65 protein-coding genes and 3 tRNA genes are annotated in these 80,846 nt (G+C 60.1%); 40 read left to right on the top strand and 28 right to left on the bottom strand.

The genetic code is table 11. The features are described 5' to 3' along the window. Positions 1-125: 125 nt before the first annotated feature. The 8 genes from PWJ82_RS01760 to PWJ82_RS01725 all read left to right on the top strand — a co-directional run bounded on the left by PWJ82_RS01760 (position 126) and on the right by PWJ82_RS01725 (position 12,691). Complete coding sequence (locus PWJ82_RS01760; protein ID WP_274735045.1) at positions 126-4,337, top strand: SdrD B-like domain-containing protein; 4,212 nt, start codon at positions 126-128, stop codon at positions 4,335-4,337. Positions 4,338-4,606: 269 nt separating this feature from the next. Next, the gene (locus PWJ82_RS01755; RefSeq protein WP_016442182.1) at positions 4,607-5,089 is read left to right on the top strand and encodes a tetratricopeptide repeat protein; all 483 of its coding nucleotides are present in this window, start codon (positions 4,607-4,609) and stop codon (positions 5,087-5,089) included. A 21-nt stretch (positions 5,090-5,110) separates the two neighbouring features. Next, entirely contained in the window at positions 5,111-6,343 is a 1,233-nt protein-coding gene (locus PWJ82_RS01750) for a hypothetical protein (protein WP_274735044.1), read from the top strand. Positions 6,344-6,426: 83 nt separating this feature from the next. Next, positions 6,427-8,220 (top strand): glycoside hydrolase family 13 protein, encoded by a 1,794-nt coding sequence (locus tag PWJ82_RS01745; protein ID WP_274735043.1) that lies wholly within the window; start codon positions 6,427-6,429, stop codon positions 8,218-8,220. A gap of 258 nt (positions 8,221-8,478) precedes the next feature. After that, on the top strand, positions 8,479-9,828 hold the full coding sequence (locus tag PWJ82_RS01740) for an ABC transporter substrate-binding protein (RefSeq protein ID WP_274735041.1): 1,350 nt from the start codon (positions 8,479-8,481) through the stop codon (positions 9,826-9,828). A gap of 132 nt (positions 9,829-9,960) precedes the next feature. Then, complete coding sequence (locus PWJ82_RS01735) at positions 9,961-10,803, top strand: carbohydrate ABC transporter permease (RefSeq protein WP_016442187.1); 843 nt, start codon at positions 9,961-9,963, stop codon at positions 10,801-10,803. Positions 10,804-10,961: 158 nt separating this feature from the next. Then, entirely contained in the window at positions 10,962-11,792 is an 831-nt protein-coding gene (locus PWJ82_RS01730) for a carbohydrate ABC transporter permease (RefSeq protein ID WP_081637306.1), read from the top strand. A gap of 128 nt (positions 11,793-11,920) precedes the next feature. Then, on the top strand, positions 11,921-12,691 hold the full coding sequence (locus PWJ82_RS01725) for a hypothetical protein (RefSeq protein WP_274735039.1): 771 nt from the start codon (positions 11,921-11,923) through the stop codon (positions 12,689-12,691). Between the two features lie 607 nt (positions 12,692-13,298). Here the strand turns inward: PWJ82_RS01725 and PWJ82_RS01720 are convergent. Further along, positions 13,299-15,662 (bottom strand): glycogen/starch/alpha-glucan phosphorylase, encoded by a 2,364-nt coding sequence (locus PWJ82_RS01720; RefSeq protein ID WP_274735038.1) that lies wholly within the window; start codon positions 15,660-15,662, stop codon positions 13,299-13,301. 222 nt (positions 15,663-15,884) lie between these two features. Between PWJ82_RS01720 and PWJ82_RS01715 the strand changes: the two genes are divergently transcribed. From PWJ82_RS01715 to PWJ82_RS01700, 4 genes are all read left to right on the top strand, one after another. Beyond that, positions 15,885-17,168 carry an adenylosuccinate synthase gene (locus PWJ82_RS01715; protein WP_016442191.1) on the top strand — a complete coding sequence of 428 codons (1,284 nt, stop codon included), beginning with the start codon at positions 15,885-15,887 and terminating at the stop codon, positions 17,166-17,168. Positions 17,169-17,461: 293 nt separating this feature from the next. Next, positions 17,462-18,412 (top strand): phosphoribosylaminoimidazolesuccinocarboxamide synthase, encoded by a 951-nt coding sequence (locus PWJ82_RS01710; protein ID WP_016442192.1) that lies wholly within the window; start codon positions 17,462-17,464, stop codon positions 18,410-18,412. Between the two features lie 78 nt (positions 18,413-18,490). After that, positions 18,491-19,840 carry an NADP-specific glutamate dehydrogenase gene (gdhA, locus tag PWJ82_RS01705; RefSeq protein WP_274735037.1) on the top strand — a complete coding sequence of 450 codons (1,350 nt, stop codon included), beginning with the start codon at positions 18,491-18,493 and terminating at the stop codon, positions 19,838-19,840. A gap of 108 nt (positions 19,841-19,948) precedes the next feature. Continuing rightward, complete coding sequence (locus PWJ82_RS01700) at positions 19,949-20,323, top strand: sterol carrier family protein (RefSeq protein ID WP_274735035.1); 375 nt, start codon at positions 19,949-19,951, stop codon at positions 20,321-20,323. A 453-nt stretch (positions 20,324-20,776) separates the two neighbouring features. Here the strand turns inward: PWJ82_RS01700 and PWJ82_RS01695 are convergent, their stop codons facing one another. The 5 genes from PWJ82_RS01695 to PWJ82_RS01675 form a co-directional block, all read right to left on the bottom strand. Beyond that, the gene (locus PWJ82_RS01695; RefSeq protein WP_016442195.1) at positions 20,777-21,052 is read right to left on the bottom strand and encodes a DUF3073 domain-containing protein; all 276 of its coding nucleotides are present in this window, start codon (positions 21,050-21,052) and stop codon (positions 20,777-20,779) included. A gap of 264 nt (positions 21,053-21,316) precedes the next feature. After that, a complete protein-coding gene (locus tag PWJ82_RS01690) occupies positions 21,317-22,015 on the bottom strand; it encodes a DUF3618 domain-containing protein (protein WP_274735033.1) in 699 nt (232 codons plus the stop codon). Continuing rightward, positions 22,012-22,512 (bottom strand): phage holin family protein, encoded by a 501-nt coding sequence (locus PWJ82_RS01685; protein ID WP_274735031.1) that lies wholly within the window; start codon positions 22,510-22,512, stop codon positions 22,012-22,014. Before PWJ82_RS01685 ends, PWJ82_RS01690 begins: the two co-directional genes overlap by 4 nt. 202 nt (positions 22,513-22,714) lie before the next feature. Continuing rightward, entirely contained in the window at positions 22,715-23,470 is a 756-nt protein-coding gene (locus tag PWJ82_RS01680; RefSeq protein WP_274735030.1) for a CBS domain-containing protein, read from the bottom strand. A gap of 67 nt (positions 23,471-23,537) precedes the next feature. Continuing rightward, entirely contained in the window at positions 23,538-24,971 is a 1,434-nt protein-coding gene (locus tag PWJ82_RS01675) for a sodium/glutamate symporter (RefSeq protein WP_274735029.1), read from the bottom strand. Between the two features lie 329 nt (positions 24,972-25,300). On the opposite strand from PWJ82_RS01675, the gene PWJ82_RS01670 reads away from it, so the two are divergent. Beyond that, positions 25,301-26,239, top strand: coding sequence for a sugar kinase (locus PWJ82_RS01670; protein ID WP_274735028.1), 939 nt, complete (start codon positions 25,301-25,303; stop codon positions 26,237-26,239). A gap of 60 nt (positions 26,240-26,299) precedes the next feature. On the opposite strand, the gene PWJ82_RS01665 is transcribed toward PWJ82_RS01670, so the two are convergent. The 5 genes from PWJ82_RS01665 to PWJ82_RS01645 form a co-directional block, all read right to left on the bottom strand. Next, on the bottom strand, positions 26,300-28,537 hold the full coding sequence (locus PWJ82_RS01665; RefSeq protein ID WP_274735027.1) for a CAP domain-containing protein: 2,238 nt from the start codon (positions 28,535-28,537) through the stop codon (positions 26,300-26,302). Between the two features lie 293 nt (positions 28,538-28,830). Then, positions 28,831-30,021 (bottom strand): NAD-dependent formate dehydrogenase, encoded by a 1,191-nt coding sequence (locus PWJ82_RS01660; protein ID WP_126135954.1) that lies wholly within the window; start codon positions 30,019-30,021, stop codon positions 28,831-28,833. A 461-nt stretch (positions 30,022-30,482) separates the two neighbouring features. Beyond that, positions 30,483-30,558: transfer RNA gene (locus PWJ82_RS01655), tRNA-Phe, on the bottom strand. Between the two features lie 39 nt (positions 30,559-30,597). Further along, positions 30,598-30,671, bottom strand: a tRNA-Asp gene (locus PWJ82_RS01650). Positions 30,672-30,696: 25 nt separating this feature from the next. Next, a tRNA-Glu gene (locus PWJ82_RS01645) sits at positions 30,697-30,769 on the bottom strand. 270 nt (positions 30,770-31,039) lie between these two features. Here PWJ82_RS01645 and PWJ82_RS01640 point away from each other — a divergent pair. The 4 genes from PWJ82_RS01640 to PWJ82_RS01625 all read left to right on the top strand — a co-directional run bounded on the left by PWJ82_RS01640 (position 31,040) and on the right by PWJ82_RS01625 (position 35,298). Continuing rightward, the gene (locus tag PWJ82_RS01640; RefSeq protein ID WP_274734120.1) at positions 31,040-32,923 is read left to right on the top strand and encodes a mechanosensitive ion channel family protein; all 1,884 of its coding nucleotides are present in this window, start codon (positions 31,040-31,042) and stop codon (positions 32,921-32,923) included. Beyond that, positions 32,895-33,371, top strand: coding sequence for a peptide-methionine (R)-S-oxide reductase MsrB (gene msrB, locus PWJ82_RS01635; protein WP_126135801.1), 477 nt, complete (start codon positions 32,895-32,897; stop codon positions 33,369-33,371). Before PWJ82_RS01640 ends, msrB begins: the two co-directional genes overlap by 29 nt. 91 nt (positions 33,372-33,462) lie before the next feature. Next, on the top strand, positions 33,463-34,260 hold the full coding sequence (locus PWJ82_RS01630) for an endonuclease/exonuclease/phosphatase family protein (RefSeq protein WP_274734118.1): 798 nt from the start codon (positions 33,463-33,465) through the stop codon (positions 34,258-34,260). A 111-nt stretch (positions 34,261-34,371) separates the two neighbouring features. Next, positions 34,372-35,298: an AEC family transporter gene (locus tag PWJ82_RS01625; protein WP_274734116.1), complete on the top strand. Its 927-nt coding sequence runs from the start codon at positions 34,372-34,374 to the stop codon at positions 35,296-35,298. 2 nt (positions 35,299-35,300) lie between these two features. Here the strand turns inward: PWJ82_RS01625 and PWJ82_RS01620 are convergent, their stop codons facing one another. Together PWJ82_RS01620 and PWJ82_RS01615 are read right to left on the bottom strand one after the other, a co-directional pair. Continuing rightward, positions 35,301-36,815, bottom strand: coding sequence for an AI-2E family transporter (locus tag PWJ82_RS01620; RefSeq protein WP_274734114.1), 1,515 nt, complete (start codon positions 36,813-36,815; stop codon positions 35,301-35,303). Positions 36,816-36,932: 117 nt separating this feature from the next. Further along, positions 36,933-37,661 carry a hypothetical protein gene (locus tag PWJ82_RS01615; RefSeq protein ID WP_126135798.1) on the bottom strand — a complete coding sequence of 243 codons (729 nt, stop codon included), beginning with the start codon at positions 37,659-37,661 and terminating at the stop codon, positions 36,933-36,935. A gap of 109 nt (positions 37,662-37,770) precedes the next feature. On the opposite strand from PWJ82_RS01615, the gene PWJ82_RS01610 reads away from it, so the two are divergent. The 16 genes from PWJ82_RS01610 to PWJ82_RS01535 all read left to right on the top strand — a co-directional run bounded on the left by PWJ82_RS01610 (position 37,771) and on the right by PWJ82_RS01535 (position 54,094). Next, positions 37,771-38,085 carry a DMT family transporter gene (locus tag PWJ82_RS01610; RefSeq protein WP_274734113.1) on the top strand — a complete coding sequence of 105 codons (315 nt, stop codon included), beginning with the start codon at positions 37,771-37,773 and terminating at the stop codon, positions 38,083-38,085. Then, positions 38,085-38,420 (top strand): DMT family transporter, encoded by a 336-nt coding sequence (locus tag PWJ82_RS01605; RefSeq protein WP_274734111.1) that lies wholly within the window; start codon positions 38,085-38,087, stop codon positions 38,418-38,420. Before PWJ82_RS01610 ends, PWJ82_RS01605 begins: the two co-directional genes overlap by 1 nt. Continuing rightward, positions 38,401-39,009 (top strand): hypothetical protein, encoded by a 609-nt coding sequence (locus PWJ82_RS01600; RefSeq protein WP_274734110.1) that lies wholly within the window; start codon positions 38,401-38,403, stop codon positions 39,007-39,009. The genes PWJ82_RS01605 and PWJ82_RS01600 overlap by 20 nt, the downstream gene beginning before the upstream one ends. A 195-nt stretch (positions 39,010-39,204) precedes the next feature. Next, positions 39,205-40,131, top strand: coding sequence for a tyrosine-type recombinase/integrase (locus tag PWJ82_RS01595; RefSeq protein ID WP_274735026.1), 927 nt, complete (start codon positions 39,205-39,207; stop codon positions 40,129-40,131). Between the two features lie 13 nt (positions 40,132-40,144). Further along, positions 40,145-40,984, top strand: a complete 840-nt coding sequence (locus tag PWJ82_RS01590; protein WP_274735024.1) for a ParA family protein — start codon at positions 40,145-40,147, stop codon at positions 40,982-40,984. 10 nt (positions 40,985-40,994) lie between these two features. Next, positions 40,995-41,303: a hypothetical protein gene (locus tag PWJ82_RS01585; protein WP_274735022.1), complete on the top strand. Its 309-nt coding sequence runs from the start codon at positions 40,995-40,997 to the stop codon at positions 41,301-41,303. Next, the gene (locus tag PWJ82_RS01580) at positions 41,303-41,680 is read left to right on the top strand and encodes a hypothetical protein (RefSeq protein WP_274735020.1); all 378 of its coding nucleotides are present in this window, start codon (positions 41,303-41,305) and stop codon (positions 41,678-41,680) included. Before PWJ82_RS01585 ends, PWJ82_RS01580 begins: the two co-directional genes overlap by 1 nt. Before the next feature lie 18 nt (positions 41,681-41,698). Further along, a complete protein-coding gene (locus PWJ82_RS01575; protein WP_274735019.1) occupies positions 41,699-42,235 on the top strand; it encodes a hypothetical protein in 537 nt (178 codons plus the stop codon). Next, on the top strand, positions 42,236-42,604 hold the full coding sequence (locus PWJ82_RS01570) for a hypothetical protein (protein WP_274735018.1): 369 nt from the start codon (positions 42,236-42,238) through the stop codon (positions 42,602-42,604). Next, positions 42,604-42,822 carry a hypothetical protein gene (locus PWJ82_RS01565; protein ID WP_274735016.1) on the top strand — a complete coding sequence of 73 codons (219 nt, stop codon included), beginning with the start codon at positions 42,604-42,606 and terminating at the stop codon, positions 42,820-42,822. Before PWJ82_RS01570 ends, PWJ82_RS01565 begins: the two co-directional genes overlap by 1 nt. Further along, positions 42,822-44,975 carry a hypothetical protein gene (locus PWJ82_RS01560; protein WP_274735015.1) on the top strand — a complete coding sequence of 718 codons (2,154 nt, stop codon included), beginning with the start codon at positions 42,822-42,824 and terminating at the stop codon, positions 44,973-44,975. Before PWJ82_RS01565 ends, PWJ82_RS01560 begins: the two co-directional genes overlap by 1 nt. A 13-nt stretch (positions 44,976-44,988) precedes the next feature. Continuing rightward, positions 44,989-46,020 (top strand): transglycosylase SLT domain-containing protein, encoded by a 1,032-nt coding sequence (locus tag PWJ82_RS01555; RefSeq protein ID WP_274735014.1) that lies wholly within the window; start codon positions 44,989-44,991, stop codon positions 46,018-46,020. Beyond that, positions 46,020-46,574: a hypothetical protein gene (locus PWJ82_RS01550; protein WP_274735013.1), complete on the top strand. Its 555-nt coding sequence runs from the start codon at positions 46,020-46,022 to the stop codon at positions 46,572-46,574. Before PWJ82_RS01555 ends, PWJ82_RS01550 begins: the two co-directional genes overlap by 1 nt. A gap of 75 nt (positions 46,575-46,649) precedes the next feature. Further along, positions 46,650-47,042 (top strand): hypothetical protein, encoded by a 393-nt coding sequence (locus PWJ82_RS01545; protein WP_274735011.1) that lies wholly within the window; start codon positions 46,650-46,652, stop codon positions 47,040-47,042. A 186-nt stretch (positions 47,043-47,228) separates the two neighbouring features. Continuing rightward, a complete protein-coding gene (locus tag PWJ82_RS01540; protein ID WP_274735010.1) occupies positions 47,229-47,882 on the top strand; it encodes a hypothetical protein in 654 nt (217 codons plus the stop codon). After that, positions 47,765-54,094 carry a helicase-related protein gene (locus PWJ82_RS01535; protein WP_274735009.1) on the top strand — a complete coding sequence of 2,110 codons (6,330 nt, stop codon included), beginning with the start codon at positions 47,765-47,767 and terminating at the stop codon, positions 54,092-54,094. The genes PWJ82_RS01540 and PWJ82_RS01535 overlap by 118 nt, the downstream gene beginning before the upstream one ends. Positions 54,095-54,173: 79 nt before the next feature. Here the strand turns inward: PWJ82_RS01535 and PWJ82_RS01530 are convergent, their stop codons facing one another. Beyond that, positions 54,174-54,518: a hypothetical protein gene (locus PWJ82_RS01530; protein WP_274735008.1), complete on the bottom strand. Its 345-nt coding sequence runs from the start codon at positions 54,516-54,518 to the stop codon at positions 54,174-54,176. Between the two features lie 535 nt (positions 54,519-55,053). On the opposite strand from PWJ82_RS01530, the gene PWJ82_RS01525 reads away from it, so the two are divergent. From PWJ82_RS01525 to PWJ82_RS01500, 6 genes are all read left to right on the top strand, one after another. Beyond that, positions 55,054-55,458, top strand: coding sequence for a MobC family plasmid mobilization relaxosome protein (locus tag PWJ82_RS01525; RefSeq protein WP_016442230.1), 405 nt, complete (start codon positions 55,054-55,056; stop codon positions 55,456-55,458). After that, positions 55,455-57,329, top strand: a complete 1,875-nt coding sequence (locus tag PWJ82_RS01520; RefSeq protein WP_274735007.1) for a relaxase/mobilization nuclease domain-containing protein — start codon at positions 55,455-55,457, stop codon at positions 57,327-57,329. Before PWJ82_RS01525 ends, PWJ82_RS01520 begins: the two co-directional genes overlap by 4 nt. Positions 57,330-57,427: 98 nt before the next feature. After that, positions 57,428-58,306 (top strand): DNA-processing protein DprA, encoded by an 879-nt coding sequence (locus PWJ82_RS01515; protein WP_274735005.1) that lies wholly within the window; start codon positions 57,428-57,430, stop codon positions 58,304-58,306. After that, entirely contained in the window at positions 58,303-59,067 is a 765-nt protein-coding gene (locus PWJ82_RS01510; protein WP_016442234.1) for a hypothetical protein, read from the top strand. Before PWJ82_RS01515 ends, PWJ82_RS01510 begins: the two co-directional genes overlap by 4 nt. Before the next feature lie 16 nt (positions 59,068-59,083). Continuing rightward, a complete protein-coding gene (locus tag PWJ82_RS01505) occupies positions 59,084-59,521 on the top strand; it encodes a DUF4913 domain-containing protein (protein WP_016442235.1) in 438 nt (145 codons plus the stop codon). Positions 59,522-59,651: 130 nt separating this feature from the next. Then, positions 59,652-63,338, top strand: coding sequence for an N-6 DNA methylase (locus tag PWJ82_RS01500; protein WP_274735002.1), 3,687 nt, complete (start codon positions 59,652-59,654; stop codon positions 63,336-63,338). A gap of 65 nt (positions 63,339-63,403) precedes the next feature. Here PWJ82_RS01500 and PWJ82_RS01495 read toward each other — a convergent pair whose 3' ends face one another. From PWJ82_RS01495 to PWJ82_RS01455, 9 genes are all read right to left on the bottom strand, one after another. Further along, positions 63,404-64,180 carry a hypothetical protein gene (locus tag PWJ82_RS01495; protein WP_016442238.1) on the bottom strand — a complete coding sequence of 259 codons (777 nt, stop codon included), beginning with the start codon at positions 64,178-64,180 and terminating at the stop codon, positions 63,404-63,406. A gap of 42 nt (positions 64,181-64,222) precedes the next feature. Further along, the gene (locus tag PWJ82_RS01490; RefSeq protein WP_274735001.1) at positions 64,223-65,983 is read right to left on the bottom strand and encodes a TraM recognition domain-containing protein; all 1,761 of its coding nucleotides are present in this window, start codon (positions 65,981-65,983) and stop codon (positions 64,223-64,225) included. Further along, positions 65,980-66,297, bottom strand: coding sequence for a hypothetical protein (locus tag PWJ82_RS01485; RefSeq protein WP_274734999.1), 318 nt, complete (start codon positions 66,295-66,297; stop codon positions 65,980-65,982). The genes PWJ82_RS01490 and PWJ82_RS01485 overlap by 4 nt, the downstream gene beginning before the upstream one ends. Beyond that, a complete protein-coding gene (locus PWJ82_RS01480; RefSeq protein ID WP_274734998.1) occupies positions 66,290-67,540 on the bottom strand; it encodes an ATP/GTP-binding protein in 1,251 nt (416 codons plus the stop codon). The genes PWJ82_RS01485 and PWJ82_RS01480 overlap by 8 nt, the downstream gene beginning before the upstream one ends. 212 nt (positions 67,541-67,752) lie before the next feature. Next, on the bottom strand, positions 67,753-69,243 hold the full coding sequence (locus PWJ82_RS01475; protein WP_274734997.1) for an SCO6880 family protein: 1,491 nt from the start codon (positions 69,241-69,243) through the stop codon (positions 67,753-67,755). Then, the gene (locus PWJ82_RS01470; protein ID WP_274734996.1) at positions 69,240-70,835 is read right to left on the bottom strand and encodes a hypothetical protein; all 1,596 of its coding nucleotides are present in this window, start codon (positions 70,833-70,835) and stop codon (positions 69,240-69,242) included. The genes PWJ82_RS01475 and PWJ82_RS01470 overlap by 4 nt, the downstream gene beginning before the upstream one ends. Next, positions 70,823-71,554, bottom strand: coding sequence for a hypothetical protein (locus PWJ82_RS01465; protein WP_274734995.1), 732 nt, complete (start codon positions 71,552-71,554; stop codon positions 70,823-70,825). The genes PWJ82_RS01470 and PWJ82_RS01465 overlap by 13 nt, the downstream gene beginning before the upstream one ends. 44 nt (positions 71,555-71,598) lie before the next feature. Continuing rightward, positions 71,599-71,895 (bottom strand): hypothetical protein, encoded by a 297-nt coding sequence (locus tag PWJ82_RS01460; RefSeq protein WP_274733723.1) that lies wholly within the window; start codon positions 71,893-71,895, stop codon positions 71,599-71,601. A gap of 14 nt (positions 71,896-71,909) precedes the next feature. Beyond that, positions 71,910-72,497, bottom strand: coding sequence for a DUF6668 family protein (locus PWJ82_RS01455; protein WP_274734993.1), 588 nt, complete (start codon positions 72,495-72,497; stop codon positions 71,910-71,912). 154 nt (positions 72,498-72,651) lie between these two features. Here PWJ82_RS01455 and PWJ82_RS01450 point away from each other — a divergent pair, with 154 nt between their 5' ends. Then, positions 72,652-72,957, top strand: a complete 306-nt coding sequence (locus tag PWJ82_RS01450) for a hypothetical protein (RefSeq protein WP_274734991.1) — start codon at positions 72,652-72,654, stop codon at positions 72,955-72,957. Here the strand turns inward: PWJ82_RS01450 and PWJ82_RS01445 are convergent. From PWJ82_RS01445 to PWJ82_RS01425, 5 genes are all read right to left on the bottom strand, one after another. Next, positions 72,900-74,288, bottom strand: coding sequence for a hypothetical protein (locus PWJ82_RS01445; protein WP_274734989.1), 1,389 nt, complete (start codon positions 74,286-74,288; stop codon positions 72,900-72,902). The two genes, PWJ82_RS01450 and PWJ82_RS01445, sit on opposite strands and share 58 nt — an antisense overlap. A gap of 182 nt (positions 74,289-74,470) precedes the next feature. Further along, a complete protein-coding gene (locus PWJ82_RS01440; protein ID WP_274734987.1) occupies positions 74,471-77,545 on the bottom strand; it encodes a VaFE repeat-containing surface-anchored protein in 3,075 nt (1,024 codons plus the stop codon). 109 nt (positions 77,546-77,654) lie between these two features. Then, positions 77,655-78,686 carry a hypothetical protein gene (locus tag PWJ82_RS01435; RefSeq protein WP_274734985.1) on the bottom strand — a complete coding sequence of 344 codons (1,032 nt, stop codon included), beginning with the start codon at positions 78,684-78,686 and terminating at the stop codon, positions 77,655-77,657. Between the two features lie 73 nt (positions 78,687-78,759). Further along, positions 78,760-80,361 (bottom strand): hypothetical protein, encoded by a 1,602-nt coding sequence (locus tag PWJ82_RS01430; RefSeq protein WP_274734984.1) that lies wholly within the window; start codon positions 80,359-80,361, stop codon positions 78,760-78,762. Positions 80,362-80,430: 69 nt separating this feature from the next. After that, positions 80,431-80,846 (bottom strand): integrase core domain-containing protein (locus PWJ82_RS01425; protein WP_274734983.1); only part of this gene is annotated, 416 nt, incomplete at its 5' end.

Raw genomic sequence — 80,846 nt, 5'->3', positions numbered from 1 at the left:
TTTGTCAAGCATGCAAGGTTATTGAGGTCGAAAAGCTCAATAACCCGGACTTTCTGTTGGTATAGCAAGGGAAAGTCCGGGTATTAGCAACCATTTCTGTCTATTTACCCCGCTTAGAAGTCTCGGTGGCTGAACCTGCAGAGCAAAAAGCCGCCGGGGTCCAAGCCGGAGCTCTGGCCAGCTATGACGTGCAATGGTCTTGCGCCGGCGTGCAAGGCCAGTGCGAGAACACCACTCTCAGTGTCACCATCCCCGGCCTGGTTGATTACGTTTCCGATACCGATAAACTCCCACTCACCCACGTGAGCGCCACCAATTCTTCCCATGACCAGGCCGCGCTCCCGGTGCGTGAGGGTGATACCTACACCTGGAATTTGGGCACCGTGCCGGTGGGAACCACCGGTGGCATGCGCGTGCAGGTACGCCCCGAGAACCTGCGCTGGCCCGAAGGTGAAGCAATCCGCCCGAAGGTAGCCAGGGAAACTAACGGCCAGGTGGCCGATCCGGTAGAACTCACCACGCCGGTGCATGCCAAGCCCAGCATCGCGGTGCGTAAATTCGCACCCGAATCCCATCCGGCTATCGGTGGTCAGTACACCTACACCATCACCGCCGGTTACGAAGGTGCCTTCAATACCAACGAAAATAAATTTAAGGACCCGGGCACCGGTGTTCCCGGCCTCATGGGCCTGACCGAAATGCGTCTGGTTGACACCCTGCCTGAGGGTGCGGAATTTGTGCGTGCCACCGATGGCGGGACCTACGATCCGGCCACCCGCACCGTCACCTGGGTAGTTCCCGGCTCGCCCATCGTGCGCGCCGTCGCCGATTACCGCGTGACAGTTGTTTTCCCCACCGGTGCTTTCACCGAGGGCGTCAGCGCCACCAACAATGTGGAAGCCACCGGCACCCCGCTCGATCCCAAGCTCGCGCCCGTCACCGCCACCGATTCCGTGACCCGCCAGCTGCAAAACCTGCGTGCCGAAGGTAATTTCCGCAAAACAGCCAATAAGGCCGTAACCCAGCGCGGCGGGGAAGCCGTGTGGAATATCTCGTGGTCGAATACCGGGAATGTTCCGCTGCGCATGCACGTGGCTGATAACCTGCCCTGCCGCTACGTTTCCCCGGAGAATCCCGGCGCCTGCGCCACCCCGGCCCTGCGTAATATCACAGCAGCCCTGGTGCGCCCGCTCCTCAAGAAGGTTCCCGCCAAGGTCACCTACACCACCACGGGTGGGAAGGAGCTCAGCGTCGACGTCGACCCCACCACCACCCGCGATTTCCCGCTCACCGTTCCGGCAGGAGAGGAGATCACCTCCATCGCCCTGGATGCGGACGTGATGAACAGTGAACGTGGCGATATCACGCTGGAAATCCGCGGCACCGTGGTCGATGACTTCCCGGCCGATGTGCATAACGGCACCACCGCACCCGATGGCGCCACCTACAGCTACGCCCCGAACTACGAGGTCCCCACGCTGGAAAATCGCGCCGTCGTCACCGCGCAATCCCTTGACTTTGCTGGCAACCCCACCCCGGAACTGCCCGCGAAAATCACCACGCGGGAAGCTGCGGCGCAGGTCGCGATCGTGGACGGCTATCCCACCTACGGGGTGTCGAAAACCTCGCACCTGGGCGGCCAGATGGTGGGCAACCTCGACACCAAACCCGGTGAGCTCTTCCAAACCGGCCAGACCTACACCTTCGGCCTGGGCTTCTACACCGGCAAGGGCGCCAAGCTCTACCCGGTGATTATGGATCTGCTTGCCCCGGGCATGGAATACGATCCCAAGCAGCAGATCACCACTTCCGCGAACTGGCCGGCCTCCCTCCCGCTGGACAAAATGCGGGTGGAAACCGAGATGAAAAAGGTGGACGGCAAGCAACGCCAGCTGGTGCGTTTCACCTGGCCGGACGACGGTACGGGCGATTATTTTGCCCCGCCCAGCACCGGGGATCAAAGCCGCTCCAACTCCTCGGAAATGGTGCTTTACTTCGGCGCGAAAATCACCGCGGCCACCGAGCCCGGCGAAAACACCAACGACATGATCCTCGCGGATGCCAAGCGCCCCAACCTCGGCACCGCCGTCGCCCCGAACCAGTGCATCCGCAACTGGTGGGCGCGCACCGATAGCCGCAAACTCACCGATAACCTCGACGGCCTCAACCGCCCCGAAGCGAGCGGCTGCACCACCTCCACGAAGTTCAACGTGGCGGGCTTGCCGGCGCTCGCGGGCAAGAATTACGTGAAGGGCGACGTCGATACCGAGTTCCAGGTCAACCCGAATTACGGGACGGTTTCGCCGGCCTCCAATGCTGAATTCAAGCTGGACCTCCTTAATAACGGTAATGCCGGGGCTTCTGGTGTGGTGGTGTACGATGTGCTGCCCTACCCGGGTGATCACGGTGTGAGCGGGGCCAATACCCCCGAGAATAAACGCGAATCCACCTGGCGCCCGCGCCTGAACGGACCGCTGACCTTCGGGGAGGGCACCCCGCAGCCCAGCTCGGTGCTCTACTCCACCTCCGTGAATCCGTGCCGCGGTGAGGTCATCACCCTGGGCGGTGAGCCTAAATCCGGCCCGGAGAATTGCGAATCGGGCACATGGAAGACCGCCGAACAGCTGGGCGGGGACTTCTCCCAGGTGCGGGCATTCCGGGTGGAATTCCCGGATGATGCCAAACTCACTCGCGCGGATACCTGGACGATCAACGCCAATGTGACGGCTCCTGCGGCCGCGCGCGGTATCGCCTGGAATAGCTACGCGGTCACCGGTAAGAATGCTGAAACTGGCGCGCCGATCATCACGACCGAGCCGGCGAAGGTCGGGCTGACCATGCCCTTCGACCTTGACCTCACCAAGGAAAATATTCACGCGAAATCCGCTGATCTCAGCGTGCTGAGCGAGAAGACCGCCGCTGATCCCGCGCACGCCGGCCTGGCCGAGGGCGTGGCGCTCGCTGACTTGGAGAAAAACAACGAAACTGATCGTTGGGCCACCGGCTCCGTGGTGGAGTATGTGGTGCGCGCGAAGAACGAAGGCCCCGGCTTCGCCACCGGCGTGGAAATCACCGATATGCTCCCCACGGGGGTCACGTACGTGGGCTACTGGAGCACGAATGGCGGGTACGATGCCGCCACCGGAACCTGGCGCATCAATGACACGGTGACCGAGGTGGTCGATCCTCACACCGGCGATCCGGTGGAGGGCGCGGACCCGAATGCCACCGATGATGCCTACCTGCGCTTCACTCACGAACGCGGGATCGCCCCGGGCAGCGAAGAGGTGCTGCACCTGTACGCGGTGGTTGATGAAACCGCGCGCGCCCAGCAGGTCTGCAACGAGGCGCTCACCCCGGCCAAGGAACGCCTCGATTCGAAGGGCCAGAAGTTCGCGGGTAAACAGGCGAATGCCTGCCTGACCGTGGGCGTGGACCTGGGTGATCGCATCTGGGAGGACGTCAATAACAATGGCGCGGACGATCCGGGTGAGCCGGGCCTGGCGGGTGTCACCGTGAAGGTATTCCGCCCCGGCGATACGAAACCATTTATTACGACGACGACGGACGCCAGCGGTAAGTACCTTGTGCGCGGCCTGGAACCTGGCACGTACTCGGTTGTGGTCGATCGCGCTACCCTCCCGAAGCGTGAGGGAACCTGGGAAACTACCCATGTCCGGGAAGGCTCGGGCGATAAGGCGAAGGCCAGCTCCGGGAACATCACCCTGAGCACCGCCAATGTGCTGGATGCCGATTTCGGCTTCCACTACGTGGCGCCGGTCCCGCCCGTGCCGCCGCAGCCCCCGGTCCCGCCGGAGCCGCTGGTCCCGCCGGCACCCGAGCCGACAACTCCGGAACCGACCACGCCGGCCCCGCAACCCACGACCACGGCGCCCGCACCGCAGCCAACCTCGGATCGCGTGCAGCCGGAACCTTCGCCTAGCGCGACACCGACGGCACCCGCGCCGCAACCCGAGCCGAGCGCTCCGGAACCGACCGCGACGGCAACTGTGCCGGCACCCGAGCCGAGCTCTCCGGAACCGACCACGCCGGTGCCGACCACGCCGGTGCCGAGCACCGCGGTTCCCACGGCGAGTGCCACGGTGCCCGCGCCGCAGCCCAGCGCAAGCACGGACGGGCCGGCGGCGTCGTCGACCCCGAGTGCGACCCCGGCGCTGAGCCCGAGTGGCACGTCGAGCGAGACTCCGGCCTCGCCCGCGAATGCTGGCTCCGGCCCGCGCCTGCCGCGCACCGGCGCTGGCGTGCTGGGTGCCGCGGGAGCGGTCCTCGCGCTGCTGGCCGGTGGGGTGCTGGTGCTGCGTCGTCGTGGAGAATAATCCACCGCGGTAAATCCGCAACCGTGTAGCGATAGGGCGGGAGCCCGAGCGTGAAAGCGCCCGGTCTCCCGCCTTTCGCGTGTGCGCTGGGCCTAGGCACGGCGTGTGGCGCAGGGCCCCGCCATCACGCTTCGCGCGCCCGTGTCAGGTATACCTTCCCCGGGTTTGTGTTTCCGCTCACAAGTAATAGAATAGTCAGTGGTCCAGGCCACGGCCTCGCGCCGGTGGCCGCTCCCACGTAACTGAACAAGTAAGAAAGAAGCCCGCACATGACGCAATCACCAGTCACTCCCGCGTATCCGGAGCCTGCCGCCCGCGATCCGCACGAGGGCAAGCGTGCGGGCCTTGCCTATTTCAACGATGCCCAGCAGGCTTTCAGTGCCGGCAATCTCAAGCAAGCCGCGGAGCTCTACCGGAAGGCAGCGGATACCTTCGAGCGGGATCCGGAGCTCTATCTTGAGCGCGCTGTCGCCAACGGCCAGCTCGGGATTTCACTCAAGGCCATCGGGGAGATGGATGAGGCCGCAGACCGGCTCGGCCGCGCGATCGCGCTCTTCCAACAGTTCCCGGAAAACGGCGACGCCGCGGTCAGCATGGGCAATTGCTTCTGGCATATCGGGGAGATCAACGAGGAAGCCGGCGATTTTGACGCTGCCCGCATCTCCTACAACCAGGCGTATTCGGCCTACCGCACCGCGCCGAATACCCAGGAGCTCCAGATCGAAGTCCTCCAAAAACTCCGGTCCATCTAGGCCGGCTCATCGATCTCAACGATGTCTATGCACGCCACCGTTACCGAGCTGCTGCGCGCCGGGCTCGCCGCCCTCGAGCGCCACAATGAAGATGAGGCCCGCGCCCGTTTCGTGGAGGCGCGGGAAAGCGAGCGGCGCGCCGCGGGTGCTAGGGGCGCTGGCGGCGGACTTCCCGGCAGTTCCGCGCCTGAGCTTTTTGCGCAGGTGAGTGACCCGGATGCCCTGTATTTCGCGGCGCTTGCCACCGGGCAGTTGGGGGAGAATCCGCTCGATCTCGCGCGCCGCGCCGTGGAGGCGTATCGGGTGGCGCCGGCGTCCTTGCGGGCCGCGCGCGCCTGGGAAACGTACGGATATTTTTTGCACGACGGCGCGAACGACGCCGCAGCCGCTCAGGCTATGCGGGAGGCGGCCGGCGTGTACGCAGCCTTGGGTGGGCATGAGGCCCAGCAGGCCAATGCGCTGTATAACGCCGGGATCTCCTACGCGGAAGCCGGCGATCTAGCCGCTGCTATCGCGGCTTTGGAAGCGGCGCTGCTACCCGCGGGTGCGCTGCCGGAGGTGGACCTGGGGCGGGTGGCTATTCGGGCTACCCTCGCCGCGGCACGCTTGGACGCCGGGCAGTTCGCGGCCGCCGCGCGCGATTACCGGGTGGCAGAGGCGGCTTTCGCGGCGCTCCCCGGCCAGGAATTTAATGCGATTGATTGTGCTTTCGGGCGGGCTCGCGCGGTGCTCGGAAGCGGGGACTACCCGGCCGCGGCGGCGCATTTCACGGAGGTAGCGGCACGCGCCACGGCGCTCGCCGGCGAGGAGCCGGCTGGCGTGGAATCAGCCGGCACCGCATCGGCTGCCGAGCGTGCCGATGCTGCGGGTGTGCCCGAGTCAAACGCCACCGCCACCGAAGCCGAGCGGGCTGCCTGGGAAGTGGCCGCCATGTCCTGGCATCACGTTGCGGTGGCCCATGCCAAAAACGGCGCGCCCGCGCAGGGCGTGCCCGCTATGGGCACAGCCGCCGCGATCTACGCGGGACTGGGCGAGGAGCTCTCTAGTGCCCACTGCCGCGGGCTGCTCGGCGATTTGCACGCTGAAGCTCGGGATATGACCGCGGCGCGCACCGCCTGGCAGGCTGCCATCGCGGCGCTGGAAGCCGCTGCGGCACAGGCCGCGGCAGGCGGCGGGGAATTACCGGCCGGCCCGGCTCGGGACCTGGAAGAATTCCGCCGCAAACTCAGCGCTGCCGGGGGAGTGCTCGCCTAGCTGCCTGCGGCGTCGTACCTATCACGTAAGCTTGGAAGTGCGGTGCTAACCGGCACCGGTTCCCGGCAACGAAGAGGTTGATCGTGACAGCACAACACCCCGGCACTGTTATCCACCCGCCCCAGCAGCGTGACCAGTGGTGGCGCGATGCCGTTATTTACCAGATTTATCCGCGTTCCTATGCGTCGAGCGGCGGGCCGCTCGGCACCCTGCCCGGCATCACCGAAAAATTCGATTATTTGGAGAAGCTCGGGGTGGATGCGGTGTGGCTTTCGCCCTTCTATGTTTCCCCGCAATTTGATGCCGGGTACGACGTGGCCGATTATCGCGACGTCGACCCGCGCTTCGGCACCCTCGCCGATGCCGAGCGGCTCATTGAGGTAGCCCACGCGCACGGCATGAAAGTCATTGTGGACATCGTCCCGAACCACACCTCCTGGGATCACAAGCTGTTCCGGGAAGCGGTGCTGGCAGGTGCAGGCGCACCGCAGCGCGATAATTTCTGGTTCCACCCCGGGCGCGGGGAAGATGGGAGCGAGCCGCCCACCGATTGGCTTTCTTCCTTCGGTGGCCCGGCCTGGTCTCAGGTCAAGGATATTCCCTGGGTGAAAGGCACCCCGCAGGAACGCGAAGAAACCTGGTACCTGCATTTGTTTGACCGTTCGCAGCCGGATGTCAACTGGGAAGGCCCGGCTATTCATGATGAATTTGCTCACACCATTCGTTTCTGGATGGATCGCGGCGTGGATGGGTTGCGGGTGGATGTGGCCCACGGCCTGGCCAAAGACCCGGCCCTCCCGGACTGGCCCTACAAGGTGGAGGAGGTGCGTTATAACCCGGATGTAAGCGTGCCGCCCGCGCCCATGGCCAACCAGCCCGCCGTCCACGAGATTTACCGCGAATGGCGCTCGATCCTGGACGAATACGGGCGTGACCGCATGATGGTGGCCGAAGCCTGGGTGGATACCGAGGAAGACCTGGCCCGCTACGTGCGCAGCGATGAAATGCAACAGGCTTTTAACTTCGAATACCTTTCCGCGCCCTGGCGCGCGGACCGCATTAATGCGCTGATTGAATCCTCGCTGCGTGCCACCGATGCCGTGGGTGCCCCCACCACCTGGGTGCTCTCCAATCACGACACCCTGCGCGCCACCTCGCGCCTGGGACTGGAGGGCGTGACCACCGGCTGGTGCGGGAACGGCCCGAGCGGCATCGGCCCCGATGACCCGCAGCCAGATGCGGCGCTGGGGGCGCGCCGGGCCCGGGCCTGGCACACGCTCACCGCCGCGCTGCCCGGCTCCTACTATCTCTACCAGGGCGAAGAGCTCGAACTGCCCGAAGCCACCCAGCTGCCGCCCGAATCTCGCGAAGATCCCACCTTCGCGCGCACGGGTGGCGCGGAGCTGGGTCGCGACGGCTGCCGGGTGCCCATTCCTTGGCGCGCGGATGCCCCGGCCTTCGGATTCTCTCCCGACGGGGAAAGCTGGCTACCCCAACCTGCCGATTGGGGCCGTTTCGCGGTGGATACCCAGGAGGCCGATCCGGAATCCGCGCTCGCCTACTACACGGAGCTACTGCACCTGCGTGCCCGCTACGACCTGGGCCTGGGCGGATTGCGCCGCGCCCCCGAGTATGCCGGAAGCGGCGTCGCGCTCATTAATTATGCGGGCGGTTCTGGGAAGGGCGGTTCTGGGAAGGGCGACGCCGCCGCCACTTCCCGCGGGGACCTCTTGATTATGACGGCCTTCGCCGAGCCCCTCCCCCTGCCCGAAGGCTGGGCGGTGCTCCTCAGCTCCGCATCCTTGGAGGAAGAAGGGGTGCTCCCACCCGATACCACGGTCTACCTGGTGCCTTTCCGCACGGATACCGAGGAGTGATGCTGATGGCGCGCGTGGCGGCGTCGTCGCCGAAAAGGGACGTGCCCACCGACACGGGTGCGCTCACCGGAACGGGCGGCGTCGCCACGACCACCGGACGCACACGCGAAGGTGACATTAAATTAGAACTGTAGAAAGCAAGATAAGTCACACTGTGGTGTAAACTAGTATCACCACACAGGTAAGGGAGCCGGGCGCTACGGTGCTGTCGCGGCTACGGCTTTCTTGCTCGCATTGACGATCATAGGAGACGTAACGATGCATTCAGTGAAGAAAATTGTTGCACTCGCCGCAGCTGGGTTGGTGGCCATCGCGGGATTGGGTGGCTGTGTATCCAATTCCGATAGTGGCGGTAGTGACGGTGGGGCCGGCAAGGTTTACTACCTCAATTACAAGCCTGAATCTGACCAGGCCTTCCAAGAATTAGCGAAGAAATACCACGAGCAAACCGGGGTGGATATCAAGATCGTATCCGCGACCGGCGGCTCGTATGAGCCCACTCTCGCCAATGAGCTCGGGCGTGCGGATGGCCCCACCATTTTCCGGGTGGATGGCCCCGTCGGTCTGGCCAAGTGGAAGCAGTACGCCAGTGATATTTCCGATGCGCCCTTCATTGAGGCCATGACGGATAAGGACATGGCCCTCAAGGGCGATGACGGCAAGATTTACGGCGTCCCCCACGCGGTGGAAGGCTTCGGCATCATTTACAACGATGCTATTTTGCAGAAGTACTTCGCGCTACCGGGTGCCAAGGCTAAGTCCGTGGATGAAATCAAGAACTTTGACAAGCTCAAGGAAGTCGCGGATGATATGCAGGCCAAGAAGGATGAACTTGGCATTAAGGGCGCTTTCGCGGCCACCTCGCTCTCGCCCAATGAAGATTGGCGCTGGCAGACCCACCTCATGAACTGGGCGCTGCATTACGAATTGCGCGATAAGGGCGTATCGGATACCGGCCAGATTGAAGGCACCTACCTGGATAATATGAAGAAGATCTTCGATCTGTACCTCACCGATTCCACGGTAGAACCCTCGCAAACCACCGCGAAGGCGGTCACCGATTCCATGGCGGAATTCGCGCTGGGCCAGGTGGCTTTCGTGCAGAACGGTAACTGGGCCTGGTCTCAGATTGATGGCGTATCCGGAAATACCGTGAAGCCGGAAGATATCCACTTCCTCCCCATTTACATGGGTGTCAAGGGCGAAGAAAAGGCCGGTATTTCGGTAGGTACCGAAGCTTACCTGACCATCAATAACAAGGCCTCGGATGCCGATAAGAAGGCATCGATGGACTTCCTCAACTGGATGCTCAACGATCCCACCGGCGCTAAGCTCTGCGCGGAGGACCTCGGCTTCATTGCCCCCTTCAAGGAATACGCGAGCTTGTCGCCCACCGATCCCCTCGGTAAGGAAGTCCTCAAGTACATGAAGGATACCGATAGGTACAACGTTGCCTGGGACTTCCAGGTGGCTCCCTCTATGGAGTTCAAGAACGGGCTGGGGCAGCACCTGAGCCAGTATGCCGTCGGTAAGGAAAGCTGGGATCAGGTGAAGGACTACTTCGTCACCCAGTGGAATACTGAGAAGGCAGCCGCCGGGGTGAAGTAGCGGGGCGGCGCGGGCGCAGGCCGTGCGCTACGCAGCCAGCGCCCGCGTCCACTGCTACCACACCCGCCTTGCCTGAGGTGAGGCGCGGGGCTCACCATCGCGGTGGGCCCCGCGTGTCACAGGGGGTTTCTCATGAGAACATTGAAAAAACACGGGCTCGCTTTCGTGGGGCCCACGTACGTGGCGTTCGGGATAGCTTTCCTCGCCCCGTTCTTTATTGGTATTTATCTTTCGTTTACGAATTTCACCACGCTGGATGATGCTACCTGGGTGGGCGTGCAAAATTACGTCAATGCCTTCACGGAGCAACAAAATTACGTCGGGGCGTTGATCTTCACTGCCTCGGTGGCAATTGTGTCCATTATCAGCGTTAATATCATCGCGTTTTTCCTGGCGTATCTGCTCACGCAGAAGCTACCCGCCACGAATTTTTACCGCACGATTTTCTTCATGCCGAATCTCATCGGCGGGATCGTGCTGGGCTACACCTGGCAGTCCCTCCTCAACGCGATCCTCTCCAATTACGGCACCACGCTGGTTAATGATTCGAAATATGGTTTCATCGGCCTCATCTTGCTGGTCAACTGGCAGATGATCGGCTACATGATGATTATCTATATCGCCGGATTCCAGAATGTGCCCGCCGAACTCAACGAAGCCGCGCAGATCGACGGCGCCGGGCGGTGGCGGACCCTCCGCTCGGTCACCATCCCCATGATGATGCCTTCGATTACGATCTGCCTCTTCTTGACCTTGGCGAATACCTTCAAGATTTACGATCAAAACTTGGCGCTCACGAACGGCGCCCCCATGCGGGAAACCGAAATGGCGGCGCTCAATATCGTCAAGAGCATGTACGAGCAGGTCGGGCAGCAGGGAGTATCGCAGGCCAAGGCCGTGATCTTCTTCCTCATCGTGTCCTCGATTGCGCTTATTCAGCTGCGCGCCACCCGCACGAAGGAGGTGGACCTGTGAGTACCGAAACTGGAAAACGCGCTGTCGCCGCTGAGTCCCAGGGCGCCGTCGTTCCCGCGAAAACGCGCACGGAGGTACGCGACTCTGCTCGCGCGGGAGCACGCGGTACTGATCCCGTGGCAAAGCCGAAGCTCAAGGCCCCGCGCCACCGGGTGCGCATGACGCCCGGGCGTTGGGCGGCTGTGGGCTTCCTCGGGATTCTTTCCCTCATTTACGTGGTGCCGCTGCTCTTCATCCTCGTGAATTCTTTCAAGGGGCGTTTCTTCATCTCGGATGACCCCTTCAGCCTCCCGGCCGGCGAAACCTTCGCGGGGATGGATAATTACCAGACCGCGCTGAACCTATCCGGCTTTATGCGGGCCCTGGGCTGGTCGTTCTTCGTGACGGTGGCCTCGGTGCTGGTGATTGTGTTCTTCTGCGCGATGACGGCCTACTACCTGGCGCGGGTGCGGAGCTGGTGGACGTCGCTGCTGTACTACCTGCTGGTGTTCTCCATGGTGGCGCCTTTCCAGATGGTCATGTTCCCGACCGTGAAAATCGCGGACAAACTGGGGCTGTCCTCTCCGTGGGGCCTGGTGGTGCTCTACCTCGGCTTCGGGGCGGGGCTTTCGGTCTTTATTTTCGCGGGTTTCGTGCGCTCGATTCCCGGCGAGATCGAGGAGGCGGCGTCTATTGACGGTGCCGGGCCCTTCAAGACCTACTTCCAGGTGGTCATGCCAATGCTCAAACCCACGGCGGTCACGGTCGCGATCCTCAACACCATGTGGATCTGGAACGACTTCCTGCTTCCGAACCTCGTGATCGGGCGCGAGGAGGCTTACCGGACCGTCCCGGTGGTCATCCAATTCCTGGTGGGCTCGAATGGAAATAAGGATCTGGGGGCCCAGATGGCGGTGCTGGTGCTCGCCATTATTCCGATTATTATTTTCTACCTCTTTGCGCAGCGCTATATTGTGGAAGGCGTTGCGGCAGGTTCCGTCAAGGGTTAAGAAGTACGACGACGCCGCGGCGCCGCGCACCCGATACCGGGAGCGCGGCGCCGTAAGTCGGCCACGTGGGGCTTTGCGGGCGTGGGCCGGTTCGCGGGCGCGGGGATGCCACCAACTAAAGGAGATGTATGCGCCGGATTTTCGATCCTGACTCACCTTTCCAGCGCGGACTTTCCGACGCCGTCATCCTGGTGGAGCTCAATATTATGACGCTGCTCGGGCTGCTCCCGGTGGTGAGCGGGGGAGCCAGTTTGGTGGCCTCGGCGCGGGTGAGCGCCCAGCTGCTTCGCGGCGAGGCGCCCCGGCCCTGGCGCCTCTGGTGGCAGCACTTCCGGGCCGCTGCGCTGCCCTCGCTGGCCTGGTGGCTGCCCACTCTCGGCCTTCTCGGTCTGGCCTGGTGGGAAAACCGCTGGGTCTTCGGCCTGGCTGCCCCCGGCCTGGCCGCCCCCGCGGCAGGGCTCAGCACCGACGCGGCCGCTCACGCCGCCGATTCTGCTCTAGCCGGGCAATCGGTCGCCGACTCTGCCGGGGTGCTCGCTACTAACCCCGCAATCGCCGCGGATCCGCGCATGGCTGGCATCCTCTCCGGCCTCATTATTGTGGCCCTCCTGCTTGTGCTGGCGGTGCTGGTCTGGCTGGTGACGCTCCAGGCATTCTTCTCCAACGCCTTCCTGGAGCACCTAGGTAACTCGGTGCTCCTCGCCATCACCCGGCCGCTACGCACGGCCGCGTGCGTAGCGGCCGCGGTGGCGCTCCCGCTGGCCTGGCTTTATGCGCCGATATCGCGCTTGGCCATCTTCTGGGCATTGGCGCTGGCCGGGCTGAGCGTCCCGCTTTACCTCACGGCCTGGCTGCAACGCCCGGTTCTCGACGCCCTCCTCGCCGAAGCCGAAGGCTAGCCCGCAGCGCCGGCAGCTGCCAGCGGCCCGGCATTCCCGGCCCGGAAACAAAGTGTGCGTGAGAGCACCGGTTCGGGGCGATTTTGTGTCTCTTACGCACACTACGCGGGATGCGCTGTCTGAGATGCACGCTTGGTGCCCGCCAATTCACCGCCCCGGCCGGAGGCGGGTGCTTTTTCCGCGGTGTACTTCGCGTGTACGACATCTGCACTACAGCTCGGACAACACACACCGCACCCGCGGGGACTGGGCCAGGCTAAGCCTGTGACGATTACGCGCCTGGCAACACACACCGCACCCGCGGGGACTGGTGTGAATTCTGAGTTTGGTGTGACTATTGACGTTTGTAAGGCCCGTGAGAATATCGCGGCGTCGTCGTTCTTAAATATGAGAAGCCGCCTGCGCGTGAACATTGATAGCGGGCAGGCTGGGCCGCGAAACAAAAATAAACGCGGGCGGCGGGATGTGCCAGAATCACACACCCGCCGCCCGCTTAGTTTGCGTGCGCTTTGCGTCGCTGCCCGCGGTTCGCGCAGCTGCATAGCCGCCCGCATGGGTTGCTTTGCGCGCAGCTTACGCAGCCGCGCAGCTACACGCGCTGCACGCGCTACTTAATCGGCGCTGCCTTCACGCCCCAAATATCGCGGCCGTAGTCCGCGATGGTGCGGTCGGAGGAGAAGCGGCCCGAGCGGCAGATATTGATCCACGCCTTGCGGCCCCACTCTTCCTGCTTGGCGTAATCCGCGGCCATACGGTCGCGGGTGGCCCGGTAATCAGCGAAATCGCCGAGCACGTAGTACACATCCGGGGTCTCCCACGAAGAACCATCCAGCAAAGACCCGAGAAGATCGTGGAATTCGCCGGTCCCGCCGTCGCTCACGGTGCCGTCCACCAGGGCGTCGAGCACCCGCTTGAGCCCGGGCACGGTCTCGTACTGTTCGCGCGGATTGTAGTGCGCCCGCAATTCCGGCAGCTCCTCTTCGCGCGCCCCGAAAATATAGGCATTTTCTTCGCCCACGGCGTCCACGATTTCCACCGTGGCCCCGTCCATGGTGCCCAGCGTCAGCGCGCCGTTCATCATGAACTTCATATTGCCGGTACCCGAAGCTTCCTTCCCGGCCAGGGAGATCTGCTCGGAAATATCGGTGGCCGGAATAATATGCTCGGCCGGCGACACGTTGTAGTTCTCCACGAAGAGCACGGTGATCTTCCCGCGAGTATCGGCGTCGTTATTCACCAGCTTCGCCACTTCGTTGATGAACTTGATAATCGCCTTGGCGCGCTTGTATCCCGGCGCGGCCTTCGCCCCGAAAATGAAGACCCGCGGCGGAACCTCCAGGCTGGGATTGTCCTTAATCCGGAAGTACAGATCGAGGATGTACAGCGCGTTCATGAGCTGGCGCTTGTATTCGTGCAGGCGCTTAATAATCGTGTCATAAATAGCATCGGTGGGAATATCAATGCCGTCACGGCGCTTAATCCAACGCGCGAAATCACGCTTATTTTCCGCCTTGATCTCCATGAGACGGCGGTAAATATCCGCATTCCCGCGTTCCTCGATGGTGGCTAGCTTATCCAGATCCGTGACCCAGGAATCATCCCCGAGCACCTCGGTGAGCAGCGCGGCCAGGCGCGGATTGCAATTATGCAGCCAGCGGCGCGGCGTCACGCCATTCGTCTTGTTATTGAAACGCTCGGGCCAGATGTCGTACCAGTCGTGGAGGGTATCGCGCTTGAGGATCTCACTGTGGATCGCGGCCACCCCGTTAATAGAGAACGAGGCATAGCACGCGATCCAGGCCATATGAACCAGCCCGCCGGACAGCGGCGCCATGTACTCAATCTTGCCCGGGTGGAAACCGGCCTCCGCCAGCTCCGCGCGGAAACGGCGATCCATTTCCGCCACGATGTCATAAATACGCGGGAAAAGCTTGGTGAAAATCGAGGTTTCCCAGGTCTCCAGCGCTTCTGCCAGCACCGTGTGGTTGGTGTAGGCGAAGGTCTGGGAAACAATCTTCCAGGCATCCTCCCACCCCAAGCCTTCCTCATCCATGAGCAGGCGCATGAGCTCCGGAATAGCGAGCACCGGGTGAGTATCGTTCAGCTGGATCGAGTTGTACTCCCCGAAGGAACGAATATCTCCGTGCGCTTCCTTATGTTCCGCGATCAGGCACTGGAGGGAAGCCGAGCAGAAGAAGTACTGCTGGCGCACCCGCAGCACCTTGCCTTCGTAGGTGGTGTCATTCGGGTAGAGCACCCGGCACAGGTCATTCACGCGCTCGCGTTCCACAATCGCATCGGTGAAACGCTGGGAATTGAAAGCGTCGTAATCGAATTCTTCCAGGGGCTCCGCCTTCCACAGGCGCAGCGTATTGACATTCGCGGTGCCGTAGCCGGTGATCGGCATATCATAAGGAACCGCGCGCACATCCATATCCGCGAACTTCACGTGCTTGGCTTCCGCCTCCCGGCGCACCACGAAAGGTGAACCGTTTTCCATCCACGGATCCGGTTCTTCCTTCTGGAAACCATCCACGAAGCTCTGCTTGAAAAGGCCGTAGCGGTAAAGGATCCCGTAGCCGACCACGGGGAAATTGAGGGTAGCGCACGAATCCATGAAACAGGCGGCCAAGCGCCCCAGCCCACCGTTACCGAGCGCGGCATCGGGTTCTTCATCGAGCACATCGGTGAGGTTGAGACCGTAATCTTCCAGGGCCTTGCGGGCATCTTCCACCAGGCCAAGATTGACGAGATTATTGAGAAGTGCGCGCCCCATGAGGAATTCCGCGGAGAAGTAGCTGGCGCGCTGACCCTCCCGGTATTTCTTAGTGGTAGCTTCCCAGTTATCGGCCAGCCGGCTCATGGTGAGCTCGGACAGCCCCTCCCAGTAATCGCGCAGGGAGGATCCGGAGGTTGAAACACCGGATACCGAACGGGTAAAAGCCCCGAGTGGTTGAGTCAGTTCAGACATTTTTCTCCTCGAAAAATATTAGGGCACGTGCCTCCTCTACCTTAGCTGAGAAACTTTCTGAAAATGTGCAAAGATGCCCGCGGCGGGCTGTGGCGGTTATTATTGTGTAGTAAAGCGGGACGTTAGCCTGGGCTGTCCAACGGTGGCGGCACGGTAGCCGCAGAGCGGCACGGGCGGCGGAGCTCTTTACACCTGTTTGATATAACGAGGAGATTAGATACTATGCCCGCGGTCATTATTCTCGGCGTCCAGTGGGGCGACGAAGGAAAAGGCAAGGCAACTGACCAGCTCGGCCAGCGTGCCGATTATGTTGTGAAATTTAACGGGGGTAATAATGCCGGCCACACGGTCAGCGTGGATGGCCAGAAATTCGCTCTCCACCTCCTCCCGTCCGGCATTCTTAATTCAGATTGCATCTCGGTGATTGGCAACGGCGTCGTCGTTGATCCCGAAGCGCTTTTCGCGGAAATGGCGGAGCTGGAATCGCGCGGCGTTTCCACGAAAAACCTCCGCATCGCCGGAAATGCCCACGTCATCACCTCGTATACGAAAATGTTCGACCGCCTCAACGAGGAGGTCCTCGGCGACGGCAAAATTGGCACCACCGGCCGCGGCATCGGCCCCACCTACGCGGATAAAGCCAATCGCGTGGGGATCCGAATCGTAGACCTCGTGCACCCGCGGCGCTTGCGCGGGCAGGTGGAGACCGCGGTGGCGCAGAAAAACTTGGTGTTGCGGGCCCTGGGGCGCGAGGAGATTAATGTCGACGACGTACTCACCGAGCTCCTCGCCTATGGGGAACGCCTCGCACCCATGATGATTAGCGCCTCGCGTGAACTCAACGAGGCCCTTGATGACGGCAAGACGGTCGTTTTTGAAGGCGGGCAATCCACCCTCCTGGACATCGACCACGGCAACTATCCCTATGTGACTTCCTCGAATGCCACGGCCGGCGGGGCGGTCACCGGCAGCGGGGTGGGCCCTACCCGAATCGACCGGGTGGTGGGTATCGTCAAGGCCTATGCCACCCGCGTGGGCGAAGGGCCTTTCCCCACCGAGTTGCACGGAGATACCGGCGATTGGCTGCGCGAAGCGGGCGGTGAATACGGGGTGACAACCGGGCGCCCGCGCCGCTGCGGCTGGTATGACGCCCCGGTGACACGCTACGCGGTGCGGGTCAACGGCCTGACGGACCTGGTCCTCACCAAGCTGGATGTGCTCACCGGCGTGGAAGAGATCCCGGTGTGCGTGGGCTATGAGATTGACGGCCAGCGCGTTCATGAATTCCCCATCGATACCTGGGATTTCGCCAATGCCAAGCCCATTTACGAATATCACCCGGGCTGGACGGAGGACATCTCCACGGTGCGTGAATTCGCGGACCTGCCCGCCAATGCGCAAAGCTACGTGCGCTGGCTGGAGGAGATGGCCGGTTGCCGTTTCTCGCTCATCGGGGTGGGTCCGGATCGCGAACAGACGATTGTGCTCCACGACCTGCTGGGCTGAGCTTGGCGGCGCGGCCGCGTGACGCGGAGCGGTAGCTCGCGGGCGCGCCGCCAGCTGCCCCACGGGCAGCTGCGCCGTCGTGCTTTACCCCGCTTGACCTACGTAAATGCGGCATAGGTGACTTAGCTCCCAGGACAGGCGGTGAAGATTCCTTTACTATAAGGAAAGAACGTTGTGTGGGGAGAATCACCGTTGGGCTGCGATGCGTGATGCAGAGCCCGCGGTGATCCCTCGCGCAACACCGGAGCGGGAACGCGAAGGAGCCTCCCGCGTGAAGAGATTGAGGGGCGGGAATGTCTACACACACCACAGGTAGCCTTGTCCCCATTCGGGGATGGCAACGCACCTACTCCGGGAAGGTGCACGATTTATACCGGCCCGTGCCCGGGGGTGCGATGGCCGGGATGGATACCTATCTTATTGTGGCCTCGGATCGCATCGCGGCTTTCGACCACGTTGTTCCCACATTCATTCCGGACAAGGGCGAAATCATCACCCGGATCGCCCGCTGGTGGTTCGACCGCACCGGGGACATCGCAGAAAGTCACTACCTCCCCGGCGGCGTCCCGCGGGATATCGCCGCGCGCGGGATCCTGGTGCGGGCCCTGCGCATGCTCCCGTACGAAGTAATGGTGCGCGGCTATCTGACCGCGGGCGCGGTGCGCTCGCTCGGAACCCTCGGCACTCTCGATGCCATGCCGTACAACGGCGCTATCGAGGTGGGCGCCAAACTGGAACTACCCTGGGTCGGGATTGCGGAAAAGCGCCGGCCTGGCTGCCCGGATATCCCCATTCCATGGGAGGAATTCATACTTCGAGTGGGGGAGAGCACCGCGGAGCGAGTGCGCGTGCTGGCTCTCAATCTTTACCGGCACGCCCACGCCATCGCGCTGGCCCGCGGGCTGGTGCTCGCGGATGCCAAGCTGGAATTCGGTACGGATATGGATGCCGGCTCCAGCCGGCTCATCCTGGCCGACGAAGCCTTCACGCCGGATACCGCCCACTACTGGCTTTCCACCGACTACCGTGCGGTGAAATCCGGGGAGGTGCTGCCCACCCCGGAAGCGCTGCGTTCTTTCGATAAGGACGCTGCCCAGGTCTGGCTCATGTCCCCGCAATCCGGGTGGAATGCGGAGCAAGGCACCCAACCTCCAGCCCTTCCCGCCGCTGTGGTGGCCGATATTCGCGACCGTTACCTGCGTGTTTGTGAAATGCTCACCGGGGAGCGCTGGCCCGGGCGGTAAGTGTGACGTGCACCGCGGAGTCGTGTTCGCGGTGCGAAATCTTACCGCGAAAGCACCCGGACGTTTTACCATTTTGATATGCATTACGCGAATAAAGTTTACGATCAGGTCGTCGCCGCCAACCCGGGCGAACCCGAATTCCATCAGGCCGTGCGCGAAGTTTTCGACTCCATTGCGCCGGTCCTCGATGCTCACCCCGAGTACGCCGACCAAGCCATCCTGGAACGGCTCGTCGAACCCGAGCGCATCATTGCCTTTCGGGTGCCGTGGGTGGATGACGCCGGGAAAATTCGCGTCAATAAAGGCTATCGGGTGCAATTCAACTCCGCGCTCGGGCCCTATAAGGGTGGCTTACGCTTCCACCCCACCGTCTACCTCGGCATGCTCAAATTCCTTGGCTTCGAGCAGATCTTCAAGAACGCGCTGACCCGCCAGCACATCGGTGGCGCCAAGGGCGGGGCGAACTTCGACCCCAAGGGTAAAAGCGATAACGAAGTGATGCGCTTCTGCCAGTCCTTCATGACCGAGCTGCAGCGCCACATCGGCCCGGATAGTGATGTTCCCGCCGGTGACATCGGCGTGGGCGGGCGCGAAATCGGCTATCTTTTCGGCCAGTACCGCCGCATCCGCGATAGCTTCGACGCCGGCGTGCTCACCGGCAAAGGACTCGGCTTCGGCGGCTCGCTCGCGCGCACCGAAGCCACCGGTTACGGCGCGGTCTACTTCGCCGACGCCATGCTCGCCGCGCACGGGGAAAGCTTGGACGGGCGCACCGCGGTGGTATCCGGTTCCGGGAACGTTGCGCTGTACGCGATTGCGAAGGCGCAGCAGCTGGGCGCGCGCGTGGTCACCGCCTCGGATTCTTCCGGGATGGTGTACGACGACGCCGGCATCGACGTCGAGCTCCTTCGCCATATTAAGGAAGATCTGCGCGGGCGGGTCTCTGATTACGCGGCGCAGCGCCCCGGGGCCCGGTACCAGGCCGGGGCGAAGGTATGGAACCTGGTTGAACTGGGGATTCGCGCGGATATTGCTTTCCCGTGTGCCACCCAGAACGAGCTCAATGAGGCCGATGCGCGCCAGCTTCTCGACGGGGGAGTGCGCGCGGTGGTGGAAGGTGCGAATATGCCGACCACCCTCGAGGCCACCCACCTGCTCCAGGAGAACGGTGTGCTCTTTGCGCCCAGCAAGGCCGCGAACGCCGGCGGGGTGGCCACCTCCGCACTGGAAATGCAGCAGAATTCCGCACGGCAAAGCTGGGACTTCGAGAAAGTGGATGCCAAACTGCATGACATTATGCGCGATATCCACGACACCGCCCTGGATGCCGCCGCCCGTTACGGCCACGAAGGTGACTATGTGGTGGGCGCCAATGCCGCGGGCTTCGAGATGGTCGCGGAGGCGATGATTGCCCAGGGCGTGATCTAAGAGCGGTGTGCCCGGAGCGCCCGGCGCGTTCGGTGTGCCCGGAGCGCTCGCGGTGGCGCCGTCGTACCTTAGGTGCCGTTGTTATCCAAGCCGTCGTAGAGTGGATCCGTGACACGAAAAATCGATAGCGCGGACGCGCTGCCCCTCCTCTCCCGTTTTCACGCGGGTGAGGAGCTCAGCGCGAGTGAATCGCGCACGGCTGTGCGGTTCCTTCTCGAGGAGTTTGCGGCGCGGCATCCCGGGCACGCGGTGGAAATCCGAGTTCCTTATGTTGGGGCGGTGCAGGCGGTTGCCGGGGTGCGCCACCGGCGTGGTACCCCGCCGAATGTGGTCGAATGCGATGCGGGCACTTTCTTGGGATTGTGCGTGGGTACTCTGAACTGGGATGAAGCCGTGGCTTCCGGGCGGGTGGACGCTTCCGGAACCCGCGCGAACCTCTCCGAGTTTCTCCCCCTGGTGCATGTGGCCGGCTCGGCTCGCTGAGCCGAGGGTGTGGAGCGCCGATCGCGGGAATCCCATAAGTCACACAAGTCTCTGGAGCCTCAACAGTCACACGCGTCCCGGCGGGGGGGGGAGGTGTTTTCCGAGCTGTAGTGCAGATGTCGTACATGCGAAGTACATCTCGGAAAAACACACCCGTCTCCCGCCGGCCCAAGGTAGGCAGGATGGGTCATTCTCAAGCGTCAAGGCTGTAAAAGGTGCGTTTTGGACTGTTAGGGCCGCGGAGTGTACGCCACGGACATTAAATCGCGGAAAAACTGTCACCCATGTACATTTTGTTAGCTGACCGAGTCTCTCCCCCTCAAAGTGCGCGTAAGGAACACGAAATCGCTCTGAAACGGCGCTCTCCCGCGCACTTTGTTTTCGGGCTTGGCTTGGAAACAATTGTGCCGGCAGCCTTGGGGCCGCCGGCACGTTCGTTAACGGAATGAGTACCTATTTGGTGGCTGGTGGAATATTGTTCGGATCGTAGTCGTCCGCCCAGTCATCGTCATTGTCATCTGACTCGTCGTAATCTGCGTAGTCTGCGTAACGAGCGTACGGATCATCCGAGGAATCGTAGTGGGATTCCTGACGCGCATCACGATTAATACCCAGCTCACGTTCGAGAGCGGCGTAATCAGTATCCGGTGTAAAGTACTTGAGATTCCGGGCTACCTTACGCTGCTTAGCCTTCTGACGGCCGCGCCCCATGAGCTCGACCCCCTTCATCTCATCTGGGCTCTTCTAGCCCGGTTTACTATTTCGTGACCTATATTAGCCGCTGTAGCCCATAGATGGCTATGTGACATACGTGGAAAGAGTACGGCGCTCCTCACCTTTCCCAGGTAGATGGCCTGTAAAGAGCCTGCGAGCCCGCGACAGGTGTCACGCGCCACGCCCGCAGTTCAGGTCTACAGGCCGCGGAAATGATTCGCCCCACCTCGGGGCAACGTACCTCCCGGCGAGCAACCCGCGGGTGAAGGCGCCGCGCAGCTACTTGCGCCGGTGCCCGAAGAGGGCACTACCCAGTAGTGTGACTGCACCCAAGGCGGCAATCCCAAGACCAGCCACCACGGCCAGCCCGGTTTGTTCCCCGCGCCGAGCATCGGCAATAACATCCTGGGCTACCTGCGCGGGCGAGGGAATTCCTGCGGAGCAATGCCCGGCGGAGCAGTGGCCGGAGCACCCGTGGCCGGCGGCGGCGTCGTCGTAATGGTGCGCGCCACCGCATTCACACGCTCCACCGCACGTCCCGCACCCCTCGCATTCTGCAACCGTGACGTCGGTATCGGCACAACCGCAACCGCACGGGCCGCAGTCATCGGCACCCGCGGCGCTGGCACCCACGCCGGCGAAACGCTCCTTCGCGGAATCAGCCAGGCAGTTCACTTTCTCTTTCGCGGTGTACGCGAAATCGGAGGCTTTGGCGGAGGCCTCGGCCGCGGTGCTCTTCGCGCTATCCGCAAAAGCCGAAGCCTTATCCTTCGCGGCTTCTGTCAAAGCAGCAGCCTTATCTTTCAGGGTGGCCGTGGTGGAAGCCACCTTATCTTTAGCGGCATCCGTAGCGTTTTTGATATTCGTGCGCGGATCGAGGCGATCCACCAGCTCATTGACGGTGGCGGTTAGCTCCGCGCGGGTGCGTTCGATATCGCGCTGGATGTCCTCAGGTTTACGGTTATCGGAAGCGCTCACTTCGATAGGCCTTTCTTCACGGCGTCGACGTCCTTGCTCAGGCCGCCAACAAGATTAGTTGGATACTTTCCGGATTTCTTGAGTTTGCGCAGCCCCAGCAGCGCGAGCACCGCAATGATAAGGAGCAGAATCCCGGCAACTGTCAGGTAGCCGGCCCACCAGCGCCCACCGAAGACCATCGTGAAGAAAGCCGCGGCCGCGTGCAGCAGGAAACCGAACATAAACAGCGCCAGCACGCCGGCCACCGCGAGGAGCACCCCGCCCATCCCGAGATTGAGGACCTTGTGCTTGAGACTGGCCTGGGTGTACTGAATCTCGTCACGAACCAGGGTGGAGAACTGAGCCGTGGCGGAGGAGAACAATTCGCCCACGGTGCGGCGGTTCGGTTCGCGTGCCGCGGCTGCTCGCGCTTCTTCGGAGGAGGACGCCACGTAGCCGGAGCCCGGAAGTGGCCCGGTGGTGCTTGCCCGTGCGTTCTCAACATCTTTTTGCGCCATCACATCCCCTTTGCGTCGGCCAATAACGTGGCGATAGATACATTCTAGTGTGCCCCAGAAAGCTTTAAATAGATAACGGAAGGCTGAAAATTTCTTCCTGAGCGAGGACGCGGCGGTTTCACGCCGTGCGGGGCGGTGCCGTTCCGATGACGGGGTGATCCCTCAGTGGTACGACGCCGCAGCAGCCTCCCGCGCGGTGCGCCTATCTCGCAATGGCGATTTCTCGGAAAATTCGCCCCACATCGGCGCGGGCCACCAGTCCGATCAACACCCCGGTGGCATCTCCGGTGCGGGTGATCAGTACGGCGGGGTGGCCGCGGTCGGTCAGGGCCGTGCATACCGCCATGGCGCGGTCGGAAGGTTTGGCGTAGAGAGGAGCATCATGTGCACCGCTGTGGGCGAGGATCTCCCCGGCCGGCACCTCAGCCAGCTGTGATTCCTTCCCGGCCGCTACCATGCCGGCCACCCAGCGGGCCACCATATTAGTGGTGAGTAGTCCGGTAATCGTGGCGTCTGTGGACTCCGTGGAGTTGTCCACCACCGGCAGTTGGGCGTAGCCGTGGGCGTGCAGAATGGTGGCGACAGTAGCGAAGGTGTCCGCGGGGGAGACGGTAGCGACGTCGTGAACCATGAAGTTCTGGATTTGAGGTTCGTTACGCACCTGGAAAAGTAACCGTTCGGCGGCCTCCACCAGATCGGCGCGCGGGGTGGCAATGGGCTGGCCATTCTTGTAGTTGTTATGCGCGATGGTATTACGCAGGTTGCGCAGCACCTCTCCCAAGTCATGATTGCGGACCACCGCGGGAACCCGCTTCGCGTACGCTTTCGCCCAGGCATCCCCAAAACCGCGCGAATCTAGCCCGGTGGCATGGTCAAGCTCGGCCCGGAGATCTTCCACCGCGGAAAGGAAACGTTGGGTGAGGGAGTTCGCGGTGGAAGAAGTAGCGTCGTCGTGCATATCACCATGGTAGCGAAGCGGCGGTGCCGCGAGTCGCCTAGTGGCCCGCCCCGCGCAACCGATCCGCCTAGCCCGTAAACCCGGTACCCAGGGTGCCCACCGGGCCGGGCGCACCGTGAGTATTCGCGTGCCCGGAGCGCACCACCCACCAGCCGCCCAGCAGACCGAGCACCGCGATGGCGCCCCAGACACCCACCACGGCCCATCCCATACCGGCCAAAGCCATAACGGGCACGAAGGATACCGCGGAAATTTCCACCGGCACCACGGGTAGGTAGGCGTAACCGAATTGCTCGATGGTTCCTGATTCCAGCTTAGGATCCACGATGCGCAGCAGCGCCAGGCCGGTGGAGACCGAGCCGGTGGCCCAGCCCCAGGTGAAGAGCTGGCGCTCGAACCAGCCCTCGCCCATGAGCCGCGGGGCCACTACCAGGCCCAGAACCGTGCACAGGATAAGGCCGAAGAGGAACAGCAACCCGAGAGCAAGAATATGGTCAGATACAAATTCCGGCTGAATGGACGCGATACCGCACACGATAAGAATGTCCGTGCATAGGCCGGATACCGAGCGCAGGGTGCCCGCGTCGAGCAGGTGGGAGGCACCCACCCCGTTCATGACGATACGCACCACGATACCCACCAGGAAAGCGATGGCGAAAAGCGGGAAGGAAATGCCGGGGAACAGGTGCTTGAGGAGCTGGCCGATGCCGTAGCCCACCACCGCCACGAGGCTCACAATCCCAACCTCGAAAGAGAGCGTCTCAATCGAGCCGCCGGAGAAGGTGTGGTAGCCCAGGGCCGGGCGGCGTTTATTGGCGTCAAGCACCCCGGTGCGGAGTTCATCGGGCAGGGAATCCATGCCGCGGAAAGCCTTGGCCTGCCCGCGCCGCGCCCCGAATTTCGCGAGAATAATCCCGCCGATCACCCCGACCAGCAGGCCGACCGTGGCCGAGGTGAAGGCTAGTGAGGCCACTTCCGGTTGCCCATTTTCCGCGTAAATATTGCCCACGGCCGCGGCGGTTCCGAAACCGCCCGCCCAGCCGGTGAAGAGCATAATTCCGAGCACGTCCGGCGAACCGAGTACCGGGGTGAGGAAAAGCAGCGCGAAAGCCATGCCGAGCGCCACCTGCGCCCCGTACATGAGCACTCCGTAGGAGGCGAAACCTCCTACCGCTTTATTGACTTTGCGGATGTCGAAATCATCGGTGAGGGCCATGCAGGCGAATACGATGACGATAAGAATCGAGGCATAGGTGCCCATATGCTCGGAGAACGGAATCCCGGTTACCTGCCAGGAGCCGATATGCCAGCCGCGGTTTTTCGCTATCGCACCGAGCACATTCGGGCCGAGCACCAGCCCCAATGCGCCGGCGATCACCGAGGCGGGAACTAGCATATTCTGCAGCCACTTCACTCGGGCGCGCAGGAATACCCCAATGGCGAGCAGCAGGCCAATCATTCCGGCGTCGACCAGCATGGTCCACGGCGTATATGCGTTCATCGTCCCTCCTACGGTTGCGATAGTTGCGCGAAGCTTAGGGGAGGGGTCGTGGAACCTCCTCCTATTGGTAAAGATACAGTAAAATTCCTGTGATGTTTTAGTTAGGTGTGGTGCTGGGGGTTGTGATGTGCGGAGTTTCACGCCGGGGCTTGCGTCTCGTCGTGGCTTGCGCTGTGTGCTTTTTCCTTTATTAACGACGACGCCGGACCTCTTCTCCCGTGCGTGCTCCCCCTCGATATGATGGCTATGGTGACCGCCACGCACGCGGCGCCGGCGCACCAGGCCGGGGCGGCGGGGCGCGGGCGGCGTCGTCATCAAGGAGGACAAATATGACGGATCTGGTGACTTTCGGCGAATCGATGGGGGCGCTGACCTTTACGGAATCCCCGCAGATCGGGGCGCGACCGCGCGCGTCTTTCGGCGGTGCAGAAACGAATGTGGCCATCGGGATGGCGCGGCTGGGGCATTCCACCGCGTGGGTCGGGAGCGTCGGCAAGGACCTATTTGGTTACATGATTATGCGCACCCTGCGCGGCGAGGGCGTGCGCTGGGATCACGCTCGCCAGATCACCACCGCGCCCACCGGGGTGCTGGTGTCGCGCCACGCCGGGCTGGGGACCTTCGCGGTGGATTACCACCGTAAGTTTTCCGCGGGGCGCCTCATTACCCCTGATCAGATCCGCGCCATGTTTGATCTGGAGCCGAAAATCGTGCATCTCACGGGTATCACTCCGGCGCTCGGGGAGGAGGCGCGCGCCGCCACGATGCTCGCGGTGGAGCTGGCCGGGGAGCGCGGGGTACCGGTCTCCTTCGACGTCAATTTCCGCTCGCGCTTGTGGGATGCAGCGGAGGCAGCGCCGGTGCTCGCGCAGATCGCGCGCGGGGCGCATGTGGTCTTCGGCGGTACGGAGGAACTTGAGCTGCTCACCGGTGAATCCGAGGTAGCCGCGGCGACTCAGCGCCTGCTGGACTGGGGCGTTGCGGAAGTGGTGTGGAAGGATTCGACGACGGCGCGCGTGACCACCCCCACCGAGTCGGTAGAACGACCCGGGCGGCGGGTCACCGTGGTGGACACCATCGGGGCTGGTGATGCCTTCGTGGCCGGGTATCTTTCCGGGTGGCTCGAGGGGCTTTCCTTCGCGGAGCGCCTGGACCGGGGGCACCTCCTGGGAGCCTTCGCGGTGGGCACCATCGGCGATTGGGAAGGCGGGCCCACCCGCGAAGAACTCACCATCGCGGAGATTTCCGGCGGCGAAGTGGCGCGTTAGCACATAGGTTGCGGGCCTTGGCTAACGCGCCACCTCGGTAGCGGTTCGGAGTGTTACGGGTTAGCGGCGAACGGCGGGGGTATCGGTACCGTTGCCGTCCCAATCGCCCACGAAGAGCTGATCGGAGGCCCGCCCGTAGGTGAGGACCTGATCCGCTTCGCCGGCGGCTAGCGAGTTCTTCACATAAACGGTATTGCCGCGGCGCACCGCCAGCGTATCGACGCCGTCGCCATCGAAATCGCCCAGGATTGTGGCGTCACCGGCACGGCCGTAAGAGAAAACGGTATCCGCCGCGCCACCCGCAATAATATTCTTGACGTAGTACAGGTTGCCGCGCCGCACCGCGAACGTGTCCTTCCCGTCCCCGTCGAAATCGCCGGTAAGCACGGTATCGCCCGCGCGGCCGTAGTGGGCGACCTCGTCGGCCTCTCCGCCGTGCAAGGAATTGAGGACGTAGAAGGTATTGCCGCGGCGCACCGCGAAGGTATCCTTCCCATCGCCATCGAAATCGCCCACCAGGATCTCATCACCGGCGCGACCGTAGGAGAATTCAACATCGGCAGCCCCGCCGTCGACGCTGTTCTTCACGTAGATCTTATTGCCGCGCCGCACCGCGAAGGTATCGACACCGTCGCCGTCCCAGTCACCCACGAGAACCTCATCGCCCGCGCGACCGTAGGAGAACACATTGCTGGCCTGGCGCGAGGTCCAATCATTGGAAACATAGAAAACATTGCCGGTGGCGGGCATATCTCTACCGGGGCCGCCCGGCGTGGGCTTAGGCGCGGGCACCGGGGAGAGACGATCCACATCGGCCTGAGCGCGCGCCACATCAGCTTCGGCGGCGGCAAGCCGCTGGCCAAATTCGCCGAGCTGTGCGGCGCGGGCGGCGGCACGATCACGTTCCGCGGTTGCCGCGGCGAGCTGTTCTGCCAGTTTCTGGACAGCTTGCTTTGCGGACTTCGCGCTCTCGTAGGTTTCGGTCGCAGCAGTGAGCTTGGCCTGCCCGGTATCGAGTGCGGCTTTGGCGGCCTCGTATTCACGCGTGGCAGTTTCTAGTTTCGCCTTCGCGACCTGGGCTTCTATGGAATCGGGATTGTTCTTGCTGGCGGTGGCTAGTTCCGCGGTGGCAGTATCGAGAGCCATGCGAGCTGCGAGGGATCCGTTCGAAATAGTGTTCTTAAGACCCTCCATATAGCGCTGCAATGAATCGGAGTATTCGGCAACCGTTTGCGCTTCGGAGCGATCCTCGTAGAGAGGAGTGTGATCAAAGGTATTTGCCTGAATATTGGGAGCGTAGGCCAGCCCCGTCACCGTGTAATTGGGGCTGACAATATTAAGGTAATGCCCGACTTTCGCGAAATCCGTGACGCCCTGGTCGTGGAGGGCCTTTTCGTTGTGATACCAGAGCTTGAGAGAGAGCTCATCTCCAGCATAGCGGGCGGAAGCGAGGTTCTCCGCCACATTGAAAGCCTTAATATGAGCCATCTTATTGGTGCGGGACTGCGCGTTCACCTGCAGCTGCGCTACCGCCATAAGGTAGTCCGTGACCTTGAGGGGCTCGAGCTGATGCTGCGCGCGCAGCTCGTTGATCTTATTAATAAGGCTGAGGGTTTTCGCCATGGAATCCAGGTTCGTAGCATCATCAGCTGCGCCCGGATGGGTATAGGAGGCCAGCGGCTTACCCTGGTAGTCCTTGTCGGTAGCAAAAACATCCAGGGCTTTCTGGGCATTGCGGGTTTCATAGAACCCGAGGGCACCCCGGTCCCATTGTTGCTGCGCTGCGGCCTTGGATTCTTCAAGCTTGGCCCGTGCAGCGTCAACCTTTTCCTGGGCCGTTTTGGCAGCCTCAGGATTGGGCGCGATGGCCTTATCGTAAGCGGCCTGTGCGGCATCGCGGCGGGCCTTGGTTGACTCGGCATTTGTGGTGAGGTGGGGCATGGCTGCTGCGGCGTCGTCGTACCCCTTCTTCGCGGAATCGAAACCGGAAGCTTTCGCTACCGCGGCATCATAAGCCTGTTGCGCGGCCTCCGCCTGCGCATTCGCCCGCGCGTAGGCCTGCGCGGCGCTCTGGATATCCGCGGTGTTCGCGCCGCTTTCCTTCATCTCGGTGAGAATGGAGTCGCGAGCCGCGATGGCGGCGGCGAGCCGGGCGCGAGCCTCGGCGAGCTGCGCTGCGGAATTGTCACCGGGCGTGGATTCGCTGGCGGCGGCGGGAGCGGGACTGAGGACCGGCAGTGCCTGGGCGGCGAGCGGGACCAGCAGAGCCCCCGTCATGAGGAGTGCCGATGTGCGCATAAGAGTTCTCTTTCTGTTTCGACCGTGAAAGTGAAAGGGATGATTCCCGGTGCGCAGGTTAGTGGGCGTTTCTGGATATAAACCGGACATAGATTGGGAAGATGCTGGCCTAGCGGAAGGCTGCTAGCGCGCGGAGCGGGGCGGTTAACCCGCATGCGCGACACCGGCGCCGCGAAATACCCGTATACGACACCGACGCCGCGTAGCGAAACGGATTCCCACCGGAGGGGAGATCACGGTTCGCCACGCGGCGCCAATGGAGAGTTCAGGACTTGCGAGAGCTAGATAATTTTTTACTTACCGGTGGATCCGGGGCTGGCCTTACCGTCGGTGGTGTAGGACTTCGCGCCGGTTCCGGCGAGAGCCCCACCCTGGACGATAATGTAAGAATCGCGCAGCTGGCGGCCAGCGAAGAAATCTTCGAGGATTTCGCGGGTGCCGGCAGCGTAGCGAGTCTGTGCGGACAGCGAGGAACCGGAGGTGTGAGGGGTCATCGCGTTACGCGGCATCGTGCGCCACGGGTGATCCTCGGCCGGAGGCTGCGGGTACCACACGTCCCCACCGTAACCACCGAGCTGACCGGATTCGAGAGCCTTGACAATGTCGTCGCGCACCACAATTTCAGCGCGGGCGGTATTGACAATGTAGGAGCCGCGGCGCATCGAATTGATCATCTTCTCGTCCACCATATGATAGGTATCCGAGGTGAGCGGGGAATGGATGGAAACCACGTCCACGCTGCGCATGAGATCCTCGACGGTTTCATGATAGGTGGCACCGAGTTCCTTTTCCGTCTGCGGATCGAGACGGTACAGATCGTAGTAGTGCAGGTTGACATCGAAGGGCTTCATGCGCTTGAGCAGAGCCCGGCCGATACGCCCGGCGGCGATAACACCGACGTCCATGCCCTCCAGGTCATAGGACCACTTGACGGCATCGGCAATGTTCCAGCCCTTTTCGTCGGTGACGATGCGATGGGCGGGAACGAAATTACGCACCAGGTTGAGGATGGTCATGGCCGCATGTTCAGCCACTGAAATCGAGTTCGAGTAGGTCACCTCAGCAACCGTAATATTGCGCTTCATCGCTTCGGTGAGGTCCACGTGATCAGAGCCCACGCCGGCGGTGATAGCAAGCTTGAGGTTCTTGGCCTTCTCCAGGCGATCCTTACCCAGGTAAGCGGGCCAGAACGGTTGAGAAATAACCACGTCCGCTTCCGGCAGGTGCTTCTCAAATTCCGAATTCTCGCCTTCCTTATCGGAGGTGACGATGAGTTCGTGCCCGTTCTCCGCAGCCCACTTCTTCAGGCCCAGGGCGCCGGATACACATGCCACCATCTCACCCGGAGTGAAATCGATGCCCGACGGCGTAGGGGTGCTGGAGCCACCCGGGTAGGAATCAATCGTGGGGATGGAATCACGAATGTACTTGGGCGGGAAGCCGTCCACGGGATCCGGGTACAGCACCATGAGAATTTTCGCCATTAAAAATCACCTCTTTTAGTAGTGAGACGCCAGCCACTTCGCCGGCTCGGTTAGTACTTTAGTCCCAGGTGGTGTGTGCGTGTCAAGCCTTTTTCTTTAGTGTCGCTAAGGTTCGTGATCTGTCGCAAAAAAGTGCGGAATAGAGCGGCTATGTAACGGTTTTACGACAATAATTACCTTATCTATTATTGCAATTGCGAATATTTCCGATAGTGGAGGTGGTACTAACGTCCCGGATTTGTGGGCGCGGGTTCGCTGTTGTTGGGCGGGCTCGGCTGTGGTGTGGTCATTGCGCGGAGGTGCTGAGATGCGCCGAAGGCCCAATTGTACGTTGCTAGTGGGGATGATGCAGCGCACAGGGTTGGGGATGTTTTTGGTAGGCATCTCGAACTGGGTCACCAAAGCAAAGATAAGGAGGTGGCGTGAGTGCGAGAAATTGTTGTTGTAGCAAGGGGATCGGGTGGTGGCTCCGACCGGCGTCGATCCGGTGACCTTTCGATTTTCAGTCGAACGCTCTACCAACTGAGCTACAGAGCCGAAAGAGAAACACCCGGTTTCCCGGGCGTTCTTCCTTCGCGACCCCGACGGGACTTGAACCCGCGACCTCCGCCGTGACAGGGCGGCGCGCTAACCAACTGCGCTACGGGGCCATTTGCTAGGCAAATAACCATCGCGTACCCCCAACGGGATTCGAACCCGTGTTACCGGAGTGAAAGTCCGGCGTCCTAGGCCTCTAGACGATGGGGGCTCAAGAACGTTGTTCTCAAAGCGTCCCCGCTGAGGGAACGGGTATAAGCTTACGTAGGATTCCAGGTCTTAGCAAATTGAACGAGAGTGTTCTCGATCACCAACCTAGTTTTCCGCGGTAACTCGCGCATTCCGGGAAGTGACCACGCTGCGTGCGGGCGGCGTCGTACCAGATAGACGCTACGTACGCGCCTCGCAGTTATCTCACGCCGGAGGCGAAAGAAGTTCGACGCCGCTTTTTCTGTCGCAAGCACCTACTAGGCTTTCAGACATGAACGCATCGGTACTCGCGGGGGCCTTGGCCGCCTGGAAATCTCACGTGCTCGCGCCCTTGGTGCGGGCGGAAACTGAGGTGCCCACTCCGGAACCCACCCCCACCTCGGATCTGCACGAAGTCGCGGAACAGGCCGTCGCCGCCACGGTTGATATCGCGCAGCTACTCGGGGTGTGCTTGCTAGGTGCGTTTATCGGCTGGGTGATCGCGGTGGTGGTTGTCGCGGTGGTCAAAGCCGGTTTCCGGCGCCATACCGGGCTGATTGATGTGGTGCGTGGCATTCAAGTACCCACGCAATTCACACTTGCGGTGGTGGGTGCCCGCTTTGGATTGTTCTCCTACATGGAGAATTTCCCAGAACAGGATCGGCCCAATTGGTCGCCCGTGCTCAAACACCTGCTGCTCCTCCTCATTATCGCGGGCCTGACCTGGCTTCTTGTTGGTGTGGTCAACGGTGCAGCGCGCTCGTACCTCAAATTCGTGGAGCGGGTGGCTGAAACGCGCTATCGCCGGGTCCAAACGCAGCTGCAGATTTTGCGGCGCTTAGCGGTGGCCCTCATTATCGTGATCGGCCTGGCTGCCATGCTCATGACTTACCCGGGTGCAAAAGCCGCCGGCGCTTCACTTTTCGCATCCGCGGGCGTGATCTCCCTGGTTGTTGGTATTGCTGCGCAATCCACCCTGGGTACCCTCTTCGCTGGGCTGCAGCTGGCCTTCTCAGATTCCATTCGTGTCAATGACATCGTCATCTGGGATGGGAATATGTGCACTGTTGAGGAAATCACGCTGTCCTACGTGGTCCTCAAAGTATGGGACGGCCGGCGTCTCATTGTGCCTTCCAATAAACTCACTTCCACCACGTTCGAAAACTGGAGCCGGCGCGATCTGGACATCATGGGTTCGGTGGTCCTTCAGCTGGACTGGAGTGCTCCCATAGCGGAACTACGTGCCGAACTTGACCGTATCCTCGCTCATACTGACCTCTGGGATGGCGACACCGGCACCCTCGTGGTGGGGGATGCCTCCACCGCGAACGGCCTGCAAGTCTCCGCGATTGTTTCCGCCTCCTCGCCCGGCGAACTTACCGACTTGCGAAACCACGTGCGCGAAAAGCTCATCGTGTGGTTGCAAAACAACGCCCCGGATGCTTTCCCGCACACCCGTTTTTATAACGACGCCGCTGAATCTCCCACTCTCGGTGCTCTTCCCGCGGGAAGTGATGCGGAGCAGGCAGAATCCGATGTGGAACAGCGCGGAAGAGATGCGGCTGGCGAATCACGCGAAGCTAAGGCTGAAGAAGCTGAGGAAGTCGTGGCCGAGGAATCCGCGCGATGCGCGTCTGTGGAGTCGGGGGAGTCGGGGGAGCCGGCCAAGCCTGCAGCTCGCGAAGTCACCCGCACCTCCATCGGTGCCCAGGAACAAAGCGACGCGGATACCACCTTCGACCCGCAGGATTACCGGGAAACCCGGATCCTCTCCGCAGCTGATATCGAAGCGGCGGTACGCCCGGAGCGGGTACCCGTAGCAAGCCGCCCCGCAAGTACGGCTGGCACGGAAGGCCCGGCCACCCGCATCCGGGAAGGTCACGAAGCTTCGCTGTTCACCGGATCTATCCAAGCAGAAAAGCGCGGCCAAGAATTCTCCGGGCCGGGAGCCGAAGTTCTGGCGGAGCGCGAACATAATGCCGCGCGCCGCACCGGTCAGCAAGAACCTATTCACGAAACCGGCAAAGTCCCAGCAGAATCATCGGCTCCTCCCACCGCGGTATTCCCGGCCATTTCCGAAGAAACAGATGGAACTGACGCCACAAAGCAACCTGACAACAATAAGGAAACTGAAGAAAGGACAGCACATGGCACGGATGCTCCCGCAAAGCGATGAAGAATGGGCCCGGGTTCTCACCCCAGCAGAATTCACGGTCCTGCGCCAAGCCGGAACCGAAGCGCCCTTCACCGGCGAACTCCTGAACGAAGAACGCGAAGGTATCTACCGGTGCCGGGCCTGCGGGGCAGAACTTTTCCGCTCCACCACCAAATTCGATGCCGGATGCGGCTGGCCCAGCTTCTATGACCCTTCCCGCAGTGATGCCGTGCGAACAGACGTTGATTACAAACTCGGATACCCGCGCACTGAAGTCCGCTGTGCCACCTGCGATTCCCACCTCGGGCACGTCTTTCCAGATGCACCTCATACCCCTACTGGGCAGCGTTACTGCATGAACTCCGTAGCACTCACCTTCGAACCCGAAACTGAGCCCGCATCCGGCTCCCAGCCCTCGCCCGCGTCCGGGCCACTATCCAAACCCGCAAGCACGTCCACCACCGCATAGATTCGGTAGAATCACCGGTGTTGCACACCGCGGCCAACGGGGGCTCTTCCCGGGGTGGCGGTGTCCACCGGGTCGCGACAAAGGAGAAACCATGCCGAGCCTTCATGTCATGTCCGCAAACCTCCAGCAAGGTAAGCCCTCACGGCGCCCGCGCCCGGGCACGGACAAAGTGACATGGCAGCGCGAATCCATTAGTAAAGCCATTCGGCAGATCACCGCCGCTGGCCCGGACCTCCTCGCCCTCCAAGAACTCAAAGTCACCACTGCCGGAGGGGACCTCTACGCACCCCTCCTCGCCGCAGGTAACTACCACGAAGCCATTTTCGCGCCCACCAAGAATGAACGCGGCCGGCTCCGCTCCACCAAAAAAGGGCAGGCCCGCGGCGTTGGCACTGCGCTCCTCTCCGTCTACCCCATCGGCGCTCGTGAAGTCATCAACCTCCCCGTCCACCAGCAAGAAACATGGCTGAAAACCCTGCGGACAAATATCGGGATTGGTGAAATCCCCCGGGTTGCGATCCTTGCGGAAATTAAAGTGGCGCCCGGGTACTCCGTCGTCGTCGCTGCAACGCACCTCACTTACACGTACCGCCTCAACGTTACGCAACTACGCACCGTAGCCGGAGCCCTCGCCGGGTTCGCCCAGCGCCACGGTCTGGAGAAGGCCCCGCGCCTCATTATTGGGGATCTCAATATCCGCGGCTGCGATGTACCCCTAGCCGCCACCGGATATGAAGCGGCTGCCGAAGCCCTCACCTACCCCTCCGATGAGCCGGAAAGCCAAATCGACCATATCCTCGGAACCGGGGTAGATGTGCGCGCGGCGGAAAACCTCTTCTTGCCGCTCTCCGACCATCGCGCTTTGCGTGCCACCGCCGTCTGGACATAGGCTCGCCCTGCGCTGCGCTGCGCTGCTACACCGTCGCACTGCTGCGCTGCCGCACCGCGCGCTCGAGACGCGCCCTCACACCTGAAGAAGTCTGTCTACACTAGTGCTGTTATGGCCTCTGTACTGCTCAACTTTTGGGTGATTATCGCGATTATGCTCGTCGGCTACCTCGTCGCGCGCTGCAAAATCGTGCCCCCGGGAAGCGACCGCACCCTCACTCAGCTCGTCTTCTACACCACCCTGCCGGCACTTATGTTCACCACCCTCGCGAACTCCGACCCGGCCTCCTTCTTCGGTGTCAACGGGCTCGCCAATATCATCTCCTCGGTAGGAACCGGACTCATCTATACAGCCCTGGCCGCCACCCTGCTCAAAAGCCGAGGAACCGAACTCACCGTCGGCGCGCTCGTTGCCTGCTATACCAATATCGGCAACCTGGGCGTGGCCTTCCTCGTGGCCATCACCGGCGACCCCACCCCGGCCGCCCCCATCCTGCTTTTCCAAATCCTCGTGATGGTGCCGGTATTCTTCTCCATCCTCGACAACCAAACCGGGAAGAAAACCGAAGGGCTGTGGCGCACCATCCTCTCCCGCCTCAAAAACCCGCTACTCATCGCGGTCTTCGCCGGGCTTATGGTCGCCCTCCTCGAAATACCCATTCCGGAACTCATCTCCGCACCGCTCACCAAAATGGCAGGTGCGAACGTTCCCATTATTTTGCTGGCTATGGGAATGTCCCTACGCGGGGCGCACCTGCCCCGCTTCGGACGCGAAAGCGCACCCCTCATGCTCGGCATCTTCTGCCGGCTCGTCCTCGGGCCGCTTATTGCCTTCGGGGCTGGTTATCTCCTCGGCGCGCGCGGCGAAGCCCTCATGGCCATCGCCATCATCGGAGCCTTCCCCACCGCCAACAACGTGTTTGTTTACGCGCATCGCTACCGTTCCGGCGTCACTATGGCTCGCGACGCCGTCATTATCACTACGGTCGGTTCACTCCTCGTTATCCTCCTCATTACCGTCATTGCCCAAACAGTATGAGGTCACGATCCTTTCACAGGATTGTAATCAGGCCCGGGTGCCTCCCCGTCCACCTCAAAATCAGGCTGATCGTAGGTGTAATCCGGATCCGGAGCCGCGGGAGTAGGGGAGTTCATATCGGCGGTATCGAGTACGCGATCCTCCCCACCAAGGGTGTGCGACGCCGCCCGTGCCGTGACCGGCGAGGGCGATTCCTCCGCGCGGGTATTGAGCTCCTTCGCGTTGTATTCCAGCAGCTGCTTCGCCACCGCGGTACCCGCCAAATCGCGCAGATCCAGATCCGGGAGCTCCGTAAGCGGCTTGTCCGGGGTACGGCGCAGCACCTTGAATACTTCCCACACGATAGAAATAAGTGGAATCACAATAATCGCACCCAGCAGTCCCGCCACGAACGTACCGGCCGTCACGCCCACCGCAATAACGACCGGGTGGAGCGAAACCTGATGCCCCATAATCAGCGGTTGGAGCACATGCCCCTCGAACTGGCCAATGAGCGCCACGCCCACCAGCACTACCAAGGAAATAACCACACCCTTCGTGGCCAAAGCCACCAACGCTGCAATAATCATGGCCGCCGGGGCACCAAAAAGTGGAATAAAGGCACCGATGACCACCAGCACAGCCAGGGGAGCGGCCAGCGGAACCCCGCAAGCCACCAGGAGAATCGCGGCCATAACGCCGTCGCATAACGCAATAAGAATCGTGCCGCGCGCATACCCCGAGAAGCTATACCACCCGGCGGTAGCAGCCGCGTGGGTACGCCGCCGCGCCCGATCCGGGAGCACATTAATGAACCACAGCCACATATTCTTCCCGGCCGCCAGGAAGAAAATCGAGCAGAAAAGCGCCAGCGCAATCAAGGTGAAAGCCAGCGCAACCGTGCCGGCCTGCGAGAGCGCCGTCGACGCAATATTTCCCGCATTGTCCTGCAGATACGCGGCCGCGCGTTCAATGCCCTCATTCAGGGCCGCGCGCAGCTCATCGACCGTAATATTAATCGGAATTGGCCCGTCCGCAATCCAATTAAAAATCCCGTCCAGGCCGCGCTGCATCTGCTCGGAAAGACTCGACCACTGATTCGCCACCGAATCAACAATCCAGTAAATAATCCCGCCCAGCGCCGCAAACAGGCCGAGCAAAGCCAGCGCGGTTGCCAGCGCCCGCGGCATAATCCGATCCAGAATATTGACAATCGGATGGAGCAGCGAGGTCATCACCAGCCCGAGGAACACCGCCACCAGCACCCACTGCACCGAGGCCGCCATGTGGAAAATACCCCAGATGGCAATCACCACGCCGATGAGGAGCCAGGCGCTCACGCCCCATGTCACAAGAACCGGCTGCACCCCGGCCGGATGAATCTCCACAACGGTGCGCTGCGAACGCCCGCTACTATCGGCTGGGTCCTTCGCGTAACGCTCCACGGCCTCTTCGGCCACGCGCTCAATCTGTTCGCGCCGCGACACCGCCGAGCGAATCCGATCCATCAGGGAGGGTGACTTCTTTGATTCCTTCACAAGCTTTAGCTTACTGAAGAACAGTCTGTGCCGCGGGTATTAGTGCGCCGGTGCGTTACGGCGCGGCATTGGACTCGCGCTGCGCGCGGTAGTACGACGACGCCGCCACCCGCCGCGCTACTCATTTGGCCGCAGCAGGTCAATTTCGCTTTCTAGCCACTGAGCTAGCTCGCCAGCGGCAATTCGCGCGTCGATCTCACGCTGTTCTTCCGGCTCCTCAATGCCGACGAGGAAAGATTCCCCGCATTCCCCGAAAGGCACTGCGATGACTTCGCCATCCTCGCTGCCCGCCCACCAGAACTCGGGGCGGTAGCCGGCCGCTGTGAGCGTCTCCCACACCACCCGGGCACGTTCTTCATATTCGGGAGTGAAACGCCCCACCGGCGTATTCCACGCATCGGGCAAACCATCCGGAATGCGCGGGAACACCGCCGCGGGATCGCGCCCTTCAAGCATCTCGGCCGGGATAATACGCGGAGTATCCCGCTCGCTCACCCGCCCCGGCGCCACCGGCCGCAGCGCCAGCTGCCCGCCGGTAGGCTCTCCCAACACTCCCGCCTGGAAGCGGGCGGTTCCCACAGCTACCAGCTGCCCGGCCAGCGATTCCAGATCCACTTCGTTCTCGGCTACCTCGCTCTCGCCCACCTCGGTGAGAAGCGCCAGCGCAGCTGCATCCGCGGCCGGAGTCGCGGAAAGGACGAGAGCGGCGTCGTCGGCAAGAACACGGCGCTGCTCCGAGCCGTTCGCGTACGTGATAGCAACAAGGCAATAACCCTGCTCCGGAGTGGCGGTGATATCGAATGCGGCAATCGGTTGCCCGGAAACGGTGAGCGAGGTGATATTCATGCTTCGAGGATACTCCCCCGACGCGTGTGTTAGCCTGGCCGCGGGCGCGCAATAACCGCCGCGGACGAGGGAGCCGTACCCGCCCAGCGCAAAGACGGCCACAATACCTATGGCGTGGATAATTTTGCTGTTCTCCGGGGCGCTTGAAACCGTCTGGGCGGCGGCCCTTGATAAATCTGAACATTTCTCGCGGCGCGGGCCGGTAGCGGTCTTTGTGCTGGCCCAAACACTCTCGCTCCTCGGCCTGGCCTGGGCTATGCGCGAGATCCCCACCGGCACGGCCTACGCGGTCTGGGTAGGTGTGGGCGCGAGCCTCACCGTGCTGTACGGCTGGCTGAGCGGCCAGGAAAGCACCTCGCGCGCTCGCGTATTGCTGCTGAGTGTGCTCGTCGCTTCGGTGGTGGGACTCAAGGTGGTGAGCTGATGGCCTGGGCGATTCTGGTAGGTTCCGGTATTTTCGAGGCCGTATGGGCGACGGCGCTCGGTGATTCGCGCGGGCTCACCCGCCCGGTGCCGGCCCTAGTATTTGCCTGCGCGCTCGTCATTTCCATGTGGGGGCTCTCGCGGGCGCTACGCGAGATTCCGCTCGGCACGGCCTACGCAGTGTGGACGGGGACCGGCGCGGTGCTCACCGTGGCAATTGCTGCCGCGCGCGGAGTCGAGCAACTCACCGTACTGAAAATGGTGTTCCTGTGCGGGGTTGTTGGCGCGGTGGTGGGGCTGCGGCTGGTGGAGCGGTGTGAGCGTGCGGGTGGATGACACCATAACGCTCTTCGAGCTTTATTCGCCCGACTATCCGGATGTTCCTGCCCGCACCCTCATTGCGTATGTGGATGACCCCTTCATGTATGACAGGTGGGAAAGTGGTGATGACGAAGAATATACCGGGTATGAGGACTACCGGCTGAGCGCCGTCGCCAAAAAGATGGCGGTGTATTCCTCCTGGGAGGAATGGAACGGCGGCCGCGAAGTTAATGATAACGGCGTCATGCGGCCGGTGGCGAAGGACGATCCTCTTGTGGGCGATCAACTGATTCTCAGTGTGAGCCTTGCGATACATGGTGAAGAATTTGAGGCTGGTGAGGTGGATAACCTCACCCCGGACGTTATCCTGCGCGGAACGGTTCGTACTGCGGAACTGGTTGCCAATGCTTTAACCGGTCAAAAATGGTGGCGCTGCGAAGTAGATTGCGGGTTCTTGATTACGCTCGCTCTGCCGGGCGATATCGATCCTGCTCCGGCTCCGGGCACGCTCGTCGATGGCCAGGCGCTCCTGCTAGGATCCACGGGATTTTGGGAAGATAAAGAGCCTGGTGTGTACCAGCTGCGTGGCCAGGGCGAACTGTGAAGTAGTGCCCTTCGGCGAACGAAGAAAATGGTAGGCCCCGTGGGATTCGAACCCACAACCCTTGGTTTGCCTGGCTCACCCACCCTTTTTAAAATAATGCGACATTTTCACCACGTTCGCTAAAAGTGAACTGTCCGGCGGAGAAAAGTTCAATCTTTCCGTCTAGACATTGAGGCGAAACTGAAAAATGTACGCATGAACAAACTTAAAAAATGGACCGTTCCCGACGGCTGGGAAGAAGCACTTTGCGATTGGGAAAAGACTCAAACTCTCGCTGGGCACCGCGAAAGTTCTCGCGCGTACCGAATCGCAACGCTAAGAAGCTTCGCAAGAACTGTTGATAAGCCGCCGAATGAGGTCACTGAACAAGACATCATCGACTGGGCAAGCGGCAAAGATATAGCCCCCGAAACTCGGCACGGCTACTACATCGCGATAAGAGCGTTCTTCGACTGGTTCTCCAAAGGAGCCAGCCCAGCAAAAGTGCTCGGGCCCGTGCACCGGCTACGAGCCACAGCACGGCCGACCCCGGAAGCCGTGTATGAAGACGCACTCGACGGCGCGCCTCCCCGAACCCAGATCATCCTCCGCCTCGCAGGTGAGGTCGGACTAAGAGCCAACGAAATTGCCCAGATAAAAAAAGAACACCTCGGAAAAGACCTCCTTGGATACTGCCTCCAAGTGTGCGGCAAAGGAGGAAAAACCCGCATGGTTCCCCTCCCCACAGATATCTATCTAGAGATGGAAGAAATACTCAACATGACTGGAACATGGCTATTCCCAGGAAGCAAGAATGGACATCTCTCCGCAGCGTGGATCGGAAGACTCGCCCGCCGGGAACTCCCCGACCCCTGGACTCTCCACACTCTCCGGCACCGGTTCGCAACCCGCGCTTATCTTGAGGGCCACGACATTATGGCCGTGAAAGACCTCCTCGGGCACGAATCAGTAGCAACGACCCAACGCTACGTCGGTTCCGATCCCCATGCGATGCGAAACGCGATGCTCGGCGCGCGTCAAGACCGCTACAAATACTGTGCCCCGCTGCCAGCGGATACGGCAATGCCAGCCAATACAGCCGCGCCGGCAACGCCAGCACCAACCCACATCCCAGGACTATAGAGAAAGAAAACCAATGATTATTGCTATCTGTAACCAGAAAGGCGGGGTCGGTAAAACGACGATTGCCACCAACCTTGCACACCGCATCGCCCGCACCTCAGGTGCCCGTGTACTGCTTGTGGATGCCGATCCGCAAGGAAGCGCTACTACGACGCTCGGCGTGGACATTGACGCGGAAACACTGACCCTCAATGACGTGCTCGCAGCGACCGCCGCCGGAGCGCCACCCGAAACAGCCCGCCAAGCGATACTGGAGGTGCCTGGCTGGGGTATTGATCTACTCCCCGCCGACCGGGCGCTCTGGGATCGGGAAAACGACACGGCACTCGGGCGGGAATACCGCTTGAAGGCAATCCTCGCACCCCTACGCGATGCCTACGACGTGATCGTGGTGGACTGCCCACCATCCCTGGGGATGCTCACGACCGGCGCACTCGTCGCCGCAGATACCGCGTTGATCGTGACGACCGCGCGGGAAACTGCCTGTGATGGGGTTGCGGAGATGATCACCACCATCGCCACAATCAAAAACCTCTACAACGGTGGTCTGGAGCTTGCTGGCATCCTCGTGAACGCATACCAACGAGGCCGCCTCGACACGAAGCGGTGGCTCACTGAGCTAGAAGCAACTTACGGCGATTACTTGCTGGATCGGTATATGCCGGCCAGGGAAGCATTCCCCCACACCGCAACTAACCACACGCCAATAAATGGCGGTGACCCGTTGATTGAGGAAGCATTCAAGACCCTACAAGCCACACTCGCCGGCAACGCCGTATCCGCTGGCGCTGCCGCACCTGCTGGCAATGCCAGCAATGCCAGCAATGGCAGCAATGGCAGCACCGCTCTGTAAGGAGACCGCCATGAAAATGACGAAGAAAACCTTGCTCCGCCTGCTTACCAACCCCCACGACATCAACTTCCGGAACATGATCGCAAACGACACCGTGACGCTCTGGCACGCAGCAGCATCAAACGCAACCCTGCTCGAAATGCGCCTGGACTCCGACCCCTGGAGAATGCCGGGCAACGACATCATCAAACACGGCAGCGACCAGCAGCTCGTTGATCTGTACTTCACGCTCAACGAAACCTACGCCCAACTCGAACGGGCGATCAAACACCTCGACAAAGTCAAAGACACGCACAAAACAGAAACGGAAGAACAGTAATGAAAAAGCCTGACACCGCCGCTATGCAAACGCTCAAGAAAGCACCGATTACGAACCCTATCGTTGCGGGTGGAGAAGATAACATCCTCGCTGGCACCGCTGGCACCGCTGGCACCGCTGGCACCGCTGGCACCGCTGGCACCGCTGGCACCGCTGGCACCGCTGGCAAGGCCAGCAGCCAGCAGACCGCGAAAATCACCATCCGCCTCCCCCGCGAAGACGCCGATCGCATCCGGGGTGCCTGGCTCGCCGACTGCGCTACCGGCAACCGCATCTCACTCTCCGAATGGATAACCGCGATTCTCAACGCCCGCGTGGATACGTACGCAAACATCACGCCGGTTGTTGCCGGTGCTGCACCTAAAGGCAACATCTAACACCCAAAACCTTGATTCTTGAAAGGAAGAACCTCCATGTACTACCTGGATGCATCCTCGAAACTAACCACTCATGATGTCCGCTACGCAGTCCGACAAGCGGTAATCAAAGCCGGGCTAGAAAGCCTGGAAAAACAAGGGTTGAGCGAAACCGAGTACGACATGACCGAAGTCACCGGGAAACTCACCAGCGACGCCGACACCGTTTTCGAGGTATGGACCGGCCGCATTATTACCGCCGCGCGCCAGCACCTAGCAAGCGAAATGCTCGCTCGTCTTTCTCATAAAGGCGAGGAATACGATCGCGGGGCGGGCACCGCCTATGAAGAATATGAGGAAGCCAGAGAAGAAACAGGCGGCACCTACCGCCACGACGAAAACTCCCCTGCGTGGGATGCTTACGCGACCTACCAGCATCTAAAAGGCATGGACCTCGCCTGCGAGAAACACAAGACCTACATCCGCGAAATCCTCGCCAAAGCACCCTCCCTGGCTGACCTGACCATCCCAGATGATCAGCCAAGCAATTGCGCCTCTGAGGAGGTGAGTGAATAAATGGAACTCACGCCTGAAGCGATTATCGCGGCCACCCGCGAGCAGTTCGCGGGCCAAATGCTCGATTTGCTTTTCCGTAAGGGGCGGGAATACGAGCGCGAAGCACACGATGCTTACGAAGCATACGAAGAAGCCCGACAAGAGCAAGAGTTTGCTTACGAGCACGACGATAGTGAGCTTGCGTGGGAAGCCTGGCAGAACTCACGCGAGAGCTACGCGACCTACCAGCACGCGCGGGGCATGAATCTCGCCTGCGAGAAGCACCGAATTTACATCCGCGAATTTCTTGATGAAACCCCAACCCTGGCTGACCTAAACATTCCAGATGCACAGCCGGCCGCCGACGTTCCCGTGGAGGTGGGCAAGTAATGCAGCCAGAAGAAAACCAGGCCAGCAACGCCGGCAACGAGACATCTGCCGTATCTGCTGGCACTGCCAGCGATGCCAGCACCGCCAGCCACGCTGGCATGGACCGCGATGCCGGATGGAAGTTACTTGCTAGCTTCATGGCCCGCCAGAAACAGCACGAAAAAGATGGAACCTGGCGCAGCTACAGGCCAGGCGAACCTGAAACAGAGGAGGAGTGATGCAGTTATCTAAGGCTGATACCGCGCGGTTGGAAGCCGCCGCGAGCATGGCGCTCCATGCCCCAATCACAATCAACCTCGACAACGGCGCTACCGCCGTTGTCTCCCCGGGCGGGCATATCCGTATTGACGGCCAGGAATGGAGTCTGGAAGTATCGTCCGTGCCAGCCGTGCCAGCCGTGCCAGCCGTGCCAGCCGTGCCAGCCGTGCCAGCCGTGCCAGCACCGCCGGCGGATACGGCCGTGGGCCAGGGTGCTTCGTCGTCAGAAGTCCCAGTACACTCGGAAACTACTGACGCCGCTCCGCCCGCACCTGTGGGCACGTTAGAAGATGGGCGTTTGCGTCTCCTTGAGCGGGAATACGCCAGCCTGCTCCTAGAAAAACGAAGTCTCGAGGCAGAGTGTGAAATACTCAGAAATGCTCACGCCGTCGACGAGCATGAGAGCGAGTATTTAGTTGCTCAGCTTGAGGGTCTGCAATCGAGCCTTGAAAGTGCTCAGCGTGCAGCAACACAAGCCGAAGAGCAACGCGACAGCCTTGAGTTAGAGGTTCGTCAGGTCCGTCAAGAATACGCAGACCTCCAAACACGTTACGCGAACGAAAAGGTTGCGTGGGAAGAACAAGTAGCCGCACATAACCTTGCTTTACAGCAGGCTCAGGCATCTAGCTCGGCGCTAGAAACCGAACTGGCAGGAGCGCGTAATGAGCTGGACGCGGCACACGGTCGGGTGGGTGAACTTGAAGAGCAAGTCCAAACTTTGCAGCAAGCACTCAGTGATGCCGAGGTGACCCGTGAAGCCCTCACTGCCTGTCAGCAAGATCTAGCCCAAGCAAAAGAAGAAAACGAGAAACTCAAGGATACCAACGACGCGCTTGCTGGGCAGCTAGAGCAAGCCCAAGTTCAGGTATCTGTGCTTTCGAGGCGGCTTGAAGAAGAGACTGCCCGGGCAAAGGCGCTAGAAACCCAGCAAGGAGAAGATCGTGAGAAATTGAGTAATGCTCTCCAGCAGTCTGAGCAAGACTTGGCCACAGAGCGAGACGCGCGCGCAGCCGAGCGCCAGGAATTGGAGGCACTCCGGCGTGAGATGAAGGAAAACCAGGCGACGCAAACGGGGGCAGGTGAACAAGTCGAATCCTTGCGTCTTGAGCTTGCCCAGGCCCGTGAAGAACAGGTTCGTTTGAGTCAGGTGTTGGACGAGCGCGCCGAATACGCCCAGTCGCTTGAGGCGGATAAAGACCGCTTGAAGCGCGAACGTAACACGGTGGCTGGTCAGGTGCGGGATCTGCACACCGAGCTTGCAGCAGCCAGTATCGCCCTGGAAAAAGTACAGGCACAAAACGCGGAACAATCTCGCAAACTTGGCGAGCTGGAGGCGGAAAACCAGCGTTTGAGCAATCAACTCCGCTCGGCACGCCTAACGGACACGGTGAGTTTGCCGGTGGTTCAGCGCCCACCCACCATCCCTCCAGCACCCGCGGAAGAAAACGCTACTTCCGGTGATGACAAGGAGGGCGACAGACGCCGCGGTCTCATAAAAATCTTGGCTGCACTTGTGGCTTTGGTCTTGGCTTTAGCGGCTGGATACCTCGCACTCCTCCTCGCTAGCACCGATGAAGACAAGGCTATGCCTGCCCCGGAAATGCCTAGTGTTACGGCAACGCCGCACCCGCGGAGCGCTCCGTCCGAAGCGCCTTCGCCAGCCTTGCCGGCAACTCCGGCCGTGCCAGCGCCGCCAGCAGATACAGCACCCCCGCCGCCCCCGACGGGTGAGGGTGGGAGCGCGCCTCAAGGCGGTCATGAAGAGCCAGTAGAGCGTCAACCGGGCTACCAGCCTGCGCCTGTCGAAGAACCGCCCGCACCCGCACCGGCTCCTGAACCGGCACCGGTCCCCGAGCCTGCTTACGTCACCGACCTCGCCGCAAACGCCAGCTCTAGTGGCCGTTCGGTCACCATCAGCGCGAACGTGAGCACAACCGGAGCGGTCCCGGTTTCGGTCTACGCGACCGTTGGCGGTCGCTCCCTATCACTCGGCTCCCAGACCGTCGCGGGTAGTGGCTTCTTCGAAGCCAGCATCACTATGGAGCCGGGCACCTATTCGTGGTCTGTGAGCGCTGACGGGCTTGTGAATTCGGGAACCATTACGGTCTACTAAGAGGAGCCTTTTCGTGAAAAGTACTATCTATATCGGCGCGGCTGCCGTCCTCGCTTTGCTCGCGCCTCTCATGATCGTTCTGCTGGGTGGTGACTCTAAGGGCAGCGCGAGCCTTGCTGGGGTTGCGAGTAATATCCCACCCGAATACGCCGCCATCATCACGAAGGCCGGGAGTATTTGTGAAGGCATTACCCCGGCCTTGATCGCGGCGCAGATTGAAGCAGAATCAAACTGGAACCCCACCGCAGTCTCTCATGCAGGCGCACAAGGCATCGCACAATTCATGCCAACCACCTGGGCAGTAGCCGGTAAAGACGGCGACGGGGACGGAGTCGCCGATGTCAACAACCCGCAAGACGCTATCTGGAGCCAGGGGCATTACATGTGTGACCTCCTCACCAGCACGCGGGGCCTCGTCGAAGGCGGGCAGGCGAAAGACGACCCCGTCGACCTCGCCCTGGCCGCATACAACGCCGGCCTTGGTGCGGTCCAGTCGTTCGGGGGTATCCCGCCCTACCCGGAAACCATGGCCTATGTAGAGAAAATCAAGAGCCTTGCGGCGACTCGCTACGCACCCACCGCCGCGGGTGGCTCAAACGCAAGCGTTGTTGCTTGGGCTATCTCCCAACGCGGCAAACCCTACCGCGGGGAGGGCAGCGGGGCGTGCGGGAGCATGGGACCCGACTGCTATGACTGCTGTGGACTCGTCTGGGCAGCCTTCAAGAACGGCCGCGGCATTGATTTGCCGATGAGTATTCCTGGTGAGACGCTGGCCCGGCGTAAATGCGAAAACGCACTCTACAGCGCTACCCAGTTTGGTGGCACCTATGTGCCCGCCGATGTCTCACACCTCCAACCCGGAGATATTCTCGCTTTCCAATCAACCAGCGTTGACCCAGCCGTCGATTACATCACCCACGTCGCGCTCTATATCGGTAATGGCGAATTTATTGACGCAGCCCCCGGATATGGTGTGAATACCTACCCGCTCGGGTGGGGCGAAGCAGCCGACAAGATGTTCCCGCAAGCACTAAGGATCCCATAATGACAACACAAATCAGAACCATCGGTTTATTTGCGACGCTGGTGCTTGCGGTGGCCACTGGCTGCACCCACCCCGAACCCGACACAGCACCGACCATGCCTGCTCCGGCGTCGCCGGCCGCACTGATGCCACGCTGCCTAACAAACGCCCCGACCGTCAACGAGGCGGATGCGGAAAGCGTCGCCGACACAGTCGCGCTCTTGCTTTCATGCCAGGATTCGCGCACGGACGCCAGCCCGCTCGATGCCTATAAGCGTGCCAGTCCCTATCTCACTCATTCACTCCAACCCAGCGAAGAAGCACAGGTGCGTGGGGGAGCGGCCTGGGAAACCCTCAAAACCAACGACGCATACACGGCTATCGCGATCGAGCCGCTATGGGGAGAAGCCCCACCAGCCGCAGCTGCCGATGTCGCTTATGCCGACCGCCAAGTAACCATCACCCCGACGAGCGAGAATGGCTGGACGGGAACCCCCGTGACGGCTTTCTACAACTTCACTCTCACGAAAGAAGACGGAACTTGGCGAGTAAGCAACATCGCAACGATGAGATAGCAGGTTAGGGGCAACCTCGCAAGTCTATTGTAGTATAGTATCACATCCAGCCTTGGGGAGAAGGGAACCAGAAAAATGAACCAACCAACCAACTACCAAGTGTCGCCGGTGCCGCCGGACCTGGCATACGGGTACCCGACCTACGACGCCAGCATCTATCTGCCGGAGCCGGCACGCCCGAGGAGCCGAATCATGCGCACGTTTTCGTGGATTCGTCGCCACTACCGCACCGGCGCTCTTATCACCGGGCTGGTGTTTGCGGCCACGGCTCCCTTTGCGCTTCCCGCAGACTACGGCACGGGCTGGACGATCTACTTTGCGTTCTTTTTCCTTGTATTCGGCTACCAGATTTACATGCACGGTATTTTCTTCGGGATTTTGCGAGGGGTTATGTGGACCATCCTCTTCCCGATACTGATCATCTTGATGTTCACGCCTTTGATCGCGGCCGCAGCACGTAACCCATAACACAAAATCCGTTGTGCAGTGCACAACCACTAGCTAAGTGACCCCAAAAAACAATTCCCGGGCCATGCCCGGGAGGATGGAGACACTTAGCTATGGTGCGACGCACAAAAATCTCGCGTGGGCAAGAAGCCCTCTTCGACCTCACCTTCTACCTCAACACAACCAGCCCTCAAGGAGAAAACAACGATGAGCAAGGAAACCCGCCAACAACTGGAAGCGAACGTCAACGAAGCGACGCTGGAGACACAGAACGCGCTCGAGCAAGCACTCCTAGCGGCCTACCCGCCAGCCAGCGAGAACTATCTCGACCAAGTAGCAGCCCGGCAGACGGCGGCAGCGACAGCCCGGATGGAAGCAGCATACGAGCGGGCCGCGATCATGGACGAGTACGAAGCCGAGGAATCCTTGGAGATTTGGAAGAATCAGGACCTTCCCGAACCTTTGCCGACAATCCTCGCTTCGGAGTGGATGACGGAGTGGTGGGATATGTCGGATTGGGTGCTGCGCGGGGATCAGCTGGAGGACCCGGAAGCGATAGCCGAGATGAGGGCCGAGATGATCGAGCAGGCCGAGAACCGGGTCGAGCGAATGTCTTGGGATTGGGTGATGCGATTCATCTTCGATACGGGCGGGGACAAATCACCGAGCTTGACGGTGGCCGACTTCAAGGAAGCGTTCAAGAGTCAGGATTCGATGCTGGATATCGACCCGTACGTACTGACGTGGGAGAAAGTCGAGGAAGCGATGATCGGGCTAGCGCCAGCGAGCCTGGACCCGAAACGGGGAGACAACGCACGCTGGGCGAACGAGTTGAAAGAAGCCGGCCTGCTTACCGACTAACCAACCAGGTCAGTCCGCGCGGTGAGAAAGCCCGTATCGAGGCGAACCTCGCCGCGCTAAGCCTCCTCACCCAGCTAGGCGAACGCACCCCAACCACTGACGAGCAAGAGGTTTTGGTGCGGTTTTCCGGGTGGGGAGGCCTCTCCGCGCTTTTCGACACCCGTACCGACACTTACAAGCACGAACGCGAAACCCTGCAATCGCTTGTAGACGAAAGCGCCTATAAGAGGGCGTTACAGTCCACAGCGAATGCCCACTACACCAACCCGGCCATCGCCCGCGCTTTGTGGACTGCACTGAGCGCCCTCGGCTTAGAGGAAGGCGCACGGGTGGTGGAACCGGGCTGCGGCGTCGGTATGTTCATCGGCACCGCACCGGAAACTATCCGCATCATTGGTGTTGAAATAGACCCGACCCCGGCCACTATCGCCGCCCGACTCTACCCAAACGCCGACATTAGGAACGAGTCTTATACGGACACGGACCTTGACGAAGCTGGCTATTTTGATGCCGCTATCGGGAACGTGCCCTTTGGTAGCTTCCGCCCGTATGACCCGGTCTATAACCCCGGTGGCCACACTATTCACAACTACTTCATCAGTAAGGCGTTAGCGCAGGTGCGGCCCGGTGGCATTGTCGCGGTGCTTACCTCGCGCTACACGATGGACGCGAAGAACCCGGGAGTTCGCCGCGAACTATATGCACGCGCCGACCTGTTGGGTGCTGTCCGCCTACCGGCCGGCACGCATGAAGCGATGGCTGGCACGGATGTCGTCTCCGACATCCTGATCTTCCGACGCCGTGAAAAAGGAGAAGAACCTCAACCTTTCGACTGGGAATACGCACCACTCCTCGAGATCGGCGGCAATGAGTTTCCGGTGAACGAATACTTCCACACCCACACCGAGCACGTGCTCGGGGGGTGGGAAGAAACCACCAACCAATACGGCCCGGCGCTTAGCGTGACCGGCAATATAGATGCCCTGGAGGGGCAGCTTGCCACCACCCTCGCCACGATCACCTCCCAGGCGCGGGCTGCTGGTCTTGTCTTCACCCCACGCCGTGATGCTTACGAGGGCGAGATTGCGCTGCGCCCGGTCGACCAACAAAAACTCGGCCGCATCACGAAAACCGAGGCCGGCTTCGAGCGCTACACGGTGAATGGCAATACGCCTGTCAGAATCGCGAAAAACGCGACCGAACAGCTCACCGCACTCCTTGATTTACGCGACCAGACGCGCGCACTGGTGGAGTTTGAGTCCCAAACCCAGGAAAACCCACCCACACTCACCCAAGCCCGCAACCGCCTGAAAACCGCCTACGAAGAATACGTAGCACGGTTCGGGCCATTGAATTCCCAGCGGGAGCGTTGGTATACGGACAAGAAAACAGGGGAAGAAAAACTCTCCTGGATCGACGTACCCGCAGTCCGTGTTTTCCGCTCTGACCCCGACGCCGCCCTGACCATGGCTATCGAAATCTTTGATAAAGACACCCGCATGGCACGCCCGGCCGGGATTCTCGAGCGGCGCCAAATCGGCATCACCTTCAAACCCCTAGGCGCAGACACTATTGAGGATGGTCTGGCTATCTGTATGGTTGAGAAAGGCCGCGTCGATACCGAATACATTGGCTATCTCACCGGCCAAACCAGCGAGGAAGTTATGGCCGGTTTGCGCGAGCATACCTTCTTCGACCCGGAAACCAATGAGTTGATGGAGCGCACTGCTTATCTATCGGGCAATATCCACACCAAGCTAGTAGACGCAGAAACGGCGCTCGAAACCGATGCCCGCATGAGCGAGAATATCGCGGCACTCAAAGCGGCTCTGCCCGAACCACTCACTCTCTCCGATATTGAGATCAGCCCCGGGGCACCCTGGATCAGCGTTAAAGACCATCACGACTTTTACTCTCAAGTGGTGATGGGGTGGCACCAGCAACGCGTTGGGCAAGTGGGCTATAACCCGGTTACGGGCGCCTGGAAAGCTGTCCAGGATGGCTACCAGCCCTCTCCAACGGCCCGCCGCATATGGAACACGGAACGCCGTAGCGGCACTCAGATTTTTGAGGCGCTTCTCAATCACAGCCCTATCACAGTGAAATCAAAAACCATTGACGGTGAAGAATTCATCGACCGCGCCGAAACCGCCGCCGTCGCCCAGAAAATGGAAGACATGGCCACCGCGTTCACCGATTGGGTCTGGGCAGACGGCGAACGCGCCGCACGGCTTGAGGCCCGCTATAACGTGATGTTCAATTCCTTTGTACCCCGCGACTACACAGGAGCCGGCGAAGCGCTCAAGCTTCCCGGTCTCGCGAAAGACATCACCCCGTATTCGCATCAGCGCTCGGGCGTGGCACGCATGATCTACCAAGAATCCGTCGGGCTATTCCATCAGGTTGGGGCAGGCAAGACAAAAACGATGATTATGGGGGCGATGGAACTCAAACGCCTCGGCCTCATCCACAAACCGGTGATCGCGGTGCCGGCGAACGTGCTTTACCAGTTTGCCTCGGAGTTCCAGCAAACCTACCCGGCCGCCCGGGTGCTCACCGCTACCCCGGATGATCTGACCAAAAGCGGGCGGCGTGAGTTTGTTGCGAAAGTCGCCACCAACGACTGGGACGCCGTCGTCATGACGCACGAGCAATTCAAGGCATTGGGGTGCTCAAATAAAACCCAGGCCGAATACATTGAGGCGCGCATTGATGAGCTGGAAGAAGCGATTAAGGCCAGTGATTCTTCCTCCACGATTCAAGATATGACCAACCAAATAAAGTCACTGGAAAGCTCCCTGAAAAAAGCGCTTGATCACCCCACCGACCCGGGCATATCCTTTGAGGAAACCGGCATCGACTACATCATCGCTGATGAGGCCCACCGCTACAAAAACCTCCAGATCATCACGAAACTGGAGGGCGTTGGCGCGGGCAAAGGCAATGAATATACTGCCGACCTGGACATGAAACTCCACTATTTACGCTCGAAGAATCCGGGTGGGCATATCTGCACGCTCGCCACCGCCACCCCCATCTCCAACAGCCTCGCGGAGGCACACACCATGATGCGCTACCTCGCGCCCGGAGTTTTGAAGGATGCGGGGATTGAGCCGTTCGATGCTTTCGCCGCCACGTTCACCCGCTCGGAACGTAAAGCAGAAATCTCACCCTCCGGGGGATTCCGCATGCGTACCCGCATCTCCCGCTTCCACAACCTCCCCGAATTCCTGAGCCTGTGGGGAATCGCGGCCGACGTCAAAACATCCGCCGAGTTATCCCTCAATGTGCCTTTGCTTGCGCCGAACAGCGAGGGTGAGCGTGCCCCGCAAATCGTTTCTATCGACGGCGGGGAAAACATGAAGGCGTTCATGGACGATATCGCGCGCCGCGCGGACCGCATCGCTGCGGGCAGTAGCGGCAACGACAACATGCTCGCACTCTCCACCGACGGGCGGCTTGGTGCGCTTGATCTACGGCTGCGCGGCCGTGCACCTATCGACCACCCCGTCAGTGAAGTCGCCGCCCGTAACATCTACCGGATCTGGGAACAGACTAAAGACAACCGCTATAGCGGCGTTGGTGGTGAAGAATCCGCTATCCCGGGTGCTCTCCAGTTGGTCTTCTGTGACTACGACACTCCCAAAGACGGCTGGAACACCTACGATGCCTTACGCAGTGAGCTATACGGGCTGGGGCTACCGGAAGGATCAGTCAGGTTCATCCACGAAGCGAAAAACAATCCCGAAAAAGAAGAGCTATTCCGGGATTGTAGGGAGGGTCGGGTTGCGGTTTTGATTGGCTCCACCCAAAAAATGGGCACGGGTACGAACGTGCAGAAGCGTTGTATTGCCACGCATCATTTGGATGTTCCGTGGAGGCCCACCGATATCACCCAGCGAGACGGGCGCATGGTCCGCCAGGGTAATGAAAACCCAGAAGTTTATAACTTTAGGTATGTGGTGACGGGGTCTTTTGCGGCCTATATGTGGCAGACCAACGAGCGTAAGGCGCGCTCGATCGCGCAGATCATGACCAACAAATCTGGCACGCGGTCTGTTGAGGATGTTTCGCCGGAGGAGATGGAAGCCGGACGCGCGAAAGCCATCGCCACTGGCAACCCGCTCCTGCTCGAGAAGTGCGAAGTGGATGCGACCTTGCAAAAATACAAGGCGCTCCATTCTTCTTGGCAGAGGACTCGTAACCGGGCCATTGACGACACCCGCACGCTAGGCTTACGCATCCGAGCAAGCGAGCAAACCATCGCCACTCTGGAGCACCTCCAGCAATACATCCGTGATACGAGCGGGGATCGGTTCTCAATACGGATTGAGAACGGCACATATACGGAGCGGGCGGCCGCCGCACAAGCCCTCTCGCGGGCTGTATCGGCTCGCATCTCCCCCTACACCATCGAGAATGTACGCCGCACCGGAGGTACCTACTCGGTTCCGCAAGGGGTGAGAATAGAACTCGGCGGTATCGAGCTTGACATCGCGCGGGTCGAGGCCGAAAGCCGGATGGGAGTTGTCTCCGATGTGGCAATCGTCTTCATGCCTACAGAATTGAAAGATGTGCGGTATGGGCCACGAGCCAGTATCCCGCTCTCGATTTTGCAGCGCGGCCAAAGTGGTCTCATCCAACGCCTAGAAAACCTCGTGGCATCTTTGCCGCAGCGTCTTGAGGAAGAAAAAGAAAACCTTGAGTTCCTACGGGAAGAAGCCCAAAGCGCACAAGAACTCTCTACCAAAGAATTCCCACACGAGGCAGAATATGCGGCGGTGCGTACCCGTTCGAAAGAAATCACTCTCGCCCTCGAAGACCAAGGAGACACCAAAGCCCACCGCGAACAAGAGGCGCGGTTCCGGGAAGGCATTAAACACGAAGGTCACGAGGGGTTCTTCGAGGGGCTAGCTACCTGGCCGCGTATTCCCCTCCCACCCAAACCAACCCCGATAGACGCTATCGAGAATTGGCAAACCCTCCCGGCCGTCGCTAGATATGAGTCACGCGAGTATATGTGGGAGGTGTTGGGGATTGTTGCTGGCAGTCAAAACGGCCAAGCCCTCACGCGCCTAACAAGCAACGCGCAAACCCACTTGTTTGTGGCGGACTTGGTTGAGCTGGAAGCAATGTCCGATCCGCTTACTCACGCACCGGGAACGGTGGCGCAGCCCCTCGTCCACCGCACCCCACTCGACGAGGGCCAGCGGGAAGGTGGAACGCTAGCGGCCACCGATAACCACAGCGAGCAAAGCGCGCTAAGCGATGTGGGGGAGGTGACTAGCGGCGTCGCCGATCATGTAGACGACGAACAGCCAGCGGCCGCGATGCGGCCGAGCATCCCTACTCTCTACGACGGCGTCGAGCGCACGGCTCTCACTGAAGCCGCACCCGGTGTATTCATTGCGAAGTACGGTGAGAGCGTCGTGACCTTCCTAGACGAAGCCCGCAATCAGCAAGTTGGTGTCCCGTATCAAAGGCTCTTCCCTGAACCTGGCGACCCCGTACTCTTCGCCTACCCAGACCTGGATATTGCGCAGACTGGCAACGTCGCGGGTAGCGGCCAGGTCGCACGCGCAATCCTCCTCGGTTCGCGCCAAGATTCCGCCTATCTCGACGGTTATGCGCCCACCTGGCGCACCGCTATAGACGAGCCAGATGTACCTGATGTACGCGAGCTTGAGACCGCAGACAGCGCCGAAGAAAGTGCAGATCTCAGTATCCCTGTGCGGTATGTTCCACCCATCTACCGGGGTGAAACACCCGAACACGTCGAGGTGCTTGCCCCGGGTATTGAAACCGCAACCTATGAGAGCGCGGGAACGATAGTGTTCCTTGATCCCGAGGTTGATGCGCTCCTGCCCAGCCGTTATCGCGCGTCCTTGTTTGCGTATCCCGGATCCGAAACAAGCGCAGCTTATCGGGAAGACAAACCACGCGAAGCACGCTTGCGCGGCAGCGCACAACTGGTGCGCGCGCTCCTCCTCGGCAACCGAGAAGACGCACGCTACTGCCACGCCGTCGACCCGACATGGAACGACGACGCAAGCGAGGTACGTGCACAATACAAGGCGTATTGCGCAGCGAACTACGAACGCCAAGCAAGCTCCCCTGTGTTCACTGCGGTGAGCCGGGCGGTAAACGCAGCACGCACTATTGGCGCGCGCGAAGCGGCCGATCCGCGCGAGCACGGCGACGCACTCATGTAACAAACTGCGATGCCGAAACACGCGGCGGGCGAGACCTCCTCAACGGACCGGCTCTCGCCCGCTGTGCTTTCGTAACGGGCTACATCGCACCCGTTTCTTCGTTGCTTGTTTGCTCCACGCCGTGCGCGTCTGCGCTCGGGCTAGTGGTGCGTTTGGTGCGCGGCTTTTTACGCGGTTGAACCGGAGCGTTTAGCCCATAGTTTTTCAGTTCGCGCTCACTCCACCCCGCCTTCAAAGCCTGCGCCCACGCACCCCGATACTCACCCTCAAGCGTGCGCAGGCGCGCCGCTATTTCTTGCAAGCGCACACCCGCGTCGAGTCGTTTGGTGAAGCGTTCTTGCTCGGCCGCGCGCAACGCCTCCACCTCTTTACTCACACGCTCAGCGCTGCTTGTCATCGCGCCGGTGTCCATGTTTTCGTCCACGAAAATTCTCCTTATCTCGATGCGCCGCTCATCATTTTTGCGGCCACATCTTGCTAGTGCAGCGTGCACACACAATGACAAAAGGATCTATGTCACACGCGCACCTGTACACGCCACGCGCTACCCTTCCCCTGCCCGTTTGCGGGTGGGGTGAGGCGCTGCCTCACACTCCGCCAGGGGCACCCGTGCCCCTGGACCCCCGAGGCCCGTGCCAACAAAGTTGGCACGGATGAGAACCCGCCACCCGGCCCCTCTGCACACGCAATACACCACCCACCCAACCACACCCCAGCGGCCCCGCAGGCGCGCGCTAAAGCGCGCCCAAAGCGGAGCGCCCGGCCGCTACGCGGCCACCCGCCCCGGCCAACCCCTCCGGCGCTGCGCGTAACCTCCACGCCACTAGTGGCGTGGAGCAAGCTAAAGATTCGTGTGCACGAATCAGCTTGAGGGGCTATACTAGCCACAAGGCCCACTAGAACTTCCGCGCGCTGTGCGCGCGGGCCGGGCCATTGTTGTGAGCCGGGGAGGTGACGTGATGGCGAGCGATACGCAGCAGGCGCGGATGCCGATCACGTACGCCTCGACCGCGCCGAAAGGCGATCCGCGCCGCTCCTTCCATTTGAAACTCAAAGCTAGCCAGTATGAAGAATTGAAAATGAAAGCGGCCGGCGAGCGCGTCTCCATGTCGGACTACCTCGTGCGCTTCGGATTGGGTCGCAAAGTTGAGCAAGTGAGTGCGGGGGAGATGCGAGAGGTGCTCGCCGAACTACGCAAACTGCGCCGGCAAATCCAAGGTGAAGCCACCAACATCAACCAGATAGCACACTGGGCAAACAGCGAACAATCCTTCCCCGCGGAGGCACGTGAGGTGGCCGCACAATTACGCGCTCAGGTCAACGCGATCAACCTGCTGCGCATTAAGTTGGTGGAGCTTTTATGATCCCAAACATCATGCGCGGCGGCGACATCGCCGGCTTAGTGCGTTACCTTTTTGGGCCGGGGCGCGCCAACGAACACACAAACCAGCACATTGTTGCGGGCAGCGAAGACATCGCCGCCGAGTGGGCTTACGGCGGGCGCGTACTCGAACAAGAAGAAAAGCGCGTCGTCGCGAAACTCCTTGACCAAAACAGGCTCGAACACGGCACCCAAATCCTCGGTGAAGTCACGCGCTGGGACTACGAAGCTGAGCGAGCTGTCCCTGTTTCTAAAGAAAAGACACCCGCACACGTCTGGCACTGCTCACTGTCTTTGCATCCCGATGAAGAACCTTTGAGCGACGAAACATGGGCCGCCATCGCACGCGACTTCATTGAAGGAATGGAATTCGACAACCGAGCAACAACCTCGAAGTCGCCCTGCCAGTGGATAGCCGTGCGCCACGGATTCACGAAAGCCGGGGGCGACCACATCCACATCGCCCTCGTCCTCGTGCGTGAAGACGGAACCAAAGCCAATACTTGGCTCGACTATAAGCGCTCCCAAAAACTGTGCACCGCGCTAGAGGAAAAATACGGGCTAGCTGTCTTGGAGTCACGCAAGCATAATTATGCTTCCAGGGGCTACAAAAACGGAGACAATAAGGAGCTGCGTCTCGATCTGGAAACAGCAATGCGCCTCGCGGCCGGGGCAGCTTCTACCGAAAGTGAATATGTTGAAGGACTCACGCGTCACGGCATTGAGTTTCGCCCTAGGTATGCGAAAGGCCAAGGCGTTGTCGCCTATACCGTCACCAAACAAGAACCCGGTAAACGCGCTATCTGGATTGGCGGGGGACGTGTTGCCCGCGACCTCACCCTCACCCGACTACGCGCCCGGTGGGACGACAATCCAGAAGAGCGTCGCAAAGCAGCTGACCTATGGAACCCACTCAAAGACCCGGCACCGCATACGGCCGCGCAAGCGTGCAGTCTTGAAGAAAAAATCAAGACCATTGCCGCAAGTGTTGCTAATGAGAGCGACTTCGCGCAGCATCTGCGTGCCTCGGGCCTGCTCGTATCGGTACGCCTCAACGACGAAGCAAGTGAGGCAGTTTCGTATTCGGTGGCCACTAAACCCGAGAGTGGACACAAGCCCACGTGGTATTCCATGAACCGGATGTCGGCCGACGTCAGTTTGAATGCGCTACGCGAACACTGGTGGGACAACACTCTCACGCGCTCGAGCGCAGTAGCGATCTGGAAGCCCGCCGCCCGCACAAGCGACGTCGATGAGGCGCGCGTGTGGAGCGAGTTCGGGAAAACCCTCACTGCGACTATCACCGACATCGAGCACACCGATGCCAGTGACTGTGTGGCTATTGCTGATACGTGCGGGCGTGCATCCGCACTCTTCGCCGGCCTGGCAAACGCATACGGTCCAGAACACGGACGCCCGTTCGCCCGTGCATCCCAAGTCCTCGGACGACGAGCCCAAACCAAACGCGCACCCACCCCGCGGCGTTATTCGCCTGTTTTCACCAGCGGGCTACGGGCACTGAGCAGCCTGGCCCGGCCGCGCAGCCGCGCCACGTGGGTGAGTAGTCAGGTCATGGATTCAATGGAGCGGATTGTCACCGGTATCACCCGGATACAAGCCGCCCACGGCGAACTCACGACTGCCCGCCGCACACTCAAAGAAACCCAGGCAGCCCTCGCCACACTCACAGCGCCTGAACCACGCACCGACATTGGAGCGTGGCTACCGGGAGTGGAATACGACCCGGTGGATTGGAGTTACGTAACGCGCTCCGACCGGTCGGAAACTCACCGCGTTAGGGGCGATAGTGCCCAGGGCTTCGGGGAGGCACCTGGCCTCGGCGAAGGGAGCTAAAACACCATGACCTACGTGACTGGACCGATTGACTTCGGTGATACGTTTCCCCTTTACGAATATGGTGGCACCGCTAAGATGGAGAGCAAAGATAGGAGGTGGCAACAACAATGAGCCAGTTAGTGGACATTCTTGCTCTTGCGCGTAAAACCAATAAGAAGATCACACAACCGGTACGCCTTGCCACCCTGCTATACGAGGGGATTGACGCTGCCCTCATGGAAGTTGATCCCGGAGCCTTACAACCATGCCAGCTCGAGCGTGAACAAGCTGCCCACGATATTGCTACCTGGAATGAGCGCGGCATCAACATTCTGTCGGTAGTAGACCATGACTACCCCCAATACCTCGCCCAAGTACGCGAAGCACCCTTGCTCATCTACTACGAAGGCAAGATCGAGCCGGTAGACCGCGCGGTAGCGATTGTTGGTTCACGCCAAGCTACGCGAGAGGACTGCGAACGCGCGCGGGTGATCGCACACCTGATGGTTGAGCAAGGCTACAGCGTTGCCAGCGGACTCGCGCGCGGTATCGACACCGCCGCACACGAAGGAACCCTAGAGGCCACTGGCCGCACCATCGCCGTCATGGGAACCGGTATCGATATCACCTACCCGCCCGAAAACACCCAGCTACGCTCACGAATCGTGGAAAGCGGCGGCCTCGTTCTCACCCAGTTCGAGCCAGGTGCCCCGCCCACCAAGGTGTCATTCCCAATGAGGAACGCCACCATGTCCGGATATTCTCAAGCGACCATAGTGGTGGCCGCTGGTGAATACTCGGGGACCCGTAACCAAGTACGCGCCGCACTAGCCCACGGACGCAGCGTTATTCTCCTTGCGCCCGTGGTTCGCGAAACGCAATGGGCAAGAAAGCTTGTGGGTAACCCGGGCGTGTATATTGCCTCCAGTATGAAAGATATTCGCGAAGCCCTGGAGAGTATTGCGCGTGCCTATAACCTCTTTGCCCTGACATGATTAGCTGGCAAGAACTCTCCCTCATCTGGGCACAGGCAGGCCCCACCATTGGAAACCTCGACTATATTTCCGCGGATTTAGCACCTTACGTATGTGCGGTGTGTCGCGGCCCGCGCGACTTTCGATACAAGTACTGCCCGCGGTGCCATAACTACCCAAGCCTTATCGACGAGACTGGCTTTTGTACCTACGTATATAAAGGCAATCAGCTCTTGCGCTACATGTACGACTACAAGGCACGCGGGACGCAAAACGAAATCAAGCAGGGCCTGGCACGCCCAGCGCTGTGCATGATCCTCGGAATCCAGCTAAGGAACCACTTGGATTGTACCTGCGGGAAAATAATCCGTGGCTATGACGCCTGGACGCTCGTCCCCTCAACCAAACACGCCCCAGAAGAAGGCGCCGCACATCCGCTCTACCACATCCTCACCAACACCATCCGCCTGAACGAGGACCTTCCCTACCTGCCCATCACAAGCCTCGACACTGGCACAAATCCACGCCAAGTCAGTCCAAACAGATACAAATTCGCGATACGTCCCACCCCGCCGCGAGTCCTCGTCATCGACGACACGTGGGTATCCGGCTCCCACATTTTCTCAGTCGCTGCACGCCTGCGTGAATACGGGACCCGGCACATCTCTACGTTGTGTGTTGCGCGCATGATCAATCCAGACTTTTACAACGGGAAAACCGTCCTCGAGACAGCCGAAAAGACGCATATCGGCCGCGCCGGAGACTACTGCCCGTGGCTATAAGAGAGGAGAGACTTTCATGCCCGGAAAACAGAAATTTAAACCCATGTATACCGATGAGTTTGAGTTTTTCGAGAAATGGCTCGCACCGAACTACCGCCGCTCCATCACCACCGGTTGCGTATGGTGTCCCTTATGGTGGGACCACCCCGAGGCGAGAACCCGTGTCCGAGCGATGTGGGAAGCCTGGGAAATCTACCGCTTCGAAAAACCCGTGGGCGGCCTCGCGGCATGGTTCACCGACGTCGCCGACCCGATGATGAGGGTGCTTCTGGATCCGAACGCCGTGTTTAAAGGATGTACAGCGATGACGCACTACGCACGCTCCGGCCCTGACCTAGGCTTGCCGTTTGTCTCGTCAGGTACGGAAATAGCTGAAAAGATGGCGGAAAATAGAGCACGGTTACAACAAAAAACTGCGCCAGAACCACACATCTACTTTTCTACCAAGAATTGAACACTGCCAAGAGCTGTTGTAAGCCAGCGAAGATACCGGAGCAGTACTGGCTATCGTGCCACTCTCAATTGGTAACATCACATAGATGTCTCATGCGGGCACATACGTTCATCGTTACAAAGGAGTCAATATGACCATCAATAGGGCGAACTTGAAACAAACCCTCAAGTCTATAGGATTCCGCTTTACCGGTGAAAAGGGTGAGGGAAAATTCGGGGAAGGTTTGCTCGACCGTGTTCAAGTCGATCTTGAAAACGAAACTATAACCTACCCGGAAGCCTTACGAGTGAACGAACAACAGACGACGAATTTTTCAGCTCCCGAGAATTTCGTTGTACTGGAATGCGTTTTTCGGCTCTTGAAAAAGGGGTATCGACCCGAGCATATTGAACTCGAAAAACGCTGGTCTCTCGGCCATACCCCGAAAGGTGGTCGCGCGGATATCTGTATTTATGACGCTACCGGGCAATGCGTTATCACAATCATTGAGTGTAAAACGGCTGGTAGCGAATATAAGAAAGCGCGCCGAATTCTCCTTAAAGATGGGGGACAACTCTTCTCATATCGCCAGCAAGAGGGATCGGCAAAATGGCTTGCCCTCTACGCCTCCGACTTCAAGGATGGCAAGGTAGAATACCAGACTGAGGTAGTCGCTGCTTTTGATGATCCTCAAAAGGTTAAACAGGCGGAAAAAGACGGAACCATTACGCTTTATCGTGAAGCTACATCCGTCGAAACGCTTTTCTCTGTTTGGCAAGAGACGTACGGAAAGCAGCTTCAAGGCGACCTTATTTTCAATCCCGATTCAAGCGCCTATAATGTTCAGATTCTCCCTTTGCGTAAACGAGACCTCAAAGCATTCACGCCAGAAGATAATATTGTAAACCGCTTTGAGGAGATCCTGCGCCATAATAATGTCTCCGATAAGGAAAATGCCTTCAACAGGCTTATAGCGCTTTTCATTTGCAAGCTCGTTGACGAATACGGCAAGAGTGAAAATGATGAAGTCGAATTCCAATACCGGCAAGGTGCCGACACATATGAATCGCTGCAGGATCGTCTGCAACGACTTCATCAACAAGGTATGCAGACATTCATGAAAGAAGAGATCTTCTACGTTCCGGCTGATTACCCCTCCCGCTTGTTCGCAACATATACCGAGAGTAAACGGGAAAGGGCAATCGAGGACCTTGATCGTACAATAAGAATCTTGAAATTCTATTCGAATAACGACTTCGCGTTCAAGGATGTGCACAACGAAGAACTTTTCCTACAGAACGGAAAAATTCTCGTAGAAATGGTTCAACTCTTCGAACGCTATCGAATTGTCTACACTAAAAAGCATCAATTCTTAGGCGATCTTTTCGAGCAGTTACTCAATAAAGGCTTCAAACAAAACGAAGGCCAGTTCTTCACACCCATGCCAATTACCCGTTTCATCTGGGATTGTCTTCCGATGAACAAAATTGCGGGAAGTGCTGCGGCGCCGAAATATCCGCGCGTAGTAGATTACGCCTGCGGTGCTGGGCACTTCCTCACCGAAGCAGTGGAAGCTATCAATGCTTTTCATAAATCACACTCGGACAACTCTTGGGTGAGAGACCATATTTTTGGTATCGAGAAAGACTACAGACTTGCACGAGTATCTAAAGTTTCTCTGTTCATGAATGGGGCAGGGGAGGGGACGATTATTTTCGGTGACGGATTGGAAAACAAAACCGATCAGGGCCTAAAACCAAACAGCTTCGACGTCCTTGTTGCGAACCCACCATACTCTGTAAAAGCTTTCAAATCCCACTTAGATCTAAAAGGAAACAATTTCGAGCTGCTGAAGTACATCACCGATCAGGGAGGTGAAATTGAAGTACTATTCGTTGAGCGCATCGCCCAGCTTCTCAAACCGAAAGGTATCGCGGCGGTGATCTTACCGTCATCAATTTTGGCTAAAAATACAGCTAGCTACAAGGGTTCGCGCGAGCTACTACTACAGAACTTTAAACTGCGCACAATAGTTCAGTTTGAATCTAAAACTTTCGGAGCAACAGGTACCAAGACTGTCGTATTGTTCCTGGAGAAGTACGATGAACCCCCGAAACGTAGCGCTCTTATCTCTGACTGTGTCGAGGCGATCCTGTCCGGTGCTGACATTAGCAAATGGGAAGACGAGGAAATCCTTGCTGACTATCTCGAACATATCGAGGTCTCCCAACGCCAGTATTTCAGTGCAGTCACTAGGAAGTCGACAAGCTTGGACGAGCTTGCGCAAATAAACCACTTTAAGCCGTATCTACAAACTTTCAATACTGGAATGGTACAAAAAATCGAGGGGCGCGAAGAATTCAAAACCCTTTCACAACACGAACAACAAGCTTATGTCCGCACTGCCTTTTATGATTTCATTCGACCTATCGAAGCAGAGAAGCTGCGCTACTTCGCGCTCACCCGCGACCAGTCCACGCTAGTCATAACAGCCCCGAGCAATACTAAGAGTGAAAAAGAATTCCTTGGCTACGAATGGTCAAACCGCAAAGGCAGCGAAGGAATCAAAATCTCACATCCGGGAGGCAAACTCTATAACGAGCAAAATCGCCAAGCCGAAGGAACCTTAGCTGCCGCAGTACGTGACTCATTCACAGGAACTCCACATTTGACTCGGGAGAGTCGCGCTTATGCGTCCGTGTTACGCACCAAGGATATGCTCGATTTCTCCCGAACCGAATTCAATCTGGAAATTAAGACCGTGGGAGACAAGCAGATAGTTATCGAATCAAAGTATCCAACGGTTTTCCTCGGTGAACTCAATAAGATCGAGATCAGGAAAGGACAATCTATTACCTCCAGCCAAGCTGGAAACGGTGACGTTAAGGTCGTTGCCGGTGGAAGAACGTTCGCATACTACACCGATGTTGCAAACCGTTCTGCTGAGATCATTACTATCAGCGCATCGGGCGCGAACGCCGGATTCGTCAATTATTGGCAAGAAGAGATTTTCGCTTCAGATTGCACCACAGTCCAAGCTTCTGATCCACTCACTACACGGTGGCTTTTCTATTTCCTGAAGTCTGTTGAAGCGCAAATTATGAACGTACTCCAGAAAGGCGCAGCGCAACCACACGTCTACCCAAGCGATATCGAGAGGATCAAAATACCCGTTTTAACTAAGGAACAACAGCAACAAGTTGTATCAGCTTGCTCAAGTATTGATGCTGCCTACGAAACGACACGCATGAGTATCGCAACTTACCGAGAGAAAATCCAACAACTGTTTACCGAACTTGACATTTTAGCTGCGGGGGGGGGGCACCGTCTCAAGCTTGCTGACCGTACTCATTTTGATATCCGCATCGGCAAACGTGTTCTCACCAAGGATCTCAGTTCAGACGGTAGCGTTCCGGTTTACAGCGCTAATGTCGCTGAACCTTTCGGTTATCTGAACCAAACCCTTTTCGATGATTTCAATCAGCCGTCGATTCTCTGGGGTATCGACGGTGACTGGATGGTTAGCTATCAGGAAGCAGGCAAGCCCTTTTATCCCACAGACCATTGCGGGGTCTTACGTGTCGTGTCCGATGCGGTGCAGCCCCGCTACCTTGCCCACGTTCTCCAGAGCGCTGGCCGGAAGGCAAGGTTTTCACGTGATTACAGGGCTTCGATCGACCGCATTTCGAGCTTGAGTATCCAAGCGCCCGATATCAACGCGCAGCGCCGAACTATCGAACGAGTAGAAGAGCTGGAAATGAACATAATTAATGCGCAACGTGAGCTAGACAATCTCTCTGAGCGAAGAAACGAAGTCGTTGCCCGGTTCCTTCGCTGAAATCGTCAACTCTTGACTGGATATAGACGCGCGGGTGTAGTGACTTTCCCGTAATTTATCAACGTCTATTGTGTGAGAGACGGCTGCTCGCTGGCCACGTTCTTCACCTTTGGCTTCTTCTTGTCAGGAGTTGCAACTGTTGCCGCTCGGGTGGCCGGGTTACCCGGGCACGCGGCTTGAACACTGTATTCGCCGGTGAGTGCTCCTTCGCCGGTATCCTCGCTGAATTTGATGCCGGCGGCTGCGGCTTTCTCCCGCATCTGCGCTATGCGTTGTTTCATCGCCTCGATACCCAAGACCGGCGCGTCCGGCTCAGCTGCTTCACTCTCCACACCAACCCCCGGCACGCCAACCCTCGGGGCTACTGCGGCCGGGTTAGTGGTGGACGCTGGTGTCTTGTCCGACGTCGCCACGTCAGGACGAGCATCCAGGGCGGCGGTGAGCTTATCTACCTGTTCGGGCGTGAGCGAGTTCGTGTCTGCTCGGTCGATCATGTCGTCAGTAATCCCGTGGTCTTCCAGGAAAGACGCAACACGAGCATGAGCCTGCGCCGCCAATGGATCGGCCCCTGCATATTTCTTCGATAGGCCATACATGCGGGCAATATCCATCGCGCTAGCGCTGTCCCACCAGCGTTCGTTGCTTGCTTGGGCGAGGAAAGGACGCGCAACCCCGAGCTGCGCCGTGAATGCTTGCTGGGCGGTGGCGGCGCGCTGCGCCGAGCGCTGGAGGTGTGCGGCATACTCGGTTTGGACGCGCGCGACGATCATCGATGCCGCTTTCAGGAGCGCTGCCAGGGACTCGGCGGTCTCGTCCATGACGTCTTCGGTCTGCTCGTTCATGGTGTCTTCTCCTTCTTTGATCTGAATAGATTTGTATGGTGGTTAGTTGGTCCAGGCATCACGCCCACCACTGGGCACTGCGCTGTGAGGTGTGGCTGTGGAGCCGTAGCGGGCAATAGACTCTTCCACCAACTCTTTCTTATCTCCCTCAAACCAGGGGAGGAGCCGGATGAGAGTGGGTCTAGATTTTGAGGCGAAAAGCCAGGCACGCCACGCCGGTAGCGCTGCCAGCTCCGCTTCACTCGCGATAGGCACCTCTAAAGAGTTTTGGGAGATGGAGGTCGATCGCACACCTTTCGACAGTGACGTCGAACGTTGGGAAGTCCTATAAGTTCCGATGAGTTTCGAGATTTTCGCGAGGATCTCGGTCTCTTTAACACCACCCGCATACAAAACGTTATTCGCCGCTGACCAGAGCATATTCATTCCCGCTTCACCCCACACGGAGACCCCTTGCGACCAGGACTGCAAGATCGTGTGGAGGCAGATGCCTTTCGACCCGAAATGCGAATAAAGACGCGGTAGTTCACGCCAAGGACAGACGTTCGCTGCTTCATCAAGCACGACCATCATGGGGGTGGCAAGACGCCCGCCGCGCTGACTCTGTGCGTAGTTTTCAGCCGCCAAACACGTCACGGCCGTCAGGGCCGCAACCAAGGGTGCGATTGCTGCGCCGTCAACGGACATCGAATAAAGCGCTTCGCGGGTTTGCACGAACATAGCTGGATCGAATTCTGCCCCGCCACCATCCCACCACGTCCTGGTTTCGGGGTCGCCCACCCATTCCAAACCACTACGCGCATGTGCCCACATCCCGCCTTTCGTGACGGCGGGGAGGTCCATTTGTGCACGGAGTAGCGCAGCGAGTTCGCCCATCCCGTGGTTACGAAGAATGTCGATAGGGGTCTCATCCAGGGTGGATTGCACCCAGGTGTAGACGTCGGCCATGGAGCGGTGCTCGAGCGCGGCCGCAGCAAGCAAACACGCGCGGATTTGTTCCCCGCCGCCATCCCAAAAGCTGTCATAGGCTTTAGTCGACATGCCAGCCCTAGCTGCATCCCCCAAAACTTTTGCTAGGTGGGTGGCGCGTGAGAAGAGGCTCCCGCCATAAGCAGCGTTGGTGAGGTAGGTGAGGGGATTCCACCACATGCCCCCGGGTTTTTGCAGGATATTGCAGGGGTCAAACACCCACACCCGCTCACCCAGTTGCTCGCGGGCATAGCGGGTGGCGTCAACGAGGTCACGTTTATTCGACGTCGCCAACACCGCTCCCGGCGCTTCCAGAAGCAAAGGAATCGCGTAGCCGGCTGTTTTACCACCGCGCGGCCCGGAGAGCATGAGCGAGACACTCTCGTAGTCCCCGTAGAGTAGTTCGCCGGTGTCTACCGCGCGCCCGAGCTTGTAACCTACGGGGTTATCTCCTGTGATGCCGAGGCGCTGGGCTTTCTCGGCAACGACAGTGCGTTGGAGGGCTTGGCGAGCAGAGCGTCCGCCGGTCAATCTGGCTTTGTTGTCTCCTCGTGCCCGCCGCCCCCGCACCCGGTATACACGCCAAGAGATCAGGCCGGCGATAGTTAGGACAATGCACGCAAAGAGAGCTGCCACTACCCATGTCATGCTGCTCACGTGGAGCTTGCCAGTCGCCAGGTAAATGATGAGCACTAGCGGGTTAAACGGTACGGCTTCGCCGGTGATGAGGCCGGCGAGGAAAAAGGATAAACACAGGCACACGCCGACGCCGATAGCACCGAGCGTTGCGATTAGCGTGCCGACGTCGCCGGTCGTTCCGGGCTTATTACTCATGACCTATCCCCAGTCGTATTGTCGCCTCGCTGTTGTCCGGCCCGGGTGAGGTAGCGCAGGAGATGCCAGGTGGCCCGCCCGGTCAGATCAGCGAAAATAATCGCGAAAAAGATGCCCAGGGTCAATGTTTTGGCTGTTATTTGTCCGCTAAGTAGAGCGGCCATCATGCTGAACGGGTAGGTGGGGATGTCCTCCCCGGTCGCAAAAGAAGCGAGCAAGAGTCCGGCATAGAGGGTAGAAAGGATCCCGAGGCTGATCGAGAACCACACCCGGCGCGGAATGGGGCGGTGGTAGTGGTTATTGTTGTTATTCATGCCATCTCCAAGAAGTATCAGACAAATCACGCTCACAAGGCGTGAGTACGCATTCGGCGGGGATGCCGGGCTGCCGGCCGACCTTGATCAAGAACCGCCCGCGCCCAACCGGCGCAGACAGCCTGCCGGTATCCGGGTCGAGGCTCCCGGGATCCTGCCAGGACGTGAGTACGTCTTCCTCAGCGCTGTTCAGTCTTACGGCACCGCGAAGTAAACCCATTTCTCGCTCGGGCAGCCCGCCGAGCAAGCAAACGCCGGCACGCTCGACAAACCCGCGGGCTTTCGCTCGGGCTTGCTCGCTGGCTAGGGCCTCGAGGTCGCTCATGGTGTGGGTGATCATGGCCTGGCCTACCGCCCATTGGCGGTTGAGGCGGGTGAGTGCGTCGACGGAGTCGACCATGCCCTCCCCCGCCCGGAGGACGCGCCAGAGTTCGTCCATGACCACAAAAAACAACCGGCGCGTAGCTATACCGGCGTCGGCGAGCATGTTCGCCGTCGTGATATTTCCGAAGCCATACGACCAACACGCCAGCAACACTGCGGCCTGTAATGCTTCATCCGCACCCGACACCGCGGAGACGTCGAAGACCACGCTACGGTCCATCCGCATAGGCGTTGTTGTGGGGGCGGCGAATATCTGCCCAAAACGCCCACCCAACAAAGCCATGAGCGACGCCTCGAGAGCCTCCGTGACTTCTAGGTAGCGGTCGATGGAGCCGCGATCAAGTGCCGCGAGTCGTACGTCGTCTGGGGCTGCCCGAACAATAGTGAGGATGTCGCCGATTACCGGCACGCTACCCGGATTATGGGTATCCCACACCCGCAAGGCCCGGTCAAGGATAGTCCTTTCGCGGTCGGTAATACGTCCCCCGCGCACCAGCTCAACAAGGGAGGAAAGCATGGTGAGCTGGCGCGCATGAGCGGAATTCAATAGATCGAGGCGAGCCTGGCCGGTGAGTTGGCTGGCGGCTGCGGGCGTGTTTCCGGTGTCTAGTGGATTCAGGCTCACTCCGCCTCGTCCGATGGTGATGCACTGGCCACCCATAGCCTCCACCAAATCCACATAATCCGGTTTCAAATCACCGAGAACCATTGTGGAAACCCCGAAGCCGGCCAGACCCAAGCTGATATGCCGGACCGCGGAGCTTTTGCCGAGGCCGGGCAGGCCGAGGACGAACATCGAGGGGTTGGAGATCATGCCCGCCCTAAACCAGGAGATCGGGTCGAAACAGACCGGCGACAAGCTGCCGCCTTTCTCGCACTGGCCGAACGGCACCCCAATCAAGGGTGCTGGCGCACCGCTAGCAAACGGCCAGAGGCCACATACCTGCACCGAGGTGCCGCGCCATTGTGGGAGTGCGGGCACGTATGCTTGGCGGCCGCCTCCGCGTCCGGTGAACCCCCGCGAACCAGGCACCCGCCCGTTCAGTATGGCCGCGGTATTGCTCTGTTTGCTCATAGTGCCTCCCGAACACTCTCACTAATCACGGAATAGCGCCCTGGCATAATCCCCAAAGGCAGTGAGATAGCGAAAGCCGAGTCTTGCCCACCAAAACATTTACGGATCCGAATCCGAGCGCTCGAGGCCAACGACCCGACCGCATCAACCATGTCCTTGACGTCATCCCCGCGCGTGCTAGTTGCGGTAATGACCATGCCGAAATTCTCTAGCCCGGCGCCGGCGGCCTCCTCGGCCGCCGACGCCATAGCGTGAGCCAAGGCAACCTCATCGCGTGCCCGCACATTCGTTGACGAAGACACCCGCACGCTGGCGGCGTTTTTGTCTTTCTCCACGATCTCGCCCGCGCGTCCGGCCTCGATAGGCCGATAAAGCAGGGCGACGCGTTTGCGGGCAATACGAGGCGACGGAGCAAGCAGCGAGGCAAGGATATTGGATTGGACGATGCCGCGGGGTGCGGCGCTCATAACCCACGACACCGACACCGCACCATCATGGGCCAAACTATCCCAGTTAGCTTGGGTAGCGGAGGGTCCGATTTCGCTCCAATCGAGCGAGATGCTTTCGCTGTTCGAGAGTGCGTCGTCGAAAATCTCTTGCGCATCAGGGTCATACGCCAGGCGCACTACCCGCCCCACACCCGCGGAATCTAAAGGCCGCACGAAACCCGCACCAGTCCCAGTCAATGCCTGAGACAAGGACGGGAGGCGGGTGGCAAGCTCCTGGCCCGCTTGTTCTAAGTCGAGTGTCTTCCCGCTACCCTTCCCCAGATGATTCTCAAACGTTAGCGTCACGTAGGCCCGCAGGGACGCGGAACCATACGGGTATATCTGGCTTACTTCGCTGAGCATCTGTTCAGCGAGCGGTGGGATGTTTTCTGCTCTGTTTGCGGTGATTTCCCGCTGGAGGCGCGAGCCGGTATCGGGTGCGGATTCCACGACAACGCTCGCACCTACCAGGCCTGGCTCTTCCCCTAAGCGCGCCAAAAACTGCCCCCACCGGGCGACCCAGGTGTCGACCTGGTCTTGCGTGACGAGGGATGCTCCTTCACTCTCACAGGCGAACACGACAGCGAAAGTGCCAGTTTTACCGGTTGTGATGACGGCGAAGTCACGTCCGAAACCATCCACAAAATCAGCCACCCTCGTGGGTGCGAGAATACCCGGGAGCATGAACGGGCCGCCGGTGACTCCGAGTGGTCCGCCGCGGTACAGGTTCTCGCCGCGTCTGCGGGAGCGTAGGAAACGCATTCTTTCTCCAATCTTCCCCGCCAAAGACACGGAGTGTGCGTCTTTGCGGGCAAACAACAAACCAAGACTTCCGCAGATAGTCCCGAGCACCAGGGCGGGGATAATCCCGGCAATAATCTGCACCAACACCATGAGAATTAACAGTGCGAAGACACCGACAGTCAGCGCACCAGAGAGCCTGCCTATCCCGGGGGCTTGGGGCTTGCGCCAGTGGCCGTATGTGCGTGGTGTGCTCATGCGTTTTCCTCGCTCTCACTATCCGCGCCGCTGGCTAGATTCGATGTGAAGGCGCCGACCCCGCGGGCTTTATCGAAAGCGCCCCGGCCGGGCTGTTTGGTTGGTAGGGCGAACGGTGAGGCCGGCTTTGCGGGTGGGGTTGGGGCAGCGCCGCTAGCCTGACCACCCGCCGACACCGGCTGTGTAGAGGTTGGTGGGAGTGGGGGGGTCTGTGCCTGCTTCTTCGCCGCCCGCGCACGCCGCGACACCTTCTTCCCGCTGCTTGTATTCGGTGCGGGTGCGTTGGTAGCGCCACTAGCCGCGCCGCTCCGGCTAGCCGGGCCTGTCCTGCTTGTCCCGGTGGTTCCGGTGGTTGTTGCGCCGGTCGCAGCCACACCACCACTACCACTCGCCGTGCTACTGGCACTTGTTTTTGTGGCGCGGGCGGCTCGGACTTTCGAGACACCGCCACGGGCTGCGGCGACTCCGCCGCGGGCGACTTTAATAGCGCCCGACGCCACCAAAGATCCCGCTGCTCCGCCGAGGCCTGCCGCGATACCACTCATCCCCGCGCCTGAACTCATTGAGGCGGTTGCGGGGACGACGAAACGCATGAGGGCTGGCATCGCGAACCCCGCCAAGCAAAGCACACCCACACCCACGAGAATCGTCGTGACGGAATTGGTGAGGGAGCTGTCGTCTCCGATGGCGGCTTTCATCTGCTCGAGCACGCATTTTTGGTATTCCTCGAGTTTCGCTTCGTCGAAGGTTCCGCAGGCTTGCTCAACGCGCGCGGTCATGGTCGGCGGGCTATCCGAAGAGATCAGGCGCATGCCGATAGAGAGGATGATGGCGAACGCCGGCTTATACAGCAGGAAAGCGATAATCCAGGTTTTTGTTTTCTCAAACCACTGCCGCCCCACCGCGGTGTTGGTGGCCGCTGCCGAAAGCGGCAGAATACCGATCAGGAGCACGAGGAAAGAATCCCGACACAACAGCAAAATAAGGGCGAGGAGGGTGCCGAGCAGCATCGCCGCAAGCAAGAAAATCGTCAGGATCGCCAAATTTGTGCCCTCATCAATCATGACATTGATCGCAGCCTGAACACTCTCCATCGACCCCGACGACGCCAAGAGCCAGCTTGAGAAAAGGGAAGATGCTTCCATGAGGAGTTGGACGACCGTCACACCCGCACCGCTCACGATGACGAGTTGGATGACGGAGGCCAGCATGTCGCGTAGGGGTTCGCCGCGTCGATGCCACGCCATCGACCCCGCACCCACCAACACGCCCAAGAGCATAAAAAGACCGGTTGCGTAGGAAAGCGAGTCATGAATCCACGTGATCGCCTCCGTATCTTTTAAATTCAGGCGCGGATTGGAGGAAACAAACCCTACGAGAAATTCGAGGAGCCACATGCTTGCTGCGGCCATTGCTTCAGCGAGCAACTCAACAACGGAGCCGACGAGGGTTCCAATGCCCTTGCCAACCCAGGCAAGCGGGTTCAAAATACTCCACCCACACACATCCGTCACACACACCATGGGTGCCGGGCCTCCGGGCACCCAAGCCGGTGCGGGAGTCAGGAACTCCGCAAACGCTACCGCGTCCATAGCACCCACCCAGTCGAAAGCGGCCGATCAACCACGGTGAGGACCGTGGACATGTCCGCCACCGGAACCACCCTCCACATCTGCGCCTTTTTGTCGTAGGTGAGGTCAAGGCTACGGCCAAACACCACGCCAGGCTTAGCGTCCAGCATGAACGCCACCCCGACACTAGCCCGCTCTAAGTCGTAGTCGAAGACCTGGAAACCCACCAAACGCGGCGCGGGAAGTACCCGCCCGGCTAGCTCACCCGCCGCCTCAAGCAACACCTTTTTGTCTGGCCCGTCTGCTAAGAGTTCGTTGAGAACCTTTTGTGCGTTTGGGCCGCCGACCGAGGACAGGCTCACGTAGTTGAGTGCAGCTAAAACCGCGGCCTTCGGGGTGTTCGTATACCCGCGCGCCACCGGAGTCTGCTCACATGGGCCGGCTCCGGGTAGGGTTGCTAGCCGCACGCCCAGCGGGCCGTCCTGCCAGACCGGCGTGAAATTCCGGTCGGGGAGCGTCATGTCGCCAAAGTCGAGTCCGCATTCAGGTGTTGCCGACGCCGGTGGCGCGGGCGCGGCGGTGGTGGGGATGGAGGGGACCGGCCCGGGCGTAGGTTCTGTGTGAGTATTCGCGGGTGCGATGAGCGCCCACACCACCGCCACCACGCCAGCAATGACGAGCAAACCGCCTATTGCTAGTCCTACACCCAGGCTCCGGCCTGGCTTGGTTTCTTTACCCATGCCTTTCCCTCCATTCCGTTTCTCGTCTTTTTGCTGCGGGCTGCTTATAGGGTGATGAACGCGCCGATAAGCGAGGTAGCCGAACCAATCAACACCAGCGCCGCCAAGACCCAGAGCAAGCCTTTGGCTTCCTCGAGGCCCTCGCCATGGCGTGCGTTGATGGCGAGCTTGCCCGCAACAATGAAAATCCCGAGCAAACACAACACGCCTGCGCCCCAGGCCACATACCCGAGAATCTGGGTGATCTTTTCCGTTCCCGGGGGCTGAGTCGGTGTCACCTCAATAAGCGGTAAAAGCGCCGCGTGAAGGTAGGCTTCCAGGGCTGATAGCTGGGTAAACATAGTGGTTTTCTCCTTTAGTTATCTAGGGAATCCCCACCCATAGCGGGGATGTTGGTATCAAAAAATTCCGATTCTTCTGGCAGCCCGGCGAGTTCCCGCAGTTCTTGGATGGCCTTATGTACGGCGAGTTGCGGGTCGTCTCGCCCGCACCGTATTGCCTGGCTGTAAGGGATGCGCCACACGGCCGGAAACACAGACTCCGTCAAAGCACGTGCCCGGGCTAGCTCGCGCGGCAAGCGCCCGGGCTGATCAGCAACAAGCACCAACCCGAGACACTCGACACCATTCGTGCGCCCACCGAAGACCGCGCCCGCACACTCACGCGCCGCCGCCATGCTGGTAGCGGTGGTGCGGGCAACCACCACACACCTCGCCGCCTGCGGCGCTGAGACCGGCCACGCACGCCCAAAATCAACCAACCCACACAGCGCCGCCAGGGTGGTGGTACCCACGCCCCCACTCGCACCCACCGCAAACACCGCCGTGCTCGGATCAGTCCATACACACGGCAGGACAGTGCCTTCGCCTGGCAGGTCAGGAAGCTGACCCCACGGCAGGGCAAGCCCGGCACGATCTGGTTGTTTCATCTTGTGTTTACGCATGTACGCACACCTCCACGAGGTCCGGCTGACATACGCGCCGCACACACCCAGATGCATGTGACGCAAATCGCGCCCGTGCGTTGTGTGTGCACGCTCCACTAGCAAGACAAGACCGCAAAACAAACGGACAACACCCAACGCAAGGAGTATTCACATGCACAAGAACACGAACACGAGCACAACGCCCACCCGACCGGGAGTCCATCTGGGCTGGCCGCGTGACGTCGAAACGAACATCGAAACCGTCTACGCGGTAACCCGCGACCGCCTCCCGCCGTTCGTCCAAGAATCCCACTGGTATACAAATATTGAAGACGCGCGAGCCGCCGCCAGCGAAGCCGGCGGCATCGTGTGGGCTAGTCAAATAGTCACCACCATGTCGATAAGCGAATGGGCACTTGTTCACGAGGCCACCCCCAAACCAGATTCATTCGGGGAAGAAACACCCGACCCGAGGTGACAGGTGCCATTGACGATACGTTGGAGCCGGTATTCTTCCCGCTCGGTAAACGTGCGCCGCCCGCGGGCGAAACCCAAGAGGAACGATCCTTCCTCACCCGCGCGCCGCGCCCCACTAAGAAGACCCATCCACGCACCAATCACTCTCGGGCTAAGCCCAAGCCGGGCCAGCTCAGCGTCTTCACGCGCTTTCGTGATCCGGGCGTGAAACCCCCACCGGGTGCAAATCTCAAGCATCCGCCGAGTCGCGTGCCACGCCAAACCCTGGTCAACCCCGCGGGCGACCAGCTCGCCGATAAGGAACTGGATGCCGGCATTCCAGCCGGTTATGTCTTCCACTAAGACCTGATCAAAGCCATGCTCATAATTCCCAACTGCGCCCGCGCTGCTCTCATCGGCGGCATCGAAACGAGTCTCATCACCTGTCGGCAACTCAAAGGTGCTCGCCCGGTTAGTCTTTTCATACTGGCGGGCCGCTGCCCGCAGCACATACGCCCACCCAAACTCAGCCCCGATAACATCGCGGGTTTGGGTGCGGATAATCTCCCACACCCGAGCACAAACATCAGCAAGCACTTCTCTAAAACCAAGAGGTGAGTTGTGCTTGATCAGGAACGCTAGGCGGGAGCGCGTACGCGCCTCAATAGCTATCAAGAGCCGGTCAATAATCTCCTGGTCGGCCCACCCACACTCCTCCAAATACGCGAGAATCGTGGTGAGTCCTTCGTTCGTGAGCGGATCCGCCACCTTGATATGGGCGGGCGTGGTAGTCACGTGGTCAGTGCCAGCAGTGCCAGCAGTGCCAGCAGTGCCAGCAGTGCCAGCAGTGCCAGCAGTGCCAGCAGTGCCAGCAGTGCCAGCAGTGCCAGCAGTGCCAGCAGTGCCAGCAGTGCCAGCCATGCCAGCCATGCCAGCCATGCCAGCCATGCCAGCCATGCCAGCCATGCCAGCCATGCCAGCCATGCCAGCCATGCCAGCGTCGCTGGCGGTCGTGGTGAGTGTTGTCGAAATAATACGCAAGCCACGCTCTAACTCACCGGCCGCCGAGACCGGCGTGGCCGTGTCGTCTAAATACTCGCGCGGAGCAAGAACACTAAAAGCAGTGCCGGTGGTGGTTTCTTGCACCGCGAGCAGGCCCGCATCAATAAGCTCGGCCAATGCTTGCGTAAAGCTTGATTTATTCAATCCTGCTCGTGCCTGTAAATCCGCGGGCGTCAGGATACACACCCCGGCCGGATCCGCGAAAAGAGACACCACGCCGAGGAGGGCGAGAGCATTTGCGGTGGTGCGTCCGCCTTGCTCAAGTGCCCACACGCCAAGCCGCTCACCCATCAGCGCCACCTCCTCACACAGATACACAGGGGTAATAAAAAGGAAGAAAAAGATAAGGAAAAGAAAAGGGGAAGGATTGCGATACGCCCCACCGAGAACGGGGAGGGTGGTGTGCCCGCACCCACACCTAGAGTGCGGGCACACCACTACTTACCTACCTATATGTAGGGGAATATTTTTGGTTAGTTGTTACGACGACGCAGCACCGCAGCCGCGCCAACACCAATAAACCCAAGCGCAAGGATGCCTCCGCCGAGGATGCTTACCCCGGTACGGGTTAGCCGCCGCTTCGACTTGTCGTTATCCCCATCGCCGGGAATCTCCACCGACACCGTCTGAGCATCGTCCTTGAGGTCGTGGTGAACCGAGACGGTGCGGCCGTCTTGGGTCACGGTCTCGAAAACGACAACGCGCTTACCCGCCAATTTGCTGGCATCGAACGTAATGTCAATTGAGGCGCAGTCGTTCGCGGCCGCCGGAATGAACTTCGAGGTAACCGTTACGGGCTTGCCGTTCGCGTCAAGCAACGCATCACCGTTATCCAACATCAACGCGGTCGTAATGTCATACTCGGTACCCGGCACGAGCGTGCCGGCGACATCGCACACCCGGTCGGTGATCACCGCATTCGGGATCGGTGCTAGCACCTTGTCGCCGTCGGTCTTGTCGGTCGCCGTGGTTTGAAGCTTCGAGAAGCTCACCGTCTGATTGAGATCGTTAATGTCCGTGTGTACGGCGATTTCGCGGCCGTCTTGCGTCAGGCGCTCGAAAGCCACGGTCTGCTTACCCGCAAACAACGAACCATCCACCGTGAACACGACAGTGGCGGTGCCGTTCGGTGTCTCAGGTGTAAACGAAACGGTGGAAACAATCTTGTCTCCGTTCGCGTCCACGAGCGGCTTACCGGTCGCCTTATCCATAAGCGTGCCGGAAAGCTCGTATTCCTTGCCAGGCTTGAGATTCTGGTACGAGACCGTATCGACAAGCTCAACCTTCGCGGTATTCGGTGCCACATGCGTGTTCTCATGCGTCAAAGTGGTGTGAATCGACGGCTCAGGAGTAATGGTGAACTGCTCGGTCACGTCCTCAACGCTCGTCGTGAGCGGTTGGACACGGTCATCACCAGCAAAGCTGCTGACGAAAACATACGTGCCCGGCAGATTCTTACCAGCCGCGTCTTGCTTTACCAACCACGATGTGTCACCAACGCTGGGATAGAACCCGTTCTTCGCCAGAATGCTCACGGTCTCGCCGATCTTCTCAGCCTTGGCGCGGTTCGCTTCCGTCACTTCTAGGCCGTGGGGGAAGAAGAGCACTTCATGCTCGATCACCTGGGTATCAGGCTTGAATCCCATTCCACCCGCAAAAGCCGGATGATTAGCGGGCATGCCCGTCACGAACACGTCATCGACCAAATAGGTACCCGACTTGGTATCGCGGATAGAGAGCGTGGAGTCGATCTTGGCGGGGTAACGCACGCTCGTGGTCTCGTCCGGAAGGCCAAACTGGTCGGCCCACCCTGGCTTAATCCACTTCGCGGAATCGGCGGGCTGGTCTTCAGCCTTGACTTCCCAGACCCAGGTGACGAACCCGGCTTTGGTCGTCGGCTGCGAGAGCGTGGCTTTAAGCTCGCCGGGGCCGTTCGCTACAACGGTCACGGACTCGATCAGTTCGGCCGACGCCGGAACCGCATCCGCGGTCGAGGGTAGCTCGGTCGGGGAAACATAATACGCGGAAGCACGGTAGGTCACCGGCACATAGGTGCCTTCATCAAACGATGCGCCAGGCGCAACGATGCGTGTCCATTCACCGTCGCGATACTGCGGGTCAGCCTTAGCCTCGAAAGTATCGGAAAGCACGGTGCCCTTGTCAATCACCTTAGCGTCAGCAACGTGTGAGGTGCCGAGGGGCCTGAAGTCGAAATTCTCCGACGTGGTTTCCGCCTCAAGGCCGAACGAGTCACTCCAGTTCTGGTGGATGTATTGGCTGTTCGCGCCTTGCTTGTTCTTATCGACGCTCCAAACCCAAGTGACATATCCGCGCTTGGGCGTGGTGAGTTTTGCTTCGAGTTTCTGGCCCTCGCCCGTCGCGGTCACGTCCACGCTGCCGAGTACCTCGGCACCCGCCGGAATAGTCGTTGAGGTGGCGGGCTTGGTGCGGCCCGCCCAATAAGCGGTCGCGGTATAAACCACGGGCACGGGCTTGCCGTTTACCTGCGTCCACTGCCCATCCCCATAGTTCTTGTCCACGCTCGTGGTGAGGGTGTCGGAGATTGAGCCGTCGAGGTTAATCTCCTGGGAGACCGCCTGGCTGGTGCCGGTGGGTTGGAAATCAAAAATCACACGCCACGATTGGCCAGGGACCGTAACTTCTTCAGGGTCGGATGCCGGGCGATTACCGTACGTGACCATATCCTGGACGCTGCCGTCAGACCCAAATTTTGTCACGGTGCTGCGGACTTCGGCGTGATAAACGGCGTTTCCTGTGACAGTTCCATTACCGGTCGCAGTCCAATTGAGCGTGACCGGCTCACTTGCCGTGTTACCGCTCCATACATTGGTTCCGGTGGCATCGAAAACAGCCGGACCGTTCAGAGTGACTGTGAATGGGAGATTCGGAACATAAGCACCTGCGGAATTAACCTGGCCGAGTCCGGTAATAGCACCCGTGCGCTGACCATCCCCTTGGACAGTCCATGACTCATAGCCCGCTACCGCTGAGTTGCGGGCTTCTGCCACATATTGCAATGCGCGTGTCCAGGTGTCGGGCTGCTGGGTTTGTGTGGCTCCGGCGATCTCGTGAGCCACCGCTGCGGTGTTTTCGAAGTTCGCGTGCATGAGCAAGCCGAGGGCCGCGAGATTCGTGTCATCGCCCGTGTTGCCCTGGTACTTGTGCAGGATCCAGGCCGCTTGTGGCGTCGTGAGCGCCAGCTCGGGAATATGTTGTGCCGAATCGGTCAGGGTCGCGATTGAGGTCAGGTCTCCCGGGCCTGGGTCGGCTTTCTTGCCATCGATGCACCATTGGGGTGCCGGTTCAATCCCAACCCCGCCGATTTGGGGTGTTTGGTTGACGTGTGGGCCAAGCCGGAGATAACCGACGGCGTTGATGCCGTTGAGGTTGAGGCCGCGGCCGGTGGTGGAATCCCACAGTGCCATGGCATTCCCGCCGCTGAGTAGGCTGGAAACAATTAGTGTGAATGCCGCGAGGAGTGCGGCGAGAGTCCGGCCCCGTGGCCGGATCTTTGTGTTCGCTGCCATAATAGGTAACGAGTCCTTTCATCGAATCTATATTGCTAACGTGGTTCAAAGAGGGATTCATCGGCTCGGTGCTTGTTGGCGCAGGCACCGAGCCACCTTTAGCCCGATATCAGGGCTTGCATGGCCAGGAATTACCGTGCGTATCGAAACAGACGCCTTCCCCGGAAGTGTTGTCGACGATTATGTCGCCGGTGTTTACCCATCCGCCGCCGTTGTTGTTTGCGGGTGCCGGGTCCGGGTCGGGTGCTGGGGCTGCTGGTGCGGGTGCCTCATAATCCGAATCATCTGACCATGAAGAAGACCCGCTTTCCGTTGCGGAATACTCGCTAGTGGCTTCCGAACCACCACCAGACACTGGGGCCGGCGCGGACGGTGCCGGAACCTGCTGGGCGGCCGCCACCTTCCCATTCAACGCATCAAGGCGGGCCTGAAGCGCTGCGGTCTTTTCCTTGAGAACCGACACACGCACGCTCTTCCCGGAAGTCGCGAGAGCCTTGCAGTCCGCGCTCAGGGCATCGGCTTCACCTGCAAGACCCTCAACACCACGAGCACTTGCTGCGGACATCTCACACGATGTCGCGAGGTTTGCTGCGTCACCGGCGAGGTATGCCGTGGTAGCTGCCTCGAACTGGGTGTTCAGCTTCCCGGCCGCGTCCTTGATCTGAGCAGCCTGGGCTTGCATATCAGTAGCCGCGTCCTGTAAAGCCCCCGCTTGGGACCGCGCCGTAGCCGCATCCAGTTCCTTGGCGTTCGCCGCCTTGAAAGGCTCAGCCAGCCCGGCACGCGCGGTCTCCACGGCCTGCGCCAACGCTGCACAGTCTGCGGGCACGCCGCCATCAGCCTCACACTCCTGCGATGTGAACCCGACACCGTCAACGGCCACCTGGAGCGCGGTGCGGGCTTGCTCGTTGACCGTCACGGCCTCGCTGTAGGCCGCGCGAGCCTCGTCGACGCCACTTGAACGCTGCGCCAGATATACACCAGCGCCGGCCACGATTGCCGCAGTGATAGCCACGCTCGGCCACAGCCACACACGCCTACCACGGCGCTGCCCGGTAGCAGTCTCGCCAGCGACACCGACTGCCTCGTCGCCAGCAACGGCAGTAGCCGTTTCGTCAACCGTGGTTGTTTGCTCGCCCATGGCTCGCCCTCCCTTTTCGCTAAAAAATCTCTCAAAAACTTGCGGGTTGTCTTTTCTTCAGCCTAACCCGTCACTAGGCCTTGCCAGAACCCCTACACCGCACCGGCCCGGCCTCACCCGGCGGCCCAGTCGAGGCCGGCTCCGGAGCCGGCGAGCGAGAGCGGGAAACCCTCGCCCGCAGCCCCTCAGGCATCCCACACACCTCACCCGGATCCGGCCGAGTATCCACCACCACCGGGGAACGCGGCTTCGGTGGCCGGGGCGGGCGAGCCAGCGCGATATCGCGGATGCGATGCGCAACAACCCCGCCGGGATTGCGAGTTTCCCCGAGCGCGTTGCCGGCTAGCTGGGCGCGAATCTCCGCGCGCTGCCAGCCCGAATCAAGCGCTACCTGCAAATCCCGGGCAACCGCCACAAACCGGGCCGGTGCCAAGAACCGCACCAAGTCACGCGGCACGCATTCACCAATCAGGCTAGCTGCCCAGGCTTGCTGTGAACGCTGGTCCTGCCGCGAGCCTTGCTGGCTCACGCCACGCGGCGGTTGCGCAGTGCTCGACGGCTGCCCGCCGCTACCCGGCGGTTCCTGCCCGGCATCCGGCCGCCCCGAACCGCCCGGCACAGGGCCGCGCCGAGCTTGGCCCTCGACGGGCCGCATCGGCTCACGGCGAACCGGAGCCGGAGCTACCGCGGCCGGCACGGGGTGTGGGGTAGTCCCGCCAGGGACACCCCCACCCGCACCCTGCTCGGGGTGCTCGACCTGGGAATCATCTTCCACACCAACCATGCCAGACGCCTCCGACACGAAAATTTCGCCTGGGCTTGGTTGGTTGGTTAATTCCGAACGTAGTGAGGAATTATTGGAGATCTCTTTAGAGATCTGCGCCTGGGCTGACCGTGCTGCGGTCCACCGTGCTCCGGTAATCCCCGCACGGTGAGAACCTGTGGATAACTCACTACCAGGTTCACCTACCGCGGAATCTCGCGGTTCCCACCGTGCCGAGGTTTTCCAGGCACGGTGAAAATCCGTTCCACTTTCGTTACCTGGGTCACTCTGAGAATTTGTAACTGTAGGACAGTTCGAACCGGGCGTTTCGTGGTTATCCACAGGCTCGGTAGTGGCTGTTTCAGGGTTATCCACAAGGAGTACGGCTGTAATGATCGGCTCCGCGCTCTCACCTGCGTCTCCCGTTGGGACGGGTGACGCTCCTGGCACGGATGCCATCGGCATGGCTGGTGCCTCATCGAGGCACACCTCATTTTCCATACCGAACTCACCGACCGGTGCAGTGCGTGTGAACTCGCCCGGGTGGCTCGGACAGCCAACTACCTGGCGGGCGGTGATCGCTCCGCTTTCCATCCGCCCCTGGATTTCACAAAGCGCCTCACCCACGGACACGGGGGTGTCAAACATGACCACCAGTTCGCGGATTTGACCCGAGGCGCGGGTGCGGAACCGGAAACGATAATGCTGCTCTTCTAGGAGCGCGAGGGCTTTGCGGGCGCGGTGTTCGCCCATATCCCGGCCCATGAGATCGCGATAACCAACAGGCGCATTCGGCGGCAACGAGAGCGACACAGTCGCCAGCGCGAGGGCATCATAAGAGAGTGCCTTGTTGAAGATCATGGAGTTCGGTAGCGCCGTAGCACCCCGCCGCACCGCAAAATACTCACCCATGACACACCCCCACACTGGAACTACCGGCAGCAGCCGGCGTATGAAGTGGTCTGGGTTTTGTTCCGCTTCTTATACGGGGGTCAATTGTCTGACCTGGTGTTGATTATAACTTGCAAGAGTCTCCTCGGGAGTGGCATAGCCCAGGGACTGATGAATCCGGATGTTGTTCCACCAGTGCACCCAGTTCAGGGTCGCCCACTCGACTTCAGCGCATGATCTCCAAGACTGGCAGTAGATCAGCTCGGTCTTGTAAAGGCCGTTAACTGTCTCGGCTAGAGCGTTATCGTAGGAATCCCCGACAGTTCCGGTTGATGACTTGATACCGGCGTCTGTCAACCGTTGGCCGTATTTAATGCTTACGTATTGGGACCCGTGATCGGCGTGATGGATTAGCCCTGCCAGATTGTCTTTAGCGCTGTTGATTGCCTGTTCTAAGGCCTCTAACGGTAACGCCTCAGTGGACATAGTCGACCGGGTGGACCAGC

The sequence above is a fragment of the Actinotignum schaalii genome (genome assembly GCF_028864145.1).
GTDB classification, from domain to species: domain Bacteria; phylum Actinomycetota; class Actinomycetes; order Actinomycetales; family Actinomycetaceae; genus Actinotignum; species Actinotignum schaalii_B.
This window is presented reverse-complemented; position numbering and strand designations above follow the sequence as displayed.

Excerpts from the sequence above, each read along its gene's own strand:
- PWJ82_RS01755 (WP_016442182.1), top strand. The coding sequence starts at position 4,607 with ATGACGCAATCACCAGTCACTCCCGCGTATCCGGAGCCTGCCGCCCGC.
- PWJ82_RS01750 (WP_274735044.1), top strand. The coding sequence starts at position 5,111 with ATGTCTATGCACGCCACCGTTACCGAGCTGCTGCGCGCCGGGCTCGCC.
- PWJ82_RS01740 (WP_274735041.1), top strand. The coding sequence starts at position 8,479 with ATGCATTCAGTGAAGAAAATTGTTGCACTCGCCGCAGCTGGGTTGGTG.
- PWJ82_RS01735 (WP_016442187.1), top strand. The coding sequence starts at position 9,961 with ATGAGAACATTGAAAAAACACGGGCTCGCTTTCGTGGGGCCCACGTAC.
- PWJ82_RS01730 (WP_081637306.1), top strand. The coding sequence starts at position 10,962 with ATGACGCCCGGGCGTTGGGCGGCTGTGGGCTTCCTCGGGATTCTTTCC.
- PWJ82_RS01725 (WP_274735039.1), top strand. The coding sequence starts at position 11,921 with ATGCGCCGGATTTTCGATCCTGACTCACCTTTCCAGCGCGGACTTTCC.
- PWJ82_RS01720 (WP_274735038.1), bottom strand. The coding sequence starts at position 15,662 with ATGTCTGAACTGACTCAACCACTCGGGGCTTTTACCCGTTCGGTATCC.
- PWJ82_RS01715 (WP_016442191.1), top strand. The coding sequence starts at position 15,885 with ATGCCCGCGGTCATTATTCTCGGCGTCCAGTGGGGCGACGAAGGAAAA.
- PWJ82_RS01710 (WP_016442192.1), top strand. The coding sequence starts at position 17,462 with ATGTCTACACACACCACAGGTAGCCTTGTCCCCATTCGGGGATGGCAA.
- gdhA (WP_274735037.1), top strand. The coding sequence starts at position 18,491 with ATGCATTACGCGAATAAAGTTTACGATCAGGTCGTCGCCGCCAACCCG.
- PWJ82_RS01695 (WP_016442195.1), bottom strand. The coding sequence starts at position 21,052 with ATGAAGGGGGTCGAGCTCATGGGGCGCGGCCGTCAGAAGGCTAAGCAG.
- PWJ82_RS01685 (WP_274735031.1), bottom strand. The coding sequence starts at position 22,512 with ATGGCGCAAAAAGATGTTGAGAACGCACGGGCAAGCACCACCGGGCCA.
- PWJ82_RS01680 (WP_274735030.1), bottom strand. The coding sequence starts at position 23,470 with ATGCACGACGACGCTACTTCTTCCACCGCGAACTCCCTCACCCAACGT.
- PWJ82_RS01675 (WP_274735029.1), bottom strand. The coding sequence starts at position 24,971 with ATGAACGCATATACGCCGTGGACCATGCTGGTCGACGCCGGAATGATT.
- PWJ82_RS01670 (WP_274735028.1), top strand. The coding sequence starts at position 25,301 with ATGACGGATCTGGTGACTTTCGGCGAATCGATGGGGGCGCTGACCTTT.
- PWJ82_RS01665 (WP_274735027.1), bottom strand. The coding sequence starts at position 28,537 with ATGCGCACATCGGCACTCCTCATGACGGGGGCTCTGCTGGTCCCGCTC.
- PWJ82_RS01660 (WP_126135954.1), bottom strand. The coding sequence starts at position 30,021 with ATGGCGAAAATTCTCATGGTGCTGTACCCGGATCCCGTGGACGGCTTC.
- PWJ82_RS01640 (WP_274734120.1), top strand. The coding sequence starts at position 31,040 with ATGAACGCATCGGTACTCGCGGGGGCCTTGGCCGCCTGGAAATCTCAC.
- msrB (WP_126135801.1), top strand. The coding sequence starts at position 32,895 with ATGGCACGGATGCTCCCGCAAAGCGATGAAGAATGGGCCCGGGTTCTC.
- PWJ82_RS01630 (WP_274734118.1), top strand. The coding sequence starts at position 33,463 with ATGCCGAGCCTTCATGTCATGTCCGCAAACCTCCAGCAAGGTAAGCCC.
- PWJ82_RS01625 (WP_274734116.1), top strand. The coding sequence starts at position 34,372 with ATGGCCTCTGTACTGCTCAACTTTTGGGTGATTATCGCGATTATGCTC.
- PWJ82_RS01615 (WP_126135798.1), bottom strand. The coding sequence starts at position 37,661 with ATGAATATCACCTCGCTCACCGTTTCCGGGCAACCGATTGCCGCATTC.
- PWJ82_RS01610 (WP_274734113.1), top strand. The coding sequence starts at position 37,771 with ATGGCGTGGATAATTTTGCTGTTCTCCGGGGCGCTTGAAACCGTCTGG.
- PWJ82_RS01605 (WP_274734111.1), top strand. The coding sequence starts at position 38,085 with ATGGCCTGGGCGATTCTGGTAGGTTCCGGTATTTTCGAGGCCGTATGG.
- PWJ82_RS01595 (WP_274735026.1), top strand. The coding sequence starts at position 39,205 with ATGAACAAACTTAAAAAATGGACCGTTCCCGACGGCTGGGAAGAAGCA.
- PWJ82_RS01590 (WP_274735024.1), top strand. The coding sequence starts at position 40,145 with ATGATTATTGCTATCTGTAACCAGAAAGGCGGGGTCGGTAAAACGACG.
- PWJ82_RS01585 (WP_274735022.1), top strand. The coding sequence starts at position 40,995 with ATGAAAATGACGAAGAAAACCTTGCTCCGCCTGCTTACCAACCCCCAC.
- PWJ82_RS01580 (WP_274735020.1), top strand. The coding sequence starts at position 41,303 with ATGAAAAAGCCTGACACCGCCGCTATGCAAACGCTCAAGAAAGCACCG.
- PWJ82_RS01570 (WP_274735018.1), top strand. The coding sequence starts at position 42,236 with ATGGAACTCACGCCTGAAGCGATTATCGCGGCCACCCGCGAGCAGTTC.
- PWJ82_RS01565 (WP_274735016.1), top strand. The coding sequence starts at position 42,604 with ATGCAGCCAGAAGAAAACCAGGCCAGCAACGCCGGCAACGAGACATCT.
- PWJ82_RS01560 (WP_274735015.1), top strand. The coding sequence starts at position 42,822 with ATGCAGTTATCTAAGGCTGATACCGCGCGGTTGGAAGCCGCCGCGAGC.
- PWJ82_RS01550 (WP_274735013.1), top strand. The coding sequence starts at position 46,020 with ATGACAACACAAATCAGAACCATCGGTTTATTTGCGACGCTGGTGCTT.
- PWJ82_RS01545 (WP_274735011.1), top strand. The coding sequence starts at position 46,650 with ATGAACCAACCAACCAACTACCAAGTGTCGCCGGTGCCGCCGGACCTG.
- PWJ82_RS01540 (WP_274735010.1), top strand. The coding sequence starts at position 47,229 with ATGAGCAAGGAAACCCGCCAACAACTGGAAGCGAACGTCAACGAAGCG.
- PWJ82_RS01525 (WP_016442230.1), top strand. The coding sequence starts at position 55,054 with ATGGCGAGCGATACGCAGCAGGCGCGGATGCCGATCACGTACGCCTCG.
- PWJ82_RS01520 (WP_274735007.1), top strand. The coding sequence starts at position 55,455 with ATGATCCCAAACATCATGCGCGGCGGCGACATCGCCGGCTTAGTGCGT.
- PWJ82_RS01510 (WP_016442234.1), top strand. The coding sequence starts at position 58,303 with ATGATTAGCTGGCAAGAACTCTCCCTCATCTGGGCACAGGCAGGCCCC.
- PWJ82_RS01505 (WP_016442235.1), top strand. The coding sequence starts at position 59,084 with ATGCCCGGAAAACAGAAATTTAAACCCATGTATACCGATGAGTTTGAG.
- PWJ82_RS01500 (WP_274735002.1), top strand. The coding sequence starts at position 59,652 with ATGACCATCAATAGGGCGAACTTGAAACAAACCCTCAAGTCTATAGGA.
- PWJ82_RS01495 (WP_016442238.1), bottom strand. The coding sequence starts at position 64,180 with ATGAACGAGCAGACCGAAGACGTCATGGACGAGACCGCCGAGTCCCTG.
- PWJ82_RS01490 (WP_274735001.1), bottom strand. The coding sequence starts at position 65,983 with ATGAGTAATAAGCCCGGAACGACCGGCGACGTCGGCACGCTAATCGCA.
- PWJ82_RS01485 (WP_274734999.1), bottom strand. The coding sequence starts at position 66,297 with ATGAATAACAACAATAACCACTACCACCGCCCCATTCCGCGCCGGGTG.
- PWJ82_RS01475 (WP_274734997.1), bottom strand. The coding sequence starts at position 69,243 with ATGAGCACACCACGCACATACGGCCACTGGCGCAAGCCCCAAGCCCCC.
- PWJ82_RS01470 (WP_274734996.1), bottom strand. The coding sequence starts at position 70,835 with ATGGACGCGGTAGCGTTTGCGGAGTTCCTGACTCCCGCACCGGCTTGG.
- PWJ82_RS01465 (WP_274734995.1), bottom strand. The coding sequence starts at position 71,554 with ATGGGTAAAGAAACCAAGCCAGGCCGGAGCCTGGGTGTAGGACTAGCA.
- PWJ82_RS01460 (WP_274733723.1), bottom strand. The coding sequence starts at position 71,895 with ATGTTTACCCAGCTATCAGCCCTGGAAGCCTACCTTCACGCGGCGCTT.
- PWJ82_RS01455 (WP_274734993.1), bottom strand. The coding sequence starts at position 72,497 with ATGCGTAAACACAAGATGAAACAACCAGATCGTGCCGGGCTTGCCCTG.
- PWJ82_RS01450 (WP_274734991.1), top strand. The coding sequence starts at position 72,652 with ATGCACAAGAACACGAACACGAGCACAACGCCCACCCGACCGGGAGTC.
- PWJ82_RS01445 (WP_274734989.1), bottom strand. The coding sequence starts at position 74,288 with ATGGGTGAGCGGCTTGGCGTGTGGGCACTTGAGCAAGGCGGACGCACC.
- PWJ82_RS01440 (WP_274734987.1), bottom strand. The coding sequence starts at position 77,545 with ATGGCAGCGAACACAAAGATCCGGCCACGGGGCCGGACTCTCGCCGCA.
- PWJ82_RS01435 (WP_274734985.1), bottom strand. The coding sequence starts at position 78,686 with ATGGGCGAGCAAACAACCACGGTTGACGAAACGGCTACTGCCGTTGCT.
- PWJ82_RS01430 (WP_274734984.1), bottom strand. The coding sequence starts at position 80,361 with ATGGGTGAGTATTTTGCGGTGCGGCGGGGTGCTACGGCGCTACCGAAC.